Origin of the sequence: Streptomyces sp. NPDC020898 (genome assembly GCF_044333925.1) — a bacterium.
In the GTDB taxonomy this organism is placed as follows: domain Bacteria; phylum Actinomycetota; class Actinomycetes; order Streptomycetales; family Streptomycetaceae; genus Streptomyces.
The window spans coordinates 172,852-256,299 of sequence record NZ_JBIRRV010000015.1; the positions used below are offsets into that span (position 1 = coordinate 172,852).

At 71.0% G+C, this 83,448-nt stretch carries 70 protein-coding genes and 1 pseudogene (1 of these 71 only partly in view); 37 read left to right on the top strand and 34 right to left on the bottom strand.

Annotated elements, in window-relative coordinates; translation table 11 throughout:
* The 9 genes from ACH4TV_RS36440 to ACH4TV_RS36480 form a co-directional block, all read right to left on the bottom strand.
* On the bottom strand, nucleotides 1-722 hold the 5' portion of the coding sequence (locus ACH4TV_RS36440; protein WP_398405563.1) for a glycosyltransferase family 4 protein. The gene continues 559 nt to the left of window position 1, outside the view; only the first 722 of its 1,281 coding nucleotides appear in the window; its start codon is at nucleotides 720-722; the stop codon falls past the left edge of the window.
* Nucleotides 712-2,028: a nucleotide sugar dehydrogenase gene (locus tag ACH4TV_RS36445; RefSeq protein ID WP_398405564.1), complete on the bottom strand. Its 1,317-nt coding sequence runs from the start codon at nucleotides 2,026-2,028 to the stop codon at nucleotides 712-714. Before ACH4TV_RS36445 ends, ACH4TV_RS36440 begins: the two co-directional genes overlap by 11 nt.
* Before the next feature lie 73 nt (nucleotides 2,029-2,101).
* Nucleotides 2,102-3,580, bottom strand: coding sequence for a sugar transferase (locus ACH4TV_RS36450; protein WP_398405565.1), 1,479 nt, complete (start codon nucleotides 3,578-3,580; stop codon nucleotides 2,102-2,104).
* Nucleotides 3,581-4,397: 817 nt separating this feature from the next.
* Nucleotides 4,398-5,474: an MBL fold metallo-hydrolase gene (locus ACH4TV_RS36455; RefSeq protein WP_398405566.1), complete on the bottom strand. Its 1,077-nt coding sequence runs from the start codon at nucleotides 5,472-5,474 to the stop codon at nucleotides 4,398-4,400.
* A gap of 165 nt (nucleotides 5,475-5,639) precedes the next feature.
* Nucleotides 5,640-6,791, bottom strand: coding sequence for an ABC transporter substrate-binding protein (locus ACH4TV_RS36460; RefSeq protein WP_398405567.1), 1,152 nt, complete (start codon nucleotides 6,789-6,791; stop codon nucleotides 5,640-5,642).
* The gene (locus ACH4TV_RS36465; protein WP_398405568.1) at nucleotides 6,788-7,003 is read right to left on the bottom strand and encodes a hypothetical protein; all 216 of its coding nucleotides are present in this window, start codon (nucleotides 7,001-7,003) and stop codon (nucleotides 6,788-6,790) included. The genes ACH4TV_RS36460 and ACH4TV_RS36465 overlap by 4 nt, the downstream gene beginning before the upstream one ends.
* 301 nt (nucleotides 7,004-7,304) lie before the next feature.
* Nucleotides 7,305-8,732 carry an alpha/beta fold hydrolase gene (locus tag ACH4TV_RS36470; RefSeq protein WP_398405569.1) on the bottom strand — a complete coding sequence of 476 codons (1,428 nt, stop codon included), beginning with the start codon at nucleotides 8,730-8,732 and terminating at the stop codon, nucleotides 7,305-7,307.
* Between the two features lie 110 nt (nucleotides 8,733-8,842).
* Nucleotides 8,843-9,826, bottom strand: a complete 984-nt coding sequence (locus ACH4TV_RS36475) for a TIGR01777 family oxidoreductase (protein ID WP_398405570.1) — start codon at nucleotides 9,824-9,826, stop codon at nucleotides 8,843-8,845.
* A 74-nt stretch (nucleotides 9,827-9,900) separates the two neighbouring features.
* Nucleotides 9,901-11,157: a heparan-alpha-glucosaminide N-acetyltransferase domain-containing protein gene (locus ACH4TV_RS36480; RefSeq protein WP_398405571.1), complete on the bottom strand. Its 1,257-nt coding sequence runs from the start codon at nucleotides 11,155-11,157 to the stop codon at nucleotides 9,901-9,903.
* 155 nt (nucleotides 11,158-11,312) lie between these two features.
* Between ACH4TV_RS36480 and ACH4TV_RS36485 the strand changes: the two genes are divergently transcribed.
* A complete protein-coding gene (locus ACH4TV_RS36485; RefSeq protein WP_398405633.1) occupies nucleotides 11,313-11,975 on the top strand; it encodes a hypothetical protein in 663 nt (220 codons plus the stop codon).
* Between the two features lie 215 nt (nucleotides 11,976-12,190).
* Complete coding sequence (locus ACH4TV_RS36490; protein ID WP_398405572.1) at nucleotides 12,191-12,847, top strand: sigma-70 family RNA polymerase sigma factor; 657 nt, start codon at nucleotides 12,191-12,193, stop codon at nucleotides 12,845-12,847.
* A gap of 25 nt (nucleotides 12,848-12,872) precedes the next feature.
* Here the strand turns inward: ACH4TV_RS36490 and ACH4TV_RS36495 are convergent, their stop codons facing one another.
* Nucleotides 12,873-13,370 carry a MarR family winged helix-turn-helix transcriptional regulator gene (locus ACH4TV_RS36495; RefSeq protein ID WP_398405573.1) on the bottom strand — a complete coding sequence of 166 codons (498 nt, stop codon included), beginning with the start codon at nucleotides 13,368-13,370 and terminating at the stop codon, nucleotides 12,873-12,875.
* 128 nt (nucleotides 13,371-13,498) lie between these two features.
* Here ACH4TV_RS36495 and ACH4TV_RS36500 point away from each other — a divergent pair, with 128 nt between their 5' ends.
* Nucleotides 13,499-14,017 (top strand): YceI family protein, encoded by a 519-nt coding sequence (locus ACH4TV_RS36500; protein WP_398405574.1) that lies wholly within the window; start codon nucleotides 13,499-13,501, stop codon nucleotides 14,015-14,017.
* 3 nt (nucleotides 14,018-14,020) lie between these two features.
* Here ACH4TV_RS36500 and ACH4TV_RS36505 read toward each other — a convergent pair whose 3' ends face one another.
* Both ACH4TV_RS36505 and ACH4TV_RS36510 read right to left on the bottom strand, forming a co-directional pair.
* A complete protein-coding gene (locus ACH4TV_RS36505) occupies nucleotides 14,021-15,766 on the bottom strand; it encodes a hypothetical protein (protein WP_398405575.1) in 1,746 nt (581 codons plus the stop codon).
* Nucleotides 15,767-15,886: 120 nt separating this feature from the next.
* Complete coding sequence (locus ACH4TV_RS36510) at nucleotides 15,887-20,053, bottom strand: molybdopterin-dependent oxidoreductase (protein ID WP_398405576.1); 4,167 nt, start codon at nucleotides 20,051-20,053, stop codon at nucleotides 15,887-15,889.
* Nucleotides 20,054-20,311: 258 nt separating this feature from the next.
* Between ACH4TV_RS36510 and ACH4TV_RS36515 the strand changes: the two genes are divergently transcribed.
* The 4 genes from ACH4TV_RS36515 (at nucleotide 20,312) to ACH4TV_RS36530 (ending at nucleotide 23,036) form a co-directional block, all read left to right on the top strand.
* On the top strand, nucleotides 20,312-20,707 hold the full coding sequence (locus ACH4TV_RS36515; protein ID WP_398405577.1) for a cell division protein SepF: 396 nt from the start codon (nucleotides 20,312-20,314) through the stop codon (nucleotides 20,705-20,707).
* Nucleotides 20,708-20,800: 93 nt separating this feature from the next.
* On the top strand, nucleotides 20,801-21,964 hold the full coding sequence (locus ACH4TV_RS36520) for an ATP-binding protein (RefSeq protein ID WP_398405578.1): 1,164 nt from the start codon (nucleotides 20,801-20,803) through the stop codon (nucleotides 21,962-21,964).
* A 68-nt stretch (nucleotides 21,965-22,032) separates the two neighbouring features.
* Nucleotides 22,033-22,362: a nucleotide pyrophosphohydrolase gene (locus tag ACH4TV_RS36525; protein ID WP_398405634.1), complete on the top strand. Its 330-nt coding sequence runs from the start codon at nucleotides 22,033-22,035 to the stop codon at nucleotides 22,360-22,362.
* Between the two features lie 200 nt (nucleotides 22,363-22,562).
* A complete protein-coding gene (locus ACH4TV_RS36530; RefSeq protein WP_398405579.1) occupies nucleotides 22,563-23,036 on the top strand; it encodes a DUF6099 family protein in 474 nt (157 codons plus the stop codon).
* Nucleotides 23,037-23,254: 218 nt separating this feature from the next.
* Here the strand turns inward: ACH4TV_RS36530 and ACH4TV_RS36535 are convergent, their stop codons facing one another.
* Nucleotides 23,255-23,425, bottom strand: a complete 171-nt coding sequence (locus ACH4TV_RS36535; protein WP_398405580.1) for a hypothetical protein — start codon at nucleotides 23,423-23,425, stop codon at nucleotides 23,255-23,257.
* A gap of 270 nt (nucleotides 23,426-23,695) precedes the next feature.
* On the opposite strand from ACH4TV_RS36535, the gene ACH4TV_RS36540 reads away from it, so the two are divergent.
* Nucleotides 23,696-24,619: an LLM class F420-dependent oxidoreductase gene (locus ACH4TV_RS36540; protein WP_398405581.1), complete on the top strand. Its 924-nt coding sequence runs from the start codon at nucleotides 23,696-23,698 to the stop codon at nucleotides 24,617-24,619.
* Between the two features lie 32 nt (nucleotides 24,620-24,651).
* Here the strand turns inward: ACH4TV_RS36540 and ACH4TV_RS36545 are convergent, their stop codons facing one another.
* Nucleotides 24,652-26,187 carry an alpha/beta hydrolase gene (locus tag ACH4TV_RS36545; protein WP_398405582.1) on the bottom strand — a complete coding sequence of 512 codons (1,536 nt, stop codon included), beginning with the start codon at nucleotides 26,185-26,187 and terminating at the stop codon, nucleotides 24,652-24,654.
* A 150-nt stretch (nucleotides 26,188-26,337) separates the two neighbouring features.
* Between ACH4TV_RS36545 and ACH4TV_RS36550 the strand changes: the two genes are divergently transcribed.
* The 12 genes from ACH4TV_RS36550 (at nucleotide 26,338) to ACH4TV_RS36605 (ending at nucleotide 42,117) form a co-directional block, all read left to right on the top strand.
* Complete coding sequence (locus tag ACH4TV_RS36550) at nucleotides 26,338-27,597, top strand: ATP-grasp domain-containing protein (protein ID WP_398405583.1); 1,260 nt, start codon at nucleotides 26,338-26,340, stop codon at nucleotides 27,595-27,597.
* Nucleotides 27,594-28,430: a Rossmann-like domain-containing protein gene (locus ACH4TV_RS36555; RefSeq protein ID WP_398405584.1), complete on the top strand. Its 837-nt coding sequence runs from the start codon at nucleotides 27,594-27,596 to the stop codon at nucleotides 28,428-28,430. The genes ACH4TV_RS36550 and ACH4TV_RS36555 overlap by 4 nt, the downstream gene beginning before the upstream one ends.
* Nucleotides 28,427-29,512: a PLP-dependent cysteine synthase family protein gene (locus ACH4TV_RS36560; protein ID WP_398405585.1), complete on the top strand. Its 1,086-nt coding sequence runs from the start codon at nucleotides 28,427-28,429 to the stop codon at nucleotides 29,510-29,512. Before ACH4TV_RS36555 ends, ACH4TV_RS36560 begins: the two co-directional genes overlap by 4 nt.
* On the top strand, nucleotides 29,509-30,636 hold the full coding sequence (locus ACH4TV_RS36565) for an enolase C-terminal domain-like protein (protein ID WP_398405586.1): 1,128 nt from the start codon (nucleotides 29,509-29,511) through the stop codon (nucleotides 30,634-30,636). The genes ACH4TV_RS36560 and ACH4TV_RS36565 overlap by 4 nt, the downstream gene beginning before the upstream one ends.
* Nucleotides 30,620-31,867 carry an MFS transporter gene (locus ACH4TV_RS36570; protein WP_398405587.1) on the top strand — a complete coding sequence of 416 codons (1,248 nt, stop codon included), beginning with the start codon at nucleotides 30,620-30,622 and terminating at the stop codon, nucleotides 31,865-31,867. The genes ACH4TV_RS36565 and ACH4TV_RS36570 overlap by 17 nt, the downstream gene beginning before the upstream one ends.
* Before the next feature lie 131 nt (nucleotides 31,868-31,998).
* On the top strand, nucleotides 31,999-32,784 hold the full coding sequence (locus ACH4TV_RS36575) for a class I SAM-dependent DNA methyltransferase (RefSeq protein ID WP_398405588.1): 786 nt from the start codon (nucleotides 31,999-32,001) through the stop codon (nucleotides 32,782-32,784).
* Between the two features lie 85 nt (nucleotides 32,785-32,869).
* The gene (locus ACH4TV_RS36580; RefSeq protein WP_398405589.1) at nucleotides 32,870-34,450 is read left to right on the top strand and encodes an ABC transporter substrate-binding protein; all 1,581 of its coding nucleotides are present in this window, start codon (nucleotides 32,870-32,872) and stop codon (nucleotides 34,448-34,450) included.
* Nucleotides 34,447-35,400 (top strand): ABC transporter permease, encoded by a 954-nt coding sequence (locus ACH4TV_RS36585; RefSeq protein ID WP_398405590.1) that lies wholly within the window; start codon nucleotides 34,447-34,449, stop codon nucleotides 35,398-35,400. Before ACH4TV_RS36580 ends, ACH4TV_RS36585 begins: the two co-directional genes overlap by 4 nt.
* Nucleotides 35,397-36,239 (top strand): ABC transporter permease, encoded by an 843-nt coding sequence (locus tag ACH4TV_RS36590; RefSeq protein ID WP_398405591.1) that lies wholly within the window; start codon nucleotides 35,397-35,399, stop codon nucleotides 36,237-36,239. Before ACH4TV_RS36585 ends, ACH4TV_RS36590 begins: the two co-directional genes overlap by 4 nt.
* Complete coding sequence (locus ACH4TV_RS36595) at nucleotides 36,236-37,807, top strand: ABC transporter ATP-binding protein (RefSeq protein ID WP_398405592.1); 1,572 nt, start codon at nucleotides 36,236-36,238, stop codon at nucleotides 37,805-37,807. The genes ACH4TV_RS36590 and ACH4TV_RS36595 overlap by 4 nt, the downstream gene beginning before the upstream one ends.
* Nucleotides 37,808-38,014: 207 nt before the next feature.
* Nucleotides 38,015-39,508, top strand: coding sequence for a 3' terminal RNA ribose 2'-O-methyltransferase Hen1 (locus ACH4TV_RS36600; RefSeq protein ID WP_398405593.1), 1,494 nt, complete (start codon nucleotides 38,015-38,017; stop codon nucleotides 39,506-39,508).
* Nucleotides 39,505-42,117, top strand: a complete 2,613-nt coding sequence (locus ACH4TV_RS36605; RefSeq protein WP_398405594.1) for a polynucleotide kinase-phosphatase — start codon at nucleotides 39,505-39,507, stop codon at nucleotides 42,115-42,117. Before ACH4TV_RS36600 ends, ACH4TV_RS36605 begins: the two co-directional genes overlap by 4 nt.
* A 206-nt stretch (nucleotides 42,118-42,323) precedes the next feature.
* On the opposite strand, the gene ACH4TV_RS36610 is transcribed toward ACH4TV_RS36605, so the two are convergent.
* Entirely contained in the window at nucleotides 42,324-43,226 is a 903-nt protein-coding gene (locus ACH4TV_RS36610; RefSeq protein ID WP_398405595.1) for a hypothetical protein, read from the bottom strand.
* On the bottom strand, nucleotides 43,223-44,221 hold the full coding sequence (locus tag ACH4TV_RS36615) for an SPFH domain-containing protein (RefSeq protein ID WP_398405635.1): 999 nt from the start codon (nucleotides 44,219-44,221) through the stop codon (nucleotides 43,223-43,225). Before ACH4TV_RS36615 ends, ACH4TV_RS36610 begins: the two co-directional genes overlap by 4 nt.
* Nucleotides 44,222-44,431: 210 nt before the next feature.
* Between ACH4TV_RS36615 and ACH4TV_RS36620 the strand changes: the two genes are divergently transcribed.
* Together ACH4TV_RS36620 and argF are read left to right on the top strand one after the other, a co-directional pair.
* Entirely contained in the window at nucleotides 44,432-45,658 is a 1,227-nt protein-coding gene (locus ACH4TV_RS36620) for an arginine deiminase (RefSeq protein ID WP_398405596.1), read from the top strand.
* A 138-nt stretch (nucleotides 45,659-45,796) separates the two neighbouring features.
* Nucleotides 45,797-46,804, top strand: coding sequence for an ornithine carbamoyltransferase (argF, locus tag ACH4TV_RS36625; protein ID WP_398405597.1), 1,008 nt, complete (start codon nucleotides 45,797-45,799; stop codon nucleotides 46,802-46,804).
* A 113-nt stretch (nucleotides 46,805-46,917) separates the two neighbouring features.
* Here argF and ACH4TV_RS36630 read toward each other — a convergent pair whose 3' ends face one another.
* Nucleotides 46,918-47,370: an ATP-binding protein gene (locus ACH4TV_RS36630; protein WP_398405598.1), complete on the bottom strand. Its 453-nt coding sequence runs from the start codon at nucleotides 47,368-47,370 to the stop codon at nucleotides 46,918-46,920.
* A 306-nt stretch (nucleotides 47,371-47,676) separates the two neighbouring features.
* On the opposite strand from ACH4TV_RS36630, the gene ACH4TV_RS36635 reads away from it, so the two are divergent.
* Both ACH4TV_RS36635 and ACH4TV_RS36640 read left to right on the top strand, forming a co-directional pair.
* A complete protein-coding gene (locus tag ACH4TV_RS36635) occupies nucleotides 47,677-48,507 on the top strand; it encodes an enoyl-CoA hydratase family protein (RefSeq protein ID WP_398405599.1) in 831 nt (276 codons plus the stop codon).
* A complete protein-coding gene (locus ACH4TV_RS36640; RefSeq protein ID WP_398405600.1) occupies nucleotides 48,504-50,867 on the top strand; it encodes a bifunctional salicylyl-CoA 5-hydroxylase/oxidoreductase in 2,364 nt (787 codons plus the stop codon). Before ACH4TV_RS36635 ends, ACH4TV_RS36640 begins: the two co-directional genes overlap by 4 nt.
* A gap of 43 nt (nucleotides 50,868-50,910) precedes the next feature.
* Here the strand turns inward: ACH4TV_RS36640 and ACH4TV_RS36645 are convergent, their stop codons facing one another.
* Nucleotides 50,911-51,726: a PaaX family transcriptional regulator C-terminal domain-containing protein gene (locus tag ACH4TV_RS36645; protein WP_398405601.1), complete on the bottom strand. Its 816-nt coding sequence runs from the start codon at nucleotides 51,724-51,726 to the stop codon at nucleotides 50,911-50,913.
* Between the two features lie 80 nt (nucleotides 51,727-51,806).
* Complete coding sequence (locus tag ACH4TV_RS36650) at nucleotides 51,807-53,468, bottom strand: AMP-binding protein (RefSeq protein ID WP_398405636.1); 1,662 nt, start codon at nucleotides 53,466-53,468, stop codon at nucleotides 51,807-51,809.
* Between the two features lie 146 nt (nucleotides 53,469-53,614).
* On the opposite strand from ACH4TV_RS36650, the gene ACH4TV_RS36655 reads away from it, so the two are divergent.
* Together ACH4TV_RS36655 and ACH4TV_RS36660 are read left to right on the top strand one after the other, a co-directional pair.
* A complete protein-coding gene (locus tag ACH4TV_RS36655) occupies nucleotides 53,615-54,784 on the top strand; it encodes an acyl-CoA dehydrogenase family protein (RefSeq protein WP_398405602.1) in 1,170 nt (389 codons plus the stop codon).
* Nucleotides 54,781-55,179, top strand: a complete 399-nt coding sequence (locus tag ACH4TV_RS36660) for a RidA family protein (protein WP_398405603.1) — start codon at nucleotides 54,781-54,783, stop codon at nucleotides 55,177-55,179. The genes ACH4TV_RS36655 and ACH4TV_RS36660 overlap by 4 nt, the downstream gene beginning before the upstream one ends.
* A 15-nt stretch (nucleotides 55,180-55,194) precedes the next feature.
* Here ACH4TV_RS36660 and ACH4TV_RS36665 read toward each other — a convergent pair whose 3' ends face one another.
* Nucleotides 55,195-55,383, bottom strand: coding sequence for a DUF5999 family protein (locus ACH4TV_RS36665; RefSeq protein ID WP_398405604.1), 189 nt, complete (start codon nucleotides 55,381-55,383; stop codon nucleotides 55,195-55,197).
* Between the two features lie 273 nt (nucleotides 55,384-55,656).
* On the opposite strand from ACH4TV_RS36665, the gene ACH4TV_RS36670 reads away from it, so the two are divergent.
* The gene (locus ACH4TV_RS36670; protein WP_398405605.1) at nucleotides 55,657-56,133 is read left to right on the top strand and encodes a DUF6299 family protein; all 477 of its coding nucleotides are present in this window, start codon (nucleotides 55,657-55,659) and stop codon (nucleotides 56,131-56,133) included.
* Nucleotides 56,134-56,167: 34 nt separating this feature from the next.
* On the opposite strand, the gene ACH4TV_RS36675 is transcribed toward ACH4TV_RS36670, so the two are convergent.
* The gene (locus tag ACH4TV_RS36675; RefSeq protein WP_398405637.1) at nucleotides 56,168-57,535 is read right to left on the bottom strand and encodes an aminopeptidase P family protein; all 1,368 of its coding nucleotides are present in this window, start codon (nucleotides 57,533-57,535) and stop codon (nucleotides 56,168-56,170) included.
* A gap of 182 nt (nucleotides 57,536-57,717) precedes the next feature.
* Nucleotides 57,718-58,188, bottom strand: a complete 471-nt coding sequence (locus tag ACH4TV_RS36680; RefSeq protein ID WP_398405606.1) for a hypothetical protein — start codon at nucleotides 58,186-58,188, stop codon at nucleotides 57,718-57,720.
* Nucleotides 58,189-58,367: 179 nt separating this feature from the next.
* On the opposite strand from ACH4TV_RS36680, the gene ACH4TV_RS36685 reads away from it, so the two are divergent.
* Nucleotides 58,368-58,844, top strand: a complete 477-nt coding sequence (locus tag ACH4TV_RS36685) for a DUF6924 domain-containing protein (RefSeq protein WP_398405607.1) — start codon at nucleotides 58,368-58,370, stop codon at nucleotides 58,842-58,844.
* Nucleotides 58,845-58,966: 122 nt separating this feature from the next.
* Here ACH4TV_RS36685 and ACH4TV_RS36690 read toward each other — a convergent pair whose 3' ends face one another.
* Nucleotides 58,967-59,860: an RNA polymerase sigma-70 factor gene (locus tag ACH4TV_RS36690; RefSeq protein ID WP_398405608.1), complete on the bottom strand. Its 894-nt coding sequence runs from the start codon at nucleotides 59,858-59,860 to the stop codon at nucleotides 58,967-58,969.
* Between the two features lie 85 nt (nucleotides 59,861-59,945).
* The gene (locus ACH4TV_RS36695; protein ID WP_398405609.1) at nucleotides 59,946-61,124 is read right to left on the bottom strand and encodes an NAD(P)/FAD-dependent oxidoreductase; all 1,179 of its coding nucleotides are present in this window, start codon (nucleotides 61,122-61,124) and stop codon (nucleotides 59,946-59,948) included.
* A gap of 656 nt (nucleotides 61,125-61,780) precedes the next feature.
* Here ACH4TV_RS36695 and ACH4TV_RS36700 point away from each other — a divergent pair.
* From ACH4TV_RS36700 to ACH4TV_RS36725, 6 genes are all read left to right on the top strand, one after another.
* Nucleotides 61,781-62,962: an NAD(P)/FAD-dependent oxidoreductase gene (locus tag ACH4TV_RS36700; RefSeq protein ID WP_398405610.1), complete on the top strand. Its 1,182-nt coding sequence runs from the start codon at nucleotides 61,781-61,783 to the stop codon at nucleotides 62,960-62,962.
* A complete protein-coding gene (locus ACH4TV_RS36705; protein ID WP_398405611.1) occupies nucleotides 62,959-63,276 on the top strand; it encodes a (2Fe-2S)-binding protein in 318 nt (105 codons plus the stop codon). Before ACH4TV_RS36700 ends, ACH4TV_RS36705 begins: the two co-directional genes overlap by 4 nt.
* A complete protein-coding gene (locus tag ACH4TV_RS36710; protein ID WP_398405612.1) occupies nucleotides 63,257-64,780 on the top strand; it encodes an FAD-dependent oxidoreductase in 1,524 nt (507 codons plus the stop codon). Before ACH4TV_RS36705 ends, ACH4TV_RS36710 begins: the two co-directional genes overlap by 20 nt.
* 100 nt (nucleotides 64,781-64,880) lie before the next feature.
* Nucleotides 64,881-65,777: a dihydrodipicolinate synthase family protein gene (locus ACH4TV_RS36715; protein ID WP_398405613.1), complete on the top strand. Its 897-nt coding sequence runs from the start codon at nucleotides 64,881-64,883 to the stop codon at nucleotides 65,775-65,777.
* Between the two features lie 52 nt (nucleotides 65,778-65,829).
* Complete coding sequence (locus ACH4TV_RS36720; RefSeq protein WP_398405614.1) at nucleotides 65,830-66,831, top strand: proline racemase family protein; 1,002 nt, start codon at nucleotides 65,830-65,832, stop codon at nucleotides 66,829-66,831.
* Nucleotides 66,832-66,892: 61 nt separating this feature from the next.
* Nucleotides 66,893-67,564, top strand: a complete 672-nt coding sequence (locus ACH4TV_RS36725; RefSeq protein ID WP_398405615.1) for a GntR family transcriptional regulator — start codon at nucleotides 66,893-66,895, stop codon at nucleotides 67,562-67,564.
* A 92-nt stretch (nucleotides 67,565-67,656) separates the two neighbouring features.
* On the opposite strand, the gene ACH4TV_RS36730 is transcribed toward ACH4TV_RS36725, so the two are convergent.
* On the bottom strand, nucleotides 67,657-69,018 hold the full coding sequence (locus ACH4TV_RS36730) for a lanthionine synthetase LanC family protein (RefSeq protein WP_398405616.1): 1,362 nt from the start codon (nucleotides 69,016-69,018) through the stop codon (nucleotides 67,657-67,659).
* A gap of 130 nt (nucleotides 69,019-69,148) precedes the next feature.
* On the opposite strand from ACH4TV_RS36730, the pseudogene ACH4TV_RS36735 reads away from it, so the two are divergent.
* A pseudogene (locus ACH4TV_RS36735) lies at nucleotides 69,149-69,274 on the top strand (MarR family transcriptional regulator); the annotation flags it as partial.
* 1,297 nt (nucleotides 69,275-70,571) lie between these two features.
* The gene (locus ACH4TV_RS36740) at nucleotides 70,572-73,487 is read left to right on the top strand and encodes an AAA family ATPase (RefSeq protein ID WP_398405617.1); all 2,916 of its coding nucleotides are present in this window, start codon (nucleotides 70,572-70,574) and stop codon (nucleotides 73,485-73,487) included.
* Between the two features lie 126 nt (nucleotides 73,488-73,613).
* Here ACH4TV_RS36740 and ACH4TV_RS36745 read toward each other — a convergent pair whose 3' ends face one another.
* Nucleotides 73,614-74,369 (bottom strand): thioesterase II family protein, encoded by a 756-nt coding sequence (locus ACH4TV_RS36745; RefSeq protein WP_398405618.1) that lies wholly within the window; start codon nucleotides 74,367-74,369, stop codon nucleotides 73,614-73,616.
* Between the two features lie 115 nt (nucleotides 74,370-74,484).
* Entirely contained in the window at nucleotides 74,485-75,957 is a 1,473-nt protein-coding gene (locus ACH4TV_RS36750; RefSeq protein ID WP_398405619.1) for an MFS transporter, read from the bottom strand.
* Nucleotides 75,958-76,121: 164 nt separating this feature from the next.
* Between ACH4TV_RS36750 and ACH4TV_RS36755 the strand changes: the two genes are divergently transcribed.
* Nucleotides 76,122-76,853: a TetR/AcrR family transcriptional regulator gene (locus ACH4TV_RS36755; RefSeq protein WP_398405620.1), complete on the top strand. Its 732-nt coding sequence runs from the start codon at nucleotides 76,122-76,124 to the stop codon at nucleotides 76,851-76,853.
* A 67-nt stretch (nucleotides 76,854-76,920) separates the two neighbouring features.
* On the opposite strand, the gene ACH4TV_RS36760 is transcribed toward ACH4TV_RS36755, so the two are convergent.
* The 7 genes from ACH4TV_RS36760 to ACH4TV_RS36790 form a co-directional block, all read right to left on the bottom strand.
* Nucleotides 76,921-77,274 carry a nuclear transport factor 2 family protein gene (locus tag ACH4TV_RS36760; protein ID WP_398405621.1) on the bottom strand — a complete coding sequence of 118 codons (354 nt, stop codon included), beginning with the start codon at nucleotides 77,272-77,274 and terminating at the stop codon, nucleotides 76,921-76,923.
* Nucleotides 77,271-78,509, bottom strand: a complete 1,239-nt coding sequence (locus ACH4TV_RS36765; protein ID WP_398405622.1) for a cytochrome P450 — start codon at nucleotides 78,507-78,509, stop codon at nucleotides 77,271-77,273. Before ACH4TV_RS36765 ends, ACH4TV_RS36760 begins: the two co-directional genes overlap by 4 nt.
* A gap of 60 nt (nucleotides 78,510-78,569) precedes the next feature.
* A complete protein-coding gene (locus tag ACH4TV_RS36770) occupies nucleotides 78,570-79,862 on the bottom strand; it encodes a cytochrome P450 (RefSeq protein WP_398405623.1) in 1,293 nt (430 codons plus the stop codon).
* Nucleotides 79,863-79,892: 30 nt separating this feature from the next.
* A complete protein-coding gene (locus ACH4TV_RS36775; protein ID WP_398405624.1) occupies nucleotides 79,893-81,641 on the bottom strand; it encodes an acyl-CoA dehydrogenase family protein in 1,749 nt (582 codons plus the stop codon).
* Between the two features lie 117 nt (nucleotides 81,642-81,758).
* The gene (locus tag ACH4TV_RS36780; RefSeq protein WP_398405625.1) at nucleotides 81,759-83,033 is read right to left on the bottom strand and encodes an NAD(P)/FAD-dependent oxidoreductase; all 1,275 of its coding nucleotides are present in this window, start codon (nucleotides 83,031-83,033) and stop codon (nucleotides 81,759-81,761) included.
* Nucleotides 83,030-83,221, bottom strand: a complete 192-nt coding sequence (locus ACH4TV_RS36785; RefSeq protein WP_398405626.1) for a ferredoxin — start codon at nucleotides 83,219-83,221, stop codon at nucleotides 83,030-83,032. Before ACH4TV_RS36785 ends, ACH4TV_RS36780 begins: the two co-directional genes overlap by 4 nt.
* Before the next feature lie 92 nt (nucleotides 83,222-83,313).
* Nucleotides 83,314-83,448 (bottom strand): acetyl-CoA carboxylase biotin carboxyl carrier protein subunit (locus tag ACH4TV_RS36790; protein ID WP_398402372.1); only part of this gene is annotated, 135 nt, incomplete at its 5' end.

The following is an 83,448-nucleotide window of genomic DNA, read 5'->3' on the forward strand; positions in this document are numbered from 1 at the left end:
GCGTAGTCGACGCCGTCCTGCGGGCCCATGACGCCGAGGTAGCACAGCAGATGAGGCTTGCCGCGCTTCAACTCCGGTTCGGGCGGCACCGGTTGGAACCGGTCGGTCTGCGGTGCGCTGCGCACCACGAAGACGTCCTGAGGCCGCTTCCCGCCACGGCTCACCGCGACGTCCCGGTAGCTCTCGTTCGTCGCGAGCACGATGTCCGCGGCCCGGTAGGTCCGCCGTTCCAGCGCGCACACGGCGCGGTAGAGCAGGTCCTTGCCGCGGTCGAACCGGGAGAGGTACAGCTCGGGTACCAGGTCGTGCTGGTCGAAGACGAACCGCGCCCCGCGCCGCTTCAGCCACAGGGCAGGCAGGAACAGCAGGTCGGGCGGGTTGCAGGCGTGGACCACGTCGACCGGGCCGACCTTGCGGGCCAGCCGGACCGTGTGCCACAACGCCGTTCCGTACTCCCGCAGATAGCCGGCCGGCCCTCCGGTGGCCGCGCGCAACGGGTAGCGGTGGATCCGCACCCCGTCGATCTCCGCCTCCGGCTCCGTGTCCCGTTTCTCGCCCTGGGGACAGATGACGTGGACTTCCCAGCCCGCGTCGCGCAGCGTCGTGCACTCCTGCCACACCCGCCGGTCGAACGGCACCGACAGGTTCTCCACCAGGATCAGCGCGCGCCGGGTCGACCCGGCGCCGCCGGATATGTCTTCGAACGATCTGTCACCAAGCAAGGCCCACGTACCCCGGTTCGGTCCGGCGCGTCTCGGCGTCCGGCAGATGGATGAGGTCGACGATCAACGGTCCTTCGCCATGGGGCAGCGCCGCCAGCACGGCCGGATCCCTGGTCCCGACCAGGACCACCTCGGCGTGCTCGAGCACCTCGTCGACGGAGTCCGCGAGCAGCTGCGCGAGGTGCGGCAGCCGGCTTTCGATGTACTCGCGGTTCGCGCCGATCAGCCGGGAGAGGCTCACGTTGGCGTCGTGGATCCGCAGGTCGTAGCCCTTGCCGAAGAGTCTCTCCGCCAGCTCGACGAGCGGGCTCTCGCGCAGGTCGTCGGTGCCGGGTTTGAAGGACAGCCCGAACATTCCCACCCGGCGCTTGCCGGTGCGCTCGACCAGCTCCACCGCGCGCTGCAGATGGTCGGAGTTGGAGGGCAGCACGTGGGAGAGGATGGGTATCGAGACGTCGGCCCGCTGCGCCGCGTGGACCAGGCTGCGCAGGTCCTTGGGCAGGCAGGAGCCACCGAAGGCGAAGCCGGGCCGCAGGTAGGCGGGGCTGATGTTCAGCTTGCGGTCGGCCAGGAACACGTCGATCACCTGGTGCGAGTCCACCCCGAGCGCCTGGCACACCGCGCCCAGCTCGTTCGCGAAGCCGATCTTGAGGCCGTGGAACGCGTTGTCCGCGTACTTGATCGCCTCGGCCGTCGGGATCGGCACCCGGAAGACCTCGCCGGGCAAGCCGTCGTACAGCGCCGCCACCGCGTCGCCGCTTGCCGGGTCGATCTCGCCGATGACGGTCTTGGGCGGGTCGAAGAAGTCCCGCACGCTCGTGCCCTCGCGCAGGAACTCCGGGTTGACCGCGACCCCCAGATCCACGCCGGCCGTGCCGCCGACGTACTTCTCCAGGATCGGTACCAGCAGGTTCAGGCAGGTGCCGGGGAGCATGGTGCTGCGGAACACGACGGTGTGCCGGCCCCCCTGCTCGGCCAAGGCGGCGCCGATCTCCTCGGTGACCCGCTCCAAGTACGTGGTGCACAGGCTGCCGTTGGGCTCCGACGGTGTGCCCACGCAGACCAGTGACACCTCGCTGCCCATGATCGCCTCGCGGACGTCGTCGGTGGCGCGTAACGCCCCGGTCCGCACGACCTCGGCGATGAGCTCGCCGATCCGCTCCTCGACCACCGGGGCCCTGCCGTCGTTGACCAGGTCGACCTTGACCTGGTTCACGTCCACCCCGATGACCTCGTGCCCCATGCTGGCCAGGCACGCGGCCGACACGCAGCCCACGTAGCCGAGCCCGAAAACGCTGACCCTCATGACTCGTCCCTCCCCCCAGGCAGGCCCTTGCGGCCTGCGGTCCGCGCGCCGACCGGACAACGGTCCCCGCGCATCAGTACGCCCCCTGCCCGTAGAGCACCGCACGCAGCGTCTTCCACAAGATCACCGCGTCCAGGGCCAGCGACCAGTCCTCCACATACCGCAGGTCCAGCCGCACCGCCTCCTCCCACGACAGGTCGCTGCGTCCGCTGATCTGCCACAGGCCGGTGAGTCCGGGCTTGACCAGCAGCCGCCGCCGGATGTCCGGGCCGTACGCGGCGGACTCCTCCGGTAGCGGAGGCCGCGGACCGACGAGCGACATCGATCCGGTGAGCACATTGAAAAGCTGCGGAAGCTCGTCGATCGAGTACCGGCGCAGCACCGCTCCCACCCGGGTCACCCGCGGATCCCGGCGGAGCTTGAACAACAGCCCCGCACCCTCGTTGCGGTCGGAAAGCCTGGTACGTGCCCCATGCGCTCCGGCGACCATGGTGCGGAACTTGAAAATGGTGAACTCGAGGCCGTCCTTGCCGACCCTGCGCTGGCGGTAGAGCGCCCCACCACGACTGTCCGCCATCACGAGCAGCGCGACGAACACCATCAGCGGCGCGAACAGCAACAGCAGGATCGCCGCGCCCATCCGGTCGACGACCCCTTTGATCGCCCGGCGGCCCCCGGTGAAAGTCGGCATGCTGACCCGCAGCAGCGGGATGCCGAGCACCGCGTCGACGTGCAGCCGCGGGCCGGCCACCTCCATCAGCACGGGGGCCACGACCATCTCGGCATCGCTGCCTTCGAGGTTCCAGGCCAGGCGCTGCAGCCGGTCCGGTGACCAGTGCGGGTCCGATGCGACCGCGACGACACGGTAGCCGTCGCGGCGGACGTGACTGGCTACGTCCGTCAGCCGGCCGATGACCGGCACTCCGTCCAGATGGTCACCGTCGAGCCCGAGGCCGTCCGGCGTGCACACCGCCTCCACCCGCCAGCCGAGGTGCGGGAGTTTGCGGGTTCGGGTGATCAGGTCGCGTGCGGTGGCCGGGCTCCCGGCAACGAGCACCGGTCTCAGGCACTGTCCCTCCTTCCGCTGTTTGTGCAGCCAGAGGCGGAGCAGATACCGCGCGGTCATGGTGACGAGCGCGATCGCGGGGATCGCGACGAAGATCCAGAGTTTGATGTTGCGCGAGGTGAGGGCGATCCCGCCGAGCGCCAGTACGACGGTCGCCGTGAACAGTGAGCGTCCGAGCCGGCGGAATTCCTCGGCACCCTGGCCGAGCACGGCCGGAGCCCACGCCCGGCTCACCGCAAGCGCTCCCAGCACCAGCAGTTCAGTGCCGAATGCGAGAATTCCCCATTTCTCGTGCCAGTTGGCCGCGTCCCGGGCCCCGAAGAAGTTCCCGATCGACGCCACCACCAAGGCGGTGGCCACCGTATCGCTGGTCATCACGGTACGGCGGTAGCGCTGTTCCCAGTCGTGCACGGGCTGTCTGACAGCCCCGTCCGCCAGACGCTCGCGCGCCGACGGAAAAGGGCCGACTAATCCCCCCTGCGGCACAGAACCCCCCAGGTCCCCAATGGTTCAACGTGTTCGCCCAACACGGTCCCTCCCCCTCGGGAGGCCCCCGCCTCCCGCACAGTTCCTCCCTGCGGGAGGCCCCCGCCCCCCGCCCCGCGCTGTGTTCCTCCACGCAGGCGGCTCTTGCCCTGCGCATGACATATCGGCTCTTTCGGAGGTACGTGAACAACCCGCCCTGACGGCAGCCGACTCACATGTCCTGACGGACTCTCCAGGTGTGTGAGAGTCCGTCGAACCCGGGGTGCTCCCCGCACCCAAGGCCCCTAGCGGCCTCCTGATCGTCCCCATATCCGGCCCTGGGGACGTGACCGCTGGCTGTCTGTAATGTCGGACCTTTTGATCATTATTTGTCGCCATGTGTCCGAACACCTGAAGCAACGTCAATCTAGACCATGGCGGCCGGGTTGTAGAGGGGATGTGTGTAATTTGCGGTGAAGCATTGAGGCTGGATCCACCAGTTGGTGACCGCCGGCGGGGGCGTCGACTCCGCGCCTCAAGGCCTGGGTGTGTGCCGCGATGTCGGTTCAGGTGCAGATGGGGGGCACGGGCAGGAACAGCCGGTGCCCCAGGTGCGGGGGACGAGCATGATCAAAATTATGGCGCGCATATGACGCTCATCTACTCGTGGACCTGGCTGAAAGACCCGAAAGCAGGCCTGAACTGAAGGTTCGTCCCGGGGGATCAGTTGCCGGCGGCTTTGCGGTGGGAGGCGGCTTGTCGAGGCCGGGGGCTCGGCCGCTCGCCGAACCGGCCGCGCCCGCCGCCGCCGGCGACTACTACTCCGGCGGCAGGGTCGTCAGCAACAGGCTGTCGTGTGGGTGCCGGTGGCCGCCGTGATGGCCGGTGTGGTGGTGGCGCCCTCCTGGTCCAGGGCGATGCGGCCGCGCAGCATGTTCTCGATGACTTTCATGAGGCGCTGGGTCCCTGCGGTGCCCATGACGAACGGGTTCTTGGGGCTGCCTGGCTCGTTGCGCAGTTCTTCCATGCGTTCGAGGCCGTAGTCGGCGAACGCATGGTTGCTCAGCTCGACGTCGACTCCGGCGCGCCTCATCCGCGAGGCGAAGGCGAGGGCGGAGGAGAGGTAGAGCTCCTTGTTCGCCGTGGCCGCGGGCGGGTTGGTGCCGCCCCAGAGCATGGCGGTGTGCCGGCGGCCCTGCCGGCGGACGGGGAATGTCGGAGAGACGGTGCCGGGTGTGTGGCCCGGCGTGTGGTGGAGGGTGACAGTCGTGTCGCCCAGGGTGAGTCTCTGGCCGTCGGCGATGTCGAGGTCGCGGGTGGGGGCGTTGGCCGGGGAGGTGGTGGCGAGGAGGTCCCAGTCGGCCGGTGCCATCATGACGCGGGCGCCGTACTGGTCGGCCAGGTACTGGGCGCCCCCGAAGTGGTCGAGGTGGCCATGGGTGACGACGACGTACCTGATCGTCGAAGGGTCGGCTCCCAGGTCGCGCAGGCCCGGGACGATGAACTGCGCTGCTTCCTCGGGTGTGTTGAGGGCGTCGACGAGGATGATTCCGCGGGACGTGAGGATCGCGGTGGCGGACACCCAGCCGACGCTCAGCACCGCGACGTTGTCGAAGATCCGCAGAGGTGCGGGAGCCGGGGGCCGAGGCGGGACGTTACCGGCGGTGAGCGCGCGGACGAAGCCCTTGAGGACGGGGTTGTCACCGGCCAGTTCGGCGGCCCGGTCGAAGTACTCCTGAGCGGTCCTGCTGGTGGTCGGCAAGGCCGCCGTGGCACCCGCCGGGAGCAAGGCCGCCGCGCCGGCGGTGAGCGCCGTGGCGGCGCCGAGTTGCCAGAGGCGGCGGCGCGTGAGGATGTCGTCAGGGTGGCTCTCGGACGGCGCTTGGCGGGGTGCGTCGGCTTGTGGCTCGATCACGCGGGGGACTCCTCAGTGGGGGGACCGACATGAGGGACGGGCAGTTCTGCCGTCCGGAGGAATGGGCATCCCCACCCGCCGAGGTGCGGGTGGGGATGCCCAAGAAGTCGTGACGGGACCCGGTCCCGTCGGGGACGGGACCGGTACAGGGCGGTCAGTTGGGGGTCACGCGCCCGGGTGCAGACCGGGCCAGCCGGGTGTCGGGTCGCCCTTGACCTCGCCGAAGTAGAGGGCGAAGGTCTGCTTCAGCCGTTCGACCTGGGCCCGGTCCTCCATGAAGCGCGGGAACCCGTCCAGGTTGGCGTTCGGGTACTCCCAGATCGGCTTCAGGCCGGTGGGGGGCGCGATGTCCGTGCGTACCGACCAGCCGTTGGAGGTCTGACGCTCGGTGGACAGCTGCCAGTTGAGGTAGAGCTTGGCCGCCGTGGGGTTGGCCGCCTGCTTCAGGATCGCGATCCGCTGTCCCCACGCCATGAACGGGTGCCCGTCGGTCATCATCCAGCGGGTCGGGGTGGTGGCGAGCGGGTTGCCGCCCGCGCCGACGCCGATGATCTTCTCCTTGCTGGCGACGGCGGCGCCGGGGGAGAAGGAGCCGCGGGCGAACTGCGGCTGCTGCGCGGCGAGGCGGGCCATCCAGTCCCAGCCGTAGGTCTCGGCGTAGAGGGCGTAGAGGTAGAGCACCGCGTCGTCGTCGTGCGGGTAGGAGGAGGCGATGGCGCCCTTCCAGCGCGGGTCGACCAGGTCCAGCGGCGTCTGGGGCGCGTCGGCGCCGGCCGCGGCCACGTCGTACAGGTAGCTGAAGGCGATGACCATGCCGGCGACCCAGGCACCGTCCGCGTCCCTGAACCTCTTGTGGAGCTTGCTGAAGCCGGCGGGCTTGTAGTGCAGCAGCCGTCCCTGGCGCTTCCAGCGGGTGAAGTCGTGCAGCGTCTGCAACTGCACCAGGTCGGGGACCAGGGTGTCGGTCTCGAACTGGTTGTCCACACGGACGTCGTGGTACTTGCTGTAGTCCACGATGAGGTTGAGGTCGATCAGCGGGAACCGCTGGCGGAAGGCGGTCCGGGCGCCCGCGCCACTGCCCGAGTTGGCGAGGTCGCCGCCCGCGTAGATCACGAGCTTGCCGCCTTCGGCGACGGCGTCCTGGTACAGCTCGTCGAGGGTCCTGGTCTCCTCGGCGCCGGCGCCGCGCGCGGCTGCGGCTGCTGCCGGGGCGGGGGCGGCCGTGGCCTGGGACGCGGTGGCGGCGAGTGTGCCGAGGCCGAGTGCGGCGCCCGCTCCGGTGGTGAGGAGGCGTCGTCGGCTGGGAAGGGCAGTCACTGGGGTAACCCTTTCTGCGTGAGGGCAGGGAGGTTCCCGGCGTACGGGCGGGGGACCGCCTCGGCCGGGACGGGGGAAGCGGGAACGGCGAAGGCGGTGTTCTCGTACGGAGTGCTCATCGGGTTGGGGGTGAGCACGGTGAATTCGAGGGGGCTCATCAGGGCTCTTCGCTGTTCGGTCGAGAAGGGGGCGCGCTGACGCGAGCCGTTCATCTGACAAGACGGTATCTGATGCGTCAGGCATTCTCGCCATGGGCGTACACGGTGTGATGCGAGTCGCATGGGTCTGCTGTTGCGGTCGCCGTCGGCGCAACGGGTGGGCTGAGGCGGCGGGTTCACGCCTCGGCCGTGCGTGTCACGTGTCACCTGTCGGTCTGCTGCCGGACAGAGGTGAGTGCCGTGACCGGGGTCGGGGCCCTGTCGCCAAGGGCGCCTGACCGTCCAGGAGTTGGCCGTCCAGGAGTTGGCCGTCCGGCCGGTCCCCGCGAGGTACCGGCCGGACAGGTCCCCTTCGTCAGTGGCCGGCCGGCCCGTTCAGGAACACGGCGAGTGTCCGGGTCAGGGTGTTGTGGGCCGGGGCGGCGAAGAGCGGGTCGAGGTGGTTCATGCCGTTGTCGGTCTCGTAAGTGGCGTACGGGATCCGGGAGTCGGCGACGACCGTGCGCGCCGCCTCCTCGATCGTGCCCTTGGCGTAGCTCGTGCCGAAGGCGTACAGGGGTATGTCGAGCCGGTCGGCGTGGTGCAGGCGCAGGTCCAGGGAGCGGGCGAGCGTGGAGTCGGTGTAGGCGTCGGTGACGTCGAGGTCGATGGAGAGGCGGGTCGGCCAGTACCACTCCCACACCGCCGGCACCGGTCCGGCGTACGCCGCGGCGACCCGGGCGATCGGGGTGATGCCGCTGTCGACCCAGCCGCGTACGTCCCCGCTGTCGGCGAGGTGTCCGGAGTGGACGGTGATGGTGTTCGGCCAGCCGAAGCCCGCGTCCACCAGGACGCCCAGCAGACCCGCGTTGGTGACGGTGTACGGCAGGCGCAGGGAGTCGGGCAGGCGGGGCTGGAGGACCGAGGGGCCGTCGGGGTCGTGGAGTGCGTAGTGGCCGGCGAGCTGGTACCAGATCTGGGTGCTCTCCGGGCGGCTGCCCAGGCCCACGGCGCTCAGGGTGAGGTCGAAGACCGCCCCGGCGTCGATGGCCGCCAGCCGTTCCCGTACCTGTTCCGGCGAGTCGGCGATCGGGTCGCCCGTCCCGTCGAACGCCCCGCGCACCCCGCCGTCGATGACCACCAGCCCGGCGAGGTCCCGGTATCCGGGGCAGCCGTCGAAGTCCCAGGCCGCGTACGCCATCGCGGTCGTCGCGCCCCACGAGTGCCCGCCGAGCACGACCCGCCGGCCACCCCGGCCGGCGGTCCGGACCACGGCCCGGATGTCCTCCAGGGTCAGCGCCAGGCCCCAGTGCGCGGCGAAGGGGGAGGCGGCCGGGTCCTGGGTGCGGTAGTGGCCGTCCAGGTAGTAGCCGACGGGGTCCGGGGCCGCGAAGCCCGACCGGTCGGCGAGGTTCTCCTCCCGCCGGTCGAGGGCCCACACCTGCAACCCGGGCACGGCTGCGACCAGGTCACGGGCCATCAGCCGGAAGTCATTGGCCGCCCCGAACCAGCCGGGCACCAGGACGAGGACGGTGTGCGCCGTGTCCGGACCGACCTTGAGGACATGCACCCGGTCCGTCCCGGCGGGACCGCCCCCGCTGCCCACGGCCACCGGCACATACGGCTCCGGTCCGGCTGCTGGTCCTGGGACACCGGCTGTGCGTCCTGCGGCCAGTGCGGAACCGGCACCCAGGCCGGCGGCGGCCGAGGCCAGCGCCACACCGCCGATCATTCCGCCCAGCACCGTACGGCGCGGCAGAGGGCTCGTCATCTCACGTACCTCCAGGGAGAGTTGCTCGATCACAGCTTCTCTCCCGCCTTCGACGGCCCGTGCACCAGGGGTCACTTTCGTCCCATCCGGACGAGGCCGTGCCTGTACGCGGCGTTCACGACACTCTGGATTCGTACGTCCGTTCAGCGGGAGCCGTGTGACAGCCGGGTTCCGGTGCCCCCGGAGGCCCCCGCGCGCAGTCGTCGTACGAGGTCGGTGGCGGCCTCGGGCCACTCGGCGTGGTGGAAGGTGAAGCCCGCGTCGAGCAGGCGGCCGGGGACGACACGGCGGCTCTTCAGCAGGAGTTCGGTGTCCGAGCGGAGCGCGAACGCGCCCAGCTCCGCCATCCACCTCGTCGCGGGCAGGCCCACCGGAACGCCCCACGCGGCGCGCAGCGCGCGCATGAACGCGCGCTGCGGGAGGGGGTGGGGAGCGGCGAGGTTCACCGGACCGGCGAGGTCCTCCCGGTCGGTGAGGAACTCGACGGCGCGGACGAAGTCCTGGTCGTGGATCCAGGACACGTACTGCGCGCCGCCCGCGACCGGACCCCCGAGGCCGAGCCGGGCCATCCGCAGCAGGATGTCGAGGACGCCGCCGCGATCCGGGCTCATCACCATGGCGGTGCGCAGGGCGACCTTGCGCGTGGCGGGCGTCGCGGCCTCTTCCTGGGCCCGCTCCCAGGCCTTGGCGATCTCGACGCTGTAGGCCCAGTAGTCCGGTACGCCGGATTCGGCGCCGCCGATGATGCCGGTCGCCTCGTCGTTGGGGGCGTCGAAGCGGTGGGCGTAGACAGTGGCGGTGCTCATCTGGAGCCAGAGCCGGGGAGGCCGCGCCGCTGTGGCGATCGCCTCGCCGACGACCCGGGTCGAGTGCACGCGCGAGTCCATCATGGCCCGCAGGTTGGCGGGGGTGTAGCGGCAGCTGACGCTGCGGCCGGCCAGGTTGATCACGACGTCGCTGCCGTCGACCGCGTCGGCCCAGGCGCCCAGAGTCTCGCCGTCCCAGCCGATCTCGCCGTCGCGCGTCGGCCGTCTGGTCAGGACGGCGACCTCGTGGCCTGCGGCGGTGAGCGCCCGGCTCAGGATCGCTCCCACCTGGCCGGTTCCTCCGGGTACGACGATCTTCATGGCTCCCCCTGCGGGTTCGGAACGTGTGCCCTGAGCGTAGCGCAAATATTTGAACACGTTCAAAACCGATGGGGCTACCTCACATACCGGACGATCTTCGTCGCGTCCCCCAGGAGGCGTTCCAGGGGCCCGCGCCGGAAGAAGCGGGACCAGACGGACGCGAAGACGGTCACGGTGACGACGAATCCGAACAGGACGTACAGCGGGGAGCCGGGGAGTTCCTCGATGCCGAGGACCTGGATGCCGGCCACATGGAAGACGTACGCGGTCAGGGACATCGTGCCGACCGCGATGACCGGTCCCGCGAGGCGCCGGAAGCGAGGGAGGGCGTCGACGGCGGCCAGGCAGCCGGCGAGCACGGCGATCGCGACCCCGGTGTTGCCCACGATGGAGAGGGTCGTCTCGCTGTGCGGGGAGGCCACCCACAGCCACGCCGTGGACTCCCCGGTCGGATAGCCGGCCGTGTCCGACCACCAGGCCGACATGACCGAACCGGAGCGGTCCTCGGCGCCTGCCGCGAGGGCGGCCGAGACGCCGGGGACGAAGTGCAGCGCCAGCCACGAGCCGCCGTAACCGAGCACGGCGAGCGCGCCGCCGGTGACGGCGAGACGGATGCGTACGGCGGTGGCCGCGAGGTCGAGACGGGCCACCGCCATGCCCGCGAGGACGAACGGGATCCAGGCCAGGGCCGGGTAACTCCCGCTGAACAAGAGCTCGACGAAGCCGTCGGTGTCGCTGATCCGCGCCAGCGGGTCGTAGCGCGTGAAGGTCTCCGCCCAGCCGTCGTCGATGGACCGCTGGACGACGTACAGGAGTTGGGGCAGGACGAGTGCGGTGGCTGCGGCGAGGGCGGCCAGGGAGGTGGCGCGCAGCCGGTGGAAGGGCAGGACCAGGACGAAGAAGAGGCCGTAGTAGGCGAGGATCACCTCGACGGGGGTGCCGGTGGAGGTCAGCCAGGTGCCGAGGGCGAGCAGGAGCACGGCCCGGATGAGGACCTTCGCCACCGCCTGACGTCCCTCGCGGCCGGTCTTCGGGACCCGGCGGCCCGTCATCAGGATGATCGAGAAGCCCGCGAGGAAGGCGAAGAGCGCGGAGGCGCGGCCGTGGAACAGCTCCATCACCTGGCCGGTCACCCCTCCCGAGGAGGGGTCGGGGCCGACATGGGCGGCGTACATCCCGAAGACGGCGAGGCCGCGCGCGAGATCCACACCGACCAGCCGGCCGGCCGGTAACGGCCGTGCGCCGACGGGTGCGGGTGCGGGTGCGGATGTGAGTGCGGGTGCGACCGGGGAGGGCTGGGCGGAGGTCGGTGGGGAGGCGTTCTGCGTCATGTTTCCAGGCTGGGAAGACGCGGGCCGCGGGACTATCCGCTGAACGTCCGGCGGACCCCCGCCGACCGGCTGGGAGGACCCCGCCGAACGGTTGATCCGGAATTTACGTACCCACCAGTGACGATCGCGCCACGGATGGGAGGATGAGCGCCGTCATGACTGCCGGGTGGGGTTCACGCACGCTACGGGCCGCCGTGTTCGCGGCCGTCTGTGTGCTGCTCGCCGCCCTCGGCCACGTGCTGATGTCCGGCTCCACCGTCGCCTGGTGGACGCTGGCCGCCGGGGTCCTGGTCACGGGCGGCGCGGGCTGGTGCCTGGCCGGCCGCGAGCGCGGACTCCCGCTGGTCGTGGGGGTCGTGGCCGTCGCGCAGGGCGCGCTCCACTCGGCGTTCTCGTTCGCGCAGGGCGCCGGTCCGGCCGCCGTGCCGATGGACCCGATGGATTCCATGGACCTGGCCCATACCGGCGCCAGTACCGGCATGGGCATGGACATGGGTGCGGTCGCGGGGCATGTGGCCCACGGCGGCCATGGCACGGACGTCATGGCGTCCTCGTACGGCATGCTCGCCGCCCACACGCTCGCCGCGCTGCTGTGCGGTCTGTGGCTGGCGTATGGCGAGCGGGCCGCGTTCCGCATCCTGCGGGCGGTGGCCGGCCGGCTGGTCGCTCCGCTGCGGCTGCCGCTCGCGCTGCCCGCGCCGCCGGACCGCCCTCGTCTCCGCCCGCGGCGCGGCCGTTCGGACCGGGCGCCGCGGCTGCTCCTGCTCGTCCACGCGATCACTTCTCGGGGCCCGCCGGCCGGGATCGCTGTCGTCTAGACAGCTGGTTCCCCGGGGCCGGACAGGAAGCGCCGACACGATGTACGTCGGCCTCCACGGACGCCTCGGGCCACGGCCGTACCCACCTCTCGTACGGCCTTCCTCCCCTTTGCCGGCAGCGGCGTGCGCCCGTCTCCCGATGTCTCGCACACTGCGTCGCAGCGCGTCCCGTGGGCCGCCGCGCCGGATTCCGGACGACCCGAGAAGGACACCAGGTGTCTGCTCCTGCCCTGCCCGCCGCACCCCTGCCGGCTCTTCCGACTCTCCCGGCCCTTCCGCTGGACGAGTCGATAACCGCCTGGGCGCTCGCCGCCCGTGGGGGCGACCCGGCCGCCGTCGAACGCTTCGTCGGCGCCCTGCACCGCGATGTGGTGCGGTACGTCGCCCATCTCTCCGCCGATCCGCAGGCCGCCGACGACCTCGCCCAGGACACGTTCCTGCGGGCGCTCGGCAGCCTGCACCGGTTCGAGGGGCGGTCGTCGGCCCGCGCCTGGCTGATGTCCATCGCGCGGCGCGCGGTGATCGACAGCTTCCGGCACGCCGCCGCCCGGCCCCGGCTGTGCGACGCCGAGGACTGGCGGCTGACCGTCGAACTGGCCCAGCCGCGCGGGCTGCCCGGCTTCGACGACGGAATCGCGCTCCTCGACCTGCTGGCCGCGCTGCCCGACGAGCGGCGCGAGGCGTTCGTCCTCACGCAGCTGATGGGGCTGCCCTACGCGGAGGCGGCCGTGGTCAGCGACTGCCCCGTCGGGACGGTGCGCTCGCGGGTGGCCCGGGCCCGCGCGACCCTCGTCGGCCTGCTCACCGAGGCCGAGTCCGAGTCCGGGGCCGGGGCGGGGTCCGAGACGGAGCCGGCGGTTCTGGCCGCCTGACGGGCGGGCGCGGGCGGCAGAAGAGTCACCCCTTCTCCCCGCCCGCCTCCTCCGGCAGCATCCCGCACATCACCTCGCGCTCCTCGGGGCGGATCTGCGCGAGCCCCGAGGTGACCGTGTCGGTCAGGGTCGACGAGGCCTCCGTGAACATGCGTCGGCCCTTGTCGGTGAGGGCCACCTCGACGCCCCGTTTGTCGCCGCAGACCGAGCGCCGGGTGACGAGTCCGGCGTGCTGCAGGCAGGCGATCTGGTAGGTGAGCCGGGTCTTGGGACGGCCGAGCAACTCCGCGATCCGGGTCATCCGCAACCCGCCTTCGGACCGGTCCGCCAGCAGGCACAGCACCAGGAACTCGTCGTGGGAGACGCCGAGCTCGTCCTTGAGGACAGGGCCGAGCCGCTGCTCGATCGCCCCGGTGGCCGCCAGGAGCACCATCCATGCCCGCAGCTCCGCGGGGAGCAGCCCGCCCTCGCTCGCGGAGGGACAGGGGGGCAGGTCGGCGGCGTGCTCAGCGGGGTCGGCCATGGTGTCGATTCTACCGGTTGTCCAATTTTGCACGAAGGGTTGTTCAGATTTGGATTACGGGCTACCTTGGGGCTCTCGTCATCCAAATTTGGATGACCCGCCCCCCTTGCTCGTATGTGGAGACACTCATGACCGTTGCCGTGCAGACCGGACTGTGGCAGCTCGACCGGACCGCGACCACCGTCGCCGTCAGTCACAAGACGATGTGGGGCATGGTCACCGTGAAGGGGGCCTTCGCCGTCGTCGACGGTCAGGGCGAGGTGCGGCCCGACGGCTCCGCCACCGGCACCGTGACCGTGGACGCCGCCTCCCTGGACACCAAGCACCCCAAGCGCGACAAGCACCTGCGCTCCGAGCACTTCTTCGACGTCGACAACCACCCCGAGATCACCTTCGCGGTGCGCGGCGCCGAGCTCCGCGACGGCGACACCGTTGACGTCACCGGTCAGCTGACCGCGCGCGGCATCAGCCGGCCCACGAACGTCACGGCGCGTCTTACCCGGACGAACGCCGACGCGGTCTCCCTGGATGCGGAGTTCACCGTGGACCGGGACCAGTTCGGCATGGGCTGGAACCAGATGGGCATGATCAAGGGCCTCACGACCGTCAAGGCCACGCTCGTCTTCGTCCGTACGAAGACGGCCTGAACGTCAGCTTGACGACCGCTCGCCCGGCAGCCGGATGTCCGTGCTCGACAAGGTGTCCGGCGACGCCGTGAAGACGCGCAGCCGGATCCGCGTCCCCGGACGCCGGGGCACGTGGAACACCGGTCCGGGCGGCCGGAGCCGGTAGACGGCACTGGTGTGGGCGGGCAGCGTGGCCGGCCCCCCGGCCACCTTCCACCAGTGGCTCATGCCCTGGCCGGTGGTGAGCGTGAAGTGCGGCGTCAGCGCGCTGTTGTTCGAGTTCGCGACCCGGACGGTCAGCTCCGACACGGCGGCAGGCCCGGCCGTGCGCGTTCCCGTCACCCGCATCCGCAACGGCGGCGAACCCGTCGCCGCGACCGCGGCACTCGCCAGCGCCGGTACGAGGAGCAGTGCCGCCGCCGCGACCAGTGCCGGACGCCGGTGCGGACCCGACAGGAACCGCGGCCGGGGCTGCCACGCCCCGGCGAAGGACGCGGCGGGCGTGGTCACCGCCGCCGCCAGCCACAGCGGGGTCATCAGCAGGTAGTAGCCGTCCTGCGAACGGGTTGCCAGGAAGAAGGCGCACCACGGCAGCACCACCATCGCCGGACCGAGCCGCCGCACGAACAGGACGAGCAGGGCCAGCAGCGCCCCCGTCATCAGCATGCTCGCGTGCGAGTACCAGGCCAGCCGGTCACTGCCGTCGGTGAAGTAGAGCGCGATCCCCACCAGGCCCTGCCCGTGGATCGTCGCGTTCTGCGTCAGCGGCAGGGCGATCCCGGCCGCCCAGGTGCGCGGCTCGCTCACGACGAAGTACGTGTTGATCAGCAGCCATACGGTGACTGCCGCACCGGTGATCCGCAGCACCACCCCGGCGGCGGGCCGGGCGCCCAGCTCGCCCCGGCGCACGGCGTAGATCCCGGCCAGCAGGAACGGCACGAGGAACCACGGCAGTTGCTGCGCCGCGCAGGCCGCTCCCAGGCAGGCGGCCCGCGCGAGGCCACCCCGTCCGAGCCGCCCGCCCGCGCCGATCCGCGGCCAGTGCACCACCACCGGGACGAGCAGCGCGAGCCCCACGATCGCCGGGTAGCCGAGCCGCGCGTAACTCGGCAGGAAGCCGAAGCCCAGGCACACCATGGTCGCCGCCGACCGCCACGGCACGGGCAGCAGCCGCCACAGCGTCACGGCGCCGGCGAGCAGCGCCCCGGTCGTCACCGCGGTCGCCGCGAGCGCGCCGTGCCCGAGCCACAGGAGCGGCGCCGTCAGCAGCACGGGGAGGGGCGGGTAGCCGTACGTGAGGTCGTAGCCGCCGCTCATCGTCGGGGTCAGGGCGACGTCCGGGTTGTGCTGGAAGAGCCACGGCCAGGGCTGCCCGTACACGGGGTGCCCGGCCACGAGTTCGCGGGCGGCCTGCGCGGTGAGGACGCCCTCGTCGCCGCCGGCGTGGTTCAGGGTGAACGCGCACAGGGTCAGCGTCATCGCCGTGACCAGGACGCACAGGTCGAGGCGGGCCAGGGAGCGGGTCCGGCGCACGGTCAGCGCCAGCACGCCGCTGACCAGGATCGACAGATAGCAGAGCGAGATGACGGCGGCGACGGCCAGCCGGTGACTGGCGGCCTGCGTCCACACCGTGCGCGTACCGATGAACAGGCTCACGGTCGCGAGCAGCGTCAGGACGCGATGCCACTGCGCGGGGCCGGCGACCTCCGGTATGACCCGCAGGGGGCCGGTTCTCGCCGTGACCTCCGGCGCTGTCTCTGCCAAGTACACGACAGTGGAACGTAATCGTGCCCGGTGTGCCGCACGCGGCATGAGGTGAAAAGTCCGGTGTGAGGCACGTAAGAATGTTCGCCAGTAGGTATTTATGCTATTTGATCTGGCTTGGGTGGCTCAGTACACATCCCGCACATAGCGCTTCGCCGCCGCGAGCTGCTTCACGTACACGGCCGCCTCGTCCTCGCTCAGGCCGCCGTGCGCCACCGCGATGTCCCGCAGCGCCCGGTCCACGTCCTTGGCCATGCGGGAGGCGTCGCCGCAGACGTAGAAGTGGGCGCCCTCCTGGAGCCAGTGCCACAACTCGGGCCCGTGCTCGCGCATCCGGTCCTGGACGTACACCTTGTTGCGCTGGTCGCGGGAGAACGCGGTGTCCAGACGGGACAGCGTTCCGTCGGCCACCAGAGCGGCCAGCTCGTCCTCGTAGTAGAAGTCGGTGGCGCGGTGCTGCTCCCCGAAGAACAGCCAGTTCGGCGCCGGGTGCCCGAGCGCCCGCCGCTCCTCCAGGAACCCCACGAACGGCGCGACCCCGGTACCGGGCCCGACCATCACCATCGGCGTCGAGGCGTCCGCCGGGGGCCTGAAGTGCGGCGAGCGCTGCACGAAGACGGGCACCGCCGTGTCCGGCCCGGCGTCGGCCAGGAAGGGCGAGCACACTCCGCCGCGCGGGCGGCCGTGCAGGTTCTCGTACCGCACCACGGACACCGTCAGCGACACCCGCTGCGGGTCGACGAGCGGACTGGACGATATGGAGTACAGGCGGGGCTGAAGCCGCCGCAGCACCTGCACCCACTCCTGCGCGGACGCCCGTACCCCGTACTCGGCGGCCACGTCGACGGCCTGCCGACCCCAGGACCAGCGGGCCAGCCCGTCCTTGTTGTCGGACCGCATCAGCTTCTTCAACTCACGGTTGTCCCGGGCCCGTTCGGAGACGAAGCGCAGCAGGTCGGGCGTGATCCGGGTGATGTCGAGCTGCCGGTGCAGCGCCTCGGAGAGTGCGAAGGCGCCAACTCCCTCCACCTCCACGCCGGTTGACCCGTCCAGCCCGGTCACGGCCAGCCACTCCTCCACCAGGGACCTGGAGTTGACGGGCCGCACACCGAGCGCGTCACCCGCTTCGTACGTCAGGGCCGTACCGCTCGTGTCGAAGGTGAACCGGCGTACTTCCTTGGTCGCGCCGGGCAGACTGAGCAGCCGGTTGCCGGCCAGCCGGACGGGCGAGGGGGCGGCCTTGCCGGTCCGGACGACGGGTGCGGAGACTCCGGCGTCGGAACCCGCCGTAGTCGGCCCCTGCTGCTGCTCCCGCTGCTTTTCCTGCGTCTGTTCCTGCGTCTGTTCCTGCTCGTCCTTCGTGTCCAGCACGTCGAGGACCTGGTCGAGCCACGCGTCCGCCGACGGCTCGAAGTCGGGCTCGCAGTCGGTGCGCGGCGCGATCCGCACCGCCCCCAACTCGTCCAGCCGCGCGTCCAGTCGGCGCCCGTGTCCGCAGAAGTCGTCGTACGAGGAGTCGCCGAGCGCGAGGACGGCGTACCGCACGCCGTCCAGCCGCGGCGCCTGCTCCCCGGAGAGGGTGTCCCAGAAGCCGGAGCCGTTGTCGGGTGCGTCGCCGTCGCCGAACGTACTGGTGATGAAGAGGAGATCGGCGCTGCGCGCGAGGGCGGCCACATCGGCCTCGTCCATACCGACGAGCCTCGCCCGGTGTCCGCCGGCGTTCAGCCGCTCGGCGGCAGCGCCGGCCAGTTCCTCGGCGTTGCCGGTCTGCGACGCCCACAGCACGACGACTTCACGCCCGTCGACCTCGACGCCGACACCGACCCGTTCCTTCGGGGGAGCGTCTGTGGCCCTGGAGTACATGCCGGCGAGCATCCCGTTCACCCAGTCGGCGTGCTCGGCGACGAAGGGAGCGGAGGCCGGCAGCACGGGCACGCCCACCGCGCCGGAGGGCAGCCCGGCGAGGAAGCCCGAGAGGTACTGGCGCTCCTGCGCGCTGAGGACGGGCGGGGGAGCGGGCGTGAACGCCAACTCCGGCACGCTCACCGGCAGTTGGGGGCGGGGCGCGTCGGGGGCCTCGGGGCGCTGCGCCGGGGACTCGGGACGCTGTACCGCAGGCGCGGGGCGGTGCACCTTGACGAGGGACACGGCGCACATCTTGAACTCCGGCTGCAAGGACAGCGGATCGACCGCGTCACTCGTGACCGCGTTGATGCTCAGGTACTCGCCGAAGAGGTCGTTCCAGTGGAAGGGCGCGAACACGCACCCCGGCCGCACCCGGTCCGTGACGACCGCCGGCAGCACGGCCCGCCCGCGCCGCGAGGCGACCTCGACCGAGTCGCCGTCGACGACCCCCAACTCCCGCGCGTCCTCGGGATGCACCTCCACGAACGGCCCGGAGTTGAGCTTGTTGAGCTTGGCGACCTTCCCCGTCTTCGTCAGCGTGTGCCACTGGTGCTGCACCCGCCCGGTGTTGAGGACGAACGGGAAGTCGTCGTCGGGCATTTCGGCGGCCGGCACATGCGGCCGGGCGTAGAAGACACCGCGCCCACTGGCCGTGGGGAACCGCAGTTCTCCCTCTCCCTGTTCTCCCTTGTAGCGAATGGGATTGCGCGCGGGCCCGTCCACCGAAGCGACCGGCCACTGCACGGGAGTCTCGCGCAGCCGCTCATAGGTGACGCCCCGAAGATCCCAACCGGTCTTCGGGTTCCACGCCCGCTTGAGCTCCTCGAAGACGTCCTGCGCACTCTCGTACGCGAACCCGTCGAACCCCATCGCACGGGCGACGGCCGCGATGATCCGCCAGTCGGCCATGGCGTCACCGGGCGGGTCGACGGCGGCCTGGGCGAGGGTGAGGCTGCGCTCGCTGTTGACGAGGACACCCTCCGCCTCGGTCCACATCGCGCCGGGCAGGACGACGTCGGCGTACGCGTTGGTCTCGGTCTCGGCGAAGACGTCCTGGGTGACGACGAACTCGGCGGCCTCCAGGCCCTCGATGACCGTCCTGCGGTTGGCGACCGAGGCGACCGGGTTGGTGCAGATGATCCAGCAGGCCTTGATGTGTCCCTCGGCCATCCGCCGGAACACCTCGACGGTGCCGTGCCCGGCGCCGTCCTTGCGGAGCGTGCCGGCCGGCAGCTCCCACAGCTCCTCGACGAACGCCCGCTCGTCGTCCACGAGCACGGAACGCTGCCCGGGAAGTCCCGGCCCCATGTACCCCATCTCGCGCCCGCCCATGGCGTTGGGCTGCCCGGTGAGGGAGAACGGACCGCTGCCGGGGCGGCAGATCGCGCCGGTGGCGAGATGCAGGTTGACCAGGGCGTTCGTGTTCCAGGTGCCGTGGGTGGACTGGTTGAGCCCCATGGTCCAGCAGCTCATCCACTCACCGGACTCACTGGCCTCACCGATGATCCGCGCCGCTTCCCGGATGTCGTCCTCGGGAATACCGGTGATCGCGGAGACCGCGTCCGGCGGATAGTCGGCGAGGAAGGCGGGCATCTCGTCCCAGCCCTCGGTGTGGGCGGCGATGAACTCCTGGTCCGTGTGCCCGGCGGCGTGCAGGAGATGGAGCAGACCGTTGAGGAGTGCCAGGTCCGTGCCCGGCTTGATCTGGAGGAACAGATCGGCCTTGGCGGCGGTGGCGGTGCGCCGCGGATCGACGACGATGAGTTTCGCCCCGGACGACTTGATCCGGTCCATCATCCGCAGGTACAGGATCGGATGGCAGTCGGCCATGTTCGACCCGATGACGAGGAAGGCGTCCGCGTGGTCGAAGTCGTCGTACGAGCCGGGCGGCCCGTCGGCACCCAGCGACAGCTTGTATCCGGTGCCCGCGCTAGCCATGCACAGCCGCGAGTTGGACTCGATCTGATTGGTCCCCACGAACCCCTTGGCCAGCTTGTTCGCCAGGTACTGGGCCTCAAGACCCATCTGCCCGGAGACATAGAAGGCGACGGCGTCCGGCCCGTGCTCGTCGACGATCGCGCGCAGCCGCCGCGCGGTCTCCGCGATCGCGTCCGCGACGGGGGCGGGCACCAGTTCCTCGCCCCGGTCGTCCGAGCCGTCCCGGACCAGCGCGGTGGTGAGCCGGCCTGGCGCGCTGAGCATGTCGGCGGTGGTCGCGCCCTTGGTGCACAGCCGCCCGGCGTTCGCGGGGTGCGCCTTGTCCCCGGACGCCTTGAAGACCGTGCGCCGTCCGTCGGGTCCGAGCCCGACGTCCAGCACGAGTCCGCAGCCCACCCCGCAGTACGAGCACACGGTGCGCACCTGCGTTGTCGTGGGGGTCGTGGTCACGTGCTGCCTTTCTCCGTCTGTCTCCGTACCGGGCCTGCTACCGAAGAGCGTACGAATTGCCCGTTACGTCGATGTCACACGATCTGATCATGAGCGGTTACGCCCGCTGCACAGCCAGACTGTCAGTGCTGTGAGGTACGGATAGGTGTTCGGATTTATCTCACAGAGGGGGTCGCTGAGCGTGTCGAATTGGGCCGAACGGGTGACCATGCGTAAGAATTGGCTGATGCAGACAGCCAGGGCGAGCCAGGACGGAGTGTGCCGGTGAACAGCCACGATGTCACCGACGAACAATGGGAGGGGCTCGCCCAGGTCGTGCCGCTGCGGGGCCGGGATGCCTGGCCGTCCGCAGTGAGCCACCGGTCGATACCCGAGGCGGAGACCGAGGCCAGGCGCCGTTTCGTGGTCCTGCGCGTCAACGTCTTCGCGGACGCCCGCGAGGTCGCGGAGACGCTGATGGCGGGCATCCCGGTGCTCCTCGATCTGACCGGCGCCGAGACGGACACCGCCAAGCGCGTCCTCGATTTCAGCACGGGCGTCGTCTTCGGTCTGGCGAGCGGGATGCACCGGGTCGACCGGAACGTGTTCCTTCTCACCCCGCCCGGCACGGAGGTCGCGGGGCTCATGGGAGGGGCTGGGATCCCCGGACACTGAGACCGGCCTCACAGCGAGAACGCGTCCCCCGTTCGTAGGAAGGTGCGGCGGACGGAACGGTTCGCCTCGCAGGCGGAGCCCTACGGTCCGGATATGACCCCGTCCTTACGGCCCTCCCCGGCCCCCGCAGTCCAGCCGGCGGCACGTCCCGACCGGCCCAGCGTCACCGAGCTGCGGCTGTCCGCCTACGCGGGGCACCGCCGCGCGCGCTTCCCGCTCGGGCGGCTCACCCTTCTCGCCGGGCCGAGCGGCGGCGGCAAGTCGACCGCGCTCAGGGCGTACGAGTCACTGGCCCGGCTCGGCTCCGGTGCCGCCGTCGGGGAGGCGTTCCCGGACCCCGCCGCCTGCGTACCGGAACGCGCCCGCCCCGACGCCCAGCACCGGCGCGGCTTCCGCATCGGCTGTACGGCGGACGGCCCCGAGGGTCCCGTACGGCTCGACGTCGCCGTACAGGCCGAGCCCGAACTGCGCGTCGTGGGCGAGCGGTTGAGCGCCGGCGGGCAGGTGCTGCTGGAGACCGCCCTGCGCGACCCCAGCGGGCGCTCCGTGCAGGCCGCCTGGCACACCGGCCCGGCGTCGGTCACCCGGGCCCCGATGCCCGACGACCGGCTCGGTACGGCCCTGCTGCCGCTGCGGGTGGCCGGCACGACGGACGGACAGCGCCGGGTCGTCGCCGCCGCCGAGCAGATGGTCGTCGCCCTGCGGTCCGTCTTCGCCTGCGACCCGCGGCCCAGCAGGATGCGCGCGCCGGTCCCGGTGAGCAGCGGGCGGCTCCTGCCGGGCTGCGACAACCTGGCCGAGGTCCTCTGGCGCACCCGGACCGAATGCTCCATCCGGCACGGGCTGTTGATCGCCGCCGTCCGCGAGGGCTGCGCGGGCCCGGTCGCGGACGTACGGTCCGACCAGGTCGCCGACGGCCGCGTCCGCGCCCTGCTCGACCGGGGCGACGGCCCACTCACCCACTTCGGCCGCCTCGGCGACGGCGAGTTGAGGTACGTCGGCCTGGCGCTCGTGCTGCTCACCGGCCCCGGCGTGCTCACGGTGGACCGGCCCGGCGAGGTGCCCGACGCCCTCCAGGTGCTCACCGTCCTGGCCGACGGCTTCGACCGGGGGCTGGACCTACGGCAGCGCGCCCAACTGCTGCGGCTGGCGGCGCGTATGTGCGACCGCGGGCACATCCGCCTCCTCGGGGCGGTCAGCGACGCATCCTGGGCGGAGGAGGTGGCGGGGGTGACGGTGGTAAACCTGGAGCCGTGACAGATCAACAACACCCAGAACGCCCAGTACCGCCAGAACGTACCGAACAGCGCGGGCACGGCGACCACTTGGACGTGGCGAAACTCCAGCGCAGGCTGGCCGACTTCGCGGCGGCGCGGAACTGGCAGCCGTTCCACACCCCGAAGAACCTCGCCGCCGCGCTCAGCGTGGAGGCGTCCGAACTGGTCGAGATCTTCCAGTGGTTGACGCCCGAGGAGTCGGTACGGGTGATGGACGACCCGGACACCGCCCACCGTGTCACGGACGAGGTCGCGGACGTGCTCGCGTATCTGCTCCAGCTGTGCGAGGTACTCGGGATCGATGCGTTGGCGGCCCTCGACGCGAAGATCGACCGCAACGAACAGAGGTTCCCGGCGGCGGAGCGGCCGTTGGAGTAACCGTCGGTAGTAGCGGTCCACGGAGGAGGGAACTCGTCCACAATTACTCTCCGTAGTCAAAATACTGCCTGTTCTCATTTTGTTGTCCGCAGATTTCCGCCTTCCTCTGGCTTTTCGTCCCACAGCACTTCACTCTGGGTAGTGGTGGCGGAGTTCGGGCGGACGTGCGAAAAGCGCGTCGGGACAGACGGGGGCAGCGCATGGACGCGGTGCGGCTCATCCTGACGAGCAGACGTGCGCTCGCGGGCAGCGCAGGTGTACGGGAGACCCTGGCGGAGGTGTGGCAGATACAGGCCCTCGCCCAGGCGATAGGCAGCCGCCTCGCGGTCATGGGCCCACCCGAACTGCGGGGCGAGGCACTGGGGTTGACCGAACTGGCGGGCAGGGGCTGCGGTGTACTGGACGAACCGGGCCTCGCCGTCGGCGCCTTACGCGCGGCCCAGCTCACCGAGCTGGGCGACCCCCGCCAGGTCCTCCTCTGCCTCGGCAACCTCCTCGGCGAGGCCGGCATCGCCCTGGTCGGCATCGCCAGCGCGGCGGACGACGAGACGACGTACTGGCAGTGCATGGAATCGATCGACGCGGCGGACGAGTCCCGCGACCGCGTCCTGGAAATGCTCCGCAAACTGGCGGCGCGGGAGGCGGCGGGGGGAGCGGAGCGGGTTGCGGGCTAGGCGCTCCGCTGGATACGCGGTTTGTCAGGTGCGGGCCTGTGGGGGCTGGTCGCGCAGTTCCCCGCGCCCCTATTCGGGGCGCGTTCCGCGCCCGAATCGCCCGTTGAGGGGCCGAGCTTTGCAGCTCGGCCCGGGCATCTCAGCCCGTCCGGCGATTGAGGACGAGGCCGTTCAGGCCGAACGGGGGTCTGGGGGCGGAGCCCCCGGCAGGGGCCGGGTCAGCCGACCTCGTTCTCCTCGACCGGCGCCGACAAAGCCCCCGCCGACTGAAGATCCGAGTCGAGGGCGGACAGGTCCGCGTTCAGCGCGGCCATCAGCTCCTCCATCTGCTGCAGCAGCCCCTTCGGCGGGGTCGGCCCCGCCTGCTGCGGCACGACTTCTTCGGACAATGACGGCCTCCTCGGCCCCTGGCTCCCGAAGGAGCCGACGCGGGTGCGCCCCGGAGACGAGCGAGCCGACAATCGAACTGGCTGCCCGGTGGGTACCGGTGCGGGCGCCGGTCGGGCCGGCTCCGCCCGAGCCAACGATCATCACCGGGGAGGGTCACTGGCGCTGACTCGCACCTCACACGCCGTTGCCGGTTTTTCACCCGACCGGGGCGGCGTGGGGCAGGGGGGACCGGTGGGGTTGACCGGTGTTCGACCGTGCAGGATGGAAGCATGGATCTTCGCATCTTCACCGAACCCCAGCAAGGCGCGACCTACGACACCCTGCTCACCGTGGCGAAGGCCACCGAGGACCTTGGATTCGATGCGTTCTTTCGCTCGGACCACTACCTCCACATGGGCTCTGTGGACGGCCTGCCCGGCCCCACCGACGCCTGGATCACCCTCGCTGGCCTCGCCCGCGAGACCAAGCGCATCCGCCTCGGCACCCTGATGACGGCCGGCACCTTCCGTCTCCCCGGCGTCCTCGCGATCCAGGTCGCGCAGGTGGACCAGATGTCGGGCGGGCGGGTCGAACTCGGCCTGGGCGCGGGCTGGTTCGAGGAGGAGCACAAGGCGTACGGCATCCCGTTCCCGCAGGAGAAGTTCGCCCGCCTCGAAGAGCAGCTGGCGATCGTCACCGGTCTGTGGGAGACGAAGACCGGCGAAACGTTCAGCCACCACGGCACGCACTACGACCTCACCGACTCGCCGGCCCTTCCCAAGCCCGCGCAGGACAGGATCCCCGTACTCATCGGCGGCCACGGCGCGACCCGTACCCCGCGGCTGGCCGCGCGGTACGCCGACGAGTTCAACATGCCGTTCGGGTCGATCGAGGACAGCGAGCGCCAGTTCGGCCGGGTGCGGGCGGCGGCCGAGCAGGCGGGCCGGAAGGCCGACGAGCTGACGTACTCGAACGCGCTGGTGGCCTGTGTCGGCAAGGACGACCAGGAACTGGCCCGCCGCGCGGCCGCGATCGGCCGCGAGGTCGACGAGCTGAAGGCCAACGGCCTGGCCGGCTCCCCGGCCGAGGTCGTGGACAGGATCGGCCGGTACGCCGAGATCGGCTCCCAGCGGCTCTACCTCCAGATCCTCGACCTCGACGACCTGGACCACCTGGAGCTGATCTCCTCGCAGGTGCAGTCGCAGCTGTCGTAACTCCGGTGTCTGGTCTCTGGTGACCGGTCCCGCTACGGACCGGTCACCACCGGCAGTCCCGGCCCCGCGCACCGCACGTCCGTCGCCGGGACCTGCCCGTCGACCAGATACGCGGCGGCCGTCGAGTCCACGCATGTGTTGCCCCGGCTCGCGAACACGCCGTGGGAGTAGTCGCCGTCGAGGGTGACCAGGCGGGAGCCGGGCAGCAGTCGGCGCAGTTCGCGGGCGCCCTCGATCGGGGTGACCGGGTCGTAGGCGGAAGCGATCAGCAGGACGGGCGGGGCGGCGGGGCTGCCCAGGGCCGTGCGGCGGGCGGGCCGGTGGTGCCAGAAGGCGCAGGCCGACCCTTCCATGCCGGTCAGCACCGGCTGCGGGTCGAGGCGGTGGGTCCGGCGGAGGTCCGCCAGGATTCGCGCGGGCGTCGGGCCGGGCCCGTCGGCGCACTTCACCGTCCGGTTCGCCGCTTCGAAGGTGCGTGAGTCCGGCGAGTCGAGGGCGGCGGCGGGGCGCAGGCTGCCCGGCGTACCGTCCCGCAGATACGTACGCAGTCCGTCGGCCAGGCCGGCCCAGCGTTCGGTGCGGCCGAGGGCGCGGTAGACGGCCCGGTCGAAGGCCGCCGCCCCGAATCCGTCCACGGGGGCGTCGGTGAGTCCCGCGCGTACGCGCAGATACGCGGTCCGCACCGCCCCGGCGCTGTCGCCGAGGCCGAAGTGGTCCGGGTGCTGTGCGGTCCAGGCGAAGAAGGTGTCGCGCTGGCGCAGCAGCGCCCGGCTCTGGACGACGTCGAAGTCGTACCAGTCCCACGGCCCGACGACACTGTCCAGCACCATCTTCCCTACCCGGTACGGGAATCGGGCCGCGTAGGCGGCGCCCAGGTAACTGCCGTACGAGACACCGAGGAAGCTCGTCCGGGGCTCACCGAGGGCGGCGCGGACCGCGTCCATGTCCCGTGCCGTCTGCCCGGTGGAGAAGTACGGCAGCGCGTCCTCGCCGACGCCCGCCGCGCAGTCGTCCGCCAGGGCGTGCAGCGAGCGGAGGTACGCCGACTCGGCCCGGGGGCCCACGGGTACGGGGTCCGCGCCCGGACGGTCACCGTCGAACAGGCCGCCCATCGCACCGCAGTCGAGAGGTGAACTCAGGCCCGTGCCACGCGGATCGAAGCCGATCACGTCGTACGCCCGCCGCACGCTCTCGGGCAGCTTGGCCCGCTTCGTGACCGCGTACGGCAGTCCGGAGCCGCCGGGCCCGCCCGGATTCACCAGCAGGATGCCGCGCCGTTCGGCGGCCGTACGGGAGGCGCGGACGCGGGAGACGGCGATCCGCAGCCGTGGGCCGGCATCCGTCGGATTCTCCCAGTTCAGGGGTACGTCGAGCAGGCCGCACTCGACGGTCTCGGGCGCCGCCGGTCGCGGTACGGAGTCGGGGCAGGCGCCGAAGCGGATGGAGGCGGGGGTGGGGGTGGGGGCGGCAGTGGCCTGAGCCGGTGGCGCGGGCAGGAGGGTGGCGGCGCCGGCCGTCAGGGCGCACAGCAGGGCCGTGCGGCGTGAGGGACGTGGGGGACGCGTCACGGGTCTCGCAATCTCGGTAATGATCGGGCTATCGGATGACAATGAAAACGATTGTCGATAACGTGTCCACGGTCAAGTCCGGAGCCCTCCCTGACGGGGGCGCTTTCGCGCTGCCCTGACGGCTGTACCGCCAGGGTGGAAAGGGGAGTTGTGGCTCATTTGCTGGTGGTCGAGAGCTGGGTCGGATCGATGAGCAGACTGCTGCCACGAGCGATCCGGGAGAGCGGGCACGAGTTCACGTTCCTCACCCGTGACCTGCATCACTACCTGCGCAGTGCGCCCGAGGGAGCCGCGCATCCACTGCTCGGCGCCCGCAACGTGGTCACCGCCGACACCAACGACATCGACGAACTGCTGCCGTACGTCGAGAAGTTGCACGCGGTGCTCGGCTTCGACGGGGTGATCACCTCGTGCGACTACTACCTGCCCACGGTCGCCCGGATCGCCGGGCACCTCGGCCTGCCGGGCTCCGGCCCCGAAGCCGTGGAGAACGCCTGCCGCAAGGACGCCACCCGGCGCGTACTGGCGGACGCCGGGGTGCCCGGGCCGCGTTTCGCGGTGTGCGAGGAGTGGGCCGACATCGTGCGCGAGGCACGGGAGATCGGCTATCCGCTCGTCGTCAAACCGGTCGACCTGTGCGCGGGGATGTACGTCCGCCGCGTCGACGACGAGACCCAACTCGCCGAAGCCTGCCGGGCGTTGAGCGACTTCCCGGTCAACGCGCGGGGACAGCGGCGCCCGCCCGTCGTGCTCCTCGAAGAGTTCCTCGACGGGCCCGAGGTGAGTGTCGAGACCGTGTCGTACGCGGGCGCGGTCCACGTCGTCGGCGTCACCGACAAGAGCATCGGCGGGGCCCCCGCCTTCATTGAGACCGGCCACATGTTCCCGGCCGCACTCTCGGCCGCCGACACCGAGGCCGCCGAACAGACCGCGCTGGGCGCCCTGAAGGCGCTCGGCCTGGTGGAAGGCGTCGTGGCGCACACGGAGATCAAACTGACCTCCGCCGGCCCACGCGTCGTCGAGGTCAACCCCCGCCCGGCCGGCAACCGCATCACCGAACTGGTCCGCCATGTCACCGGCATCGACCTCGCCGCCGCCTTCGTGGACGTCTCCCTCGGCAAGGCACCCGACCTGCGCCGCACGGACACGGGTCTGCGCAGCGCGGCCGTCGGCTTCCTCGTCCCGGAAACGGCGGGCACCTTGCAGTCGCTGGCCGGCGGCGACGAACTCCGCGCCCGGGACGGGGTGTTGGAGGTCCAGCTCGCCGAGCCCGGGACCACCGTCAAGGCGGCGGGCAGCAACAACGAGTACCTGGGCCACGTCATGGCGGCCGACTCGGACGGACTCGGCGCACGCACACGCGTGGACTCCCTGCTGGGCGAACTGCGCGCCGGGCTGGTGATCCGGTGAACGCCGGACTGCGCACGCCGGCGGTCACCTACGACGAACTCGTGGCCCGCGCCCTCGCCGGTGAACTCGGGCCCGACCCGCACACGGAACGCATCGCCGTGGCCTTCGCCACCCGGCAGGCCGTACGGCACGACGGGCGGGGGAGCGGTTACCGCAACGAGGTGCTCAGCCTGCGGCTGGGCGCGGCCGTCGGATCGTGCGCGGTCGAACCCGGGGGACTGCCGGACGGCGCGATCGACGACTGCGTCGGCGCGGATGTCGCCGGGCTCCTCCAACACCCGTTGCTGCCCGTACGCGTGGCCGCCCTCGACGCCTACCTGATGCACAGCACCCCGCACACCCCGGAACACGGCGCCCGGACGGTACGGCTCCCGGCGGGCTCCTCGCTGGAGAAGTCCAGGGCGCGGGCGAAGACCGTCGTCGAGCTGCTCGACCTGCCGGCCGGGGCCACGGTCCTCGTCGTCGGCGTCGTCAACTCCCTCCTGGAAGCGCTGCGTTCGCGCGGGCTGACCTATGTGCCCTGCGATCTCAAGGGTGGTACGACGGAGTGGGGCGAGCCGGTCGCCACCGACGCGTTCGCCGAGGTGGAGAGCGGACGCTGCGACGCCGTCCTCGCCTCGGGGATGACCCTCGGCAACGGGACGTTCGAGCCACTGCGGCGCCACGCGCTCGCCCACGGACAGCAGTTGGTGATGTTCGCCCAGACCGGCAGCGCGATCCTGCCCCGCTTCCTCGGGCACGGTGTGAGCGCGGTCTGCGCGGAGCCGTACCCCTTCTTCTGGCTCGACGGCGGACCCGGCACCATCCACTGCTACCGAGGTGGGGTCCGATGACCACGGCCGCCGTACGGTCCGTCCCCGCCGCCCGCCATGAGCTGCTGGCGCTCCTCGGACGCACCCCGCTCGCCCGGATCACCGCCGAACTCCCCGGCCCGCACCCGGGGTTCTGGGCCAAGCTCGAAGGGCTGGGAGTGGGTGGCATGAAGGCACGGGCCGCCGTCTCCATGCTCCTCGGGGCCCGTGAACGGGGCGAACTGCGCCCCGGCGCACCGGTGGTGGAGTCCACCTCCGGCACCCTCGGTGTCGGGCTGGCCTTCGCCGGGCAGGCCCTCGGGCACCCCGTCGTGCTCGTCGGCGACAGCGAACTGGAGCCGTCCATGCGGCAGTTGCTGCGTGCGCACGGAGTACGCCTGGAGGTCGTCGACCGGCCGGCCGCGGAGGGCGGCTGGCAGGCGGCGCGCCTCGCCCGCCTCCGCGAACTCCTCACCGCGCTGCCCGGCGCCTACTGGCCCGACCAGTACAACAACCCCGACAACATCGCCGGCTACGCCTCCCTGGCCGCCGAACTCACTGCCCAGCTCGACCACTTGGACGTCCTGGTGTGCAGCGTCGGCACCGGCGGACACAGCGCCGGAATCACCGGGCCACTGCGCCGGCGCTGGCCCGGACTGCGGCTCATCGGCGTCGACGCGACCGGCTCCACCATCTTCGGCCAGCCCGCCCGCCCCCGCCTGATGCGCGGCCTCGGCAGCAGCATCCACCCGCGCAACGTCGCCTACGACGCCTTCGACGAGGTCCACTGGGTCGGCCCCGCCGAAGCCGTGGACAGCTGTCGCCGGCTCGCCCGAGAGAGCTTCGTCAGCGGCGGCTGGAGCACCGGCGCCGTCGCCCGCGTCGCCGCCTGGGCGGCCCGCGTCCACCCCGGCGCCGTTGTCGCCACCGTCTTCCCCGACGGCCCGCACCGCTACCTCGGCACCGTCTACGACGACGACTTCGCCCTCGCCCACGGCCTCGATCCGAGCACCGCGGCGACCCGACCGGTCGAGATCCCGCACCCCCGCGCCGCCGAGGCCACCGGCTGGGTGCGCTGCGGCCGCGTCACCGATCCGCTGTCACTCCCGGAAAGGGCCAAGTGAAGGTCACCCGGCGCACCGTACGCCTCGAACTCACCGAGCCGCTGCGCATCTCCCGCTCCACCATGGCCGCCCGCGACGCCGTATGGCTGAGCATCGAGCACGAGAGCGTGACGGGCCACGGCGAGGCCGTCACCAGCGTGTACTACGGGCTCGACGCCGACACCCTGCAACGGCACTTCGGCGACGTGGAGTTGAGCCCCTTCGCCACCCCCGAAAGCGCCCTGGAAGCGCTGCGGGAAGGGAAGTTGGCCGGAGACGACAGCACACCGGCCGCCGTCACCGCCGCCGTCGAGGCCGCGCTTCTCGACCTCGTCGGCAAGCGCGTCGGGGTGCCGGTGCACCGGCTGCTGGGAACGTCCGCCGCACCCGTCGCCGCGACCGCCCGCACCATCGGGATCACCTCGGCGCGGCACGCGGCGGCCGAGGCCCGGCGACTCGCCGCGAGCGGCTTCGAGATCCTCAAGGTCAAGGCAGGGGCCCCGGACCCGGAGGAGGACGTGGAGCGCGTACGCGTCATCCGCGACGCCGCGCCCGGCGTAAGGCTGCTCCTCGACCCCAACGGGGCCTGGACCGTCGAGCAGGCGCGGGAGTTGCTTCCCCGGTTTGCCGAACTCGGCGTCGAGGCAGTGGAACAGCCTGTCGTCCCCGGTGACCCGGAGTCCTTCGGGGCGCTGGCCGAGAAGTCGCCGGTGCCGCTCATCGCCGACGAGGACGCGGTGGATCTGGAGGACGCGCGTCGGCTCGCCGGGCGCGTGCACGGCATCAACGTCAAGCTGGCCAAGTGCGGCGGGATGCACGCGGCCCTGCGAATCGCCGGGTTGATCGCGGGCAGCGGCACGGAGTTGATGCTCGGCTGCCTCACCGCCAGCACCCTCGGCATCGCACCCGCCGTCCACCTCGCCGACCGCGCCCGCTGGACAGACCTGGACGGGCACCTGCTGCTGGCCCGGGACCCATGGTCGGGAATCGGCGGCGCCGACGGCTTCGTACGCACAAGCGGCCTCCCTGGCCTGGGAGTTGAGGAGCTAATAGTCGATCAGCGCGGAACCGGGCAGCACGGAACCGACCCGCGCGGAAGCGACCAGCGTGGAGCAGAGGGGGCCGGGCATGAAGACGTGGCGTGAGATGCGGCGCTTCCCCTTCGCCATCCAACTGCTCCTCGTCAACCAGCTCGGTGTCAACACCGGCTTCTACCTCCTCATCCCCTACCTCGCGACCCACCTCAGCGAGGACCTGGGCATGTCGGCGGCCGTCGTCGGCATCGTCCTCGGGGTGCGCAACCTCAGCCAGCAGGGGCTGTTCATCATCGGCGGCTCCGCAGCCGACCGGCTCGGCGCGCGCGGGGTGATCATCGCCGGGTGCGGGCTGCGTACCGTCGGCTTCGGGCTCTTCGCGCTCGGCGACGGGCTGCCCGTACTGCTCGCCGCGTCCGTGCTGAGCGGGCTGGCCGGGGCACTGTTCAACCCGGCCGTCCGGGCCTACCTCTCCCAGGAGGCCGGGGACCGGAAGGCGGAGGCGTTCGCGCTGTTCAACGTGTTCGCCACCACCGGTGCGCTGGTCGGACCGCTGCTCGGCAGCGCGCTGCTCCTGGTCGACTTCCGGGCGTCCGCGCTGACCGCCGCAGGCATCTTCGCGATCCTCACCGTCGCCCAGGCCCTCGTCCTGCCCGCCCGTGAGGTCGAACCCGCGAAGGCCGGTGTCCTCGCCGACTGGCGCGAGGTCGTCGGCAACCGCGCCTTCGTCGCGTTCGCCCTCGCCATGGTCGGCATGTTCACCCTGGAGAACCAGCTCTACCTGCTCCTCCCCGACGGAGTCCGCCGGGCAACCGGCTGGGACGGCGCGGCCGGCCTCGTCTTCCTCGTCGGCACGCTCGCCAACCTCGCCCTCCAGCTCCGGATCACCCGCACGCTCAAGTCCCGTGGGATGCGGGCTCGTTGGATCGCCGTGGGGCTGGCGCTGATGGGGCTGGCGTTCGTGCCGCCGATGCTGGTGGCGGGGTCGGGCACGACGTCGTGGCTTGCCGCCGTACCCGTCCTGATCGGTGCGCTGATCCTCTACCTCGGCGCGATGATCGCCTCGCCGTTCGTCATGGAGCTGATCCCCGGCTTCGGCCGGCCCGAACTGACCGGCACCTACTTCGGGATCTTCTACGTCGTCTCCGGCATCGCCGCCGCCGTCGGCAACACCGTCGTCGGCTGGGCCATGGACGCAGGCGAACAGGGCGGCGCCGAGTGGCTGCCATGGGCGTGCTGCGCGGTGTTCGGCCTCGCCTCGGCGGGAGGCGTGGCCTGGCTGCACCGACTGGGCGCACTGCCGGTGAGCCCGGTACCGGTGCAGGAGAGGAGCACGGTGTGAACAGGGCTGGAGAGGCGGGTGCTGTGAACCGGGGTGAGGGGGTGGGTGTTGTGAACCGGGGTGATGAGGGGGGCGGTGTGAACAGCTCCGACAGCGGGCGCGGTGTGAACACCCGAGCCGAAGAGCGGCCTGTGAACACCCGCAACCTGCTCACCGACAACCCCGAGCTGTACGAGGCACGCTTCCCCGATCCCGACCGGCTGGCCGGGCGCTGGGCCGAGGACTGCCTGCGCCGGCACGATGGCGGACCGCGTGTGCTCGACATCGGGTGCGGTACGGGGCGGGACGCGGAGTATCTGCACCGCGCCGGGCGCGCGGTCACCGGGGCCGATCTGTCCGAGGCGATGCTCGCGCACGCCCGGGAGCGGCATCCGGGGCCCGAGTACGTCAGCGCCGATCTCACCGGGTTCGAGCTGGGCTCCGGCGCCTTCGATGCCGTCGTCTGTCTCGACAGTGCGCTGCTGTACTGCCACACCAACGACCAGCTGGACGGGTTCCTCACCTCCTGTCGCCGCGCCCTCACCCCCGGCGGGCTCCTCGTCGCCGAGCTGCGCAACGGGGCGTACTTCCTCGGGCGTACCGATCTGCTCGACACCCCCGCCGCCGGCGGCTTCGTCTGGCAGGGCACCGCCTACCGGTCCGTCACCACGCTCACCGTGGACCGGACGGCCCAACTCCTGCGCCGGGTACGGGACTGGACGGCCGACGACGGTACGGCGCCCGTCCAACAGCGGTCCGCCTGGCGGCTGTTGTTCCCGCAGGAGCTGCGCCGCGTACTCGCCGCGCACGGATTCGACGTACTCGAACTGCACGACGGCCCCGGCCCGCGCACCGAACCTCCTTGGCAGGCAGGCAAGTTGCCCGGCGAGACCACTGACGCGGACCGATTGCACCTCGTCGCACGACGCCGACACTGACGCAGCCGGCAATCACCGACATTCCCGCCCATGTCTTCCTGAATACGCACCCACTCACCTCTTCTCAGACACCTGAAGGACTCCCATGTACGAATTCCCTGCTCTTCGCCGGCGCGGCTTCCTCGCGGCCGTGGGCGGAACCGCCGCGCTCGGCGCCCTCACCCTCGCGGGCTGCGCCGACTCCACGGACGACACGTCGTCCGACGGCAGCGGCTCCGGCAGCGGTACGCCCAGACGTGGCGGGCGGCTGCGCGCCGCCTTCGCCGGCGGGGGCGCCAGCGAGACCCTCGACCCGCATCTGGCCAGCCTCTTCGCCGACGCGGCCCGCGCCAAGGCGCTCTACGACAAGCTCGCCGACTACGGCGCCGACCTCTCCGCGCAGCCCCGCCTCGCCGAGAAGTGGGAGGCCAACAAGACCCTGGACCGCTGGCAGGTCACCCTGCGCCAGGCCACCTTCCACAACGGCAAGCCGGTCACCGCCGAGGACGTGCTGTACAGCTACCGGCGGATCGCCGACCCCGACCAGACGTTCCGTGCGAAGGCCTCGCTGGAGCCGATCGACCTCGACGCCAGCCGGGCCAAGGGCACGCACGGCATCGAGTTCGTGCTGAAGCGTCCGACGGCCGAATTCCCCAACATCCTCGCCGCGTTCGGCGCGTACATCGTGCCCGACGGCTCAACCGACTTCGACAGCAAGCCTGTTGGATCCGGACCCTTCCGGTTCGTCTCCTTCGCGCCCGGCCGTTCCGCCGTGTTCAGCCGTTACGACGACTACTGGGAGGGCGCCCCGCACCTCGACGAGATCGAGTTCGTCGTCGCCAACGAGGAGTCCGCGCGGATCAACGCACTGCTCGGCGGTCAGATCGAGTACGCCCACGAACTGAACCCGACCACCGCGCGGGCCCACGAGGACAAGGGCCAGATCGAGATCGTGCGGTTGCGCAACAGCGCCATGCAGGGGTTCGCGATGAAGACCGACCGCGCGCCCTTCGACGACAAGCGCGTCCGCGAGGCCTTCTACCTCATCGCCGACCGGCAGGAACTCGTCGACGGCGCACTGTCCGGCGCGGGTGTCGTCGGCAACGATCTGTTCGGGAAGGGGTACGAGTACTACGCCGCCGACCTCCCGCAGCGCGCCCAGGATCTCGACCGCGCCAAGGCCCTGCTGAAGCAGGCCGGAGCCGAGAACCTCAAGGTCACGCTCGACACCTCGGCGGTCGCCGCGGGATTCACCGAGGCCGCCGGCATCTTCCGCGACCAGGCGGCCAAGGCGGGCGTCACGATCGACGTCAAGATGGGCAGCAAGGACTCGTACTGGAGCGACATCCTCGACTCCGGCACGATCTGCTGCTACCGCTCCGGCGCCATGCCCATCGAGGCGCACATCTCGCAGCGGCTGCTCACCGACTCCACCACCAACGCGACGAAGTGGCACCACAAGGACTTCGACGCGCTCTACCAGCAGGCCCAGTCGACGAGGGACAAGACCGAGCGGACCGCCGTGTACGAGCGGATGCAGCGCCGGCTGTACGCCGAGGGCGGGTTCCTGGTGTGGGGGTTCGCGGACTGGATCCTCGGAACCGCCAAGAACGTCAAGGGAGTCGAGGCGAAGGCGCCCGCCAACTCGCTCGACTGGGCGCGGTTCGACAAGGTCTGGCTGGCGTGAGCGGACTGCGCTCCTTCGTCGTCCGGCGGCTGCTCCTCGGCGGCGCGCAGACCGTGGCCGTCGTGCTGCTGGTCTTCGCGCTCACCGAGGCGCTGCCGGGCGACGCGGCCGTCGCACTCGCCGGGGACCAGCCCGACCCGGCGCGTATCGCGGCCATCCGCGAGGCCATGCACCTCGACCGGCCCGCGTACGAACGGCTGCTGGACTGGGCGGCAGGCCTGGCGCACGGGGACTTCGGAACCTCGCTGACCTCCGGGCGCCCGGTCAGCACGTACATCGAGGACGGGTTCGGGCCTACGCTGCTGCTCGCCTCCCTGACGGTGATCCTGCTGGTTCCGTTGGGTGTCGGGCTCGGTGTGCTCGCCGCCCGGCACGAAGGGCGGCTCGTGGACCGGCTCGTCAGCTCGGTCACCCTCAGCGTGTACGCCGTACCGGAGTTCGCGCTCGGCGTGCTGCTGGTGACCGTCTTCGCGCTCCAGCTGGGCTGGCTGCCACCGACCGCCGTCGGCTACGGCACCGACCTGATCGGCCACCCCGCCGCCCTGGTCCTGCCGGTCCTCGTCCTGCTGTCCCGGCCGGTGTGCTCGCTGGCCCGCCTCGTGCGGGCCGGCATGGTCGACGCGCTGAACTCGCCGTACGTCGCCCAGGCACGCCGGTACGGCATCCCGGGTGTCCGCGTCCGGTACGCGCACGCCCTGCCCAACGCCGTCGCCCCGGCGGCACAGCAACTCGCCCGCACCGTCGACTGGTTGCTGTGCGGAGTCATCGTCGTGGAGGCGCTGTACGTGATCCCGGGCCTGGGAACCGTCCTGATGAACGCCGTCGCCGAACGCGATGTGCCGGTGGTGCAGGGGCTGGCGGTGGTCTTCGGCGTGCTCACCGTCGTCCTCAACCTGGGCGCCGACCTCGTCGCCCACCGGTTCGCACCCCGGGCGGGGGTCGCCGCGTGAAGGGGCGCTCGCGTTTCGTGTTCGGGGCCGCCGTCATCGGCGTACCCCTCGTACTCGCCCTGCTCGGACCGCTGTTCGCGGGTGAACCGGGGCCGCGGGCCGTGTCGTTCACGTTCGGGGACGGGCACTGGCTCGGCACCGACTTCGTGGGCCGGGACGTGTGGCAGCAGGTGCTGCACGGCGGCCGGCCGGTGGTGGTGACCGCGCTCGCCGCGACCGCGCTCGCCTACCTCGTGGCGCTGCCGCTGGGCCTCATCAGCGCGCTCACGCACCGCAGTTGGCTGGAGGAACTGCTGATGCGGCCTCTCGACGTGCTGCTCGCCGTGCCCTCGCTGCTGCTGATCCTGCTCGTGGCCTCGGTGTTCGAGCCGGGCGCGGTCGGGCTCGCCCTGCTCGTCGCGCTGGCCAACATCCCCGACGCGGCCCGCATCGTCCGGGCGACGGCGGCGGAGGCCGCCGCCCGCCCGGCCGTCGAGGCGCTGCGCATGCAGGGCGAGACCTGGTGGCGCATGGCCGTCGGCTACGTCGGCCGGTCCATGCTGCGCACCCTCGCCGCCGACGCGGGCATCCGCCTCACCGGCGTGCTGTACCTGGTGGCCACGGCCGCCTTCCTCGGCGTCGGGGTCGAGCCGGACGCCGCCGACTGGGCGGTCATGGTGGACCGCAACCGCACCGGGCTGTTCGTGCAGCCCTGGGCCGTCGTCGTGCCCGCGCTGCTGATCGTCGCGCTGACGACGGGCAGCAACCTGCTCTTCGACGCGGCACTGGACCGGCGAACTGCCGGAAACCGACGTGCCGGTGACAACCGGCGTACTCGTGAGAAGGGACGACAGGCATGAACGCCCCCGTCGACGCTCCTGTCGCCGAGATCGAGAACCTGCGCGTCGAGATCGACGGCCGGCCCCTCGTCGACGGAGTCAGCCTCCGTGTCCTCCCCGGCCGGGTCACCGCCCTGGTCGGTGAGTCCGGCAGCGGCAAGACCACCACCGGTCTGGCCCTGCTCGGCGAACACCCGCCCGGTGCCCGGGTGTCGGGCGAGGTACGGGTGTCCGGCGGGGGGCCGGTCGGGTACGTCCCCCAGCATCCGGCCGCCGTCCTCAACCCCGCCCGCCGGGTGGGCGCCCTGCTCGACGACATCGCCCGTGAACAGGTACGGAAGCTGCCCCGGGCGGCACGCCGAACGGAGGTCCGTGCTCGCGTGCTTCGCTCCCTGGCGAACGCCCAGCTGCACGACGGCGAAACCCTGTTGCGCCGCTACCCGCACCAGCTCTCCGGCGGCCAGCAGCAACGGGTCGTCCTCGCCCAGGCGCTGCTGCTCGGCGCCCGGGTCATCGTCGCCGACGAACCCACCACGGGCCAGGACGCGTTGACGAAGAGCCGGATCGTCGACGAGCTGAGGGCAGTCGCCGCCCAGGGCATCGCCGTGGTCCTGCTCAGCCACGATCTCGACGTCGTCCGCGCCCTGGCCGACGAGGTACTGGTGATGCGTGAGGGCCAGGTCGTCGAGTCGGGCCCGACGGAGCGCGTGTGGCTCGCACCCCGTCACGAGTGGACCCGTGAACTCCTGGCCCAGCAACCGCAGTTCAGTGAGGAAGCCGACAACGGCGTCCGTAGCGTCAGCGACACGGACATCCGAGCCGTCACCCCCCTCCTCCACGTACGCGACCTCACCGCCCGCCACCACCGCACTCAGGTCCTCCGCGTCCCCGAACTCTCCCTGTACCCGGGCGAATGCCTGGCCGTCGTCGGCCGTTCGGGCAGCGGGAAGACCACCCTCGCCCGCTGCCTGGCCGGACTCCACCGGGACCACGACGGCTCGGTGACTCTCGACGGCAGCGCGCTCCCACGCAGCGTGCGCGCCCGCGACCGACGTCAACTGGCCGCCGTGCAGTACGTGTTCCAGGACGCGCGCGCCGCATTCGACGAGTACCGGCCCGTCGTCGACCAGGTCGCGCGTACGGCCGTACGGCTGCGCGGCGCCGACGCCCCGGCCGCCGAGGCGGAGGCGCTCGCCGTCCTCACGGAACTGGGCCTCACCGAGGACCAGACCCGCCGCCTCCCGGGCAGTCTCTCCGGGGGCGAACTCCAACGCGCCGCTCTCGCACGGGCGTTGCTGGCCCGGCCGCGCGTCCTCATCTGCGACGAGATCACCTCCGGCCTCGACACGGTCACCCGGCGCGGTCTCCTCGACGTCCTCGCCGGGCTCCGTCGCGACCGCGACGACCTGTCCGTCGTCCTCATCACCCACGACCTGGACACAGCGGCACTCGCCGACCGGATCGCCGTCATCGACGCCGGGGAAGTGGTCGAACAGGGACCGGTGGCACAGGTGCTGAGTGATCCCTCGCACCCGTTCACGATCCGCCTGCTGGCGGCAACGGCCACGGTGGCCCGCCAGGCCGGGTAGGCCGGGCAGGGGGCTCGTCCTGACCCAGGGCCCACCGGGGAGAAAATGCCTGAGTACGCCGGGGGCGTTCGCTGTACGTTGAGCAGGCGCGCGCCGCAGGTGAGACCTTGTGCGGGCGGGCGTCCGGCGCAAGCGCACTCTCTGTGCACGGCGACGTGGCGCACAGCAGGTATCCCCATTTCAGACCTACTTCGAGGCCTACCCACCGTGTTCCTGACGATCAGCACCACCGGCACCCCGGAACGTCCCGCGACCGACCTCGGCTACCTGCTGCACAAGCATCCCGACAACGCGCAGCAGTTCTCCACGTCCTACGGCACCGCGCACGTCCTCTACCCCGAGGCGTCCGCCGAGCGCTGCACGGCCGCGCTGCTGCTGGAGGTCGACGCGGTGGCGCTGGTCCGGCGCGGCAAGGGCAAGGGGCGCGGCGGTGCGCCGGACGCGGCGCTCGCGCAGTATGTCAACGACCGTCCGTACGCGGCCTCTTCGCTGCTCGCGGTCGCGCTGAGCGCCGTGTTCAGCAGCGCGATGAGGGGCCAGTGCCGGGCGAAGCCCGAACTCCCGGACCAGGCACGCCCGTTGCACATCGAGGTGCCCGCGGTGCCGGCCCGGGGCGGTGCCGAGCTCGTACGTCAGCTCTTCGAGCCGCTCGGCTGGACGGTGACGGCCGAACCGGTCGCGCTGGACACGGAGTTCCCGGAGTGGGGCGACTCGCGGTACGTGCGTCTCGTCCTCGAGGCGGAGACGCTGACCCTCGCCGAGGCACTGCGCCATCTGTACGTCCTGCTGCCGGTACTCGACGACGCCAAGCACTACTGGGTCGCGCCCGACGAGGTGGACAAGCTGCTGCGGGCCGGCGAGGGCTGGCTGTCCGACCACCCGGAGCAGAAGCTCATCACCAGCCGCTACCTGTCCCGCCGTTGGTCGCTGACCCGGCAGGCGATGGAGCGACTGGAACTGGTCCGGCTGGCCGAGGCCGACGACAGCGAGGTCGAGGAGATCGACAACGCGGTCGAGGAGGAGACGGAGGTCGAGGAGAAGCCGGCACCGCTCGCCGTGCAGCGCCGGGACGCGATCATCACGGCGCTGAAGGCGTCCGGCACCACCCGGGTCCTCGATCTCGGGTGCGGGCAGGGCCAGTTGGTGCAGGCACTGCTCAAGGACCCGGCGTTCACCGAGATCGTCGGCGTGGACGTGTCGATGCGCGCGCTCACCATCGCCTCGCGGCGGCTGAAGCTGGACCGGATGGGGGAGCGGCAGGCGGCACGCGTCAAGCTGCTCCAGGGCTCGCTCGCCTACACCGACAAGCGGCTCAAGGGGTACGACGCCGCCGTACTGTGCGAGGTCGTCGAACACCTCGACCTGCCGCGCCTGCCGGCCCTGGAGTACGCGGTGTTCGGCGCGGCCCGCCCCCGGACGGTGCTCGTGACGACGCCGAACGTCGAGTACAACGTCCGCTGGGAAACGCTCCCGGCCGGCCACAGCCGGCACAGCGACCACCGCTTCGAGTGGACGCGGGAGGAGTTCCGCACCTGGGCGGGCACGGTGGCCGAACGGCACGGGTACGAGGCGGAGTTCGTGCCCGTCGGGCCCAACGACCCCGAGGTGGGACCGCCGACGCAGATGGCCGTGTTCACGATGAGGGACGCGAACGAGAAGACGAACGAGAAGACGGAAGAGAAGGAGGCGAAGGCCGCATGAGCAGTGTCGAGAACGTAGCGAACATCGAGAACGTCGAAAGCGCTGAGAACGTCGAGAAGAAGGGACGCGTGCTGCCCGTCACCGACCTCTCCCTCGTGGTTCTGATCGGGGCGTCGGGCTCGGGCAAGTCCACCTTCGCGCGACGCCACTTCAAGCCGACCGAGATCATCTCGTCGGACTTCTGCCGGGGCCTGGTCGCCGACGACGAGAACGACCAGAGCGCCAGCGGGGACGCCTTCGACGTCCTGCACTACATCGCCGGCAAGCGACTGGCGGCGGGCCGCCGTACGGTCGTCGACGCGACCAGTGTCCAGCAGGAGAGCCGCCGCCAACTGGTCGAGCTGGCACGGCAGTACGACGTCCTGCCCATCGCCATCGTCCTCGACGTGCCCGACGACGTGTGCGCCGAACGGAACGCGTCCCGCAGCGACCGGGCCGACATGCCGCGCCGGGTCATCCACCGCCACATCCGCGAACTCCGCCGCTCCCTGCGCGGCCTGGAACGCGAGGGCTTCCGGAAGGTGCACGTCCTGCGGGGCGTGGAGGAGATCGAGAACGCCGAGGTTCGCACCGAGAAGCGCTACAACGACCTGACCCACCTCACCGGCCCCTTCGACATCATCGGTGACATCCACGGCTGCGCGTCCGAACTGGAGTCGCTGCTCGGCACGTTGGGATACGAGGACGGCGTGCACCCGGACGGCCGTACCGCCGTCTACGTCGGTGACCTCGTCGACCGCGGTCCGGACAGCCCGGGCGTACTGCGCCGGGTGATGTCCATGGTCGGGTCGGGCAACGCGCTGTGCGTGCCCGGCAACCACGAGAACAAGTACGGCCGTCACCTCAAGGGCCGCAAGGTCCAGCACACCCACGGCCTGGCCGAGACCATCGAGCAGATGACGGACGAGAGCGACGAATTCCGGGCCCAGGTGCGGGAGTTCATCGACGGTCTCGTCAGCCACTACGTCCTGGACGGCGGGCGGCTGGTGGTCTGTCACGCCGGGCTGCCCGAGAAGTACCACGGCCGTACGTCGGGCCGGGTGCGCTCGCACGCGCTGTACGGCGAAACGACCGGGGAGACCGACGAGTTCGGCCTGCCGGTGCGCTACCCGTGGGCGGAGGACTACCGGGGCCGGGCGGCGGTCGTGTACGGCCACACACCCGTCCCGGAGGCGAGCTGGCTGAACAACACCATCTGCCTCGACACCGGTGCCGTCTTCGGCGGCAAGCTGACCGCGCTGCGCTGGCCGGAACGGGAACTGGTCGACGTACCGGCGGAGCAGGTCTGGTACGAGCCGGTCAGGCCGCTGCGGGCGGAGGCGCCGGGCGGGCACGACGGGCGGCCGCTGGACCTGGCCGACGTGCACGGCCGCAGGGTGGTCGAGACGCGCCACGCGGGCCGGATCACGGTCAGGGAGGAGAACGCGGCGGCGGCCCTGGAGGTCATGAGCCGTTTCGCGGTGGACCCGCGGCTGCTGCCGTACCTGCCGCCGACGATGGCTCCGACGGCCACGTCGCACGTGGACGGCTACCTGGAACACCCGGCGGAGGCGTTCGAGCAGTACCGGGCGGACGGGGTCGAGCGGGTCGTGTGCGAGGAGAAGCACATGGGTTCGCGGGCGGTGGCGCTGGTGTGCCGCGACGCGGAGACGGTTCGGAAGCGGTTCGGTGTGGACGGCGGCGGCGAGGGTACCGGTGGCGGTCCGACCGGGGCGCTGTACACGCGTACCGGGCGCCCGTTCATCGACGACCCGGCGGTGACCGAGGAGATCCTCGGCCGGGTGCGCGCCGCGGCGGACGCGGCCGGCCTGTGGGAGGAGCTGGACACCGACTGGCTGCTGCTGGACGCCGAGTTGATGCCGTGGTCGCTGAAGGCGTCCGGGCTGCTCCGCTCGCAGTACGCGGCGGTCGGCGCCGCCTCCGGGGCGGTGTTCCCGGGGGCACTGGCCGCACTGGAGGGTGCGGCGGCGCGGGGCATCGACGTGGGAGACCTGCTGGCAAGTCAGCGCGAACGGGCGTCGGACGCCTCGGCGTTCACCGCGGCGTACCGGCGCTACTGCTGGCCGACGGAGGGTCTGGAGGGCGTCCGGCTGGCGCCCTTCCAGATCCTGGCGACGGAGGGGCGCAGCCTGGCCGGGCTGCCGCACGACGAGCAACTCGCTCTGCTGGACCGGCTGGTGGAGCACGACGGCACGGGCCTGCTCCAGACGACGCGTCGGCTGTACGTCGACACCGGCGACGCGGAGTCGATTCGGGCGGGCGTGGACTGGTGGCTGGAGATGACCGGGCGGGGCGGCGAGGGCATGGTCGTGAAACCGCTGGGCGCGATGGTGCGCAGCGAGAAGGGACGGCTGGTGCAGCCCGGTATCAAGTGCCGGGGACGGGAGTACCTGCGGATCATCTACGGTCCCGAGTACACCCGGCCGGACAACCTCGCCCGGCTGCGGGGCCGGTTCCTGAACCACAAGCGTTCGCTGGCGAGCAGGGAGTACGCGCTGGGTCTGGAGGCGCTCGACCGCCTGGCGGAGGGGGAGCCGTTGTGGCGGGTCCACGAGGCGGTGTTCGGGGTCCTGGCCCTGGAGTCGGAGCCGGTGGATCCGCGGCTGTAGGGGTTTGCTCGCCCCCGCCCGCCCCTACCCGTCCCATCCCTGGGGGCTGCGCCCCCAGACCCCCCTTACGGCCCTGAACGGGCCTTGTCCTCAAACGCCGGACGGGCTGAACTACTCAGCCTCTCCGGCGTTTGAGGAGCGGGGGTTCGGGGGCGGAGCCCCCGAGGATGGGACGGGTAGGGGCGGCGGGGGCGAAGAAACCCCCGTCAGCCCACCAACCGCAACCTCTCCCCCCCCCCCCCCACCCGAACCGTCTGCCCCCACGTCAACTCCACCGCATCGCTCTCGATCCCGTCCCCGAAAGCGATCAGCCGCTCGGACTCGACGGTGAGGCTCAGCCGGCCGTCCGCGCCGAGTTCACCGGCGACGAGCGACGTCCCGGTCGCCGGAGACGGCCAGGCCTCCCGTACGAACCACACCAGCCGGTCCTCCGTCGGGCCCGGCAGGCGCGGACCGGCCCCGCCCCGTTCCTGCCACACCGATCGCAACCAGCCGCTCGCCCCGGTCCCCGTCCCCACCAGTACCCCGGACGAGGCCTGAGCCTCGACGACACCCCTGTCGCCGTCGAGGCCCAGACGGTAGCGGGCGGTCTGGTGACCGGCGGCGCCGAGGTAGATCTCGTTGAGGGCCAGCAGCCGCTGGGTGTCGTCGGCGACGGCTTCGACCATCGTGAGTTCGGACCCGCCCGTGGCCGGTGAGAGCGCAGAGGGGAGGAGCGCGGCCGCATCCCCGGGGCGATGGCGGACGAGGACGCCCGGATTGCGGCCGGGGTCGGTGTCGATGCCCACCACCGGTTGTCCGGCCAGGTACTTGGCGACGTTCGCCACCAGACCGTCCTGCCCGACCACCACGACGACGTCTTCGGGAGCGAAGAGGAACCGGTCCAAGTCGGCCCGCTCCACCCGGGTCTGACGCCAGGTCAGTGGAATCGCCGCCGTCACCTCCGCCATGGCCCGGCGGGCACGGCGGTGGCGTTCGGCGACCTCCTCGATGTCCCGGCCCCGGGAGCGGAGAAAGAAGGCGGCCTGGCCGTGCGTGCCGTGCCGGGCCACCAACTCCTCGTACTCCGTGGTGCGGTGGACCAGGACGGCCCGCGGAGCGAGACTCACTCCTGCACGCCCAGCTTGGCGAGCAGACCGGTCAGGACGTCCGGTGACACCGTCAGGCTGTCGATCCGCGGGAGGTTCTCCGCGAGCCGGGTGCCCGTCAGGGCGTGCAGCATCGCCACGTCCGCATCGGCGTGCACCCGCAGCCACGCCGCCTGGGCCTGGGCACGGGCCTCGCCCACACCCCGTACGTTCTCGGCCTCCGCCTCCGCCAGCCGTACCGCCCGCGCCGCCTCCGCGTCCGCCCGTACCGCGTCGGCCGCCGCGTACTCCTCGGCCTCCCGGCGGGCGTTCGTACCCCGCTGGTCGACCAACTGCTCCTCTCTGCGGGCGAGTTCGATCTGACTGGCCAGCTCGTTCTCGGCGATGGCGCGCTCGCGCTCGACGGCCACCGCACGGCGTTCGTACGTCGCCCGGTCGGCCTCCTGCTGGATCAGCTCACGGGCGGGGGTGCGCAACGCCCGCTCCACCTCGGGTTCCGGCCGCAGCGCCACCACACGTACCGCCACGACCTCGATACCCGTGGCCGGCAGCCGCGGCTCGGCGCCCAGCCCCGCCGCGACCCGCTCCCGTACCGACGCCACCCCGTCGACCAGCGCGGCCGAGAGCGGCGTACGGGCCAGGACGTCCAGGGCGTGCTGCTGGGCCGTCTCCGTCAGCAGCGTCGCCAGCTGCTCCAGGGGAGCGCCCCGCCAGACGCCCGTGTCCGGGTCGACGGAGAAGTCGAGGCGGGCGGCGGCGAGGGCGGGGTCGCTGACGCGGTAGGTGACGGTCGCCTGGACCGTCACGTCCTGGAAGTCGGACGTACGGGCGTGGAAGGTCATCGCCAACTCGCGGTCGTCGACCGGGACTTCGGAGAGCGTGGCGGTCAGCGCGCGGAACCAGAAGCTGAGTCCGGGGCCGTCGTGGGTCAGTCGGCCGGAGCGGTGATGGCGGATGTGGGCGGTGGGCGTGCCGCGCAGATGGCGCCAGCCGAGGCGCCGGGTGATGTCGGCCATGTGCCTTTGGTCCATCCCCTCGTCCGGTGCGGGGATGCCTGCGAGCAGGTCCTCCACACCACTTGTCGTCATGTAGACGATATTCGGTCCACCCGCTTATCGTCAAGGGGACGAGATGGGGTGGTGATGGGGGGAGTGGTGTGGCGAGGGTTATCCCGCATATCCGCCGATCAGCGGGTGAACGCGGCGCGGAGTGGTCAGGATGGAGACATGGGATTCCATGTCGACTCCGAGGCCGGGCGGCTGCGCCGCGTCATCCTGCACCGGCCGGACCTAGAGCTCAAAAGGCTCACCCCCAGCAACAAGGACGCCCTCCTCTTCGACGACCTCCTGTGGGTGCGCCGGGCGCGCGCCGAGCACGACGGGTTCGCCGACGTCCTGCGCGACCGGGGGGTCGCCGTCCATCTCTTCGGCGACCTGCTCACCGAGGCCCTGGCGATCCCGGTGGCCCGGACGCTCGTACTGGACAGGGTGTTCGACGAGAAGGAGTACGGGCCGCTGGCCACCGACCACCTCCGTGCCGCCTTCGAGAACCTGCCGGCCGCCGAGCTGGCCGAGCTGCTCATCGGCGGTATCACCAAGCGGGAGTTCCTGGCCGCGCACGCGGAACCGACCTCGGTCCGCTTCCACGTCATGGAGCTGGACGACTTCCTGCTCGGCCCCCTCCCCAACCACCTCTTCACCCGCGACACCTCCGCCTGGATCTATGACGGCGTCTCCATCAACGCGATGCGCTGGCCGGCGCGTCAGCGGGAGACCGTGCACTTCGAGGCGATCTACCGGCACCATCCGCTCTTCCGTGACGAAACCTTCCGCCTCTGGTCGGAGGGGCAGGCCGACTACCCCTCCACCATCGAGGGCGGGGACGTGCTCGTCATCGGCAACGGCGCCGTGCTCATCGGCATGAGCGAACGCACCACTCCCCAGGCCGTCGAGATGCTCGCGCACAAGCTCTTCGCCGCCGGGTCCGCCGAGACGATCGTGGCGCTCGACATGCCCAAGGGGCGTGCTTTCATGCACCTCGACACGGTGATGACGATGGTCGACGGCGACACCTTCACCCAGTACGCCGGGCTCGGCATGCTCCGCTCGTACACCATCGAACCGGGCGTCGGCGACAAGGAGTTGAAGGTCACCGACCATCCGCCGGAGCACATGCACCGGGCGATCGCCGCCGCGCTCGGGCTGAGCGAGATCCGCGTCCTGACCGCGACCCAGGACGTGCACGCGGCCGAGCGCGAGCAGTGGGACGACGGCTGCAACGTCCTCGCCGTCGAGCCGGGCGTGGTCGTCGCGTACGAGCGCAACGCGACCACGAACACGCACCTGCGCAAGCAGGGCATCGAGGTGATCGAGATCCCGGGCAGCGAGCTGGGGCGGGGAAGGGGCGGGCCGCGGTGCATGAGCTGTCCGGTGCAGCGGGACGCGGTGACGTAGGGATCTCCGAGGGGCTCAAGAACCTTGGAGAACCGTTGAGAACCTTCGAAAACGTGACCGCATAGAAATGTAAGGAGTCGTATAGACTTCCATTCGTCTACGTCCCGTACGTCCTGCCGGATCACTTGGAGCGCCCCCATGGCGACTGTCCCGACCGCCCTCGCCGGGCGCCACTTCCTCAAGGAGCTGGACTTCACCGCGGCGGAGTTCCGCGGGCTGCTCGATCTGGCCGCCGAGCTGAAGGCGGCGAAGCGGGCCGGGACCGAGACGCGGTACCTGGCGGGGAAGAACATCGCGCTGATCTTCGAGAAGACCTCGACGCGTACGCGCTGCGCGTTCGAGGTCGCGGCGGCGGATCAGGGCGTCTCGACGACGTACCTCGACCCGTCGGGCTCGCAGATGGGCCACAAGGAGTCGGTGAAGGACACCGCGCGGGTGCTCGGACGGATGTACGACGGGATCGAGTTCCGGGGTGACAGCCAGGCCGCGGTGGAGGAGCTGGCGGCGTACGCGGGTGTGCCGGTGTTCAACGGCCTGACCGACGACTGGCACCCCACCCAGATGCTGGCCGACGTGCTGACGATGACCGAGCACAGCGCCAAGCCGCTGACGGAGATCGCCTTCGCCTACCTCGGCGACGCCCGTTTCAACATGGGCAACTCGTATCTGATCACCGGCGCGCTGCTCGGCATGGACGTACGGATCGTCGCCCCGCGCGCCTACTGGCCCGCCGAGAGCATCGTCGCCGACGCGCGGAAGCTGGCGGAGACGAGCGGTGCGCGCCTGACGCTGACCGAGGAGGTCGCGGAGGGCGTCCGGGGCGCCGACTTCGTCGCCACCGACGTGTGGGTGTCGATGGGGGAGCCGAAAGAGGTGTGGGCCGAGCGGATCGCGGCGCTGGCTCCGTACGCCGTGACGATGGAAGTCCTGCGGGCGACGGGGAACGCGGACGTGAAGTTCCTGCACTGCCTGCCGGCGTTCCACGATCTCGGTTCGAAGGTCGGGCGCGAGATATACGAGACGTACGGTCTGGAGTCCCTGGAGGTCACGGACGAGGTCTTCGAGTCGGCGCACTCGGTGGTGTTCGACGAGGCGGAGAACCGGCTGCACACGATCAAGGCGGTGCTGGTCGCCACGCTGGCGTGAGGCGGTTTCTCGCCCCCGCCGCCCCTACCCGTCCCGTCCCTGAGGGCTGCGCCCCCAGACCCACCTTCGCGCTGAACGCGCTCGTCCTCAAACGCCGGACGGGCTGGATGGTCCTACCCTCGGCGCCACTGCGCCGGCACCACCGGCACCCGGAACCACACCGCCTTGCCCGAGTCCGTGGGCCGGTGGCCGCAGGACGAGCTGAGCGTCCGGATCAACAGCAATCCCCGCCCGTGCTCCTGCCAGGGATCCGGCTCCTCCGACACCGGCCGCGTCAGATTCCCCGGCGGCGCCGGGTCGGGATCGTGCACCTCGACCTGGCAACTGGTCGGCAGCAGCTCCACGACCAGCTCTATCGGCGCGTCCCCGGACGTGTGCTCCACGGCGTTCGCCACGAGCTCCGCGGTGAGCAGTTCCGCCGTGTCACTGTCGGCCGCCGCGTGCTCCAGGTCGGCCAGGGCCGTACGGACCAGCGCGCGGGCGACAGGCACCGCCGCGGCGGTGTGCGGCAGGGCGATGCGCCAGGAGGCGGGAGCGGAGGGTTCTTGCAAGGCGGTTCCGTTCATGGAGCAGGATGTCCTGCTTTCAACAATAGGAAGGGTACGGCGCTGTCCGGCCGGGCCACTCGTCGGGCGCCGTGCGGGACCTTCGGCCCCGCTCACCGTTCGACTTACCCAGACCAACGCCCCGTCTCCCACGACCACTCCCACTGTTACCGCGCTATTGACGCCTCGTGACGTGGCCGGATCACGGAAACAGACCGTGACCGACCGCTTTATCGCGCACTCATGACGACAGTCACAGATGAGTGATAACTTCGAACGAGAGCGACGCCAGTACCCCGCTCGACGAGGAGGCCGAGGAGGCCGCGCATGAGTCCTTTCACCGGCTCGACCCCCCGCACCTCCACCTGGCACCACATCCGCCTCGACCTCGCCCCCTCCGGCGTCGCCACGGTCACCCTCGCCCGCCCCGAGAAACTCAACGCCCTCACCTTCGGCGCCTACGCCGACCTGCGTGACCTGCTCGCCGAGCTGTCCCGCGAGAAGTCCGTACGGGCGCTGGTGCTGGCCGGCGAGGGCCGCGGATTCTGCTCGGGCGGTGACGTCGACGAGATCATCGGCGCGACCCTGGACATGGACACGGCCCAGTTGCTCGACTTCAACCGGATGACCGGCCAGGTCGTGCGGGCCGTACGGGAGTGCCCGTTCCCCGTGATCGCCGCCGTGCACGGGGTGGCGGCGGGCGCCGGCGCGGTCCTCGCCCTCGCCGCCGACTTCCGCGTCGCCGACCCCTCCGCGCGCTTCGCCTTCCTCTTCACCCGGGTCGGCCTCTCCGGCGGCGACATGGGCGCCGCCTACCTGCTGCCCAGGGTCGTCGGCCTCGGTCACGCTACCCGCCTCCTGATGCTCGGCGAGCCGGTACGGGCGCCCGAGGCCGAGCGCATCGGCCTGATCAGCGAACTGACCGACGAGGGCCACGCCGACAAGGCCGCCCAGACCCTGGCCCACCGCCTGGCCGACGGCCCGGCCCTCGCCTACGCCCAGACGAAGGCCCTCCTCACCGCCGAACTGGACATGCCCCTGGCCGCAGCTGTGGAACTCGACGCCGCCACCCAGGCCCTCCTCATGCACGGTGAGGACTACGCAGAGTTCCACGCGGCGTTCACCCAAAAACGCCCCCCGAAGTGGCGCGACCGATGAAACCAACCTCAGGGACGGCATACCTAGGGGCGCGGGGAACTGCGCGACAAGCCACAACGCACCCGCACCCGCCCACCAAGACCAGCAACCCCCAACGCATCGCGATAGTCGGCGGCGGCCCCGGCGGCCTCTACGCCGCCGCCCTGCTCAAACGCCGCCGACCCGATCGGGAGATCACCCTCTGGGAACGCAACGCCTCTGACGACACCTTCGGCTTCGGAGTAGTCCTCTCCGACGAAACCCTCGGCGGCATAGAACACGCCGACCCTGTCGTCTACGAGGCCCTGCAACAACACTTCACCCGCTGGGACGACATCGACATCGTCCACCGCACCACCCGCCACACCTCCGGAGGACACGGCTTCGCCGCCCTCGGCAGACAACAGCTCCTGGAGATCCTCCACACCCGCTGCCGCGAACTCGGCGTCGAGCTCCGCTTCCGTACACAGGCGCCGCACCCGGCGTGGCTGGCAGAGACGTACGACCTGGTCATCGCCGCCGACGGGGTGCACAGCAGCACCCGGGAGGCCTACGCCCAGGTGTTCCGGCCCCGGCTGACCACCCACCGCTGCCGCTACCTCTGGCTCGCCGTGGACTTCGCCTTCGACGCCTTCCGTTTCGAGATCGCGGAGACGGAGCACGGCGTGATGCAGCTCCACGGATACCCGTACTCCACCGACGCCTCGACCGTGATCGTCGAGATGCGGGAGGAGGTGTGGCGGGCGGCCGGATTCGAGGATCTCGACACCTCGGAATCCGTCGACCGCTGCGCCAAGATCTTCGCGGACGCACTCGGCGGACACCCCCTGCGCGCCGACAAGTCCGCCTGGACCACCTTCCGTACGGTCGTCAACGACCGCTGGTCGCACGGCAACGTCGTGCTCCTCGGGGACGCCGCACACACCGCCCACTTCTCCATCGGCTCCGGCACCAAGCTCGCCGTCGAGGACGCCCTCGCGCTCGCCGCCTGTCTGGAGGAGCGGCCGAGCCCGGCCGAGGCGCTGGCGGCGTACGAGGAGGAGCGGCGGCCCGTCGTCGCCTCCACGCAGCGTGCGGCGCGGGCCAGTCTGGAGTGGTTCGAGAACCTGCCCCTCCATCTCGACCAGCCGCCCCGCCAGTTCGCGTTCAACCTCCTCACCCGCAGCCGCCGGGTCACCCACGACAACCTGCGGCTGCGCGACCCGCACTTCACCGCCGCCGTGGAGCGGGAGTTCGGCTGCCCACCCGGCACGCCCCCGATGTTCACGCCCTTCCGGCTGCGCGGACTGACCCTGCGCAACCGCGTCGTCGTGTCCCCCATGGACATGTACTCGGCCACCGACGGGATCCCCGGCGACTTCCACCTCGTCCACCTGGGTGCGAGGGCGCTGGGCGGCGCCGGTCTGGTGATGACCGAGATGGTGTGCGTCAGCGCCGAGGGCCGCATCACCCCGGGCTGTGCCGGCCTCTACACGGACCAACAGGCCGACGCCTGGCGGCGCATCACCACTTTCGTGCACTCCCAGACTCCCAGCACCGCGCTCGGCATCCAGCTGGGCCACTCAGGCCGCAAGGGATCGACGAAGCTGATGTGGGAGGGCATCGATGAGCCGCTGGACGAGGGTAACTGGCCGCTCGTAGCCGCCTCCCCGATCCCGTACCGGCCGGGCAACCAGACCCCGCACGAACTGACCCGAGCCCAACTCACGACCATTTGCGAACAGTTCACAGCAGCCGCCCGACGAGCCGCCCACGCCGCCTTCGACCTCCTCGAACTCCACTGCGCCCACGGCTACTTGCTCTCCGGGTTCCTCTCCCCGCTCACCAACCACCGCACGGACGCGTACGGTGGCCCGCTCGCCGCCCGGCTGCGCTTCCCCCTCGAAGTCTTCGACGCCGTACGGGAGGTGTGGCCGGACGAGCGCCCCATGACCGTCCGTATCTCGGCGACGGACTGGGCCGACGGCGGTACGACGGCCGAGGATGCCGTCGCGATCGCGCGCGCCTTCGCCGACCACGGCGCCGACGCGATCGACGTGTCGACCGGGCAGGTGGTCGCCGACGAGCGCCCGGAGTACGGCCGTTCGTATCAGACCCCGTTCGCGGACCGCGTCCGCCACGAGACCGGCGTCCCGGTGATCGCGGTCGGCGCGATCTCCTCCTGGGACGACGTCAACTCCCTGATCCTGGCGGGCCGTACAGACCTGTGCGCACTCGCCCGCCCTCATCTCTACGACCCGAACTGGACGCTGCACGCGGCGGCCGAGCAGGAGTACGAGGGTCCGGGCGTCGTCTGGCCGACGCCCTACCGAGCAGGCAGCCGACTCCCGCGCACCGGACGCACGGACGCCCCCAAACCCCGGCTCACCCTGGGGAGTTGACCTCCGCCGCAGCCCCGCGTGCGCCCCCCTGCGTCACCCCGAGTCACAGCCCCGCGAATCCCGCCCCCGCGTCCCGCAGCCGGGCGTGCAGCCCCTGGAAGACGGCCGCCGAGCGCACGCCCGGCCAGTCCGCCGGGAGCAGGTGGGACGGCAGCCCGGGGTCGATGTACGGCAGGTGGCGCCAGGAGTCCAGCGCCGTCAGATAGTCGCGGTACGCCTCCTCGGGCGGAGTGTCCTCGCGCTTCTCCCAGTCGTGCAGCACGCGCGCGTGGCGGTCGAGGAACGCCTCGTGCTCCTTGGCGATCGCGGCCAGGTCCCACCAGCGGGAGACGGCCTCGACCGTCGCCGCGAAGCCCAGGTGCTCACCGCGGAAGAAGTCGACGTACGGGTCCAGGCGCAGCCGCTCCAGGGTGTGCCGGGTCTCCTCGTAGAGGCGGGCCGGGGCGATCCACACGCCCGGGGTCGCCGTGCCGAAGCCGAGTCCGGCCAGCCGGGAACGGAGGACGTGGCGCTTCTGGCGCTCCGACTCGGGGACGGAGAACACGGCGAGCACCCAGCCCTCGTCGTGCGGGGGAGGGGTTGCGGCGTACACCCGCCGGTCGCCGTCGTCGAGCAACTGCCGGGCGTCCGGCGAGAGTTCGTATCCGGCCGCGCCCTGCGCCGTACGGGCCGGCAGGAGCAGGCCGCGCCGCTTCAGACGGGACACGGACGACCGCACGGAGGGCGCGTCGACCCCGACCGCGGCGAGGAGCCGGATCAACTCGGCGACGGGTACCGGGCCGGGCATGAAACGGCCGTACGCGCCGTAGAGCGTGACGATGAGAGACCGCGGGGCATGCTGTTCGGACACGTTGATCATTTTAGGCCGCCGGAATCACTGCTTGTCGCCATTTCTGCTGGTCAACTACCTCCGGTAAGCGATTTTTGGTCAAGATCACTTCATGTGGGGGACTGTGTCGGTTCGGTGCGCAGCCGGAAGCGCTGGAGCTTTCCGGTCGCCGTCCGCGGCAGGGCGTCCAGGAAGACGACCTCGCGCGGACACTTGTACGGCGCCAGCTCGGACTTGAGGAACGTGCGCAGTGCCTCCGCGTCCCGCGACGCGCCCTCCCTGAGTACGGCGTACGCCACGACGACCTGCCCGCGCGCCTCGTCGGACCGCCCGACCACCGCCGCCTCGACGACGTCCGGATGGCGCAGCAGCGCCTCCTCGACCTCCGGGCCGGCGATGTTGTACCCCGCCGAGATGATCATGTCGTCGGCCCGGGCCACGTATCGGAAGTACCCGCCGTCCTCCCGGACATACGTGTCCCCGGTGATGTTCCAGCCGTCCCGCACATAGGTGCCCTGGCGCGGATCGGCGAGATACCGGCAGCCGACCGGACCGCGCACCGCGAGCAGCCCGGGTGTGCCGTCGGGCACCGGCTCACCGTTCTCGTCCTGCACGCGCGCGTGCCACCCCGGCACCGGAACCCCGGTCGTACCGGGCCTGATGTCCTCATCGGCCGCCGAGATGAAGATGTGCAGCAGCTCGGTCGCGCCGATGCCGTTGATCAGGCTCAGCCCGGTGCGCTCGTGCCAGGCCCGCCAGGTGGCCGCGGGCAGGTTCTCGCCCGCCGAGACGCAGCGGCGCAGCGACCCGGTGTCGTGCCCGTCCAGCTCGTCGAGCATCGCGCGGTACGCCGTCGGCGCCGTGAACAGCACCGAGACGCGATGCTCGGCGATGGCCGGCAACAACTGCTTGGGGCCCGCCTGTTCGAGGAGCAGCGCGCTCGCCCCGGCCCGCATCGGGAAGATCACCAGACCGCCGAGCCCGAAGGTGAAACCGAGCGGCGGACTCCCCGCGAACACGTCGTCCGCGTGCGGCTTCAGCACGTGCCGCGAGAAGGTGTCCGCTGTCGCGAGCACGTCCCGGTGGAAGTGCATGCACCCTTTCGGGTGACCGGTGGTGCCGGACGTGAACGCGATCAGCGCCACGTCGTCGGCCGCGGTGTCCACGGCGGGGTACGGCGTTCCGGGCACCGGACGGTTCAGCAGATCGTCGAGACCGTCACCGCCGTACGGCGTGATCCGCAGCCCCGGTATCCCCGCCTTGGCGAGGTCGTCGACGGCCCGGACGTCGCACAGGGCGTGCCGTACCTGGGCGATCTCGCACATCGTGCCCAGTTCGTGCGGGCGCTGCTGGGCCAGCACGGTGACCGCGACCGCGCCCGCCTTCAGCACCGCCAGCCAGCAGGCCGCGAGCCACGGCGTGGTGGGCCCGCGCAACAGCACCCGGTTGCCGGGCACCACCCCGAGATCCCGGGTCAGGACATGCGCGACCCGGTCGACCCGGGTGCGCAGCTCGCCGTACGTCCACACGTCACCCGCGGCGGTACGGAACACCGGGCGCTCGGGAGCGGGGCCGGTGCCGGCGCTGCCCAGCAGTTCGGCCGCGCAGTTCAGCCGGTCGGGGTAGTGGAGCTCGGGCAGGTCGAAGCGGAGGTGGGGCCACTGGTCCGGGGGCGGGAGATGGTCGCGCGCGAAGGTGTCGACGTGGGCCGAGGGTGCCCGCCAAGCGGGGTCGGCGCGGTCCTCGGGAGCCCTGGGATGCATGGGGTGCATGGGATCCATGGCGGTTCGCCCCCTTGCCGTGGTGGGCGTACTGGTGCGCTCGCACAAGGAGCGTATCGTGTTGGTGACGGCAGTCAACAGAGCGCGATACCGTCGGGGAGAGGCCGCGACCGGCGCCCTCGGAGGGAGGACCGGCGATGCCCGCATTCTCGCTCGAACCGGCACAGGCCGCCTGGAGTGCCGAGCTGCGCACGCTGGCCGCCGACCGGCTGCGCCCGCTCGCCGAGAAGGGCGAACCGGGCCGCGTCAACCGTCCCCTCCTCGCCGAACTGGGCCAACTCGGCCTGCTCTCCCGCCTGTTCACGTCCGGCGCGCTCGACCTGTGCCTGATGCGGGAGTCCCTCGCCCACGCCTGCACCGAAGCGGAGACCGCCCTCGCCCTCCAGGGCCTCGGCGCCTACCCGGTCCACGCCCACGGCACCCCGGCCCAGCGCGAACGCTGGCTGCCCCGGGTGAGCGAGGGCAGCGCGGTGGCCGCGTTCGCACTGAGCGAGCCGGGCGCGGGCTCGGACGCGGCGGCCCTGTCGCTCACGGCCGCCCCCGACGGCCCCTCCGGCTGGCGCCTCACCGGCGAGAAGTGCTGGATTTCCAACGCCCCCGAGGCCGACGTCTACACCGTCTTCACCCGTACGACAGCGGGGGCCGGGGCCCGTGGAGTGACGGCCTTCCTCGTCCCCGCCGACCGGCCCGGCCTCACCGGAACCGCCCTCGACATGCTCTCCCCGCACCCCATCGGCGCCCTCGCCTTCGACGCCGTGCCGGTGACCTCGCACGACGTCATCGGCGAACCCGACCGTGGATTCCGGGTCGCCATGGGCACGTTGAACCTCTTCCGGCCGAGCGTCGGCGCCTTCGCGGTCGGCATGGCACAGGCGGCCCTGGACGCGACCCTTGCCCATACGGCCCAACGGGACGCGTTCGGCGGCAAGTTGAAGGACCTCCAGGCCGTCGCCCACCAGGTCGCCGAGATGGCCCTGCGCACGGAGGCGGCCCGGCTGATGGTCTACGCGGCAGCGGCGGCGTACGACGAAGGGGCGAAAGAGGGGTTCCCGAGCGACCCGGGGCGCGCCGCGATGGCGAAGCTGCTGGCCACCGAGACCGCGCAGTACGTCGTCGACGCGGCCGTCCAGCTGCACGGCGCGCGGGCGCTGCGGCGCGGCCATCTCCTCGAACACCTCTACCGGGAGGTGCGGGCGCCGCGTATCTACGAGGGGGCGAGCGAGGTCCAACGGACCGTCATCGCAAAGGAGTTGTACAAGGCGTACGAGGCCTACCAGGAGAATGGCGGAGAGGTGGAGGCTGGATGAGTGTCGAGCGCGTCAACCCGGCCGGACTCTCGCTGCCGAGCGGTTTCTCGCACGCCGTCGTCGCCACCGGTTCCCGGGTGGTGTTCCTCGCGGGGCAGACCGCGCTCCGCGCCGACGGGACGATCGTGGGGGACACGCTGCCCGAGCAGTTCGAGCGGGCCCTCGGGAATCTGCTCGCCGCGCTGCACGCGGCCGGCGGTGCGCCCGCCGACCTGGCCCGGGTGACGGTGTACGCCACGGACATCGCCGACTATCGCGCCCAGGCCCCTCAACTCGGCCGTATCTGGCGGAGGTTGGCGGGGCGCGACTTCCCGGCGATGGCGGTCGTCGGGATCGTACGGCTCTGGGACGAAGAGGCCCTGGTGGAACTGGACGGCTTCGCGGTACTGCCGTAGGGAGTCAGAGGCCGTTCAGGCGGCGGTCGCCAGGCGGTGCGGGGAGACCACGCTGCCGTCGGGCAGCAGCTCACCGGTGTCGTCGAAGACGATCGAGCCGTTGCACAGGAGGTTCCAGCCCTGCTCGGGGTGGAAGGCGACGATGTGCGCGGCGTCGCGGTCGGGGCGGTCGGCCGAGGGGCACGAGGGCTGGTGGGAACACATGGTGTGCCTCCGGATCGGATGATCGGGTGCTCGGGCTTGCTGGTTCCTTGCCACTTCTGACGATGCCCGTGCCGGGGGTCCGGCGCCAAGTCGTGTCGAGGAAGCGTGACACCACACGGACGTGCTGTGACACCACCCTGACATTCCGCCGATTCCGAGAAGATCCGAAAAGCGGGGCAGTCGGCGCCCGCGACTCGCCGACGAAGGGGTGATGATCACGCGCGTGGGCGCACGGGGCCAGTACCTGTGGAGTCCCCCCAAGGAGGTTTCCCCATGTCACTGTCCTTCACGTCTCCCTTCTCGCCCTTCTCCTCCCTCCCGTCCTTCTCCCGCGCCGCGGCCGTCGCCGCCGGTGCCGTGCTGCTGACCGTGTCGCAGGCCGCGACGGCGGCCCACGCCGCGGACGAGGGCTTCGACCAGGTGACGGTCGAATCCGGCACCATCACGCACGACGGCGCGCTCACGCTCTCCGGCAGCTACCGCTGCCTCAGCACCGGCAGCGATTCCGTCCGCGTCGCCGCCTCGATCGAGCGCGGCGAGAACGTCTGGTACGGCATGGACAGCATCCCCGCGAGCTGTGACGGCTCCTGGCACCAGTGGACGAGCACCAAGGGCACCGAGCCGGGCACCTACCGGCCCGGCCCGGTGCGGGTGAAGACCAGCCTGGTGGAGTTCCGCCGCTCGGGCTTCATCCCGCTGCCGACCGTCCACGCGGAGCAGGTCCAGGAGGTCGTCCTCACGGAGGCCTGACCCGCCCGCCCGATCCGACGGGGGCCGCCCGGTGCTACGCGCCGGTCAGCCCTCGCATCCATGCCTCGACCTCGTCGGACGTACGGGGCAGCCCGGCCGACAGGTTCTCGTGACCGTCCGCCGTGACCAGGATGTCGTCCTCGATACGGACCCCGATGCCCCGGTACTCCGCGGGGACGGTCAGATCGTCCGGCTGGAAGTACAGGCCGGGTTCGACCGTGAGGATCATGCCGGGTTCGAGGGTGCCGTCGACGTACAGATCGGTGCGCGACCTGGCGCAGTCGTGCACGTCCAGGCCGAGCATGTGACCGGTGCCGGCCATGGTGAAGCGGCGCTGGAGGGCCAACTCGTACACGTCGTCCGGGTCGCCCTCCAGGAGGCCCCACTCGACGAGCTTCACGGCCAGGTAGCGCTGGGCGGCGACATGGAAGTCCCGGTACGCGGCACCGGGCTTGACCGTCCGGATGCCGGCTTCCTGAGCCTCGTACACCGCGTCGTAGATCTTGCGCTGGAGAGGGGTGAAGGTGCCGCTGATGGGGAGGGTGCGGGTGACGTCGGCGGTGTAGAGGGAGTTGGTCTCCACGCCGGCGTCGAGCAACAGCAGTTCACCCGGGCGGACTTCACCGTCGTTGCGCTGCCAGTGCATGATCGTGGCGTGCTCGCCGGCGGCGCAGATCGAGCCGTAGCCGATGTCGTTGCCCTCAAGTCGGGCGCGGCGGAAGAAGGTTCCCTCGATCCAGCGCTCCGAGGTGGCGATCGCGGTCGCCAACTCCCGTACGACATCGGTGAATCCGCGCACGGTCGAGTCGACCGCCTTGCGCATCTCGCCGATCTCCCAGTCGTCCTTGACCAGGCGCAGCTCGGACAGGACGGTCTTCAGCTCGGCGTCGCGGTCCTCGTCCGTCGCCACGGCGGCTTCCAGGCCGGCGTCGTAGCCGCGCACGATCCGGGTGGGCGCGGCGGGGGCCGCGCGCAGCTCCTCGGCAGCCTCGCGGACGTCACGGCAGGGCAGGCCGAGGAGCTGTTCGGCCTCGGCGAGGGAGTGGCGCCGGCCCACCCACAGCTCGCCCTTGGCCGCGCCCTGCCAGAACTCGCCGCTCTCCCGGTCGGAGCGGGGGAGGAGGTACGCGACGGCGTCGTGGCCGCCGTCCGGGTGATCGGGCCGGGGTTCGAGGACGAGGAGCGCGTCCACCGTCTGGTCGCCGGTGAGGTGGACGTACTCGGTGGACGGGCGGAACGGGTAGTGGGTGTCGTTGGCGCGGACCTTGAGGTTGCCGGCCGGGACGATCAGGCGCTCGCCGGGGAAGCGGGCGGAGAGGGCGGCGCGGCGCCGGGCGGCGTAGGGCGCCTGCTCGACGGGACGCAGGTCCTGGAGCTCGGTGTCGGCCCACCCCGTCGCCATCAGCTCGGCCAACTGGGGGGACACGGACGGGTAGAGGCGGTTCTTACGGTCCTTGGTCTCGGCGGTCTCGGCGGTCTCGGTGGTCGCGGTGGAATCCCTGGACACCTTGGGCACCTTCTTCGTCTTGAGTTCTTGGGTCTTGAGTGCTTGGTTGTCTTCAGGTCGGCTGGGAGTGGCCGCTGTCACGCGGCGGGCTCCACGCGGACGGCGTCCGGGACGAGTCGGGTCTCGTAGCCGCTCGAGCAGTCGGCGGCCGTGATGGCGACCTCGGATCCGCACGAGCAGACACGATTGACTCCGTAGAACGGATTCAGGCCGCAGCAACCGCTGATGCGCGAGCTGTCGGGGTGAAGGCCGAGGTCGACGACGTCGAGCGGGTGCAGGACGTACGTGCCGCGCGGCCCCGCTGAGACGAGTGAGCCCCGCTCGTCGAACATCCACATCCCGCCGGGCACGATTCCGTCGTACGCGTCCTCGTCCTCACACGGCTCGAACGGTGCCCCGAACGGCAGCGGATCGATCACGTAGGTGCCGCGCGGCACGCTCGCCGGGCCGTGTCGTCTTCCCTCCGCGTCGGGCATGCCGTCCCAGCCGGGGTACTCGGGCATTTCGTCGATCTGCCGGACGGGCTCGGTCAGACGGAGCCCGCACACGGCGCAACACAGTACGTTCACTCGTCTGTTCTACCTGACCTCCGCGGCGCTCGGGCCTTCGGTTCAAGCGGGCCATGTATGGCCGAGCCTCGTTCGAACTCCTCCGGACCCGCATCCTCGAAAACGGCCCATGAGACAGTCGGGCACGGCTCACCGGTCGTCACAGAGGAGAAGGATCCGTGAGAGCGTTGCCCGCCGTCACCGGCCGTGATGAGTTCGATGCCCTGGTCGTCAGAACCGACTACCTCGACGACCAGGCGTGGCAGGACGTGGCGGCGGCGCTGAGGGAGCCCTGGGGAGACAGGCAGGACGAGGCACGCGTCCACGTCATCGACGATCCGGCCTGGGCAGGGGCGACGGTTGACGAGGTGCTGACCGCGGTCTGTGGCGACGACAACCTGGCCGTTGTCTTTCTCGCCGACCGCACGACCACGCGGGCCGCGAGCCACCCGCTGCTGGCGGTCACCACGCTGACGCGGGAGGAGTGCGAGGACGAAGCGGACTACGAACAGCTGACCGAGTTCGGTCGCGATTTCCGCACCGTCCCCGCAGGGGTCCACGATGTCCACGCGAACCTGAGCATCGGCAACCTGGGCTTCGAGGAGTACGCGGCATGGGCTCACGATGATCCCGAGGGGATCTACCGGTCCTTCTGAACGGCTCACGAAACTGCGGACGGAGCCCTGAAAACGGCCGGCGATGCTCCTCACTGCCCAGGCCGTTACTTTCCTCCACTGGGGCCGCTGCGCCCGCCGGTCATGCATCGGAAGGGAACGCTTCAGGGCAGCGCCAAGCTGTTGTCGGGGGTCAGGCCGCTGAGCTTTTCGGGGTTGACCTGGAAGCGCAGGTTCTGGATGCGGCCGTCGGCGAGGTCGAACGAGAGAGCTCCGACTGTGTGTCCGCCGAGGGTGGCCAGGACGCCGAGCTCGCCGTTGATGATGGCCGGCTCCATGGTCAGGGTGGCCAGTTCGGGCTTGGCCAGGAAGCCCACGAGCCAGCGCGCGACGTGGTCGGTGCCGTGGAGGGGGCGGCGGGCGGCCGTGATCTTGCCGCCGCCGTCGGACCAGGCGGTGACCTCGGGGGCGAGCAGCTCCATGACGGCGTTCAGGTCGCCGCCCGCGCAGGCTTCGATGAACTGGGCGGTGACCTGCCGGCGCTGGGTCTGGTCGGCGTCGAAGCGGGGGCGGCGGGCCTGGACGTGCTCGCGTGCGCGGTGGGCGATCTGGCGGACTGTCGGCTCGGGACGTTCGAGGGTCTCGGCGATCTCTGCGTGCGCGTAGCCGAAGACCTCGCGGAGCAGGAAGACGGCGCGTTCGACGGGGCTGAGGGTTTCCAGGACGACCAGCATCGCGGTGGAGACGCTGTCGGCCAGTTCGGTCTCCGCGGCGATGTCGGGGGAGGTCAGCAGGGGCTCGGGAAGCCACGGCCCGACGTAGGTCTCGCGGGTCGCCCGTGCGGAGGTGAGGCGGTTCAACGAGAGGTTGGTGACCGTGCGCACCAGGTAGGCCTTGGGATGGCGGATCGCGTCGTGGTCCGCGGTGCTCCAGCTCAGCCAGGTGTCCTGAAGGACGTCCTCGGCGTCAGTGACGCTGCCCAGCATGCGGTAGGCGGTCGCGAACATGAGCCTGCGGTGTTCGATGTACGGGTCCTGCTCGTCCCTGGCGTCGACCATCGGCTCATGCTGCCAGCGCCGTAACCGGGGCGGCAAGGCCCGAGATCATGGCGTCGGCAGCATGAGCCGAGCCGATGCGCGCCCGTCATGCCGCGGGCCTGCGGGTGGCGCGGCCGCCCTTGGAGACGATGGTGGTGACGTTCATGCGCTTGCTGAATCGGTAGGTCGTGAGTGGGCTGCCGCTGACCATCTCCTTGTACGCGGCGGCGGTGCGGCCGGTGAGGTGCATGCGGCGGGGGGTTTCGTCGGCCTTGGTGAACTGGATGACGGCGTCACGGCGGCCGAGGCTGACCGGCTGGTGGAAGTAGCCGAAGCGGAACGGCTTGACGGCCTTGCCGCGCACGAGCCGCGCGATGGTGTCGGCGGTGTACTGGGCGGTGGGCAGGCCGCTCTGGCAGGTGCCGTGGATCTGTCCCCAGGCCAGCCGGACGGCGGCGGCGTCGCCGATGGCGTGGACCTCCGGGTGGGAAACCGAACGCAGGGTGGCGTCGACCAGGATGAGGCCGCGGTCGTCGGTGGCGATCCCGGCGTCCGAGGCGAGCGGTGACACCTTGACGCCGGTGGTCCACAGGCATGCGTCGGAGCGGACGAGCCGTCCGTCCGCCAGTTCGACGGCGTCGGGCAGCACCTTGGTGACGCGGGCGCCGGTCTCAAGAGTGACGCCGAGGCGGTGCAGCGCGCCGTAGAGGTAGGCGCGGGCCTTGGCACCCATCATGCCGCCGGGCTCGTCCAGGCTGATCAGCGTGACGTCCAGGCCGGGGTGGCTCTCGGTGATCTCGGTGGCCGCCTCGATGCCGGTCAGACCGCCGCCACAGACGGTGACCGTGCCGCCGGACGCGGCGACCTCGGTGAGGCGCGCGGCAAACCGACCGGCGGTCTCCGGGTTGTCGAGGGTGTACGCCTGGGTGCCGGCGCCGGGGACCTTGCCGGTGTCGGTCGAACTGCCCAGCGCGTAGACGAGCGTGTCGTACCCGAGGGCCTCGGCGCCCTCGACGGTGATCTGCCGGGCCTCGGGGTCGATGGCGGTGGCGGTGCCCTGGACGAACGTCACGCCGGTCCCGGCGAGCAGGCCGGGGATCTGATGGTGGGCCAGCTCCTGCCCGGCGGCGATCTGGTGCATCCGCAGCCGCTCGACGAACCGGCTTGAGGGGTTGACCAGGGTGATCTTCACGCCGGTCCGGCGCGTGCGGTGGGCCAGCCGGATGGCGCTGAACAGGCCCGTGTAGCCGGCGCCGAGGACGACGATGTGGTGGCCGTTGTTCATCGGATCTCCCAAGGTCGGGCACCGGCTTCGGTACCGGTGACGCCCATGGGACAAGCAACCCGCACGGGACGTGACAGGTCGCCGATGTGAACCACGTCACACCACCGCGTGCACCGTTGGTGTGCTGCCAAGAACCCGACGGCTGCCTCGCCGTACCGAGCCCGGCCGAAGCGGAGGAGGGCGCCGCGCCGTCCGCAGTTGGCGGTGCCGTGGTCATCGGCACCGATATCGGGCCATTCCTGTGCCCACGGCGCCCTCGTCTGCGCGTGGGCGGAGCATGCGGGCCTCGGTTGCCGGCAGACGTTCGTCATGGTGTGAACGCGTACCGCGGGCCAAGGCCGCCGCCCTGGATGGTGCCGGGCCGGTTCGTGCGAGGCGGGCCATGGCGCGGTGGAGGGCGACGGGCCTTGGGGCTTCGGGCAACTCGGGGACCGGTGCGCCGGGGGCGGCGCAGGGGCGGAGCATGTGGCCGACGAGGCGGCGCCAGGTGTCGGGGGCGTCATCACCGACGGCGGCGATGACGCAGGCGTTGGCGATGAGCAGGATGACGACGTCCTGGCGGGTGAAGCCGTCGCGCAGGTGCCCGGTGTTCTTGGGGCGGCGGGTCGAGCCCAGGCACCCTTGGCGGGAATAGCGGCATGTGACATTGTACTGAGGTGAGCAAGCGACTGACCTGCGATGTTGTGGTCGTCGGTGCCGGGATGGTGGGCGCCGCCTGTGCCCTGCACCTCGCCCGTGCGGGCCTGCGGACCCGGCTCCTCGACCGGGGGCCGGTGGGCGGCGGCACCACCGGCGCCGGGGAGGGCAATCTGCTCGTCTCCGACAAGGAACCGGGCCCCGAGCTGGACCTCGCGCTGCTCTCCGCCCGGCTCTGGCACGACCTCGCCGCCGAACCCGGCCTGGGCGGCGCCGTCGAGTTCGAGGCGAAGGGCGGGATCGTCGTCGCCTCCGATGCCGCAGGCATGGCCGCACTGCAGGTCTTCGCCGCCGGACAGCGTGCGGCGGGCGTCGTGGCCGAGCCCGTCACCGCCGATCAACTCCCCGACCTGGAACCGCACCTGGCCCCCGACCTCGCGGGCGGCGTCCGGTACCCGCAGGACTGCCAGGTGATGCCCTCCCTCGCCGCCGCCCAGGTCGTCCGGGCCGCCCGGCGGGCCGGGGCCGAGCTGCACACCGGCACGGCCGTCACCGGCATCCTGCGCGCGCCGGACGGTTCGGTGCGCGGCGTCCGGACGGTGGGGCACGGCGACATCCACGCCCCGGCCGTCGTCAACGCGGCCGGCACCTGGGGCGGCGAGGTCGCCGCGCTGGCCGGGGCGCACCTGCCCGTGCTGCCCCGGCGTGGGTTCGTCCTGGTCACCGAACCGCTCCCGCCCGGCACCGTCCGGCACAAGGTGTACGCCGCCGACTACGTCGCCGATGTCGCCAGCGGCGACGCCGGGCTCCAGTCCTCGGCGGTCGTCGAGAGCACGGCCGCCGGTCCGGTACTGATCGGGGCCAGCCGCGAACGGGTCGGCTTCGACCGGACGTTCTCCCTCCCCGTCGTACGCCGACTGGCCGCCCAGGCCACCGCCCTCTTCCCGGTGCTCGGCACGGTCCACGCGATGCGCGCCTACCTGGGGTTCCGCCCCTATCTGCCGGACCATCTGCCGGCCATCGGGGCCGACCCCCGGGCGCCGGGGCTCTACCACGCGTGCGGTCACGAGGGGGCGGGGATCGGGCTCGCGGTCGGTACGGGGCACCTGATCACACAGTCGCTGACCGGCACGAATCCGGACCTCGATCTGACGCCGTTCCGCCCGGACCGCTTCAAGGAGAAGGAGGAGGAGAGGGAGTGACCAAGAGGACCCCCTTGCAGCTGGCTCAGGCACAACCCGGACCGGGCCACGTCGTCACCGTCGACGGACGTGAGACCGCCGCGCTGCCCGGTCAGACCGTCGCCGCCGTGCTCTGGTCGGCGGGCATCACCTCCTGGCGCAGCACCCGGGGCAGCGGTGCGCCGCGTGGCGTCTTCTGCGGCATCGGGGTCTGCTACGACTGCCTCGTCACCGTCAACGACCGCCCCAACCAACGGGCTTGCCTGGTACCGGCACAACCGGGCGATGCGATCAGCACACAGGAGGGCACGGGCCATGACGAACTCGGGGGGTAAGCGGGGCTGGGTGAGTCGGGCGCGGGGCTGGATCGATCTGCGGCTCCGCCGCGGGGCGGCCCCCACCGGCCCGCAGCAAAGCACCCGCACAACCCGCGGAGCGCTCGCGGTCGTCGGCGCCGGACCCGCCGGCCTCGCCGCCGCGCTGACCGCGGCCGACCGGGGCGTACGGGTCGTGCTGGTCGACTCGGGCGCACAGGCGGGCGGGCAGTTCTACCGACAGCCCGCGGCAGCGCTCAAGGCGCGTCGGCCGCAGGCCCTGCATCACGCGTGGCACACCTGGGAGAAGCTGCGGGACCGGCTGGCGGAGCATGTCGAGGCGGGGCGGGTCGTCCACCTGGCGGACCGTCATGCGTGGTTCGTGGAGCGGGAGTTCGACGGCAACGGAGTCGACGGTGGCTTCCGGATCCATGCCCTCCTCGGCCCCGCCCAGACCGAGTCGGAGACCGTCACCGCCGACGCCGTCCTGCTCGCCACCGGCGGCTACGAGAAGGTGCTGCCCTTCCCCGGCTGGACCCTTCCCGGGGTGGTCACGGCGGGCGGCGCCCAGGCGATGCTCAAGGGCGGACTCGTCCTGCCGGGGCGCAGAGCGGTCGTCGCCGGGACCGGGCCGCTGCTGATGCCGGTCGCGGCCGGGCTCGCCGCCGCGGGCGCCGAAGTCGCCGCGTACGTCGAGTCCACGCACCCCGCCGACTTCGTACGGCACACCGCGACGCTCGCCGCCAACCCGGCGAAGGTCGCCGAGGCCGCCCAGTACGCTGCCCAACTCCTGCGCCACAAAGTGCCGGTGACGGTACGTCACACCGTCGTCGCGGCGCACGGCACCGACCGCGTCGAGGCCGTCACCGTCGCCGCCCTGGACAGGGACGGCCGGGTGCGGCCGGGCACCGGGCGGCGGATCGCCTGCGACACCCTGGCCGTCGGACACGGCATGCTCGCGCACACCGATCTCGCCGAGACCCTGGGCTGCGCGATCGACGCCACCGGTGACCCGTTCGTCGTCACCGACGCCGAGCAGCGCACCGATGTCGACGGTGTCTGGGCGGCGGGCGAGGCCACCGGCATCGGGGGAGCGGTGCTGGCTCTCGCCGAGGGGGAGATCGCCGGCCACTCGATCGCCGCCCGGATCACGGGAGTTGAGCCGCACCCCGCCGACTGGGCGACGGCCGCCCGGACCCGTACCCGGCTGCGGAGCTTCTTCGCCGCCGTCAGCGCCGCCTACGCCCCGCCCGCGCACTGGGCGGAACAGGTCACCGACGACACGGTGGTCTGCCGCTGCGAGGAGGTGACGGCGGCGGAAGTCCGGGAGGCCGTCGAGGAGTTGGGTGCGACTGATGTGCGGACCGTCAAGCTTCTCACTCGCGCGGGCATGGGGTGGTGCCAGGGGCGGGTCTGCGCGCCTGGTGTCGCCGGACTCGCTGGGTGCCCGATGGGTATGGCCAAGCGGCCGTTCGCTCGGCCGGTACCGCTGGGCGTGCTGGCGAAGGAGCCCGAGTGCTCATGACTGTGTGTTGTCTGCGGGTTCCGTTGTGGCTGGTCGCGCAGTTCCGCGCGCCCCTTTGGGGCGCGTCTCCTTCCCTCCGATTCCGAAAGTGAGGCCCCTCATGAGTAGCGCCCCTACCCCCGTCTGGCGCGGAGTTCTCGTCGCCACCGCGCTGCCGCTGAACGACGATCTGAGCGTCAACTACGCCGCCTACGCGGAGCATTGCCGCTGGGTTGTCGAGAACGGGTGTGACGGCGTCGTACCGAACGGCTCGCTCGGTGAGTACCAGGTGCTCAGCGTCGAGGAGCGGACGAAGGTCGTCGAGACCGCCGTCGCCGCGATCGGCGGGGACCGGGTCATGCCGGGCGTCGCCGCCTACGGCTCCACCGAGTCCGCCCGCTGGGCCGCGCAGGCCAAGGACGCCGGCTGCGCCGCCGTCATGCTGCTGCCGCCCAACGCCTACCGGGCCGACGAGCGTTCGGTGCTCGCGCACTACGCCGCCGTCGCCGAGGTCGGCATCGACATCGTGGCGTACAACAACCCGATCGACACCAAGGTCGACCTCACGCCCGAACTGCTCGCCAAGTTGCACGCGGCCGGACACATCAAGGGCGTGAAGGAGTTCTCCGGCGACACCCGGCGCATCTACCAGATCCAGGAACTCGCCCCGGAACTCGATGTGTTGATCGGCGCCGACGACGTGCTCCTTGAGCTGGCCATGGCCGGAGCCGTGGGCTGGGTCGCCGGCTACCCGAACGCCCTGCCCAGGTCGACGGTCGAGCTGTACCGCGCCGCCGTGGCGGGCGACCTGTCCACCGCCCTGCCCCTCTACCGGCAGCTGCACGCGCTGCACCGCTGGGACTCCAAGGTCGAGTTCGTGCAGGCGATCAAGTTGTCGATGGACATCGTCGGCAGGCACGGCGGTCCTGTCCGGCCGCCGCGCATGCCGCTGCTGCCGGAGCAGGAGAAGGCGGTCCGCGAGGCCACCGAGAAGGCCGTCGCCCTCGGCCTCGCCTGAGCGGCAGCCCGCCGACCCGGGCTCACCTGAACTCACCTGAGAGGATCGCCCCATGCGCAGCAAGCTCGTCCTGCACGCCGTCGACTCGCACACCGAGGGCATGCCGACCCGGGTCGTCACCGGCGGCATCGGCACGATTCCCGGCGACACGATGAACGAACGCCGGCTGTGGTTCCGCGAACACCGGGACGACGTACGGAACTTCCTCATGAACGAGCCGCGCGGGCACCCCGCCATGAGCGGGGCGATCCTCCAGCCGCCGACCCGGCCCGACTGCGACTACGGCGTCGTCTACATCGAGGTCTCCGGATATCTGCCGATGTGTGGCCACGGGACGATCGGCGTCGCGACCGTCCTCGTCGAGACCGGCATGGTCCCGGTCGTGGAGCCGGTCACCACCATCCGGCTGGACACCCCGGCCGGGCCGGTCGTCGCCGAGGTGGCGGTGGAGAACGGCGCGGCCAAGGCGGTCACTATCCGCAACGTCCCTTCGTTCGCCGTGGAGTTGGGCCGCAAGGCGACCCTCGCCGACGGCCGCACGGTGACGTACGACCTGGCCTTCGGCGGCAACTTCTACGCCATCCTGCCCCTCGACGAGTTCGGGCTGCCCTTCGAGCGCGAACGGGGGGACGACATCCTCGGCGCCGGACTCGCCCTGATGGACGCGATCAACGCCGACAGTCCACCCGTACACCCGGAGAACCCGACCATCAATGGCGTCCACCACGTCTATCTGGCCGCCCCCGGCTCGACCGCGACGCACTCCCGGCACGCGATGGCCGTCCACCCCGGCTGGTTCGACCGTTCGCCCTGCGGCACCGGCACCTCAGCGCGCATGGCCCAGTTGCACGCGCGCGGTGAACTCCCGCTGCACCAGGACTTCTTGAACGAGTCCTTCATCGGTACGTCGTTCACCGGGCGGCTCGTCGAGGCCACCGAGGTCGCCGGACGCCCCGCCGTGGTGCCCACGATCACCGGCCGCGCCTGGATCACGGGCACCGCCCAGTACCTGCTGGACCCGGACGACCCGTTCCCGGCCGGCTTCGTACTCTGACACCGCCAGGAACCAGCAAGTCAAGAACCAGCGGGTTCCGAGATCCACCCAGGAGACACCCATGGCCGTTCAGCGCACCGGCCCCGTCCTGCCCAGCCTCGGCGGGCCGCGGCCCAGTTACCGGGAGAGCGTCGCCGACGCGCTGCGGGCCGCACTCGTCGCCGGTGAACTGCGGCCCGGCGAGGTCTACTCGGCGCCCTCGCTCGCCGCCCGTTTCGGCGTCTCGGCCACCCCGGTGCGCGAGGCCATGCTCGACCTGGTGAAGGAGGGCATGGTCGATCCCGTACCCAACAAGGGGTTCCGGGTCACCACGGTCTCCGAGCGGCAGCTCGACGAGTACACCCACATCCGGTCGCTGATCGAGATCCCGACCACCGTCGGCCTCGCCGCGACCGCCGACCCGGCCGCACTGGAGGCGCTGCGCACGCACGCGGAGGAGAGCGTCGCCGCGGCGGAGAGTGGCGATCTCATCGCCCATGTCGAGGCCGACCGCCGCTTCCACCTCGGTCTGCTCGCCCTGGCCGGCAACCAGCATCTGGTCGAGGTCGTCGGCGACCTGCGTAAACGTTCCCGTCTGTACGGGCTCACCGCACTGGCGGAGCGCGGCCTGCTGAAGTCGACCGCCGAGGAGCACCTGGAGATCCTGGACGCCCTCCTCGCCCGGGACGCGGAGCGCGTACGGACCGTGATGACCAGACATCTGGGCCATGTCCGGGGCGACTGGGCCCACTGAACCCCCGCCCCACATGGCGACGTCGACCTGGTGGCGACCGGGGCCGCCTCCTGGTTGCCCAGCAGGAGCTGACCTGACGTTTCCGGGGGCGCTCAGGCCGTACCGCCCGTGACACGCAGCCGCTCCGGCACCGCCCACCACTGGTCCGGCCGGTCCACCACCTCGGCCCCAGCCCCGGTCTCGATGAACCGGGCCAGCCGGAGAAGGTACGCCGCGATGCCCGCCGCGCCCTGCATCCACGCGGTGCCCGGGGGCAGCAGCGGGTGCTCCTGGCGGTATTCGACGAAGCGCCAGCGGGCGCCCGCCTCGTCCCTGACCGCCCGCTCCACCAACGCGTCACCCATCCCACGGGCCGCCCGCACCAGGGTCTCCGCCGCATCCGCCGTATCCGTGTCCCGGCTGTCCTGCGCCGCGTCGAGGAGTACGTCACCCACGCCCGCGGTTCCGCAGCAGCGGCCGTCGTTGTCCCAGAAGCCGGGGCGCAGACGTTGCGGGACCCCCGAGGTGAGGATCGAGGTCAGGCAGCGCTGCCGCAGCTCGCCGACGCCCAGCTCCGACACCTCCGGCACGCCCGCGTGGGCCAGCGCCGCGAACAGGTGCGAGGTGCCCGCCGGACCGTGGCACCACGTGTAGGTCACCGGTTCCACCTCCCGTTTCGACGGCGGGACCGTGTGCGGCACGACGAAGCCGCCGTCGTCCAACCGGCCTACGGACAAGACGTGTTGGGCTCCCCGGACGGCTGCCTCGACAAAGTCCTCCCTGCCGAGCGCCGCCCCCGCCACCGCCAGCGCCGAGGCCACTCCGGCGGTGCCGTGGGAGTAGTTCGGCGCCCGCCACTCCGTCGTTGCGCCGATGCCCCAGTCCAGGCCCGCCTCCGTACGGTCCGCGACCCGCAGCAGGGCCTCGCAGCCCGTTGTCGCGATCGGCTCCGCGAACTCACCGCCCGCCCAGACCGCGGTGAGTACCACGCCCGCGGTGCCCATGATGATGTCGTTGAGGGGTGCGTCGGAGCCCTTCTCGAAATCGACGGTGGTCCGCCAGCCCCCGGGGGTCGCCAGCCCGGCCAGCCGCCGCAGCGCGACGGACTCCGTGCCCGGTGCGAGCAGCCTCAGCGCCACGGCGTCGCCCGCCAGCCCGTTGTACAGTGAGGGTTCCGTGCGGTCCTTCGCCTCCGAAGACAGCCTGGTCACGATCCCGGACGCCAACGACCGTTCCCGCTCGGTGAGTTCGCGGTACCGCGTGATCTCCGCCAGTATGGGGGCCAGGCCCGCGATCCCCGAGTACAGACCGTCGCGGTCCTTCGGGGGTGCGGTGTCCCGGCCGTCCTCGGAGGCGCTCTCCGGCACCGTCTCCGGCAGCCACGGGCCCTCGTCCTCACGGACCTGTGCCAGCACCCACGACCAGGCGGCCTCGCCCAGCTCCCGGTACCCGTCATCCGCGCCGCTCACCACCACCCGGCGACGCTACAACGCTCCTGCCACACCATCACGGTCATGGGAAGGGAAAATCTGTTCCCATCCCGGGCGGGGCGGCGACGTCGGCACGGTGGAAAGGACGCATGCCGGAGCACGAGACCGTGCGGTGATGACGGCGTCGAGGCTGCTGGTGGCGGTCTCCGCCCGTTCCCTCGCGGAGGTCGAGGAGCGCGTGACGCTCCCGCAGTTCCGGATGCTGGTCGTCCTGGCCACCCGTGGGGCCACGAAACCGGTCACCCGGATCCAGCGGCCGAAAGGCGACGCGCCGGCAGTCCCGGTGCCCGCGCGGTCCACGAATCCGGAGCGCTCCAGACGCCTCGTAGTCGAGCTTGACCATGGCCCCTCCGGCCGGCCGGGTCGATGACGGGATCGGGACACCACTTGCCTGGACGCAACCCGGGCTGTGGTGCCCGTATACCATCCGGTACCTCGGTGAGGATCTCCGCTTCCGGCGACACCGCAGCGGTCGCAGGGGCCGGACCGGAGATCAGATCGGTTGGCCGGGCCATGGCGCTCGCCGACGCAAAGGTGGCCGCCCCTGCGCCGGGCAGTCGTGAGGAATGGATGTCCCGCACGTAGCTTCCGGGCACTCAGCGAACGCATAGGGAAAGCCACCGGCCTGTTTTCGGTACGGGGCCAATCCGCCCGGGGCGGCGACGGCAACTGTGCCCAGACGACTGGTCCATGGCGGAGCGGTTCCCCAGGGATCCCGTCGTGCACGCAATGCGGGCTGCCGCTTGATCGAGGCCGGTTCGTCTCCGCTTCAGGGAATCCGGATCACTGTGCGTCCCGGTCATCGTCCCGTCGGTGGTACGCCGTCGCCGCTGACATGGACGTCACGCCTTGCTCCATGACTCCCCGGCCTCGCTGCTCATTCTGTCGCAGCCGAGCAGTGTGCGATTGCGCTCCGGGGATTGACGGGTCCAGGAAACTGTTCGGCCGGGAATTCCCGCTATTCAGCCCGTCTCGACCTCTTGCTTCCTTTTCGCATTCTGGAGAGGGAATCTGCTCCGGTGAACGCGGAATTACCGGAGAAACTCTCCCGGTAGATGGTGAAGGAAACCGAGAGAGGGGTTCCAGCGGGTTCTGTGGTCGGGATGAGGCCGCCGGAATCTGGCTCAAGTGGGGGGTGGGCGGGGTCGGGATCGGCCTCGGCGGCCCGACACTGCTCCCCGGCCTGCTCTTCTTCGCCGAGCCTGGCCGAGCGCGGCGCCTCATGGTCCGCGCGATCGTCCTGCCGTCCGGATTTCCGGAAGTTATTCCGGATGTAAAGAAGCTGACATGTGCACGAGTCTGCCCCGGTGGGAACGTGAGGGAGATCACTTTGCTCTGCCTGGTTGTGGCGTTTGACTTCTGACCTGGGTGTAAACCATCTGTTTCCTTGGTTCGGTGCCCGATCTGTCCGGTGAGTCTGGTGTCTGGCTCTGCCTCTGATAAACGGCGTTGACGGAACAGGTGGGGCGGTATTTAAATTCCGTACAGGCTCGGTGACGAGTTCCTGTGTTGAATCATGCCTGGGGGAGCGAGTGAGCGTGACGACCCGAATACCAACCGATCCTGTCAAGAGGCCGTCCCGGCATTCGGTCGGCGGACCACCCGGAGCGGCGAGCCCGCCGGAACGCTCCGGGCAAGTGGCCGCGCTGCGGGATCTGTTCGACGACTGCCGTCGAGGCGACAGCCGGGTTGTCATCGTCAAAGGGCCTGTCGGCTGCGGCAAGACGGAGCTTCTGAACGTCTTTTCCAGCTATGTCACCGTTTCAGGTGGCAGCTTCCTGCAAGCGGCCACCTCCCGCGCTGAACAGGCGGTCCCGTTCGGTGTCCTGGCCCATCTCTTCCACAACGCCCCGATCGAGGCCGGCCTCCGGGCTCGTATCGCCCGCTTGGTGGAGGAGGGGCAGTCCGTCCCCATGCCCCATCTGCTGGCCGACTCCCCGGCCGAGCACGTGGCGCCGCAGATCTTCCACCGGATGTGTATGACGCTGATGGATGTCGTGGAGCGGTCGGTGGGACCGCTGGTGCTCGCCATAGACGATGTTCAGTACGCCGATCTGCCCTCCCTGCGTTGCCTGTCGTTCGTGGTCCGTCGTATGCGCTCCGCGCAGTTGATGGTCCTTCTCAACGAGTCTCCGCATGTCCGTTGGCATGCCGCGCTGTCCGAGGCGGAGCTGCCGTCCGAGCCTCTGGCCGGCGTGCTGCGGCTGCCGCTCTTCTCGCCGCAGGGCGTCGAGGACGTGCTGGCCGAGCAGCTCGGCAGGGTCCAGGGCCGTGAACTCGCGGCCGAGGCGTACGCCGTCAGCGGCGGCAACCCCCTGCTGCTGCGAGGGTTCATCGAGGACAACCACAGGATCGTCGGACCCCGCGTCCCGCGCCTCGGAGCGGCCACCGGATTCGGCCGGTCCCTGATCAGCTGCCTCTATCGCTACGAACCCGAGGTACTCCAGGTGGCGTCGGCTCTCGCCGTCCTCAACGAGGCGCTCCCCATCCCCTTACTGGCCCAACTGGCCGAAACCGACACCGAGACCACCACCCAGGTGCTGGAGATCCTGCGGGAGAGCGGAATTGTCTCCGACGGCCTGCTCCGCCATCCGCAGGCGCAGGCCGCCGTGCTGGGTGCGCTCACCGCCGAGGAGCGGTCGGAGCTGCAGTTGCGGGCCGCGAACGTGCAGCTGAAGGGCGGATTCTCGGCGATCGAGGTGGCCGGTCAGATCGTGGCCGCGGACCGGATCGAGTCCGACTGTGCCGTTCCCGTTCTGCACGAGGCGGCCGAACAGGCCCTGGCCCAGGGCGAGGTGGAGTTCGCGACGGACTGCCTCCGGCTCTCGCTGCGACACGACACCGATGCCCGGCGTACGGCCACCACCACCGCGATGCTGGTACGAGCCCTCTGGCGCACCGAGCCGTACGTCGCGTACCGCCGTGTCCCCGCGCTGGTCGCGCAGGCCAAGGCCCGATTACTTCCGGTGGAGCAGGTGTCGGTTCCGGTCGACGCGCTCCTGTGGTTCGGGCGTCCTGCCGAAGCCGCCGTCCTGATCGAGGACTGGGGTGACGGAGCGCCGACGAGCCAGGGCCAGGGCGCGCTCCACCTTGAGGCCATGCGCAGCTGGCTGAACGTCCTCTACCCCGACTGGGCGGTCGGGCCCCTCACCCCTTCGGGCGGCGACAGCGCAGGGAACGGGGGAGCCGGCAGGAGCGTACTCCCGCCGGAGCCGGAGATCCGTTCCAGGCGCCGGGCCGCCATGAGACTCGGCGACCTGTTGTCCGAGGGGCCCGGTCCCAGCGCCGTGAAGGAGGCAGTGCACGCCCTGCGGCGCCACCCCCTCGACGAGGGAACGGTCCAGGAACTGTTGGTGTCGCTGCAGGTACTGATCCACGCGGAACAGTTCCAGGAAGCCCGGCAGCGGACCGCCGAACTGCTGGATCAGGCACGACAGCAGTCCGCCGTGGTGTGGGAGGCGTTGCTGACCGCCGTCGGTGCGCAGATCACGTTGCGCGAGGGAGAACCGCAGGCCGCCGTACGGGAGATTCGACGGGCGCTGGAACTGCTGCCGGCCCGGAACTGGGGCGTACTGCTGGGGCTGCCGCTGGGCATCGCGCTCCATGCGAGCGCGCTGACCGGCGGTAACGAGGCCTGGATCGACGAGGCCATGAAGGCGGCGCCGCGCTCCCTCTTCGAAACCCCCTTCGGCCTGGGTCTGCTGCGGGCCCGGGGGCGGCGGTATCTGAGCGGCCATCCGGCCGCGGCCCTCGACGACTTTCTCGCCGTCGGTGAACTCGCCGACCGCTGGGGAATGGGCCACCCGACGGTGTTTCCGTGGCGTTCGGACGCGGCCCAGGCGTACCTGCATCTCGGTGACCAGCAGAAGGCGGCGGCCCTGGCGGCGGAGCAACTGCGCAGGTGCGGTTCCGACTTTCCGCGGGTCCAAGCCGAGACGCTCCGGGTGCTGGCCGCATGCAGTCCGGCCGGTGAGCGTCTCAAACTGCTGGCCAGGGCGGCCGCGCTGCTGCAGCAGTGCGGAGCTCCGCTGGAACTCGCGCTGGTCCTGCACGATCTGGGCTGGGCCCTGCAGGAGCAGGGCCAGTACAGCAAAGGACGGCTGATGCTGCGCCGGGGGAGGCTGATGGCGGAAGAGCGCGGAGCGCGTCTGCCCGCGTCGGTTCTCGGGGTTTCCCGCACGGACGAGGCGCGTTCCGTCCCTTCGTCGGCCGACCGGTCCGACCAGCCCGAGCGGGGGGTCGAGGCGCTCAGCGACGCCGAGACGAGAGTGGTTCAACTCGCGGTCAGCGGGCACAGCAACCGGCAGATCGCCAGCCGGCTCTTCGTCACCGTCAGCACGGTGGAGCAGCATCTGACCCGCGTCTACCGCAAGCTCAACATCAAGAGACGCACCGACCTGGCTGTGGCGATCCAGCACGTCGGCCGGGCGGAGTCGGCCCGCACCGCCTGCTGACCGACGGCGAAGCCGGCCGAGACGCACGGCCGCCGCCGCGGCCTCTGCCGTTCGGTCCGGTGTCCGGGGCGTCCGCCCTGGACACCGGACCGCCGGACCGGCCGGCCACGTCGCCGGTGCCGGCGTTCACAGCACGGCGGAGATCGCGGCGGCGAGCGCGGGCCAGTTCCCGTCCGGATAGAAGTGGCCGCCGTCGAACACCCGGGTGTCGGCCTCCTTCGTGGTGTGCAGGCCCCAGGCGGCTGCCTCCTCCACGGGGGTGACGGGATCGGACGAGCCGGCGAACACGGAGACGGGGCAGGTGACGCGGGCTCCGGGCGGGCAGGCGTATGTCTCCACTGCCCGGTAGTCGGCCCGCACGACGGGCAGAACGAGTTCGCGCAGCTCCGGGTCGTCCAGGACGGCCGGGTCGGTGCCCCCGAGCCGTTTGATCTCCTGGATCAGGCCGCGGTCGTCGAGCAGGTGCACGGACTCGTTCCTGGCCACTGACGGTGCGCGCCGGGCGGAGGCGAAGAGCCGGACGGGACCGGTGGGCGTCAGCTGTTCGAACCGGCGTGTCACCTCGAAGGCGAGCACGGCGCCCAGACTGTGCCCGAAGAAGGCGAACGGCGGTTCCACCCGGTGGCGGAGCGAGGCGAAGGCGGCGTCCGCCAGTTCGGCCATGCTCTCCGGGAGGTGTTCCCGGCGCCGGTCCTGCCGTCCGGGGTACTGGATCGCGAGGGTCTCGAACCGTGGAGCGAGTGCCTGGGCCAGTGGTCGGAAGTAGCCGGCCGATCCTCCTGCGTGCGGAAAGCAGACGAGCCGAACAACGGCTTCCGCCCTCCTGTCGGCGTCAACGTAGCGCCGTATCCACGGATCTTCGGCAGTGGTCGGCAGAGGCATGGGATCACCAGTTGTCGTGGCGGGCCGGGCGGGAGAAAGCGGGAGAAAGGGGAGCGGTCCATGGCCGGTGACGGGGGGTGCACCGGTCATGGACCGCTCTGTTGGGTCGGGAGGCTCAGCCGTTGCTGGGCATCCCGACCTCGCCGGCCCGCTCGCGCGGGATCTCGGCGGTCTCCGGTGCCGGGGCGGTCCCCGGCTTCTTCAGGGTGAAGGCGAGCAGTCCGCCGATGACCGAGGCGGCCCCGCCGATCCACATGGCGGTACGCAGCCCGTCCGCGACATCCGCGACCGGAGCGGGGTCGCCGCTCAGGCCGGCGGTGGCCACGGCGACCAGTAGCGCCAGACCGGCGGCGCCACCGATCTGCTGGGAGGTGGTCGCCAGGGCGGAAGCGGCACCGGCCTCCTGCGGGGCCACGCCCGAGGCGGCGCAGACGAACATCGCCGGGAAGGTGACACCGCCGCCGATTCCCCAGACGATCAGGCCCGGTACCAGCGTCCAGAAGGAGGCTCCGGTGGACATCGACAGGGCCAGGATCACCATGCCGACGCCGTTGATGGCCATGCCGGTGAAGAGGGTGGCCCGCGGACCGAACTTCCCGAGCAGCAGCCCGGCCAGCTTCAGTGAGGCGGCCATCGAGATGATGGCCAGCGGCACGAAGGCGAGACCGGCTTCCAGCGCGTCGTACGCGAGCACGCCCTGCAGGTAGTTGGTGAAGATGTAGTACGAACCGCCGAGGGCGCTCTGGAAGACCAGGATGATCAGGATCGCGGTCACGAGGCTGCGGTTGCGGAACAGCCGCATGGGAACCAGCGGGCTCGCGGACTTGTTCTCGACCAGGGCGAAGATCGCGAGGAGCACGACACCGGCGACGATGGCGCCCGCACCGCGGATCGAGCCCCAGCCGACCTCGGGTCCGCTGACCAGGCCGAGGACGAGCAGTGAGGAACCGAGGGTGGCGAGGATCGCGCCCACGGCGTCGAAGCCGCCCTGGCTGCTGGAGCGGGACTCGTCGGGGGCGAGGGTGCCCGGCGCGACGACGGCCGCGATCAGCGCCAGCGGAACGAGGACGAACAGGACCCACTCCCAGCCCAGGGCGTCGGTGAGCACACCGCCGAGCAGAGCGCCGGCCGCCAGACCACCGCTGCCGCACGCGCCCCAGACGGCGAGCGCGCGGTTGCGCTCGGGTCCCTCCTCGAAGCGGGTGTTGATCAGGGTGAGTGTGGCGGGGGTGAGCAGTGCGGCACCGAGGCCTTGGACGGCACGGGCGGCGATGAGCACCCCAGGGCTCTCGGCGAAACCGCCGACCAGGCAGGCGAGGCCGAAGATGACCAGGCCGAGAATGAAGATGCGGCGCCCGCCCAGCCGGTCGACCATGCGGCCGCCGAAGAGCAGCAGCCCGCCGAAGGCCACCGCGTAGGCGCTGACGACCCACTGGAGCGACTGGGCGCTGAAACCGAGTGCGCTGCCGATCTCCGGAAGCGCGACGAACACGATGTTGTAGTCGACGGCGACGATGAACTGGGCGAACGCCAGCAGCGCGAGCATCAGCCCGGTCCGCCGCTGGGTTCCGGGGACGGTATCAACCACGACTTGGCTTCCTTCACATAGGGACACGGTGTGTTCGCGGGGCGTGAGCGACTGAACCCCGCGTTATTTCCGAACGGAGCGTTGTTGCTGAACGACTCAATGTTAGTACACGCCGTTCAGTTTCCGCACGGCATACTTTTGCTCAACGCTGTTAGGCTGTCAACATGGGAGATGCGACGCAGAGCCGGCGGGCCCGCCTGAGGGCGGAAACGACGTCCGAGATCAAGACGATTGCGCTCAAGCACATGGCGGCCGGAGGGCCTGCCGCCATCTCGCTGCGGGCCATCGCCCGTGAGATGGGCATGACGGCGGGCGCCATCTACAGCTACTTCACCAACCGGGACGACCTGATCACGGCGCTCACCGCCGACGTCTACGACTCGTTGGCGAACGCGTTCGAGGCCGCGCACAGCGCGGCGCCGCAGGACAGTCCGGCCGGTCAGGTGCTCGCCCACGCCCACACCTACCGGGCGTGGGCCGTCGCCCATCCCGAGGAGTTCCGGCTCATCTACGGCGATCCGGTGCCCGGCTACCAGGCTCCCGCGGGCGGCGTCGCGCAGGAGGCGGAACGCCGGCTGTGCGCCGTCCTGCTCGCTCTGGTGGCGGGAGTGTGGGAGCACGCCGCACCGACCCAGCAACACTGCGAGGAGCAGTGGAGCGACTTCCAGCCCAGCCTCGTGGCCCTGGCCCAGGAGTCCTTCCCGGACCTGCCGCCCGCAGCCGTGGCGCTCTGCCTGCGGCTGTGGAGCCGGATGCACGGGCTGCTCACCCTGGAGATCTACGGCCACCTGCGCCACCAGGTGACCGACCCGGGGAAGCTCTACGAGACGGACATGCACGACTTCAACCGGACACTCGGGCTCACCGAGGCCGCCACCGGAACCCGGCACAGCTGACAAACCTGCCGGTGCCCCATCGGACACCGGCAGGTTCCTTCACGACGTGCTCACCGATGTCGGCGGCTCAGGCGAAGAAGCCGTACACCTGCCGCAGCCGCCCGCCCTCGACGAGGACGGTGTCGTAGCCGGTGGCGACCGCCTCCTGGGAGCCGACCGGGCCGAGCCGCCAGGTGAAAAGCGCCAGACCGTGATGGCTTCCGATCACCTCACCCAGGCTGAAGGCCAGGCCCTCGAACTTCTTGCGCTCCTCGTTGATGTACGCGGTGATGGCCTCCGGGCCCTCGGCCGTGACCTGGGGATCGACGTACAGGCCGTCCCCGGTGAAGAGTGTCCCGGCCGCGGACAGCCGCTCCGCGTCGTCGGGCTCGTTCCACAGCGCGATGTACCGCCGGCTGAGCTCCAGCACCTCCTCGCTCACTTCGACTCCCCGAGGGTCACAGGCAGTTCGGCGAGGCTGCGAATGGCCAGGGCCCCGTTGGTACGCGGTGTCTCGGTCACCAGCGCGACGTCGTAGCGCGTCAGCGCGTTCAGGGCGACCTGGGTGACCAGACGCGCGATCGGCGCCGCGACACAGAAGTGGATGCCGTGGCCGAAGACGAGGTTGCGACTGGGGGCGCGGGTCAGATCCAGCGTGTTGGCATTCTCGTAGAAGTTCTCGTCCCGGTTGGCCGCACCGAGCATCAGGAACACCTCGTCGCCCGGCGCCACCGGCACACCGCTGATGTCGGCGGACTCCAGCACCGTACGGCTGGCCAACTGGACCGCGGAGTCGTACCGCATCAGCTCCTCCACGGCGTTCGCGACCTTCTCCGGGTGGGCGCGGAACCACGCGAGCTGCTCGCGGTGGCGCAGCAGCGCCAGCGCGCTCAGGCCCATCATGGCCTGCGGGGCGCTGAACCCCGCGAGGAAGATGTTGGCCGCGGTCGTCAGCAACTCCGTCTCGGTGAGCCGCTCGCCGTTCTGCTCCACCGCGACCAGTTCGCTCATCAGGTCGTCCTCGGGCTTGGCCCGCCGCTGCTCGATCAGTTCGACCGAGATGTCGACGAAGCCCTCCCGCGCCGCCATACGCGTCCTCAGCTCCGCCTCGTTCAGCGTGTACTCCGGGTCGAGGCCCCGGCCGGCGTCATTGGCGAACTCGATGCAGCGCTCCAGGTACTTCTCCGGCACACCGACCAGCACGTTGAGTACATACGCACTGAGCGGACGGAAGTAGTGCGCCGCCAGATCGATCTGTCCGTCGCCGTGCTCGGCGCGCAGCTTCGTCAGCAGCCCGGCGGCGAACACCTCGGCCTGCGGACGCACCCGCTCCACCGTCCGCGGCGTGAACACCTTGTTCACCAGGGACCGGATGCGGGTGTGGTCCGGCGGGTCCATGAACATGAACGCGCGGCGCAGCCCCTCGTCCGTGGGGATCATGGTGTCCTGGACGCCCGCGCCGTCCCCCCGTCCGAAGCGCGAGTCGCGCATCACGTCCGAGATCTGCTGGTAGCCGAGAACGGCGACACCCGCGGCGGTGCGTATGACCTGGCCCTGTTCCGCACGGAGCTTCTCGTACACCTTGTACGGATCGGCGTGGTAGGCCGGGTCGAACGGATCGTACGGAAGAACCTCCGGCGGCGCGTCGGGCGAGGGAAGGACACTGGCTTCGGTCATGTCGGATATCCCGTCTGTGCTTCGAGGATGCGGATGGGCAGAGAGGTGTGGCCCGGACGGTCAGTCCGTCGCGGGGACGAACTCGACCGGCATGTCGAGGATCACGGTGTGCTTGTTGTTCGGCGCGTACGTCACCGGAGCCGTCGTCCTGATCTCCGCGACCCGGTCCAGCAGCGCTTCCAGGACGAGCCGGATCTCCAGCCTTCCGACCTCGTCACCCATGCAGAAATGGGTGCCGGTGCCGAAGGACAGATGCGGATTGGGGCTGCGCCGGATGTCGAACACGTCGGGCTCGGCGAAGACCTCCTCGTCCCGGTTCGCCGAGGGCCACCAGAAGGTGACCTTGTCGCCCGCCCTGATCAGCGACCCCCGCAGCTCCACGTCACGGGTCGCGGTACGGCGGTTGTAGGGGTTCGGGGGGTTCCAGCGCAGCGCCTCCTCCAGCGCGTTCGGCAGCAGCGACCGGTCCGCGCGCAGCGCCTTCCACTGCTCGGGACGGTCCGCGAAGGCCTGCACGGCGGCGGCGATCGTGTTGCGCGGCTGCTCGAAACCGGTGATCAGCAGCAGCGTGACGTTCGCCTCGCGTTCGTACCCGGACAACGGACCCTGGCCGCCGCCCGCGTCGATGTCGCCGTTGGCGAGGATCGCGCCGAGGTTCTCCCCGGGCCGGCCCCGCTGGGTCCGCAGCAACTCCTGGAAGTACGCCTGCATGGCGTGGAAGGTCGTCGTGGAGAACTCGTCGACCTTGCCTGTACGGCGGTTGACGAAGCCCAGAACGCCTCGGCCCCACTCGGTGAGCTGCTGCCAGTCCGTACGCGGCACACCCAGCATGAGGGCGATCGACCGCAGCGCGAACGGCTCCGACACCTCGCTCATGAAGTCGACCCGGCCCCGCGCGACGGCGCTGTCCACCAGGTCCGCCGCCACCCCGCGCAACTCGGTGGCCAGCCCTGCGGCGACCCGTCCGGTCACGGCAGGTGTCAGCAGCTTCTTGATCAGTTCGTGCCGCGGGTTGTCCATCATGGCGAACAGCACGCCGGCGTGCACTCCGAACGGCAGGTCCTCCAGATGGGAGCCACCGCCCTTCCGGTCGCCGCCGCCCTGTGCGGAGAACGCCGTGTCGGCGCCGGCCGCCACGATGTCCGCGTGCCGGGTGAGGACCCAGAATCCGTCCCCGTCGGCGGTCAGGCCCGGCGGATGGAACAGGACGGGCGCCTCCCGGCGCAGCCGCCCGAACACGTCGTAGGGAACACCGGCCGCGAAGAGGGACTGGTCGGTCAGATCGAAACCGCCGAGCACCTCCGGCAGTTCACCGGCGGAACCCGCGGCGACAGGGGAACGGTCCGCGCTCATCAATACCTCACATTCATGAACCGGCACATCTCAGTACCCGGTGATTCGGTCGGAAGCGGCATCGCTCAGCAGCCGGGCGCTCACCGCCGCGTAATCGAGGTCCGGCGCGGAGGCCAACTCGTACAGGTGGGCCGCGACGCGCAGTTCCGCCGCAGCGCAGTGAATGTCGGCGTATTCCTGGCTCTCCGCTCCGGAAAAGCGGGAGTTCTTCCCGGTACCGGTGCCGGTACTGCTCGCCCGGGAGAGAACGGCGCACATGGTGAACAGTTCGGTGGCGATACGGCCGATCAGCAGTACCGTCCGCTGCCCCTCCCACAACCGCGGGGGATCGGGCTGTGCCCGGGTCAACGTGGCGCACAGTTCGGCGAGTTCGGCGAGCCGGCCGTCCACCAGCCGGAGGTGTTCCTGGTTCGCGGCCGACAGGCCACGGTCCTGGAGAGCCGCCGCACCGCCCGCCCCGGACGGGATCTGCCCGGGGCCGGCAGCACGCCCGGCGTAGTGGCGGTCGAGCAGCAGCCGGCCGGCCTGCTCGTCGAGACGGAAGTCGATGTTGCCGGCGATGCGGAGCCCGCGGGCATCACGGAAGGCCCGCTCCAGCGGCAGCGCGGGCGCGCCGCGCCGTTCCTTGCTGGACACCGTCTCGAACCCCTCGGCCGCCAGCAGCGACATGGTCCGGTCGACGACACGCCAACAGGTCGTGGTCAGTACGTTCTTCGCGACGAACCGCTCGAACAACTGGTCCCCGGCGCCAGGGCCGCTCAGGGCCCAGCGGGCCGCGCTGTCCATCGCGTACACCTCGGCGGCCGACGTGGCCACGATGCGCTGCACGGAGTCGTACGCGCCGAGCTCCTTGCCGTCGACGGTCCGCCGCCGTACGAAATCCAGTGACCAGGCAAGGCAGTTGCGGGCGATCGCCAGCGCCGGGGCGCCGGTGAAGAAAACCCTTCCGACCAGTGCCATGAGCCCCACCATCGGAGGCAGTCCCGCACCGGAGTCGTCGATCAGCGCGTGCGCGCCTGGCACCCGCACTCCGTCGAAAGCGAGCGCGGCGTTCGGCAGACCCCGGCTGCCCAGGTACTCCAGCCGGGAGACCACCCGGAAGCCGGGGCAGTCACGGGTGTCGACGAAGAACGCACCGACGTGGCGTCGGCCGTCCCGCACCACGGTCGCGGAGACGCCCAGGAGATCGGCGACCGGTCCGTGCCCGGTGAAGAGCTTCTCGCCGTGCAGCACCCACGCCGAACCGTCTTCCGAGAGGGTGGCGGTCATCAAGGGGAAGGTGTTGTTCTGCCCCGCTTCGTCGGTGTCGCCGAAGCCGGACACCGCGCCTTCGGCGATACGCCGCTGGACGACGTCCCGGAGCTCCCCGGGCGGCATCGCGGGAAGCATCGCTCCTGCCCCCACCCCGGCCTGGATCCCCAGCACCTGCCCGGCCGGCGCCGACCAGGCGGCCGCCCGTTCGACGACCCGGAACGCGTTGTACGCCGACAGGCCGAGGCCGCCGCTCCCCGGCTCCGAACGAAGCCGCAGAAAACCGCGTTCCTGGAGGTCCTCCAGAAAGTGTTCGGGAAGCCGACGGGTACGGTCCACTTCCTCGGGATCCAGTCGCTTCTCAAGGAATTCGCCGATTTCCTGAACGGCCGAATCGCCCAGCTGTCGATCTGTCGCGTCCTGCTCCGGGAAATTCCTGAGCGATTTCCACAGGACACGGCCCGAGTCGAAACTGTCCAGGAACTCTGGTACGGAATTCGGTGGAGAGCCCGTGTTTCCTGAACTCATGACAGCGGAGTTTCCTTCTGTCTCGGTCGTGCGTCACCGGTGCGGCCGGACCTCTGTATGAACGCTAGTGACGGACGGCCCCTATCGCATACCCCTGATGAGAAAGGCAGAGAACCCCTACCAATTACCGTCGTTCGCGGCCGACGCGATGTCGAGCGCCCGGCCCCACGGGACGGGCCCGGACGCATCGCCCGCCACGGCACCGCGCAGCGCCCGTGCGGCGGCCGGGTGCAGGCCGATGCCCACCACACCGAGGGCACGTTCCCCGTCCCCGTACAGGGCGAGGGCACGCGGCGGCACCTCGTCCCACGCACCGGCGTCACAGTGCAGGACCTCGACCCGGTCCGCGCCCGCAACCACTCCGTACGCTTGCAGCCGCCAGTTGTACTGGTCCGACCAGAAGTACGGAACCGGTGTGTACGCGAGGGCCGGCGTCCCGGGCGAGTCGAGCGCGAGGATCAGGTTGCGCGCCACGGCCATGCCCTGCTCGGAGGCGTTCATACGGTGCTCCACGCGCAGGGTGCGGTCGTGGTGAGGGTGCCACCAGCGGGCCACGTCTCCTGCCGCGAGGACGCCTGGAGCGGCCCGGCACTGTGCGTCGCACACCACTCCGTCCGCGACGTCCAGCCCGCTGTCGGCGAGCCAGTCCGTGACCGGCACCGACCCGATGGCCAGCACGACGGTGTCGGCCGCGATCCGCAGCCCTCCGTCCAGGCACACGCCGGTGACCCGGCCGTCGCAGGACGGGATCCCGGTCACGGTCCGGCCGGTGTGCACGGTGACACCGTGCGCCCGGTGCACCTGCGCGACGAGCCCGCCCAGCTCCGAGCCGATCACCGCGCCCAGGGTCTCCCGCTCCTCGGTGACCAGGGTGACCCGCAGCCCCAACGTGCGTCCCGCGGCGGCCACTTCGGTGCCCAGTACCCCGCCGCCCACCACGACGAGATCGCCCCCGGTCAGCAGGCTCTCGCGCAGCGCGACAGCATCGTCGAGGGTGCGCAGCACATGGACACCGTCGATGCCCTCGGTGCCCGGAAGGGCGCGCGGGCGCACTCCGGTCGCGACCACGACGGCGTCGCAGTCGAGGTGCTCGCCCGTCTCCAGGGTGAGCCGCCGCGTCGTGCCCGACACGTCGAGCCCGGTCGCCCGTACCCCGAGCCGCAGGTCCAGGGCGAGCTCCTTTTCCAGGTACCCGGCATCCCGGATCGCGGTGTCCTCCGGTGGTGTCGCCCCGGTCAGCACCCGCTTGGACAGCGGAGGACGCTCGTACGGCACACGAGGCTCGGCACCGACCAGGCTCAGGCGGCCTCGGTACCCGCCCCTGCGCAGGGCCTCCGCGACGGTGAGCCCCGCCGCGGACGCGCCGACCACGGCGATGGCCGCGTCTGTCATCCCTCCACCTGGATGGCCATGCCGGGGCAGACCGACGCCGCCTCCTGGACGGCCCCGTGGCGGTCGCTGCCGGGGCTGCTGAGCAGGACGACCACGGAACCGTCGTCGGCCTGGTCGAACACGTCAGGAGCGATGAGGACGCACTGACCGGCGGCGCAGCACCTGATGGGGTCCACGGAGACATGCATGAACGAACTCCTTGCCGTGACGGAATGAAACGCGAAATCGGGACGCGAGCAGAAGGGCAGGAAGAGGAGGCAGACAGGCCGGGACGGGCAGTTCAGTCCTTGATCTCGCAGATGGGGGCGCCGGAGGTGAGGGAGGCGCCGACTTCGGCTGCGAGGCCCTTGACGGTGCCGGCTTTGTGGGCGTTGAGGGGTTGTTCCATCTTCATCGCTTCGAGGACGACGATGAG

Coding starts and splice junctions, on each gene's coding strand:
- ACH4TV_RS36445 (WP_398405564.1), bottom strand. CDS start 2,028: ATGAGGGTCAGCGTTTTCGGGCTCGGCTACGTGGGCTGCGTGTCGGCC.
- ACH4TV_RS36710 (WP_398405612.1), top strand. CDS start 63,257: ATGACGAACTCGGGGGGTAAGCGGGGCTGGGTGAGTCGGGCGCGGGGC.
- ACH4TV_RS36485 (WP_398405633.1), top strand. CDS start 11,313: ATGACTGCCGGGTGGGGTTCACGCACGCTACGGGCCGCCGTGTTCGCG.
- ACH4TV_RS36640 (WP_398405600.1), top strand. CDS start 48,504: ATGAAACCAACCTCAGGGACGGCATACCTAGGGGCGCGGGGAACTGCG.
- ACH4TV_RS36605 (WP_398405594.1), top strand. CDS start 39,505: ATGAGCAGTGTCGAGAACGTAGCGAACATCGAGAACGTCGAAAGCGCT.
- ACH4TV_RS36720 (WP_398405614.1), top strand. CDS start 65,830: ATGCGCAGCAAGCTCGTCCTGCACGCCGTCGACTCGCACACCGAGGGC.
- ACH4TV_RS36745 (WP_398405618.1), bottom strand. CDS start 74,369: ATGCCTCTGCCGACCACTGCCGAAGATCCGTGGATACGGCGCTACGTT.
- ACH4TV_RS36725 (WP_398405615.1), top strand. CDS start 66,893: ATGGCCGTTCAGCGCACCGGCCCCGTCCTGCCCAGCCTCGGCGGGCCG.
- ACH4TV_RS36580 (WP_398405589.1), top strand. CDS start 32,870: ATGTACGAATTCCCTGCTCTTCGCCGGCGCGGCTTCCTCGCGGCCGTG.
- ACH4TV_RS36690 (WP_398405608.1), bottom strand. CDS start 59,860: ATGGTCGACGCCAGGGACGAGCAGGACCCGTACATCGAACACCGCAGG.
- ACH4TV_RS36620 (WP_398405596.1), top strand. CDS start 44,432: ATGGGATTCCATGTCGACTCCGAGGCCGGGCGGCTGCGCCGCGTCATC.
- ACH4TV_RS36715 (WP_398405613.1), top strand. CDS start 64,881: ATGAGTAGCGCCCCTACCCCCGTCTGGCGCGGAGTTCTCGTCGCCACC.
- ACH4TV_RS36520 (WP_398405578.1), top strand. CDS start 20,801: ATGACCCCGTCCTTACGGCCCTCCCCGGCCCCCGCAGTCCAGCCGGCG.
- ACH4TV_RS36695 (WP_398405609.1), bottom strand. CDS start 61,124: ATGAACAACGGCCACCACATCGTCGTCCTCGGCGCCGGCTACACGGGC.
- ACH4TV_RS36635 (WP_398405599.1), top strand. CDS start 47,677: ATGAGTCCTTTCACCGGCTCGACCCCCCGCACCTCCACCTGGCACCAC.
- ACH4TV_RS36500 (WP_398405574.1), top strand. CDS start 13,499: ATGACCGTTGCCGTGCAGACCGGACTGTGGCAGCTCGACCGGACCGCG.
- ACH4TV_RS36615 (WP_398405635.1), bottom strand. CDS start 44,221: ATGGCCGACATCACCCGGCGCCTCGGCTGGCGCCATCTGCGCGGCACG.
- ACH4TV_RS36480 (WP_398405571.1), bottom strand. CDS start 11,157: ATGACGCAGAACGCCTCCCCACCGACCTCCGCCCAGCCCTCCCCGGTC.
- ACH4TV_RS36660 (WP_398405603.1), top strand. CDS start 54,781: ATGAGTGTCGAGCGCGTCAACCCGGCCGGACTCTCGCTGCCGAGCGGT.
- ACH4TV_RS36630 (WP_398405598.1), bottom strand. CDS start 47,370: ATGAACGGAACCGCCTTGCAAGAACCCTCCGCTCCCGCCTCCTGGCGC.
- ACH4TV_RS36560 (WP_398405585.1), top strand. CDS start 28,427: ATGACCACGGCCGCCGTACGGTCCGTCCCCGCCGCCCGCCATGAGCTG.
- ACH4TV_RS36785 (WP_398405626.1), bottom strand. CDS start 83,221: ATGCATGTCTCCGTGGACCCCATCAGGTGCTGCGCCGCCGGTCAGTGC.
- ACH4TV_RS36775 (WP_398405624.1), bottom strand. CDS start 81,641: ATGAGTTCAGGAAACACGGGCTCTCCACCGAATTCCGTACCAGAGTTC.
- ACH4TV_RS36530 (WP_398405579.1), top strand. CDS start 22,563: ATGGACGCGGTGCGGCTCATCCTGACGAGCAGACGTGCGCTCGCGGGC.
- ACH4TV_RS36665 (WP_398405604.1), bottom strand. CDS start 55,383: ATGTGTTCCCACCAGCCCTCGTGCCCCTCGGCCGACCGCCCCGACCGC.
- ACH4TV_RS36495 (WP_398405573.1), bottom strand. CDS start 13,370: ATGGCCGACCCCGCTGAGCACGCCGCCGACCTGCCCCCCTGTCCCTCC.
- ACH4TV_RS36465 (WP_398405568.1), bottom strand. CDS start 7,003: ATGAACGGCTCGCGTCAGCGCGCCCCCTTCTCGACCGAACAGCGAAGA.
- ACH4TV_RS36770 (WP_398405623.1), bottom strand. CDS start 79,862: ATGAGCGCGGACCGTTCCCCTGTCGCCGCGGGTTCCGCCGGTGAACTG.
- ACH4TV_RS36670 (WP_398405605.1), top strand. CDS start 55,657: ATGTCACTGTCCTTCACGTCTCCCTTCTCGCCCTTCTCCTCCCTCCCG.
- ACH4TV_RS36650 (WP_398405636.1), bottom strand. CDS start 53,468: ATGCACCCCATGCATCCCAGGGCTCCCGAGGACCGCGCCGACCCCGCT.
- ACH4TV_RS36540 (WP_398405581.1), top strand. CDS start 23,696: ATGGATCTTCGCATCTTCACCGAACCCCAGCAAGGCGCGACCTACGAC.
- argF (WP_398405597.1), top strand. CDS start 45,797: ATGGCGACTGTCCCGACCGCCCTCGCCGGGCGCCACTTCCTCAAGGAG.
- ACH4TV_RS36765 (WP_398405622.1), bottom strand. CDS start 78,509: ATGACCGAAGCCAGTGTCCTTCCCTCGCCCGACGCGCCGCCGGAGGTT.
- ACH4TV_RS36570 (WP_398405587.1), top strand. CDS start 30,620: ATGAAGACGTGGCGTGAGATGCGGCGCTTCCCCTTCGCCATCCAACTG.
- ACH4TV_RS36780 (WP_398405625.1), bottom strand. CDS start 83,033: ATGACAGACGCGGCCATCGCCGTGGTCGGCGCGTCCGCGGCGGGGCTC.
- ACH4TV_RS36675 (WP_398405637.1), bottom strand. CDS start 57,535: ATGGCGACGGGGTGGGCCGACACCGAGCTCCAGGACCTGCGTCCCGTC.
- ACH4TV_RS36595 (WP_398405592.1), top strand. CDS start 36,236: ATGAACGCCCCCGTCGACGCTCCTGTCGCCGAGATCGAGAACCTGCGC.
- ACH4TV_RS36655 (WP_398405602.1), top strand. CDS start 53,615: ATGCCCGCATTCTCGCTCGAACCGGCACAGGCCGCCTGGAGTGCCGAG.
- ACH4TV_RS36645 (WP_398405601.1), bottom strand. CDS start 51,726: ATGATCAACGTGTCCGAACAGCATGCCCCGCGGTCTCTCATCGTCACG.
- ACH4TV_RS36755 (WP_398405620.1), top strand. CDS start 76,122: ATGGGAGATGCGACGCAGAGCCGGCGGGCCCGCCTGAGGGCGGAAACG.
- ACH4TV_RS36475 (WP_398405570.1), bottom strand. CDS start 9,826: ATGAAGATCGTCGTACCCGGAGGAACCGGCCAGGTGGGAGCGATCCTG.